The 111,967-nt window shown below is 67.5% G+C and carries 112 protein-coding genes and 1 tRNA gene (1 of these 113 only partly in view); 51 read left to right on the plus strand and 62 right to left on the minus strand.

All coding sequences use genetic code 11. The annotated features are described in order from the left end of the window. On the plus strand, positions 1-524 hold the 3' portion of the coding sequence (locus L2U69_RS01315) for an amino acid ABC transporter ATP-binding protein (protein WP_236104545.1). 238 nt of this gene lie to the left of the window's left edge; 524 of the gene's 762 nt are visible here — the last part of the coding sequence; its start codon lies beyond the left edge, outside the window; it ends in the stop codon at positions 522-524. A gap of 71 nt (positions 525-595) precedes the next feature. Here the strand turns inward: L2U69_RS01315 and L2U69_RS01320 are convergent, their stop codons facing one another. The 3 genes from L2U69_RS01320 to L2U69_RS01330 form a co-directional block, all read right to left on the minus strand. Further along, on the minus strand, positions 596-1,300 hold the full coding sequence (locus tag L2U69_RS01320) for a hypothetical protein (RefSeq protein WP_236104546.1): 705 nt from the start codon (positions 1,298-1,300) through the stop codon (positions 596-598). Positions 1,301-1,396: 96 nt separating this feature from the next. After that, positions 1,397-2,137, minus strand: coding sequence for an arginyltransferase (locus L2U69_RS01325; RefSeq protein ID WP_236104547.1), 741 nt, complete (start codon positions 2,135-2,137; stop codon positions 1,397-1,399). An 81-nt stretch (positions 2,138-2,218) separates the two neighbouring features. Further along, on the minus strand, positions 2,219-2,521 hold the full coding sequence (locus L2U69_RS01330) for a hypothetical protein (protein ID WP_236104548.1): 303 nt from the start codon (positions 2,519-2,521) through the stop codon (positions 2,219-2,221). 58 nt (positions 2,522-2,579) lie between these two features. On the opposite strand from L2U69_RS01330, the gene L2U69_RS01335 reads away from it, so the two are divergent. Beyond that, entirely contained in the window at positions 2,580-3,857 is a 1,278-nt protein-coding gene (locus L2U69_RS01335; RefSeq protein WP_236104549.1) for an NAD(P)/FAD-dependent oxidoreductase, read from the plus strand. A 3-nt stretch (positions 3,858-3,860) separates the two neighbouring features. Here the strand turns inward: L2U69_RS01335 and moaD are convergent, their stop codons facing one another. The 5 genes from moaD to uvrB all read right to left on the minus strand — a co-directional run bounded on the left by moaD (position 3,861) and on the right by uvrB (position 9,708). Continuing rightward, positions 3,861-4,109 carry a molybdopterin converting factor subunit 1 gene (moaD, locus tag L2U69_RS01340; RefSeq protein WP_236105733.1) on the minus strand — a complete coding sequence of 83 codons (249 nt, stop codon included), beginning with the start codon at positions 4,107-4,109 and terminating at the stop codon, positions 3,861-3,863. Further along, complete coding sequence (gene pgsA / locus L2U69_RS01345) at positions 4,109-4,687, minus strand: CDP-diacylglycerol--glycerol-3-phosphate 3-phosphatidyltransferase (protein ID WP_329605354.1); 579 nt, start codon at positions 4,685-4,687, stop codon at positions 4,109-4,111. The genes moaD and pgsA overlap by 1 nt, the downstream gene beginning before the upstream one ends. After that, positions 4,684-6,606, minus strand: a complete 1,923-nt coding sequence (uvrC, locus tag L2U69_RS01350; RefSeq protein ID WP_236104550.1) for an excinuclease ABC subunit UvrC — start codon at positions 6,604-6,606, stop codon at positions 4,684-4,686. Before uvrC ends, pgsA begins: the two co-directional genes overlap by 4 nt. A 442-nt stretch (positions 6,607-7,048) precedes the next feature. Beyond that, the gene (locus L2U69_RS01355; protein ID WP_236104551.1) at positions 7,049-7,471 is read right to left on the minus strand and encodes a dihydroneopterin aldolase; all 423 of its coding nucleotides are present in this window, start codon (positions 7,469-7,471) and stop codon (positions 7,049-7,051) included. 53 nt (positions 7,472-7,524) lie between these two features. After that, on the minus strand, positions 7,525-9,708 hold the full coding sequence (gene uvrB, locus L2U69_RS01360; protein WP_236104552.1) for an excinuclease ABC subunit UvrB: 2,184 nt from the start codon (positions 9,706-9,708) through the stop codon (positions 7,525-7,527). Positions 9,709-9,903: 195 nt separating this feature from the next. On the opposite strand from uvrB, the gene L2U69_RS01365 reads away from it, so the two are divergent. The 3 genes from L2U69_RS01365 to msrP all read left to right on the plus strand — a co-directional run bounded on the left by L2U69_RS01365 (position 9,904) and on the right by msrP (position 12,881). Then, positions 9,904-11,106, plus strand: a complete 1,203-nt coding sequence (locus L2U69_RS01365; RefSeq protein ID WP_236104553.1) for a pyridoxal phosphate-dependent aminotransferase — start codon at positions 9,904-9,906, stop codon at positions 11,104-11,106. Between the two features lie 163 nt (positions 11,107-11,269). Beyond that, the gene (locus L2U69_RS01370; RefSeq protein WP_236104554.1) at positions 11,270-11,755 is read left to right on the plus strand and encodes a Dps family protein; all 486 of its coding nucleotides are present in this window, start codon (positions 11,270-11,272) and stop codon (positions 11,753-11,755) included. 97 nt (positions 11,756-11,852) lie between these two features. Next, a complete protein-coding gene (gene msrP, locus L2U69_RS01375; RefSeq protein WP_236104555.1) occupies positions 11,853-12,881 on the plus strand; it encodes a protein-methionine-sulfoxide reductase catalytic subunit MsrP in 1,029 nt (342 codons plus the stop codon). A 4-nt stretch (positions 12,882-12,885) separates the two neighbouring features. Here the strand turns inward: msrP and L2U69_RS01380 are convergent, their stop codons facing one another. The 4 genes from L2U69_RS01380 to trxB form a co-directional block, all read right to left on the minus strand. Further along, the gene (locus L2U69_RS01380; protein ID WP_236104556.1) at positions 12,886-13,182 is read right to left on the minus strand and encodes a hypothetical protein; all 297 of its coding nucleotides are present in this window, start codon (positions 13,180-13,182) and stop codon (positions 12,886-12,888) included. Positions 13,183-13,186: 4 nt separating this feature from the next. Next, the gene (locus L2U69_RS01385) at positions 13,187-13,474 is read right to left on the minus strand and encodes a hypothetical protein (protein WP_236104557.1); all 288 of its coding nucleotides are present in this window, start codon (positions 13,472-13,474) and stop codon (positions 13,187-13,189) included. A 1,007-nt stretch (positions 13,475-14,481) separates the two neighbouring features. Then, positions 14,482-15,372 (minus strand): LysR family transcriptional regulator, encoded by an 891-nt coding sequence (locus L2U69_RS01390; RefSeq protein ID WP_236105737.1) that lies wholly within the window; start codon positions 15,370-15,372, stop codon positions 14,482-14,484. 90 nt (positions 15,373-15,462) lie between these two features. Continuing rightward, positions 15,463-16,431: a thioredoxin-disulfide reductase gene (gene trxB, locus L2U69_RS01395; protein WP_236104558.1), complete on the minus strand. Its 969-nt coding sequence runs from the start codon at positions 16,429-16,431 to the stop codon at positions 15,463-15,465. 305 nt (positions 16,432-16,736) lie between these two features. Here trxB and L2U69_RS01400 point away from each other — a divergent pair, with 305 nt between their 5' ends. Continuing rightward, positions 16,737-17,234: an Lrp/AsnC family transcriptional regulator gene (locus L2U69_RS01400; protein WP_236104559.1), complete on the plus strand. Its 498-nt coding sequence runs from the start codon at positions 16,737-16,739 to the stop codon at positions 17,232-17,234. Between the two features lie 52 nt (positions 17,235-17,286). On the opposite strand, the gene L2U69_RS01405 is transcribed toward L2U69_RS01400, so the two are convergent. Together L2U69_RS01405 and L2U69_RS01410 are read right to left on the minus strand one after the other, a co-directional pair. Then, positions 17,287-17,967 carry an MBL fold metallo-hydrolase gene (locus L2U69_RS01405; RefSeq protein ID WP_236104560.1) on the minus strand — a complete coding sequence of 227 codons (681 nt, stop codon included), beginning with the start codon at positions 17,965-17,967 and terminating at the stop codon, positions 17,287-17,289. A gap of 87 nt (positions 17,968-18,054) precedes the next feature. After that, entirely contained in the window at positions 18,055-20,124 is a 2,070-nt protein-coding gene (locus L2U69_RS01410; protein WP_236104561.1) for an aminopeptidase P family protein, read from the minus strand. Positions 20,125-20,447: 323 nt separating this feature from the next. Between L2U69_RS01410 and L2U69_RS01415 the strand changes: the two genes are divergently transcribed. Further along, positions 20,448-20,693 carry a DUF1127 domain-containing protein gene (locus L2U69_RS01415; protein ID WP_236104562.1) on the plus strand — a complete coding sequence of 82 codons (246 nt, stop codon included), beginning with the start codon at positions 20,448-20,450 and terminating at the stop codon, positions 20,691-20,693. A gap of 95 nt (positions 20,694-20,788) precedes the next feature. On the opposite strand, the gene L2U69_RS01420 is transcribed toward L2U69_RS01415, so the two are convergent. From L2U69_RS01420 to L2U69_RS01445, 6 genes are all read right to left on the minus strand, one after another. Continuing rightward, positions 20,789-21,670 carry a 50S ribosomal protein L11 methyltransferase gene (locus L2U69_RS01420; protein ID WP_236104563.1) on the minus strand — a complete coding sequence of 294 codons (882 nt, stop codon included), beginning with the start codon at positions 21,668-21,670 and terminating at the stop codon, positions 20,789-20,791. A gap of 89 nt (positions 21,671-21,759) precedes the next feature. Then, positions 21,760-24,114, minus strand: a complete 2,355-nt coding sequence (locus L2U69_RS01425) for an ATP-dependent helicase (RefSeq protein WP_236104564.1) — start codon at positions 24,112-24,114, stop codon at positions 21,760-21,762. A gap of 7 nt (positions 24,115-24,121) precedes the next feature. Beyond that, positions 24,122-24,625 carry a thioesterase family protein gene (locus tag L2U69_RS01430; RefSeq protein WP_236104565.1) on the minus strand — a complete coding sequence of 168 codons (504 nt, stop codon included), beginning with the start codon at positions 24,623-24,625 and terminating at the stop codon, positions 24,122-24,124. A 229-nt stretch (positions 24,626-24,854) separates the two neighbouring features. Further along, the gene (locus L2U69_RS01435) at positions 24,855-25,103 is read right to left on the minus strand and encodes a hypothetical protein (protein ID WP_236104566.1); all 249 of its coding nucleotides are present in this window, start codon (positions 25,101-25,103) and stop codon (positions 24,855-24,857) included. A 32-nt stretch (positions 25,104-25,135) separates the two neighbouring features. Then, positions 25,136-26,266 (minus strand): type III PLP-dependent enzyme, encoded by a 1,131-nt coding sequence (locus L2U69_RS01440; RefSeq protein ID WP_236104567.1) that lies wholly within the window; start codon positions 26,264-26,266, stop codon positions 25,136-25,138. Between the two features lie 667 nt (positions 26,267-26,933). After that, positions 26,934-27,299, minus strand: coding sequence for a winged helix-turn-helix transcriptional regulator (locus tag L2U69_RS01445; protein WP_236104568.1), 366 nt, complete (start codon positions 27,297-27,299; stop codon positions 26,934-26,936). Between the two features lie 97 nt (positions 27,300-27,396). Between L2U69_RS01445 and L2U69_RS01450 the strand changes: the two genes are divergently transcribed. Together L2U69_RS01450 and L2U69_RS01455 are read left to right on the plus strand one after the other, a co-directional pair. Next, the gene (locus tag L2U69_RS01450) at positions 27,397-27,723 is read left to right on the plus strand and encodes a nuclear transport factor 2 family protein (protein WP_236104569.1); all 327 of its coding nucleotides are present in this window, start codon (positions 27,397-27,399) and stop codon (positions 27,721-27,723) included. Next, entirely contained in the window at positions 27,720-28,502 is a 783-nt protein-coding gene (locus tag L2U69_RS01455; RefSeq protein ID WP_236104570.1) for an SDR family oxidoreductase, read from the plus strand. Before L2U69_RS01450 ends, L2U69_RS01455 begins: the two co-directional genes overlap by 4 nt. A 40-nt stretch (positions 28,503-28,542) precedes the next feature. Here the strand turns inward: L2U69_RS01455 and L2U69_RS01460 are convergent, their stop codons facing one another. Next, a complete protein-coding gene (locus tag L2U69_RS01460; protein WP_236104571.1) occupies positions 28,543-29,202 on the minus strand; it encodes a hypothetical protein in 660 nt (219 codons plus the stop codon). Positions 29,203-29,262: 60 nt separating this feature from the next. Here L2U69_RS01460 and L2U69_RS01465 point away from each other — a divergent pair, with 60 nt between their 5' ends. Then, positions 29,263-31,338 carry a protein-disulfide reductase DsbD family protein gene (locus L2U69_RS01465; RefSeq protein WP_236104572.1) on the plus strand — a complete coding sequence of 692 codons (2,076 nt, stop codon included), beginning with the start codon at positions 29,263-29,265 and terminating at the stop codon, positions 31,336-31,338. On the opposite strand, the gene L2U69_RS01470 is transcribed toward L2U69_RS01465, so the two are convergent. Next, complete coding sequence (locus L2U69_RS01470; RefSeq protein WP_236104573.1) at positions 31,329-31,532, minus strand: DUF4169 family protein; 204 nt, start codon at positions 31,530-31,532, stop codon at positions 31,329-31,331. The genes L2U69_RS01465 and L2U69_RS01470 overlap by 10 nt on opposite strands. Before the next feature lie 64 nt (positions 31,533-31,596). On the opposite strand from L2U69_RS01470, the gene L2U69_RS01475 reads away from it, so the two are divergent. Further along, entirely contained in the window at positions 31,597-35,064 is a 3,468-nt protein-coding gene (locus L2U69_RS01475; RefSeq protein ID WP_236104574.1) for an AsmA family protein, read from the plus strand. After that, on the plus strand, positions 35,065-35,952 hold the full coding sequence (locus tag L2U69_RS01480; protein WP_236104575.1) for a transglutaminase family protein: 888 nt from the start codon (positions 35,065-35,067) through the stop codon (positions 35,950-35,952). It abuts the gene before it with no gap. Between the two features lie 21 nt (positions 35,953-35,973). Here L2U69_RS01480 and L2U69_RS01485 read toward each other — a convergent pair whose 3' ends face one another. Continuing rightward, positions 35,974-36,231, minus strand: a complete 258-nt coding sequence (locus tag L2U69_RS01485) for a ribbon-helix-helix domain-containing protein (protein ID WP_236104576.1) — start codon at positions 36,229-36,231, stop codon at positions 35,974-35,976. A gap of 10 nt (positions 36,232-36,241) precedes the next feature. Continuing rightward, positions 36,242-37,648 carry a class II fumarate hydratase gene (gene fumC / locus L2U69_RS01490; protein WP_236104577.1) on the minus strand — a complete coding sequence of 469 codons (1,407 nt, stop codon included), beginning with the start codon at positions 37,646-37,648 and terminating at the stop codon, positions 36,242-36,244. Positions 37,649-37,733: 85 nt separating this feature from the next. Between fumC and L2U69_RS01495 the strand changes: the two genes are divergently transcribed. Continuing rightward, the gene (locus tag L2U69_RS01495; RefSeq protein ID WP_236104578.1) at positions 37,734-38,393 is read left to right on the plus strand and encodes a DUF4286 family protein; all 660 of its coding nucleotides are present in this window, start codon (positions 37,734-37,736) and stop codon (positions 38,391-38,393) included. 58 nt (positions 38,394-38,451) lie between these two features. Here the strand turns inward: L2U69_RS01495 and L2U69_RS01500 are convergent, their stop codons facing one another. Beyond that, positions 38,452-39,669 carry a PucR family transcriptional regulator gene (locus L2U69_RS01500; protein WP_236104579.1) on the minus strand — a complete coding sequence of 406 codons (1,218 nt, stop codon included), beginning with the start codon at positions 39,667-39,669 and terminating at the stop codon, positions 38,452-38,454. Positions 39,670-39,805: 136 nt separating this feature from the next. Between L2U69_RS01500 and L2U69_RS01505 the strand changes: the two genes are divergently transcribed. After that, positions 39,806-42,400 carry a flavin-containing monooxygenase gene (locus tag L2U69_RS01505; protein ID WP_268967199.1) on the plus strand — a complete coding sequence of 865 codons (2,595 nt, stop codon included), beginning with the start codon at positions 39,806-39,808 and terminating at the stop codon, positions 42,398-42,400. A gap of 62 nt (positions 42,401-42,462) precedes the next feature. Here the strand turns inward: L2U69_RS01505 and L2U69_RS01510 are convergent, their stop codons facing one another. Further along, entirely contained in the window at positions 42,463-44,085 is a 1,623-nt protein-coding gene (locus L2U69_RS01510) for a fumarate hydratase (RefSeq protein ID WP_236104581.1), read from the minus strand. Positions 44,086-44,132: 47 nt separating this feature from the next. Then, positions 44,133-44,642: an SspB family protein gene (locus L2U69_RS01515; protein WP_236104582.1), complete on the minus strand. Its 510-nt coding sequence runs from the start codon at positions 44,640-44,642 to the stop codon at positions 44,133-44,135. 116 nt (positions 44,643-44,758) lie between these two features. Between L2U69_RS01515 and L2U69_RS01520 the strand changes: the two genes are divergently transcribed. Then, on the plus strand, positions 44,759-45,430 hold the full coding sequence (locus L2U69_RS01520) for a cysteine hydrolase family protein (protein WP_236104583.1): 672 nt from the start codon (positions 44,759-44,761) through the stop codon (positions 45,428-45,430). Positions 45,431-45,438: 8 nt separating this feature from the next. Here the strand turns inward: L2U69_RS01520 and L2U69_RS01525 are convergent, their stop codons facing one another. Next, a complete protein-coding gene (locus tag L2U69_RS01525) occupies positions 45,439-46,533 on the minus strand; it encodes an acyltransferase family protein (RefSeq protein WP_236104584.1) in 1,095 nt (364 codons plus the stop codon). A gap of 191 nt (positions 46,534-46,724) precedes the next feature. Here L2U69_RS01525 and L2U69_RS01530 point away from each other — a divergent pair, with 191 nt between their 5' ends. After that, on the plus strand, positions 46,725-49,937 hold the full coding sequence (locus L2U69_RS01530) for an acetyl-CoA carboxylase family protein (protein ID WP_236104585.1): 3,213 nt from the start codon (positions 46,725-46,727) through the stop codon (positions 49,935-49,937). Between the two features lie 4 nt (positions 49,938-49,941). On the opposite strand, the gene L2U69_RS01535 is transcribed toward L2U69_RS01530, so the two are convergent. Next, positions 49,942-50,523 (minus strand): helix-turn-helix domain-containing protein, encoded by a 582-nt coding sequence (locus L2U69_RS01535; RefSeq protein ID WP_236104586.1) that lies wholly within the window; start codon positions 50,521-50,523, stop codon positions 49,942-49,944. Between the two features lie 61 nt (positions 50,524-50,584). Here L2U69_RS01535 and L2U69_RS01540 point away from each other — a divergent pair, with 61 nt between their 5' ends. After that, positions 50,585-51,529, plus strand: coding sequence for a DMT family transporter (locus tag L2U69_RS01540; RefSeq protein WP_236104587.1), 945 nt, complete (start codon positions 50,585-50,587; stop codon positions 51,527-51,529). Here the strand turns inward: L2U69_RS01540 and L2U69_RS01545 are convergent. Genes L2U69_RS01545 through L2U69_RS01555 form a run of 3 tightly spaced genes read right to left on the minus strand, consistent with a single transcriptional unit; the run spans position 51,453 to position 54,302 of the window. Next, positions 51,453-52,217: a uracil-DNA glycosylase family protein gene (locus L2U69_RS01545; RefSeq protein ID WP_236104588.1), complete on the minus strand. Its 765-nt coding sequence runs from the start codon at positions 52,215-52,217 to the stop codon at positions 51,453-51,455. The two genes, L2U69_RS01540 and L2U69_RS01545, sit on opposite strands and share 77 nt — an antisense overlap. Further along, positions 52,214-53,722, minus strand: a complete 1,509-nt coding sequence (locus L2U69_RS01550) for an acyl-CoA synthetase (RefSeq protein WP_236104589.1) — start codon at positions 53,720-53,722, stop codon at positions 52,214-52,216. Before L2U69_RS01550 ends, L2U69_RS01545 begins: the two co-directional genes overlap by 4 nt. Then, positions 53,712-54,302 (minus strand): phosphonate degradation HD-domain oxygenase, encoded by a 591-nt coding sequence (locus L2U69_RS01555; protein WP_236104590.1) that lies wholly within the window; start codon positions 54,300-54,302, stop codon positions 53,712-53,714. Before L2U69_RS01555 ends, L2U69_RS01550 begins: the two co-directional genes overlap by 11 nt. A gap of 102 nt (positions 54,303-54,404) precedes the next feature. On the opposite strand from L2U69_RS01555, the gene L2U69_RS01560 reads away from it, so the two are divergent. Beyond that, a complete protein-coding gene (locus L2U69_RS01560; protein ID WP_236104591.1) occupies positions 54,405-55,541 on the plus strand; it encodes a CaiB/BaiF CoA transferase family protein in 1,137 nt (378 codons plus the stop codon). Positions 55,542-55,656: 115 nt separating this feature from the next. Continuing rightward, positions 55,657-56,040 carry a hypothetical protein gene (locus L2U69_RS01565; protein ID WP_236104592.1) on the plus strand — a complete coding sequence of 128 codons (384 nt, stop codon included), beginning with the start codon at positions 55,657-55,659 and terminating at the stop codon, positions 56,038-56,040. Between the two features lie 61 nt (positions 56,041-56,101). Here L2U69_RS01565 and L2U69_RS01570 read toward each other — a convergent pair whose 3' ends face one another. Beyond that, positions 56,102-57,271 carry a hypothetical protein gene (locus L2U69_RS01570; RefSeq protein WP_236104593.1) on the minus strand — a complete coding sequence of 390 codons (1,170 nt, stop codon included), beginning with the start codon at positions 57,269-57,271 and terminating at the stop codon, positions 56,102-56,104. 218 nt (positions 57,272-57,489) lie between these two features. Here L2U69_RS01570 and L2U69_RS01575 point away from each other — a divergent pair, with 218 nt between their 5' ends. Further along, positions 57,490-58,299 (plus strand): M48 family metallopeptidase, encoded by an 810-nt coding sequence (locus L2U69_RS01575; RefSeq protein ID WP_236104594.1) that lies wholly within the window; start codon positions 57,490-57,492, stop codon positions 58,297-58,299. Position 58,300: 1 nt separating this feature from the next. Here L2U69_RS01575 and L2U69_RS01580 read toward each other — a convergent pair whose 3' ends face one another. Then, positions 58,301-58,780 carry a thermonuclease family protein gene (locus tag L2U69_RS01580; RefSeq protein ID WP_236104595.1) on the minus strand — a complete coding sequence of 160 codons (480 nt, stop codon included), beginning with the start codon at positions 58,778-58,780 and terminating at the stop codon, positions 58,301-58,303. A gap of 117 nt (positions 58,781-58,897) precedes the next feature. Here L2U69_RS01580 and purH point away from each other — a divergent pair, with 117 nt between their 5' ends. Continuing rightward, complete coding sequence (gene purH, locus L2U69_RS01585; protein ID WP_236104596.1) at positions 58,898-60,472, plus strand: bifunctional phosphoribosylaminoimidazolecarboxamide formyltransferase/IMP cyclohydrolase; 1,575 nt, start codon at positions 58,898-58,900, stop codon at positions 60,470-60,472. 45 nt (positions 60,473-60,517) lie between these two features. On the opposite strand, the gene L2U69_RS01590 is transcribed toward purH, so the two are convergent. The 8 genes from L2U69_RS01590 to purC all read right to left on the minus strand — a co-directional run bounded on the left by L2U69_RS01590 (position 60,518) and on the right by purC (position 66,609). After that, a complete protein-coding gene (locus L2U69_RS01590) occupies positions 60,518-60,925 on the minus strand; it encodes a PIN domain-containing protein (protein WP_236104597.1) in 408 nt (135 codons plus the stop codon). Then, positions 60,922-61,161: an AbrB/MazE/SpoVT family DNA-binding domain-containing protein gene (locus tag L2U69_RS01595; protein ID WP_236104598.1), complete on the minus strand. Its 240-nt coding sequence runs from the start codon at positions 61,159-61,161 to the stop codon at positions 60,922-60,924. The genes L2U69_RS01590 and L2U69_RS01595 overlap by 4 nt, the downstream gene beginning before the upstream one ends. A gap of 61 nt (positions 61,162-61,222) precedes the next feature. Further along, positions 61,223-61,459, minus strand: a complete 237-nt coding sequence (locus L2U69_RS01600) for a BolA/IbaG family iron-sulfur metabolism protein (protein WP_236104599.1) — start codon at positions 61,457-61,459, stop codon at positions 61,223-61,225. A 35-nt stretch (positions 61,460-61,494) separates the two neighbouring features. Beyond that, positions 61,495-62,337: a transglutaminase-like domain-containing protein gene (locus tag L2U69_RS01605; protein ID WP_236104600.1), complete on the minus strand. Its 843-nt coding sequence runs from the start codon at positions 62,335-62,337 to the stop codon at positions 61,495-61,497. Between the two features lie 207 nt (positions 62,338-62,544). Next, positions 62,545-64,740 (minus strand): phosphoribosylformylglycinamidine synthase subunit PurL, encoded by a 2,196-nt coding sequence (gene purL / locus L2U69_RS01610; protein WP_236104601.1) that lies wholly within the window; start codon positions 64,738-64,740, stop codon positions 62,545-62,547. Beyond that, entirely contained in the window at positions 64,740-65,432 is a 693-nt protein-coding gene (gene purQ / locus L2U69_RS01615; protein WP_236104602.1) for a phosphoribosylformylglycinamidine synthase subunit PurQ, read from the minus strand. The genes purL and purQ overlap by 1 nt, the downstream gene beginning before the upstream one ends. A gap of 1 nt (position 65,433) precedes the next feature. Then, positions 65,434-65,673, minus strand: coding sequence for a phosphoribosylformylglycinamidine synthase subunit PurS (purS, locus tag L2U69_RS01620; RefSeq protein ID WP_236104603.1), 240 nt, complete (start codon positions 65,671-65,673; stop codon positions 65,434-65,436). Positions 65,674-65,844: 171 nt separating this feature from the next. Then, positions 65,845-66,609, minus strand: coding sequence for a phosphoribosylaminoimidazolesuccinocarboxamide synthase (gene purC, locus L2U69_RS01625; protein WP_236104604.1), 765 nt, complete (start codon positions 66,607-66,609; stop codon positions 65,845-65,847). Positions 66,610-66,854: 245 nt separating this feature from the next. Here purC and L2U69_RS01630 point away from each other — a divergent pair, with 245 nt between their 5' ends. Continuing rightward, on the plus strand, positions 66,855-67,169 hold the full coding sequence (locus L2U69_RS01630; RefSeq protein ID WP_236104605.1) for a DUF1476 domain-containing protein: 315 nt from the start codon (positions 66,855-66,857) through the stop codon (positions 67,167-67,169). Positions 67,170-67,176: 7 nt separating this feature from the next. Continuing rightward, entirely contained in the window at positions 67,177-67,644 is a 468-nt protein-coding gene (locus L2U69_RS01635) for a GNAT family N-acetyltransferase (RefSeq protein ID WP_236104606.1), read from the plus strand. A 72-nt stretch (positions 67,645-67,716) separates the two neighbouring features. On the opposite strand, the gene L2U69_RS01640 is transcribed toward L2U69_RS01635, so the two are convergent. Beyond that, positions 67,717-67,902, minus strand: coding sequence for a hypothetical protein (locus L2U69_RS01640; protein ID WP_236104607.1), 186 nt, complete (start codon positions 67,900-67,902; stop codon positions 67,717-67,719). A gap of 189 nt (positions 67,903-68,091) precedes the next feature. On the opposite strand from L2U69_RS01640, the gene L2U69_RS01645 reads away from it, so the two are divergent. Then, positions 68,092-69,273 carry an MFS transporter gene (locus L2U69_RS01645; protein WP_236104608.1) on the plus strand — a complete coding sequence of 394 codons (1,182 nt, stop codon included), beginning with the start codon at positions 68,092-68,094 and terminating at the stop codon, positions 69,271-69,273. Positions 69,274-69,318: 45 nt separating this feature from the next. Here the strand turns inward: L2U69_RS01645 and L2U69_RS01650 are convergent, their stop codons facing one another. Next, positions 69,319-69,888 (minus strand): fasciclin domain-containing protein, encoded by a 570-nt coding sequence (locus L2U69_RS01650; protein ID WP_236104609.1) that lies wholly within the window; start codon positions 69,886-69,888, stop codon positions 69,319-69,321. Between the two features lie 206 nt (positions 69,889-70,094). On the opposite strand from L2U69_RS01650, the gene L2U69_RS01655 reads away from it, so the two are divergent. Then, positions 70,095-70,721, plus strand: coding sequence for a glutathione S-transferase family protein (locus tag L2U69_RS01655; RefSeq protein WP_236104610.1), 627 nt, complete (start codon positions 70,095-70,097; stop codon positions 70,719-70,721). Between the two features lie 25 nt (positions 70,722-70,746). Here the strand turns inward: L2U69_RS01655 and L2U69_RS01660 are convergent, their stop codons facing one another. Further along, positions 70,747-71,538: an enoyl-CoA hydratase/isomerase family protein gene (locus tag L2U69_RS01660; RefSeq protein WP_236104611.1), complete on the minus strand. Its 792-nt coding sequence runs from the start codon at positions 71,536-71,538 to the stop codon at positions 70,747-70,749. Positions 71,539-71,644: 106 nt separating this feature from the next. After that, positions 71,645-72,943 (minus strand): adenylosuccinate lyase, encoded by a 1,299-nt coding sequence (gene purB / locus L2U69_RS01665; RefSeq protein WP_236104612.1) that lies wholly within the window; start codon positions 72,941-72,943, stop codon positions 71,645-71,647. A 122-nt stretch (positions 72,944-73,065) separates the two neighbouring features. Here purB and L2U69_RS01670 point away from each other — a divergent pair, with 122 nt between their 5' ends. Next, positions 73,066-73,512 (plus strand): PaaI family thioesterase, encoded by a 447-nt coding sequence (locus L2U69_RS01670; protein ID WP_236104613.1) that lies wholly within the window; start codon positions 73,066-73,068, stop codon positions 73,510-73,512. Between the two features lie 23 nt (positions 73,513-73,535). Here L2U69_RS01670 and L2U69_RS01675 read toward each other — a convergent pair whose 3' ends face one another. The 12 genes from L2U69_RS01675 to L2U69_RS01730 form a co-directional block, all read right to left on the minus strand. Next, the gene (locus L2U69_RS01675; protein WP_236104614.1) at positions 73,536-73,706 is read right to left on the minus strand and encodes a hypothetical protein; all 171 of its coding nucleotides are present in this window, start codon (positions 73,704-73,706) and stop codon (positions 73,536-73,538) included. 67 nt (positions 73,707-73,773) lie between these two features. After that, complete coding sequence (locus L2U69_RS01680) at positions 73,774-74,868, minus strand: mechanosensitive ion channel family protein (protein WP_236104615.1); 1,095 nt, start codon at positions 74,866-74,868, stop codon at positions 73,774-73,776. A 262-nt stretch (positions 74,869-75,130) separates the two neighbouring features. Then, entirely contained in the window at positions 75,131-75,865 is a 735-nt protein-coding gene (gene radC / locus L2U69_RS01685; protein WP_236104616.1) for a RadC family protein, read from the minus strand. Beyond that, a complete protein-coding gene (gene map / locus L2U69_RS01690; protein ID WP_236105743.1) occupies positions 75,855-76,598 on the minus strand; it encodes a type I methionyl aminopeptidase in 744 nt (247 codons plus the stop codon). Before map ends, radC begins: the two co-directional genes overlap by 11 nt. A gap of 113 nt (positions 76,599-76,711) precedes the next feature. Further along, positions 76,712-77,479 (minus strand): DNA/RNA nuclease SfsA, encoded by a 768-nt coding sequence (gene sfsA, locus L2U69_RS01695; RefSeq protein ID WP_268967201.1) that lies wholly within the window; start codon positions 77,477-77,479, stop codon positions 76,712-76,714. Further along, entirely contained in the window at positions 77,433-78,266 is an 834-nt protein-coding gene (locus L2U69_RS01700; RefSeq protein WP_236104617.1) for an MBL fold metallo-hydrolase, read from the minus strand. Before L2U69_RS01700 ends, sfsA begins: the two co-directional genes overlap by 47 nt. Before the next feature lie 71 nt (positions 78,267-78,337). After that, positions 78,338-79,375: an isopenicillin N synthase family dioxygenase gene (locus L2U69_RS01705; protein WP_236104618.1), complete on the minus strand. Its 1,038-nt coding sequence runs from the start codon at positions 79,373-79,375 to the stop codon at positions 78,338-78,340. Positions 79,376-79,393: 18 nt separating this feature from the next. After that, positions 79,394-80,449, minus strand: coding sequence for an isopenicillin N synthase family dioxygenase (locus tag L2U69_RS01710; protein WP_236104619.1), 1,056 nt, complete (start codon positions 80,447-80,449; stop codon positions 79,394-79,396). A 24-nt stretch (positions 80,450-80,473) separates the two neighbouring features. Beyond that, on the minus strand, positions 80,474-81,544 hold the full coding sequence (locus L2U69_RS01715; RefSeq protein ID WP_236104620.1) for a putative urea ABC transporter substrate-binding protein: 1,071 nt from the start codon (positions 81,542-81,544) through the stop codon (positions 80,474-80,476). 55 nt (positions 81,545-81,599) lie between these two features. Next, positions 81,600-82,670 carry a putative urea ABC transporter substrate-binding protein gene (locus L2U69_RS01720; RefSeq protein WP_236104621.1) on the minus strand — a complete coding sequence of 357 codons (1,071 nt, stop codon included), beginning with the start codon at positions 82,668-82,670 and terminating at the stop codon, positions 81,600-81,602. Between the two features lie 19 nt (positions 82,671-82,689). Then, entirely contained in the window at positions 82,690-83,502 is an 813-nt protein-coding gene (locus L2U69_RS01725) for a hypothetical protein (RefSeq protein WP_236104622.1), read from the minus strand. A 93-nt stretch (positions 83,503-83,595) separates the two neighbouring features. Continuing rightward, on the minus strand, positions 83,596-84,597 hold the full coding sequence (locus L2U69_RS01730) for a LysR family transcriptional regulator (protein WP_236104623.1): 1,002 nt from the start codon (positions 84,595-84,597) through the stop codon (positions 83,596-83,598). Between the two features lie 125 nt (positions 84,598-84,722). On the opposite strand from L2U69_RS01730, the gene L2U69_RS01735 reads away from it, so the two are divergent. The 6 genes from L2U69_RS01735 to L2U69_RS01760 all read left to right on the plus strand — a co-directional run bounded on the left by L2U69_RS01735 (position 84,723) and on the right by L2U69_RS01760 (position 90,098). Next, entirely contained in the window at positions 84,723-85,529 is an 807-nt protein-coding gene (locus L2U69_RS01735) for a competence/damage-inducible protein A (RefSeq protein ID WP_236104624.1), read from the plus strand. A gap of 112 nt (positions 85,530-85,641) precedes the next feature. Then, positions 85,642-86,019 (plus strand): hypothetical protein, encoded by a 378-nt coding sequence (locus tag L2U69_RS01740; RefSeq protein WP_236104625.1) that lies wholly within the window; start codon positions 85,642-85,644, stop codon positions 86,017-86,019. Between the two features lie 52 nt (positions 86,020-86,071). Further along, positions 86,072-86,156 (plus strand) — tRNA-Leu (locus L2U69_RS01745). 101 nt (positions 86,157-86,257) lie between these two features. Further along, positions 86,258-86,704 (plus strand): hypothetical protein, encoded by a 447-nt coding sequence (locus L2U69_RS01750; protein ID WP_236104626.1) that lies wholly within the window; start codon positions 86,258-86,260, stop codon positions 86,702-86,704. Positions 86,705-87,070: 366 nt separating this feature from the next. Continuing rightward, positions 87,071-88,321 (plus strand): MFS transporter, encoded by a 1,251-nt coding sequence (locus tag L2U69_RS01755; RefSeq protein ID WP_236104627.1) that lies wholly within the window; start codon positions 87,071-87,073, stop codon positions 88,319-88,321. A gap of 79 nt (positions 88,322-88,400) precedes the next feature. Continuing rightward, positions 88,401-90,098 (plus strand): ABC transporter ATP-binding protein/permease, encoded by a 1,698-nt coding sequence (locus L2U69_RS01760; RefSeq protein ID WP_236104628.1) that lies wholly within the window; start codon positions 88,401-88,403, stop codon positions 90,096-90,098. A gap of 2 nt (positions 90,099-90,100) precedes the next feature. Here the strand turns inward: L2U69_RS01760 and L2U69_RS01765 are convergent, their stop codons facing one another. Further along, complete coding sequence (locus L2U69_RS01765) at positions 90,101-91,660, minus strand: hypothetical protein (RefSeq protein ID WP_236104629.1); 1,560 nt, start codon at positions 91,658-91,660, stop codon at positions 90,101-90,103. Positions 91,661-91,866: 206 nt separating this feature from the next. Here L2U69_RS01765 and L2U69_RS01770 point away from each other — a divergent pair, with 206 nt between their 5' ends. Continuing rightward, positions 91,867-92,625, plus strand: coding sequence for a Bax inhibitor-1/YccA family protein (locus L2U69_RS01770; protein ID WP_236104630.1), 759 nt, complete (start codon positions 91,867-91,869; stop codon positions 92,623-92,625). Beyond that, entirely contained in the window at positions 92,622-92,978 is a 357-nt protein-coding gene (locus tag L2U69_RS01775; RefSeq protein ID WP_236104631.1) for a cupin domain-containing protein, read from the plus strand. The genes L2U69_RS01770 and L2U69_RS01775 overlap by 4 nt, the downstream gene beginning before the upstream one ends. Before the next feature lie 14 nt (positions 92,979-92,992). Here L2U69_RS01775 and L2U69_RS01780 read toward each other — a convergent pair whose 3' ends face one another. Both L2U69_RS01780 and L2U69_RS01785 read right to left on the minus strand, forming a co-directional pair. After that, on the minus strand, positions 92,993-93,436 hold the full coding sequence (locus L2U69_RS01780; RefSeq protein ID WP_236104632.1) for an SRPBCC family protein: 444 nt from the start codon (positions 93,434-93,436) through the stop codon (positions 92,993-92,995). Positions 93,437-93,509: 73 nt separating this feature from the next. Beyond that, positions 93,510-94,142: a LabA-like NYN domain-containing protein gene (locus tag L2U69_RS01785; RefSeq protein WP_236104633.1), complete on the minus strand. Its 633-nt coding sequence runs from the start codon at positions 94,140-94,142 to the stop codon at positions 93,510-93,512. A gap of 122 nt (positions 94,143-94,264) precedes the next feature. On the opposite strand from L2U69_RS01785, the gene folK reads away from it, so the two are divergent. The 11 genes from folK (at position 94,265) to L2U69_RS01840 (ending at position 103,757) form a co-directional block, all read left to right on the plus strand. Further along, positions 94,265-94,774 carry a 2-amino-4-hydroxy-6-hydroxymethyldihydropteridine diphosphokinase gene (gene folK, locus L2U69_RS01790; RefSeq protein ID WP_236104634.1) on the plus strand — a complete coding sequence of 170 codons (510 nt, stop codon included), beginning with the start codon at positions 94,265-94,267 and terminating at the stop codon, positions 94,772-94,774. A gap of 110 nt (positions 94,775-94,884) precedes the next feature. Continuing rightward, on the plus strand, positions 94,885-95,265 hold the full coding sequence (gene rpoZ / locus L2U69_RS01795) for a DNA-directed RNA polymerase subunit omega (RefSeq protein ID WP_236104635.1): 381 nt from the start codon (positions 94,885-94,887) through the stop codon (positions 95,263-95,265). A gap of 132 nt (positions 95,266-95,397) precedes the next feature. After that, positions 95,398-97,548 (plus strand): RelA/SpoT family protein, encoded by a 2,151-nt coding sequence (locus tag L2U69_RS01800; protein ID WP_236104636.1) that lies wholly within the window; start codon positions 95,398-95,400, stop codon positions 97,546-97,548. A gap of 40 nt (positions 97,549-97,588) precedes the next feature. Next, entirely contained in the window at positions 97,589-98,176 is a 588-nt protein-coding gene (gene pyrE / locus L2U69_RS01805; RefSeq protein WP_236104637.1) for an orotate phosphoribosyltransferase, read from the plus strand. Positions 98,177-98,190: 14 nt separating this feature from the next. Beyond that, positions 98,191-98,943, plus strand: coding sequence for a pyridoxine 5'-phosphate synthase (locus L2U69_RS01810; RefSeq protein ID WP_236104638.1), 753 nt, complete (start codon positions 98,191-98,193; stop codon positions 98,941-98,943). A gap of 2 nt (positions 98,944-98,945) precedes the next feature. Further along, complete coding sequence (gene acpS / locus L2U69_RS01815; RefSeq protein ID WP_236105750.1) at positions 98,946-99,356, plus strand: holo-ACP synthase; 411 nt, start codon at positions 98,946-98,948, stop codon at positions 99,354-99,356. A gap of 119 nt (positions 99,357-99,475) precedes the next feature. After that, positions 99,476-100,225, plus strand: coding sequence for a signal peptidase I (lepB, locus tag L2U69_RS01820; protein WP_236104639.1), 750 nt, complete (start codon positions 99,476-99,478; stop codon positions 100,223-100,225). Continuing rightward, a complete protein-coding gene (gene rnc, locus L2U69_RS01825) occupies positions 100,222-100,893 on the plus strand; it encodes a ribonuclease III (protein WP_236104640.1) in 672 nt (223 codons plus the stop codon). The genes lepB and rnc overlap by 4 nt, the downstream gene beginning before the upstream one ends. Then, on the plus strand, positions 100,890-101,819 hold the full coding sequence (gene era, locus L2U69_RS01830; RefSeq protein WP_236104641.1) for a GTPase Era: 930 nt from the start codon (positions 100,890-100,892) through the stop codon (positions 101,817-101,819). The genes rnc and era overlap by 4 nt, the downstream gene beginning before the upstream one ends. Before the next feature lie 77 nt (positions 101,820-101,896). Next, positions 101,897-103,231 (plus strand): GGDEF domain-containing protein, encoded by a 1,335-nt coding sequence (locus L2U69_RS01835; protein ID WP_236104642.1) that lies wholly within the window; start codon positions 101,897-101,899, stop codon positions 103,229-103,231. A 100-nt stretch (positions 103,232-103,331) separates the two neighbouring features. Beyond that, positions 103,332-103,757 carry a hypothetical protein gene (locus tag L2U69_RS01840; RefSeq protein WP_236104643.1) on the plus strand — a complete coding sequence of 142 codons (426 nt, stop codon included), beginning with the start codon at positions 103,332-103,334 and terminating at the stop codon, positions 103,755-103,757. A gap of 39 nt (positions 103,758-103,796) precedes the next feature. Here L2U69_RS01840 and coaA read toward each other — a convergent pair whose 3' ends face one another. Continuing rightward, positions 103,797-104,753: a type I pantothenate kinase gene (coaA, locus tag L2U69_RS01845; RefSeq protein WP_236104644.1), complete on the minus strand. Its 957-nt coding sequence runs from the start codon at positions 104,751-104,753 to the stop codon at positions 103,797-103,799. Between the two features lie 281 nt (positions 104,754-105,034). Here coaA and recO point away from each other — a divergent pair, with 281 nt between their 5' ends. The 6 genes from recO to phnE all read left to right on the plus strand — a co-directional run bounded on the left by recO (position 105,035) and on the right by phnE (position 111,948). Next, positions 105,035-105,769, plus strand: a complete 735-nt coding sequence (gene recO, locus L2U69_RS01850) for a DNA repair protein RecO (protein ID WP_236104645.1) — start codon at positions 105,035-105,037, stop codon at positions 105,767-105,769. Between the two features lie 9 nt (positions 105,770-105,778). Beyond that, positions 105,779-108,004, plus strand: a complete 2,226-nt coding sequence (gene parC, locus L2U69_RS01855; RefSeq protein ID WP_236104646.1) for a DNA topoisomerase IV subunit A — start codon at positions 105,779-105,781, stop codon at positions 108,002-108,004. 154 nt (positions 108,005-108,158) lie between these two features. After that, positions 108,159-109,082, plus strand: a complete 924-nt coding sequence (locus tag L2U69_RS01860) for a DMT family transporter (RefSeq protein WP_236104647.1) — start codon at positions 108,159-108,161, stop codon at positions 109,080-109,082. 80 nt (positions 109,083-109,162) lie between these two features. Then, positions 109,163-110,014 (plus strand): phosphonate ABC transporter ATP-binding protein, encoded by an 852-nt coding sequence (gene phnC / locus L2U69_RS01865; protein WP_236104648.1) that lies wholly within the window; start codon positions 109,163-109,165, stop codon positions 110,012-110,014. Positions 110,015-110,055: 41 nt separating this feature from the next. After that, positions 110,056-111,057 (plus strand): phosphonate ABC transporter substrate-binding protein, encoded by a 1,002-nt coding sequence (gene phnD, locus L2U69_RS01870; protein WP_236104649.1) that lies wholly within the window; start codon positions 110,056-110,058, stop codon positions 111,055-111,057. 57 nt (positions 111,058-111,114) lie between these two features. Beyond that, the gene (phnE, locus tag L2U69_RS01875; protein ID WP_236104650.1) at positions 111,115-111,948 is read left to right on the plus strand and encodes a phosphonate ABC transporter, permease protein PhnE; all 834 of its coding nucleotides are present in this window, start codon (positions 111,115-111,117) and stop codon (positions 111,946-111,948) included. Positions 111,949-111,967 lie beyond the last annotated feature (19 nt).

Here is a 111,967-nt window from a genome sequence, read left to right on the forward strand (position 1 = left end):
ACCTGAAGCGGATCGACGAGATCCGCCGCGAGGTCGGCATGGTGTTCCAGCACTTCAATCTGTTCCCGCATCTGACCGTGCTCCAGAACTGCACGCTGGCGCCCATCTATGTGCGCGGCATGCCGAAGAAGGACGCGGAAGAGATCGCCATGAAATATCTGACCCGGGTGCGCATCCCGGAGCAGGCGGACAAGTTCCCCGGCCAGCTTTCGGGCGGTCAGCAGCAGCGCGTGGCGATCGCCCGCTCGCTGTGCATGAGCCCCAAGATCATGCTGTTCGACGAGCCGACCTCCGCCCTCGATCCCGAGATGGTGAAGGAAGTGCTCGACACCATGGTGTCGCTGGCGGAAGAGGGCATGACCATGCTCTGCGTCACCCACGAGATGGGTTTCGCCCGCCAGGTCGCCAACCGGGTGATCTTCATGGACCGGGGCGAGATCGTGGAGCAGAACGAGCCGAACGAATTCTTCTCCAATCCGCGCAGCGACCGCACCAGGCTGTTCCTGTCGCAGATCCTGCACTGATCCGGGAAACGCGGCGCCGCCGGCGGGGCAGCCCCCGCCGGCGGCGTTTTCGTTCCTGCTGTTCGGTGGCCCTATTGCTCGATGGCGATATCGGCCTCGGCCATGGCGCCCCAGAAACGGTAGCGCAGGCGATAATCGCCGATGGCGAGGCGATTGCCGGGAATGTCGATCTGATCGCGGGTGACCAGGGTCTCCCCCGGTTTCAGGATCGCTTCCGCGACGACCTGGGCGCAGAGATCGGCTTCCTTGGCCAGGATCACGATGCCTTCGCCGCTCAGTATCTCCCACCGCGTCACCTCGCAGGGCGTGGCGGCGCTGAGATGGACTTCGTTACCGCCCTCGTTGCTCAGGCGCGCCTCCACCGGCAGGCTGACGGCGGTGGCGGTGCGGGGCAGGCTTTCGGGCGTGCGCAGGTCGAGGCGGAGACCGGTATCGACCGGCGCCAGGCCGGGCGTGTGCACGGGCGCCGGGCTCGGCGGCGGCGGCGGCGCGACCAGGACCGGCGCCACCGGAGTGATCTCGGGCAGGGGCACCGCCGTCACGATGCCGTCCTCGGTGCCGCCGATCACGGCGGGTGGCGGCACGCTTGCCGCTTCCGCCGACTCGGTGACGGCGGGCACGGTCGGCGGCAAGGGACGGCGCGACGGCATGACGGGCGGGGTCTTGGGCGGGGCGGGGCTGATGGACGCACTCGCCGGCGGCGGGGCTTCCGGTACGGGCACGCAGGCGGTGACCAGCAACGCCGAAATCGCGAGAATGGAAGCAGCCCTGACCATGGCGACAAGGGACCCTTTCCGGGGCCTTCGGTCAAGCGTCTTGTGCGCCGGCGGGCAAGCGCGGCGCCCGCGCCGCGTCCGCCGTGCCGCCGGTCGTCAGGGCTTTTCGCCGGCCTCGATGCGCAGGGGCTGCCAGCCGTCCGGGCCAAGTCCCTCCAGCGGCTGATAGCGGGCCTTGTAGACCATCTTGCGGCAGCCCTCGATCCAATAGCCGAGGTAGACATAGGGCAGGCCGAGGATACGTGCCCGTTCGATCTGGCTGAGCACGACATTGGTGCCGAGCGAGCGGGTCTCGTCGTCCGGATCGAAGAAGGAATAGACGAGGGAAAGGCCGTCGGCCAGGCGGTCGACCAGGCAGGCCGCCAGCAGTTGATCGTCGCCGTCGCGGTACTCCGCGACATGGGTGTCGATCGGGCTGTCCTCGATCATGGCGGCGAAGTCCAGCGCGTCCATCTCCACCATGCCGCCGCCGGGGTGGCGCGCCTCGAGATAGTGGCGCAGCAGGGCGAATTGTTCCTCGGTCGCGAAGGGTGGCACCTCGCGCAGGCGCAGGTCGGCGTTGCGCGTCCGGATGCGCCGCGAATTGCGCGAGAAGGTGAAGCGGTCCACCGGCACCCGGACCGAGACGCAGGCCTGACAGCCGTCGCAGGCGGGCTTATAGGCGATGCCCTGGCTGCGCCGGAAGCCGGCGTGGGTGAGGGCGTCGTTCAGGCCGACCGGATCGTCGCCGTTGAGGCGCGTGAAGACTTTCCGTTCCATCCGCCCGGGAAGATAGGGACAGGGGGCGGGGACGGTGACGAAGAAATAGGGAAAACGAACCGTGGGATGCTCGGTCAACGGCGCCTGTCTTTCTTCCAGATCCAGTCTCTCAATTCGACGCCCAAGGACCCGTCCTGTCAACGCATCGCTCCACCAGGATCACGCCGAATCCACCGGATCGGGGATCATGATCATGAATTCCTCCCCGCCTTCGGGGGTCCAGCCTTCCTCCATCTGATCGAGGAGGAAACCGATGCAGGTATTCGCCTGATGGCGGTAGTCCGTCATGGTCGCCTCGCGGACCTGTTCGGGGAAGAGGCAGCGCACCAGGACCGAGACGTCGGTCTCGCCCCGCGACAGGCCGATGACGTATTCGACGCCTTCCCGCGCCGGCTCGTCGTCGATCATGATGGTCGCGTGGAACGCATCCTGGACCCTGAAACCCCATTCCGTTACGGACATACCTGCTCTCCATGCGTGCGGGCTTGACGGGAAAGGATGCCCCGGCGAGCTTGGCGCCATGACAGGATACGAACCCTCCTACTATGTGGCCAGCCGAAACCCAGGCCCGCGCCGCCACGGCCTGGCCGGGCGGGTGTCGACCGACGTCTGCGTCGTCGGCGGCGGCTATGCCGGTCTTTCCGCCGCCCTCGAACTCGCGGAACGCGGCTTCCACGTCACCCTTCTCGAGGCGGCGCTGGTCGGCTTCGGCGCATCGGGGCGCAACGGCGGCCAGATGCTGAACGGCCTGAACCCGGGCGTCGCGGCGGTGGAGAAGCTGGCGGGCGAGACCGCGTCCCGCGCCATCTGGGACATGACGGTCGAGGCGACGGACATCGTGCGCCGGCGCATCCAGCGCCATGCCATCGCCTGCGACTGGCGGCCCGGCTACGTCCATGCCGCGACCAAGCCGTCCCATTTCAAGGCGATGGTCGAGGATGCGGAGATGATGGCCGCGCGCTACGGCTATCACGACCAGACCGTGCTCGACCGCGCGGCGCTGGCCGCCCACGTCGTCTCCGAGCGTTACCATGGCGGTGTCTTCGATCACGGCGGCGGTCATCTGCATCCGCTGAACTACGCCCTGGGGCTTGCGGAAGCGGCGGAGACCGCGGGCGTCGTCATCCACGAGGACAGCCGCGTGACCGAGATCCAGGAAGGTCCGCGGCCCCTGGTGCGCACGGCCCATGGCGAGGTCGACTGCGCCCATGTCGTGCTGGCGGCCAATGCCTATGTCGGCGATCTGCGGCCCCGGCTGGCGCGCACCATCATGCCGGTCGCGACCTTCATCATCGCGACCGAACCGCTTGGGGCCGAGGTGGTGAACCGGCTGATGCCGTCGAACCCCTGCGTCTCCGACAGCAATTTCGTCCTCGACTATTTCCGCCGCTCGGCCGACCACCGCATCCTGTTCGGCGGCGGCGCATCCTATTCGGGGCGTACCGGCCCGCACGAGCCGATGGTGATGCGCGGCAAGATGGCCAAGACCTTCCCCGAACTGCGCGACGTGAAGGTGGAGCATTTCTGGGGCGGCCTCGTCGACATCACGGCCAACCGCCTGCCGGACTTCGGCCGCCTGGGCGACAATCTCTGGTACCTGCAGGGCTTCTCCGGCCATGGCATCGCGCTGACCAATCTGGCGGGCAAGCTGGTCGCGGAGGCGGTGGCGGGCGATGCCGGGCGTTTCGACGTCTTCGCGCGCCTGAAGCACCGGCCGTTTCCCGGCGGTCCCCTGCTGCGCACGCCGCTGCTGATGGCGGCCATGATGTGGTTCCGCCTGCGCGACCTTCTGTCGTGAGGGTCAGCCGCCGGTGACGGGCGGGAAGATCGCGATCTCGTCGCCGGCGGCGACCGGCGTCGCGTCGGTCGCGAAATCCTGATTGACCGCGACCCGAAGCGCCGCCCGGTCGGCCAGGGCGTCGGCATGGCGCGGGCTCTTCGCGCGCAGGAAGGCGATCAACTCCCCGACCGTCGCGATCGGCGGCGTGCCCAGGTCCTCCTCGGCGGTGCCGGTCTTTTCCCGCACCCAGGCGAAATAGAGCACGCGCATCACGCCGTGCCCCCCGTCATGTGCTTCAGGCCGGCGCGCAGATAGTCGTAGCCGGTGACGAGGGTGAGCCCCGCCGCCAGCCACAGGCACCAGAGGCCGATGGTCTCGCTCGGGATCGCGGCGGGGGAGGCGCGGCCGACCAGCAGGAAGCCGAGGGCCAGCATCTGCACCGTGGTCTTCCACTTGGCGAGTTTCGAGACCGGCAGCCCGACCCTTATCTCCGCCAGGAATTCGCGCAGGCCCGACACCAGGATCTCGCGGCACATGATGATGACGGCGGCGATCACGGCAAGACCGGTGATGTGCTTCATCGCGACCATCATGACGATCGCGGCGGCGACCAGCAGCTTGTCGGCGACGGGATCGAGGAAGCGGCCGAGGGGCGAGGTCTGATTCCATGCCCGCGCCAGCAGGCCGTCGAAATAATCGGTGATCGAGGCGGCGGTGAAGAGCCCGAAGGCGAGCCAGTTCGAAACCGGGAAATCCAGGAAGAATGCCCCTACCATCAGGGGAATGACCACGATGCGGAACAGGGTAAGCAGGTTGGGCAGGGTGCTGATCATCGTGAGCCACGTCATCCTTTTTCGTGGAAGTGATCATAGACGAGCTTCGCGACGCTTTTCGAGATGCCCGGGGCTTTTTCGAGATCGGCGAGGCCGGCCCGCGCCACCGCCTTGGCCGAACCGAAATGATGCAGCAGCGCCTTCTTGCGGCTGGGGCCGACACCCGAAATCTCGTCGAGGGCGGAACGCACGGCTTCCTTGCCGCGCTTGGCGCGGTGGGTGCCGATGGCGAAGCGATGCGCCTCGTCGCGCAGGCGCTGGAGGAAATAGAGCACGGGCGAGCGCGGCTCCAGGGTGAATTCCGAGCGGCCGGGCATGAAGAAACGCTCGCGCCCGGCGTTGCGGTCCGGGCCCTTGGCGATGCCGACCAGGGCGACGTCCTCGATGCCGAGGTCGCGCAGGATGCCGAGGGCGGCGCTCAACTGCCCGGCGCCGCCGTCGATCAGCACGAGATCGGGCCAGGCGGCGCCATTCTCGTCCCGGTCCGGGTTCTCGGTCATCAGGCGCTTGAAGCGCCGGGTCAGCACTTCGCGCATCATGCCGAAGTCGTCGCCCGGGGTCAGGTCCTCGCCCTTGATGTTGAACTTCCTGTAGGCGTTCTTCTGGAACCCCTCGGGCCCGGCGACGATCATGCCGCCGACCGCATTGGTGCCCATGACGTGGCTGTTGTCGTAGACCTCGATCCGCGCGGGCGGGCCGTCCAGGTCGAAGGTCTCGGCCACGGCGGCGAGCAGGCGGGCCTGGCTCGAGGTTTCGGCCAGGCGCCGGCCCAGGGCCTCGCGGGCATTGGTGCGGGCATGGCCGACCAGATCGGCCTTGGCGCCGCGCCGCGGCTCGGCGATGTCGACCTTGCGCCCGGCGACGGTCGTCAGGGCTTCCGCCAGCAGGTCGGCGTCGTCGACCGGCCCGTCGACCAGCACCAGACGCGGCGGCGGCCGCTCGTCGTAGAACTGGGCGATGAAGGCCGCGCGGATGGCGGGGGCCTCGTCGGTCTTGTCGATCCTCGGAAAATAGGCGCGGTTGCCCCAGTTCTGGCCGGCCCGGAAGAAGAAGACCTGCACGCAGGCCTGGCCGCCCTCCATGTGCAGGGCGACGACGTCGGCTTCCGAGACGGCATCGGTGTTGATGTCCTGGTGGGCCTGGATCGCCGTCAGGGCCTTGATGCGGTCGCGGAAGATCGCGGCGCGCTCGTAATCCAGATCCTCGGCGGCGGCCGACATCCTGGCCGAAAGCTCGCGCTGGATCGCCTGGCTGCGGCCGGACAGGAAATCCTCCGCCTGTTCGACCAGGCGCCCGTAGTCAGCCTTGTCGATGAGGCCGACGCAGGGGCCCGAACAGCGCTTGATCTGATAGAGCAGGCAGGGCCGGCTGCGCGAATTGAAGATGGCGTCGGAACAGGAGCGGAGCTGGAAGGCACGCTGAAGGTCGTTCAGGGTGCGGGTGACGGCGCCGGCGGAGGCGAAGGGTCCGAAGTAACTGCCCTTGGTGCCGCGGGCGCCCCGGTGCTTGCCGAGGCGCGCCCATTCGCCGTCCTTGGCGATGACGATATAGGGGAAGGACTTGTCGTCCCGGAGGAGGACGTTGTAACGCGGCTTGAGCCGCTTGATCATGTTCGCTTCGAGGAGCAGGGCCTCGGCCTCGGTGTGGGTGACCACGACCTCGAGTTGGGCCGTCTCCGCCACCATGCGGGCGATGCGATTCGACGGGTGGACACCGTTGGCATATTGCGAAACGCGACGCTTGAGGTTCCGCGCCTTGCCGACATAGAGGAGGTCGCCACGGGTATCGATCATGCGATAGACGCCCGGACCGTTGCCCAATGTCGACAAATGCCGACGGATCACGTCGCGGCCGCGCGCATCGGGCGCTACGCTCGTTTCCTGCACCGCATTCTCCGCCGCGTCGGCGGTATCATCGGAATTGACCGCATTCATATGTTCGACCCGCAATGGCGCGATTCGGCGCGGTACACGGCAGACGCAAATGCCGTGCTGCACCTGCGAAGAAGCCCCTTGTTACAGTGCGACAAACCCTGCGCGAGGCCCTGGAAGCCGCAGGAATCCAAGGGTGCCGCTTGACGCGTCGGGGGGTGCTGAAACTTTGTCGACATCAAGCTGACACTTTCCACGATTCCTGTGGAAAACCCTGTTGGCAACTCTGGACTCAAGGCCGTACCCCCGCAGGTTTCTTGGGTCCTTGCGTCCTTGCTCAATTATTGAGCAGGGAAGTGGGGTGTCAATGAAATCAGATACTTAGCCATGGGGCGCCCAAAAACTCAGACTCTGTTTACTATTTTTCCGCTTGACGCCCGGGGGCGCCCATTGCTAGGCGCGCCTGTGTACAAATTCGCGGTCCGCGACACCCCGGCCGCCTGCCTCAGGGCAGCACCTCGGGCGATCGCGTGGCCAGGCGAACGATCTCGATTCCGGCCCCGTCGGCGCCCCGAATCGCCCCGGGTTTCTCCACGCGGATGCGAACGGCGTGAACCCTGGGATCGCATAGGAGACGTGCCGCGATCTCTTCGGCGAGCCTTTCGACGAGGTTGAAGTGACCGCTGGCGATCACGTCGCGCGCCTCGTTCGACGCCCATTCGTAACACACCACTTTCCCATGGTCGTCGCCGGCGGAACGTGTGTCGTCCACCGCCAGATCCATGTCCAGACGGATGATCTGACGGCGCCCTTTCTCGTGCGACCAGACGCCGATCTCGGCCTCGACCGTCAGGCCGCGCACGAAGAGATGGGCGAGTCCCTGATGGGCGTCGGCAAATCCGACAGGGGTGATGAAACTCTTGGTCATGGGACGGGAAAACCTTGGCGAAAACGGGGCATGTCGAAGGGCCGCGGCGCGTCTCAGCGCCGGGCGGGTTTCTTCTTCGGGGTGCGGACGCCGGGGCGCCCGCCGCTGGACCGGCCGCGCGACGGCGGACGTGCCGGAGAGGGGGCCGGGCGCAGGCTGGGGTTCTGGGCGATTTCGAGCTCGGACGCCTCCAGCCGGCGGATCTCGTCGCGGAGCCTTGCCGCTTCCTCGAATTCGAGGTCGGCGGCGGCGGCGCGCATGCGTTTGTCGAGATCGGCCAGATGTGTCTTCAGATTGTTGCCGACCAGATGATCCGTGTGCTCGATGTCGATCTTCAGATGGTCCGCCTCGTAGACGGATTCGAGGATGTCGCCGATCGCCTTGCGGACACTTTCTGGCGTGATGCCGTGGGCCTCGTTATAGGCGCGCTGCTTGGCGCGGCGGCGGTCCGTCTCCTCGAGGGCGCGCTTCATGCTGTCGGTGATCTTGTCGGCATAGAGGATGGCGCGGCCGTCGACGTTGCGCGCCGCCCGCCCGATGGTCTGCACCAGCGAGGTCTCGGAGCGGAGAAACCCCTCCTTGTCCGCGTCCAGAATGGCGACCAGGGCGCATTCCGGAATGTCGAGGCCCTCGCGCAGCAGGTTGATGCCGACCAGGATGTCGAAGGTGCCGAGACGCAGGTCGCGCAGGATCTCGATCCGCTCCAGCGTGTCGATGTCGGAATGCATGTAGCGAACCCGGAGACCGGCTTCGTGCAGATATTCCGTCAGATCCTCGGCCATGCGCTTGGTCAGCGTCGTGACCAGCACGCGGTTGCCCTTGGCGGCGACCGCGCGGCATTCGGCGATCAGGTCGTCCACCTGTTTCTCGACCGGGCGGATGTAGCATTCGGGGTCGATCAGGCCGGTCGGGCGGATCACCTGTTCGGTGAAGACGCCGCCGGTCTGTTCCAGCTCCCATTTGCCCGGCGTCGCGGAGACGAAGATGCTCTGCGGCCGCATGGCATTCCATTCGGAGAACTTCAGGGGCCGGTTGTCGATGCAGGACGGCAGGCGGAAGCCGTATTCCGCAAGCGTCGACTTCCGCTTGTTGTCACCCCGTTCCATGCCGCCGAGTTGGCCTACCGTCACATGGCTCTCGTCGACCACGACCAGGGCATTGTCCGGCAGATATTCGAACAGGGTCGGCGGCGGTTCCCCCGGGCGGCGGCCGGTCAGGTAGCGCGAGTAATTCTCGATCCCGGCGCAGACCCCCGTCGCCTCCAGCATCTCGATGTCGAAGTTGCAGCGCTGTTCCAGGCGCTGGGCTTCGAGGAGGCGGCCTTCGGCGTTCAACTGCTCCAGCCGCGCGGCGAGTTCGACGCGGATCTGCTTCACCGCCTGATGCAGGGTGGGGCGGGGCGTCACATAGTGGCTGTTGGCATAGACCTTCACGAAGTCCAGCGGATCGGTCTTCTCGCCGGTCAGCGGGTCGAATTCGGCGATGCCGTCGATCTCGTCCCCGAACAGGGTGACGCGCCAGGCCCGGTCCTCGTAGTGGGCGGGGAAGATCTCGATACTGTCGCCGCGCACCCGGAAGGTGCCGCGCTGGAAGGCGGCATCGTTCCGCCGGTACTGGAGGGCGACGAGCTGGCGCAGGATCTCGTTGCGGTCGACCACGTCGCCGACCTTCAGGGCGAAGGTCATGGCGGTATAGGTCTCGACCGAGCCGATGCCATAGATGCACGACACCGAGGCGACGATGATCACGTCGTCCCGTTCCAGAAGGGCGCGGGTGGCCGAGTGGCGCATGCGGTCGATCTGCGCGTTGATCGACGCTTCCTTCTCGATATAGGTGTCGGTCCGGGGCACATAGGCTTCCGGCGTGTAGTAGTCGTAATAAGAGACGAAGTATTCCACCGCATTGTCGGGGAAGAAGGCCTTCATCTCGCCATAGAGCTGGGCCGCCAGGGTCTTGTTCTGGGCGAGGATCAGGGTCGGGCGCTGGGTCCGCTCGATGACATGGGCGATGGTGAAGGTCTTGCCCGAACCGGTGACGCCCAGCAGGACCTGATCCTGCTCCCCGCCGTCGATTCCGCCCACCAGTTCCTCGATCGCGGTCGGCTGGTCGCCCGCCGGCGCGAAGTCGGAGACGAGCCGGAAACGCCGGCCGCCTTCCGATTTCTCGGGGCGGTCGGGCCGGTGCGGCACCCAGGCCGCGATCTCGGCAACCGTCGGGCCATTCATCGCATTCGCCATATGTTCCTTATAGGGATGCCGGGCCCGCCCCGCCAGAGCCGAGGCGCGTTTCGACCCCGCGTGGCGCGCATAGCCCGGCGGCGCGGTGGAATGCCGCGCCGAAGCTGCGTCCCATACGTGCTACGCACTTGATGAAGGCTCTGGGCGGGGCTAGGGTTCCCGCGCTTTCTCGATCCCACAACAGCCGGTGCTGCCATGGCCTTCATCGCTTCGTCCCTCGCGCGCATCAAGCCGTCGCCGACCATCGCGGTGACCCAGAAGGCGGCCGAGCTGAAGGCGGCCGGCCGCGACGTCATCGGCCTCGGCGCCGGCGAGCCGGACTTTCCGACCCCGGACAACATCAAGGCCGCCGGCATCAAGGCGATCGAGAACAACGACACCAAATATACCGCGCCCGACGGCACGCCCGCGCTGAAGAAGGCGGTCTGCGCCAAGTTCAAGCGCGAGAACGGTCTCGATTACACGCCGGACCAGGTCCATGTCGCCTCGGGCGGCAAGCAGGTGATCTACAATGCCATGATGGCGACCCTGAACCCGGGCGACGAGGTGATCATCCCCGCGCCCTATTGGGTCTCCTATCCCGACATCGTGCTGCTGGCGGGCGGCACCCCGGTGATCATCGAGACGACGCTGGAAAGCGGCTTCAAGGTGAAGCCCGAACAGCTCGAGGCGGCGATCACCGAAAAGACGAAGTGGGTGTTCCTGAACTCGCCCTCCAACCCGACGGGGGCGGCCTATACCCGCGACGACCTGAAGCCGCTGACCGACGTCCTGGTCAAGCATCCCCATGTCTGGGTGCTGACCGACGACATGTACGAGCACATCGTCTACGACGGTTTCGACTTCGTCACCCCGGCCCAGGTGGAGCCCACGCTCTATCCCCGCACGCTGACGGTGAACGGCGTCTCCAAGGCCTATTCCATGACCGGCTGGCGCATCGGCTATGCGGCGGGCGACACGGCCCTGATCAAGGCCATGGCCAAGATCCAGAGCCAGTCGACCTCGAACCCGTGCTCCATCAGCCAGGCGGCGGCGGTCGAGGCCCTGAACGGCCCGCAGGACTTCATCGCGCCCCGCGCCGAACGCTTCAAGGAGCGGCGCGATCTGGTGGTTTCCATGCTGAACCAGGCGACGGGCCTGACCTGCCCGCGGCCGGAAGGGGCGTTCTACGTCTATCCGTCCTGCGCCGGCGTCATCGGCAAGAAGGCGCCGGACGGCAAGGTGATCGAGAGCGACGGCGATTTCGCCACCTATCTCCTCGAAGCCGAGGGGGTCGCGGTGGTGCCCGGCGTCGCCTTCGGCCTGTCGCCCTATTTCCGCATCTCCTACGCGACCTCGGAAGAGGCGCTGCGGGAGGCCTGCACCCGCATCCAGCGCGCCTGCGCGGCCCTCGCCTGAGGGCGGGCACATGCGGGGCGGCGTCCTGGCTCGGGGCCTGCAATGGCGGGGCCCGAGACGCTTCGTCGCGGGCCTCTCAGAGCTTTAGAAACATTCTAAAAATTGCCTTGAAACGGGCCAAATGCCTTCCTACATTCAACCCTGAGGACAGGAGGTAATGATCATGACCAAGAGTAACGAACCGGCCATCGACATCGGGCTCGACGATGCCGCCCGCGAGAAGGCCGCCGGCATCCTGAGCGTCGCCCTGGCGGACACGTTCACGGCTTATCTGAAGATCCACAACTACCATTGGAACGTCACGGGTCCGCAGTTCCGTCAGCTCCACACCGCTTTCGAGGAGCAGTACACGGAGATGCACGACTCGATCGACGAGATCGCCGAGCGCATCCGTGCCCTGGGCCACAAGGCGCCGGGTTCGCTGACCGCCTTCTCGAAGCTCACCACGATCTCCGAGGCGGCCGAGAACGCGACCTCCGACGAGATGGTGCGCGACGTCCTCTCCACCCATGAGACCCTGACCCGCGTGCTGCGCAAGTCGGAAGGCGAGCTGGGCGAGCTGGGCGACACGGCGTCCGCCGACATGCTGGTGGGCCGTATCGCGGCCTCCGAAAAGGCCGCGTGGATGCTCCGCGCGATGCTGGCCTGACGCCCGCACTTTCTATGATCGGACGGCCGGCGGGTGTAACCTGCCGGCCGGTCCCGGCGAACTTACCGGATAGACCGCCAATGCCGGAGTGTTCGCCATGCTCATCAAGATCCGCAAGGCCTGGGACAGCCTGAGGGAAGGGGACGCCACAGCGGAGTCCGTCTTCCTCGACCGCAGGCGCCTGATGAAGATCGCCGCGGCGGGTACCGTGCTCGCGATCGCCGGCTGCGATGGCGAGGACGCGATGTCGAGCGACGCATCGTCCTCCGCCACCCCTGGCGCCACCCCCGGCGCCGCCAGCGGCACCACCGCCGCCGCCGATCCTTCCGCCCATCTCTATCCCGCGGCCCGGAACGAGGCCTTCACCCTCGACCGCGCGGTGACCGACGAGCAATGGGCGTCGACCTACAACAACTTCTACGAATTCGGCACCCACAAGCAGATCTGGGCCAATGCCGAGAAACTCCCCGTGCGTCCGTGGGAAGTGGTGATCGACGGCATGGTGGCGAAACCCATGCGGCTCGCCATCGACGACCTGCTGTCCCGGGTTCAGCTCGAGGAACGGCTCTACCGCCATCGCTGCGTCGAGGCGTGGTCGATGGCCGTGCCCTGGACCGGCTTTCCGCTCGGCAGCCTTCTCGCCATGGTCGAGCCGACGAGCGACGCCCGCTACGTCCGCTTCGAGACCTTCAACAATCCGGATGTGGCCAGCGGCCAGCGCAGCCCCTTCTATCCCTGGCCCTATGTCGAGGGCCTGACCATGGCCGAGGCGGCGAATGATCTCGCCTTCATGGTCACCGGGGTCTACGGTAAGCCGGCGGCGCCGCAGTTCGGCGCGCCGCTGCGCCTCGCGCTGCCGTGGAAATACGGCTTCAAGTCGATCAAGTCGATCGTGCGCATCACCCTGACCGACCAGCGGCCCGTGAACTTCTGGCAGGATCTGAGCCCGGACGAATACGGCTTCTGGGCCAATGTGAACCCCCAGGTTCCGCACCCGCGCTGGTCCCAGGCCTACGAGCGCGTGCTCGGCACCGACGATCGGCGCCCGACCCTGCTGTTCAACGGCTATGGCGAGCAGGTCGCCGGGCTCTACAAGGGACTCGAGGGCGAAGCCCTCTACATGTAGCCGTTCAGAAGCGGTGGCCGGCGGCCAGCATATCGGCGCCGCGCCGGGTCAGCGCCACATGGTCGTAGGCGAGGCCGGTGTCGACCAGGCCGCGCTGGCGCGCGCGCCGCAGCAGGGCATCCAGCTCGAAGCCGTCCATGCCCATGTCGACGCGGCAGGTATTGCGCGGCACCAGGCCGAAATCCGCCCCCTGGCCCCGCCGCTGCAGCACCAGAAGGAGTTCGGTCAGCCTGCGATCCAGGGCGGCAGGGCGGGCGACGGGCAGGTCCGTCGCGGGGGAGAACAGGTTCTGGTAACTCATGGCATTACTTCCCGGTTTCGGCGGTCGAGCCGTCGGACGACGATTTCAGCCGGTCGAGGACGATTTCGGTCAGCGATAGGCTGTTCTTCAGCACCCGGGCGATTTCATGGGCGAGGGCGAATTCCTCCTGCTTCAGGCGGCTGTCCAGAAAGTCCTGGTTCGCCGTCATCAGCGCGTCGAGCACGCTGTCCTGCATGTCGCGGCGCATCGATTCGATCTGACGCACGGTCATGTTGATGATGCGGAGATCATGCATCTGCGGGGGACGGAGCGTTTCGCGTAGTGTTTCCATGTGAGCCCAAGCCTCGGTCACCGTCGCCGCGCGACCGCGGCTTTTCGTTTGAAGAATTTCAGCCCAGAAAACCCCCACAATCGACAGCAATAAAACCCGAAATGGTTATATATGAATGGTCGTTAACCGTGTTGCGGGGCGAAACCCCTGATGCACGGTAGATTTGGGGCGATTTCGATGCGCGAAAACAATCCGAAATGGGAGGAAAAGCCACATCCATTGCAGGCGATTCTCGTCTCGCGCCCGATTGGGGAATTTATGATAAAGGCACACATTAAGGTGGTGGAGCAGGAGAATGGGGACTGAGACAATTCAGCGTGAAATAATCTCCGGCGTCGTCCGCGAACGCCGCAGTAACGAAAACGAAACGCGAAGCGAGAAGAACTTCCAGAATATGGCGATGTTCAAGATGGCGCCGAAGTTCGATTGGAAGGCGGGAAACACAAGATGAACTTCTACGTCTATGAGAACTGGACGCTCGATCGCGCCCGAATCCATCGCGCTGAATGCGGTTACTGCAACAACGGTCGTGGTATTCAGGCTTCGGATTCAGGGCGCAACGGGCGGTGGCATGGGCCATACGATGACCGAGCCCTGGCGTTCCGCGTAATGGAGCGTCTTCGAAGAGCCGATGCGAAACCGTGCGGGATTTGTTCCCCTTAGCCAGGACTCGCAAAATACTTCATCGCCAAAAAAAAGGCCGGGCCACTAGGGCCCGGCAAGTCTTACAGGGAGGCTTCACGTCAAAAAGACCGTGAAGTGGTCAGGGCTTGGGGGGCAAGCAACCTGACCGAACGCGGAGCCGGGGGAGGAGGGAGGCCCCGCATTCAAGGCCGCCGATAACGGCGGCGTCGAAATCTATGTAATCCCGCACCTGCGAAATCACCATTGCTATTGCGAGCGGCGGCTGTTGCAAAAAATGCATGGAACTTGCCGGACCGTCTTTGTCAAGAAGAATCAATGGCTTGTCCGGAGGGCAGCGGGGCCGCCGGCGGCGGCCCCGGCCGTCAGAAGCCCCACTCCGCCACCTTGCGCAGCATGAAGTCGCGGAACACGCCGATTCGCTTGGTGTCGCGCAATTCCTCGGGGTAGACGAAATAGGTATCGAAGGTCGGGCCGCCGGTTTCCGGCAGGACCTGGGTCAGCTTGGTGTTGCCGCGCGCCACATAGTCGGGCAGGGCGGCGATGCCGATGCCGGATTCGACCGCCAGCATCAGGGCGTAGATATTGTTCACCGTGAACACGGGCTTTCGCGGCTTCTGCGGGTCCGACGATTTGGCCAGCAGCCAGTTCACTTCGGACAGCGGCTGCGGCACGGCGGCGCCGTAGGCGAGCAGGGAGTGGTTGTCCAGGTCCTCCAGGTTCTTCGGCGCGCCGAAACGCTTCAGATAGCTCGGCGCGGCGTAGAGGTGGTTGGTCACCTGCACCAGCCGGCGCTGCACCAGATCCGCCTGCACGGGGGCGCGGAAGCGGATGGCGATGTCGGCCTGGCGCATGCCGAGGTCGAGCTCGTCGTCGTCCAGGATCAGATGGACGCGAATGTCGGGATAGAGGTCGGTGAATTCCTTGATCCGCGGCGTCAGCCACAGCATGCCGAAGCTGACCGTGGTGGTCACCCGCAGTTCGCCGCGCGGCTTGTCCTTGGAATCCGCCAGCATGGCCTCCGCCATCGCAAGCTTGGCGAAGACTTCATGGGCCGTCCGGAACAGCAGCTCGCCCTGCTCGGTCAGGATCAGGCCGCGCGCGTGGCGGTGGAACAGCGACACCTTCAGGCTTTCCTCGAGGGCGCTGATCTGGCGGCTGACGGCCGATTGCGAGAGGTTCAGCACTTCACCGGCATGGGTGAAGCTGCCGGCCTCGGCGACGGCGTGAAAGATCCGCAATTTGTCCCAATCCATCATCGCACGTCCCCCGGGCGCCGGCGTCAAAGCCCGCTCGCCGCCCCAGATGCCCCATTCACCGCGAGCCGCCCTTGAAGGCGCGGCCCGTCATTCCGCGGCCGCGGCCGCCTCGCCTTCCTGCTGGCCGAGGAAGCGTTCCGCCTCCAGCGCCGCCATGCAACCCATTCCGGCCGAGGTCACCGCCTGGCGGAAGACGTGATCCTTCACGTCGCCGGCGGCGAAGACGCCCGGAATGCCCGTCGCCGTCGAATCCGGCGCGGTCAGCAGATAGCCGTGCTCGTCCATCGGCAGCTTGCCCTTGAACAGCTCGGTCGCCGGCGCATGGCCGATGGCGACGAAGAAACCGTCGGTCGCCAGTTCCGAAACCTCGCCCGTCACCAGGTTCTTCAGCCGCACGCCGGTCACCCCCGGGGGATCGTCGTCGCCCAGGATCTCCTCGACCGCGCTGTTCCAGATCACGTCCACCTTGGGATGGGCGAGCAGGCGGCGCTGATTGGTCATGTCGGCGCGCAGCGTGTCGCGCCGGTGGATCAGGGTCACCTTGGTCGCGTGATTGGTTAGATAGAGCGCTTCCTCGACCGCCGTATTGCCGCCGCCGACCACCACCACGGTCTTGCCGCGATAGAAGAAGCCGTCGCAGGTGGCGCAGGCCGAGACGCCGAAGCCCTGGAACTTCTCCTCCGACGGCAGGCCCAGCCATTTGGCGTTGGCGCCGGTGGCGATGACCACGGCGTCGGCCGTGTAGACCGTGCCCGAATCGCCTTTCAGGGTGAAGGGACGCTCGGTGAAATCGACCTCGGTGATGATGTCGTCCAGAATCTCGGTGCCGACGTTGCGGGCCTGGGCCTCCATCTGCTCCATCAGCCAGGGGCCCTGGATGGCATCGGCGAAGCCCGGGTAATTCTCGACCTCGGTGGTGATGGTGAGCTGCCCGCCGGGGACCAGCCCGCGCACCATGACGGGATCGAGGCAGGCGCGCGCGGCATAGATCGCCGCGGTGCAGCCGGCGGGGCCGGAGCCGATGATCAGCACCCTGGCATGGCGGCGCTCGGACATGGTCGTGATACTCCAATCGGTTCATGAGCCCCGCGGGGGCGGCGGTCGGCCGGACGCGGCGCAAGACCATACATGGCCCCGAGAATCGCCCATGGAAGATTCCCTGTCCGGAACATGTTATGCGTTGCGGGCATGGCTCGCCAAGAGGCGGGACGCGGGTTTCGGCGCGATGCTTGACGCCGGCCGCTCGTTGCGTCTATTCCCCCGGTTTCGCCGCCGAATCCATCGCATTGCACCATGCCTGGTGAAATTTTCTTTCGCAACGCCGTGCCGGGCCCGATAATGCGCCGCCACAGGGGGAGCGCATGACCAAGGTAAAGCTCGACGACATAGACCTTCAGATCCTGGATCATCTCCAGTCCGACGGTCGCATGACGAATGTGGATCTGGCGCGCCAGGTCGGCATTTCGGCGCCGCCCTGTCTGCGCCGCGTCCGGGCGCTCGAGGAATCGGGTTTCATCAAGGGCTATCACGCCGAGGTCGATGCCGAGGCGCTCGGCTTCGAAGTGACGGTCTTCGCCATGGTCGGTCTCGCCAGTCAGGCGGAATCGGATCTCGTCGCCTTCGAGGAACGGGTGCGCGGCATGCCGCTGGTCCGCGAATGCTGGATGCTGAACGGCGAGATCGACTTCATCCTGAAGATCGTCGCCCGCGATCTGGCGGAATTCCAGTCGTTCCTGACCCGCGAACTGACGCCGGCGCCCAATGTCGCTTCGGTGAAGACCAGTTTCACCATCCGCAACGGCAAGCACGCCCCGGGCGTTCCCTTCGGTCTCCCGCCTCGTCCCGCGCGCCAGCGCTGACGACGCCCCAATGTCACCCCAAGGCCGTCATCCCGGCGGAGGCCGGGATCCTTCAACGGCAGGGCGTGCTTTTCGGCGGGCGATCCCGGCCTTCGCCGGGATGATGCGCGGGATGTGACAGAAGGCGGTGGTCGCCGGGGGCGCCGCGGCCGGGGATGACGATGGCGGGAGCGCCGAATCGGGCCCTGGTGGCGGTCAGCGCCGCCGCGACGTCATCATCGCCGCCGATCAGACTGCCGCCGTGCAGCAGATCGGCATCGCCGACATAGACGACCGTGTTGCCGCGGGTGAGGGCGGCGCCCGGGTGGAAGGCTTCGATCTGGCGCGCGCCGACCTCGAAGGCCAGGGTCTCGCCGTTCCAGCCGGAGCGGGGCAGGGGCAGGCCGCGCGCCATGGCGGCGGCCAGCGTGGTCTCGTGGCCCAGGCTGCGCAGGCCCCGCTCGTGCACCACGGCAAGGCCGCCCAGGCGTTCGGGCCGCGCCTCGGTGACATAGACCTGGAGCGGCGCGCCCCGGGTCAGGCGTTCGACCGCATCGATCAGGCGCCGGGTCTCCGCCGTCGTGGCGGCGATGTCGACCAGCAGGGCGCCGTCATGGCCGACGACCAGCAGGCCGTTGGACGCAGGTGCCCCGTCGGTGGCCGTGACATGGACGAATATCCCGGGTGCCACCGGCAGCAGCGCCGGCGGCGCAGGATCCTGGTCGCCCTTGATGGCGGCGTTGGCGGAAGCCATGGAACCCCTCTTCGAATGCGGAAGGGACCATGCGGCCCGGATCGGGCCCCGGTCGGGCCGGAACAAGGCGAAAATGGGGCGGGCGGATCAGCCGATCGGCGCCGTCGCCGCCCGCAGCCAGTCACGCGTCCCGGCATCGACCAGGGGCGAAAGCTCGGATGCGACGCGGGCGTGATAGGCATTCACCTGCGCGATCTCCGCCGCCGTCAGCAGCGAAACGTCGATCAGGCGCCGGTCGTAGGGCACCAGGGTCAGGGTCTCGAAGCCCAGCATCTCCCGCTCCGCGCCGACCGGCGCCGCCAGGGTGGTGACGGCGATCAGATTCTCGATGCGGATGCCATAGGCGCCGCTCTTGTAGTAGCCGGGCTCGTTGGAAACGATCATGCCGGGGCGGAGCGCCACAGTGTTCGGCATCTTGGAAATGCGCTGCGGCCCCTCGTGCACGCAGAGGAAGGCGCCGACGCCGTGTCCCGTGCCGTGGTCGTAGTCGAGCCCGGCCGACCACAGCGGGGCGCGCGCCAGGATGTCGAGCTGGCTGCCCGACGTGCCGGCCGGAAAGCGCGCATGACCCAGCGCCAGATGGCCCTTCAGCACCAGGGTGTAACGGTCGCGGTGCTCCGGGCTGGGCAAGCCGATGGCGAAGGTACGCGTGACGTCCGTGGTGCCGTCCGGATATTGCCCGCCCGAATCGAGCAGCAGCAGCGTGCCTTCCGTCAGCGGGCGGTTGGTCTCTTCCGACGCCCGGTAATGGACGATGGCGCCATTTGGCCCGGCGCCCGCGATCGTGTCGAAGCTCGGCCCCCGGAACCAGGCGTGGCCGGCGCGCGCGGCCTGCAGCCGCTCCACGACGGTCAGTTCGTCCCAGGATTCGCCCGATGCCAGCGCCGCCTCCATCTCGCACAGGAAACGGCAGATGGCGGCGCCGTCGCGGACGTGGGCGGCACGGCTGCCCGCGATCTCGACCGCGTTCTTCAGGGCGCGGGGCAGGGCGCAGGGATCGAGACCGGGCAGCGCGGTGCCGCCGGCGGCGCCGATCCGCTCCGACAGGAAGACGGCGGCGGTCGCCTGATCCAGGCGGACACGGGCGCGGGCCGCCCCCAGCCGGTCGAGGGCGGGGGCGAGGTCGTCCGGCGTCTCGACCGTCACCCGATTGCCCAGATGCTCGCGGACCGCCGGCGTCACTTTCGCCGGATCGACGAAGAGCCGGACACGGCCGCCGTCCGCCGCCTCCAGGATGGCGAAACAAAGGCTCAGGGGATTGTTGGGCACGTCGCGGCCGCGCACGTTCAGCAGCCAGGCGAGACCGTCCGGCGCGCTGATCACGGCGGCGTCCAGCCCGTCGTCGGCAAGGCCGACGGCGAGGCGGGCGATCTTGTCCTCATGGGGTTCGCCGGCCCGCGACAGCGGCTGGGCCATCATGGGCGACAGCGGCGCGGGTGGGCGGTCGCGCCAGATGGCATCCACCGGATTTTCGGCGACGGCCACGAGTTCGGCCCCGGCCCGCGCGACCGCGCGCTCGATGGCGGCGATGCCGGCGCGCGTGTGCAGCCAGGGATCGAAGCCCAGGCGGTCGCCCGGCTTCAGCACGGCTTCCAGCCAGGCGGCCGGCGGCTCCTCGATCAGGTGACGGGCTTCATAGAGAGTCATGTCCACCTGATCGCGGACCTGGAGCGTATAGCGACCGTCGACGAAGATGGCGGCGCGGTCCGACAGCACGACGGCAAGGCCGGCCGAGCCGCCGAAGCCGGTCAGCCAGGCCAGGCGCTGGGCGGACGGCGGGATATATTCGCCCTGATGTTCGTCCGCCATGGGCACCAGGAAGCCGGTCAGGCCCCGGCGGGCAAGCTCGGCGCGCAGGTCGGCGATGCGCGCGGCGCTGGCCTTGCGGCCGGCCGCGATCGGGGCGAGCAGGCGGGGCCGCGCGGCCTGGACCAGTCGGGCGATCGCGTCGCCGGCCGAAGCCTCCGCCCCGGGCGCCACCACCGCCAACAGGTCGTCCGCCCCCTCCGCCGTGCCCGCGGCCGCCGCGATCAGCCGATTTTCCAGCTTTTCCAGCGCCGTGGCCGGCAGGCTGGCGCTCAGGGCGGCCAGCGCCGCCGCGTCCAGGACGGGCCGGGCTTCGGGGGCAAGGGCCGTGGCGGTGTCGGCTGTGCTCATTTTTTAGCCTTTGTGTGACGGTTCATCGGGGCCTTGGTGCTTAGCCATGCATGTAGCGGGACGATAAATTGTTTCCAATGCACTTTGTGCATATCTCGCCTGCCGCGCCCCCACTGCCCGGAGGGTGCCGCGCGACGTATATATCCCTCGACGGTAACGCCAACACACGGAGAAGCAACATGGCTTACATCCCGTATATGGCGTCCCGTTCGCATGTTGGGCATGGGGCCCGCACGGTCGATCTTTTCGCCATGGCGACGGCACCGGTTTCGGTGCGCGCGCTGCCGGTGGCGGATACGAGCACTTACGTTTGGGAGGTCTTGATGGATATCGCCAAGGCGCCGGGCAAGATGGTGTCGTCCGTGCTGGCCATGATCAGGCGGGAACGCCTGCGTGCCGAATTGTCCGCTCTGGACGACCGCCTGCTTGCCGATATCGGCATCGCGCGGAACCAGATCGACGGTGTCGTCACCGGCGCCATCCGGCGGGAAGCCGGCACGTGGGTGACGGTGGCTGCGGAAGCGACGACGGCGGCGAACGAAAACGCCGCTCGGCGCACCGCCGCCTGACGGCCGGGCAACCGGCCCCCTGACGTTCCTGGCGCGGGATTTCCACGCGCCGGACATTGTGACGAGACGCCGCGATGGGCGGCCCCGGTCTTTCCCTAGCGGGAGAGCACCAGGGTCGCCCATCCGTTTTTCCGGATCCGGTCGGCGAGATGGAGGCCCCGGGCGCGATAGGCGGCCAGCACCATCCGCTCCTGCCCGACCAGCAAGCCCGACAGCACCACGACACCCTGCGGGGCCAGCGCCGCCTCGATAGACCGCGCCATTTTCGTCAGCGGCACCGCCAGGATGTTGGCCGCGATCAGGTCGAAGGGGCCGGCCGCGCGGATGCCGCGCTCCGCCACGCCGTCGGCGACGGCATAGCGCGCGGCATTCCACAGACCATTGGCGACGGCATTGTCCCGCGCCGTCGCCACCGCCACCGGATCGACGTCACTCGCCCAGAGCACCGGGGGATGCATCAGCTTCGCCGCGACCATGGCCAGGATGCCGGAACCGCAGCCGACGTCGATCACGCGGCGAAAGCGACGGGCGCCCGCCAGACGCTCGATCGCCTCGACGCAGCCCGCCGTGGTCGCGTGGCGCCCGGTGCCGAAGGCGAGGCCGGCCTCGATCTCCAGCGGGATCATGGCGACGGGCGGGGGCTCTTCTGCCTCGGGGCCGTGGATCCAGAAACGCCCGATCGCCAGCGGCGCCAGGATCTTCTGCGTCTCCGACACCCAATCGACGTCCGGCAGCACGCGCCATTCGATGGCCGGCAGCTCGATGCCCGCGATTTCCGCCGCCTGAACGAACGCATCCGCCAGCGCCTCGCGGTCGCCGTCGGGGCCGAGCAGGGCTTCCAGGGTCCAGGTCGCGCCGTCGTCCGGGGTCATGGTGGTCAGCGCCACCACGATGTCCGACAGCATCAGCTCGAAAGTGGGCACCGCTTCGGGCGGCAGGATCAGATGGGCCTCGATCAGGCCGGCGCCGGGATTCATGTCGATGTCTCGGAAGGTGGAATGTCTTTGATCGTCATCCCGGCTTTCGCCGGGATGACGAGTCTGGAAGGGACGTGGGAACTGCACGGTCACGCCTTGGTGACGAAACTGGCGATCACCTTCTTGGCGCCCGCCGTGTCGAACTGGATGTCCAGCTTGTTGCCGTCGATATGGGTGACGCGGCCGTGGCCGAATTTCTGGTGGTGGACGCGCTGGCCGGGCGCGAAATCGTCGCCGGTATTGTCGGTCACGATCATGCGTTCGACCGCGAGGTCGAGCTTGCGGGTCGGCTTTGCCTGGGCGGCGCGCTGGAACCCCGGGCTGACGCCGCGATCGCCGAACAGGTCGTTGTCGCGCAATTGGGAGCCGAAGCCGCCGCCGGCGGCGTTGTAACCGCTGCCCGAGCCGCCCCAGAGGCCGGGGCGTGCCTCGCTCTCGACATGATCCGCCGGCAGTTCGTCGATGAAGCGTGACGGCAGGGCGCTCTGCCATTGGTTATAGACGCGGCGGTTGGCGGCATGGCTGATGACCGCCGTCTCCCGCGCCCGCGTGATCCCGACGTAGCCGAGGCGGCGTTCCTCCTCGAGGCCGGCGAGGCCGCTTTCGTCCAAGCTGCGCTGGCTGGGGAACAGGCCTTCCTCCCAGCCGGGCAGGAAGACGACGGGGAATTCCAGGCCCTTGGCGCCGTGGAGCGTCATCAGGGTGACCATGTCCTGATCCTCCGCCCCGCGCTCGATCTCCATCACCAGGGCGACATGGTCGAGGAAGGCGGGCAGGCTCTCGAAACCCGCCAGGGCGTCGATCAATTCCTTCAGATTGTCCAGCCGGCCCGGCGCCTCCGCCGATTTGTCGGCCTGCCACATGGACGTGTAACCGCTCTCGTCCAGGACGATCTCGGCCAGTTCGGTATGGGGCAGTTCGCGGCCCAGGGAACGCCAGCGCGCGAAACCTTCCATCAGGTCGCGCAGGCTGTTGCGCGCGCGCGGCTTCAATTCGTCGGTCTCGACGATCAGGCCGGCGGCATGATGCAGCGAGATATTGCGCGCCCGCGCCAGCACGTGAAGCTGCTGCACCGTGGCATCGCCGAGGCCCCGCTTCGGCACGTTCACGATGCGCTCGAAGGCCAGATCGTCGTCCGGCTGCACCAGGACGCGGAAATAGGCCATGGCGTCGCGGATCTCGAGCCGTTCGTAGAAGCGCGGCCCGCCGATGACGCGGTAGGGCAGGCCGATGGCGACGAAACGTTCCTCGAAGGCGCGGGTCTGATGGCCGGCCCGCACCAGGATCGCCATCTCGGACAGGCGCCGGCCGTGACCGCGCATGCCCTCGATCAGGTCGGCGGTCGACCGCGCCTCTTCCTCGCCGTCCCAATAGCCGATGACGCGGACCCTCTCGCCCAAGTCGTCCTCGGTCCACAGCGTCTTGCCGAGGCGGCCCTCGTTGGCGGCGATCAGGCCCGAGGCGGCGGCCAGGATATGGCCGGTGGAGCGGTAGTTGCGCTCCAGCCTGATGACGGCGGCGCCGGGGAAATCCTGTTCGAACTTCAGGATGTTGCCGACCTCGGCGCCGCGCCAGCCGTAGATCGACTGGTCATCGTCGCCGACACAGCACAGGTTACGCCATTTCTGGGCCAGCAGGCGCAGCCACAGATATTGCGCGACATTGGTATCCTGATATTCGTCGACGAGGATATATTTGAAGCGCCGCTGCCAGGTCTCCAGCACGTCCGGATGCTTCTGGAAGATGGTGATGACATGGAGGAGGAGATCGCCGAAATCGGCGGCGTTCAGGGTCTTCAGGCGCTCCTGATAAAGGGTGTAGAGCGCCTTGCCCCGGCCATCGGCGTAACTCGCGTCATCATCGGCCCCCAACCTTTCGGGCGTCAGGGCGCGGTTCTTCCAGCGATCGATCAGGCTGGCCAGCAGGCGCGCCGGAAAGCGCTTCTCGTCGAGCCCTTCCGCCTGGATCAACTGCTTCAAGAGGCGGATCTGATCGTCGGTGTCGAGGATGGTGAAATTGGGCTGCAGGCCGACCAACTCGGCATGGCGGCGCAGGATGCGCGCCGCGACCGAATGGAAGGTGCCGAGCCAGCTCATGCCCTCGGCCACGCCGCCGATCAGGGCGGCGACGCGCTGCTGCATCTCGCGCGCCGCCTTGTTGGTGAAGGTGACCGCCAGGATCTGCCCCGGCCAGGCCCGGCCCATGTAGAGAAGATGGGCGATCCGCGTGGTCAGCACCCGGGTCTTGCCGGTGCCGGCGCCGGCCAGCACCAGCACCGGGCCTTCCGTCGCCTCGACGGCGGCGCGCTGTTCGGGATTGAGGCCGTCCAGATAGGGCGGCGGCGCATTGGGCACCGGGGGGGCGCTGGCGGTGGTCGTCTCGTTGCCGGCCTGGGGGGCTGGCGGATCGTCCCAGCCGGCCGGATCGAAGGGGTCGCTGCTCATGGCCGGCTCAGGCGGCGCGCGGGCCGAGGCTCATCACCCGGCCGAGGCCGTCGGGCCGGGGCAGAGGGGCGTGAGCCGTCGCGAGATCGGCGAACAGACGGTCGAGATGGGGCGGCATGGGCGCGGCCCGGCGCTGGCCGAGATCGACATGCAGCGCCATCTGTTCCGAGGTCGCGGAGAGGAAACCGTCACGGCCATGGCGCATTTCGCAGAAATAATGCAGGCGCTTGGCGTCGCGGGCGATGAGCTGGAAATTGAAGGCGAGGGGATCGCCCAACGTCACCTCGCGCAGATAGCGGACATGGGTTTCCAGCACGAAGAAGGAATGATTGGTCCGCTCGACATAGGCCTTGCCGCAGTCGAAGCGATCGAAGGCACGGTCCAGCGCCTGATCGAAGGCGAGGTTGTAATAGCCGACGTTCATATGGCCATTGTAGTCCACCCATTCGGGCAGCACGGTGGCTTCACCGCAATCGAGCGGGGCGTCGAGGATGGGGCGCGGGGTCGTCATGGCGCGGGATCGTAACGGGAACATCCGGGCCTGGGAAGCGAGTCGGGCATCGCCCATCTCGCCGTCCTCTCAAATTCTTCCCCGAATTCGTCGTCCCGGCGAAGGCCGGGATCTGATGACCAGAAAGCGCCCTTGCCCGGGGAAGATCCCGGCCGCCGCCGGGAGGACGGCGTGAGAAACAAAAGGCGCGACCCTGGGGGCCGCGCCTTTCATGTGAAGATCGCTGCGATCAGGCCGCGACGGCCTCGGCCGCCGGGGCGCCATAGGCGCGGCGGGCGCGGTTCAGGCGGAACAGGCGTTCCGGCGTGTCGCTCGACACGCGGCCGTCGTCCAGGCGGTAGACCACCACATGGGAGACGCGGCCGGCGTTGCGGCCCATCATGGTGGCGAAATCGACGACGGTGCCCATCTGCTCGCCCCAGAGTCCGGGGACGGTGATGCGCTCGCCGACGCGGAAACCCCAATGTTCGTTGATCATCGGCTTTTCCTTTCCTGTCTCTCGAGGGGCCGTCAGATGCAGATCGTGTTCAGCGGCGCGAAGCCGTTGAAGTTCACGGAGGAGTAGGAGGTGGTATAGGCACCGGTCGCCAGGATCTCGATCTTGTCGCCGATCTGGAGATCCATCGGCAGTTCGTAATTCGCCTTCTCGTAGAGGATGTCGGCGGAATCGCAGGTCGGGCCGGCCAGCACCACGGGGCCGGTGTCGCCACCGTCGCGCGGGGTGCACAGGCGGTACTTGATCGCCTCGTCCATGGTCTCCGCGAGGCCGGAGAACTTGCCGACGTCGAGGTAGATCCAGCGCTTGTCTTCCGACGCGTCCTTCTTCGAGATCAGCACGACTTCGGTCTGCAGGATGCCGGCATCGCCGGCCATGCTGCGGCCCGGCTCGATGATGATGTCGGGGATCGCATTGCCGAAGTGGTTGTAGATCGCGTCCATGACCGCGGCGGCATAGGCCTCCAGCGGCGGCACGTCCGCGCGGTACTTGGCCGGGAAGCCGCCGCCCAGGTTGATCATGCGCAGGTCGACGTCACGCTCGCGCAGCACCGAGAAGAGCTGCGACACGCCGCCGATGGCCTTGTCCCACTGGCCGAGATCGGTCTGCTGCGAGCCGACGTGGAAGGAGATGCCATAGGCGTCGAGGCCATGGTCGCGAGCCTTCACCATCAGGTCGGCGGCCATTTCAGGCGTGCAGCCGAACTTCCGCGACAGCGGCCATTCGGCGCCGTCGCATTCGACCAGCACGCGGCAGAACACGCGCGAACCGGGGGCGGAGCGGGCGATCTTCTCGAGCTCGGCTTCCGAGTCGAAGGCGAACAGGCGGACCCCCAGGGCATAGGCCGTGGCGATGTCGGTTTCCTTCTTGATCGTATTGCCGAAGGAGACGTTCTCCGGCTGCGCGCCCTGGGACAGGACGAGCTCGATCTCACCGCGCGACGCGGTGTCGAAGGACGAGCCGAGGGTGTTCAGCCGCGACACCACTTCCGGCATCGGGTTGGCCTTCACGGCGTAGAAGATCTTCGCCTGGGGCAGCAGGCGGGAAAGGGTCAGGTAATTGTCCTCGATGACGTCCAGATCGACCACCAGGCAGGGAGTGGCGGGTCGGCGCTCGTCGAGGAAACGGCGAATCTTCTCGGTCATGTGCGTAGTCCCAAGCGTGCCGCGCACGAACGCGGACGAAAGCTGCAATGCGAATTTTACGGGTGCGAAGGGATGCGGTCGGCCCATCGGGGCCGGGTGCCGGAAGTCAGTCCGGCGCCCGCATACTCGAGCTTGGGGCGCATTGGCCGACGGCCGTGCCGAACCCAGCCCGGCAGATCAGACTCTGATCGGCCGCCAGGGTGCGGGATACGGCGGAAAGCAGGCCGTTGATGCGGGGAGCAGCGCCCGCCATGGGGCCTCTATGGTCCAACATCGTGGTTCCCTCTCGGGTTTCGGCGGGGAGTCTCACCCCGGAAATTCCAAAAAGGACGCCTAACGTCGTTGCTGTACCACCATGGGCCAAAGGCACGTGCGGGTGCGTCTGGAGCGGAGATATAGGGCAAAATCGCGGGGGTGCAAGTGTTAATTTTCGCATCCGGCCAGGGGCTTCCCGTGATGTGACCGAGATCACGCAATCGAGGCGGAAAGGGGCTCCAGCGCCGCAGGAACAATGGCTTTTCCAGGCCTGGGCCGACGCGGGCCGGGCCCGGGTCATCGCGGCCGAAATCGCCGGGCGGCCGTCGACGGGGAGAGGCGGAGCATCAAGGGCCCCGGCGTCAGCGGTTTCGAGCGGCGACTCGATGGTCCGTCCGCGTCGCGCCGAGGATCACCGCGAGGGGGTGGCAGCGCCCAAGGCACCGACGTCGGTGCCTTCCCGCTGCGCCGCCCAGGTCAGAAGTGCATCCAGCGCCGGGCACAAAGCCTGGCCCCAGTCCGTGAGGCAGTATTCGACCTTCGGCGGCACCTGATGGTGAACGATGCGGCACACGATCCCGTCCTTCTCCATCTGGCGAAGCTGCTGGATCAGCATCTTCTGGGAAATGCCCGGGATCGCGCGCTCCAGATCGGAGAAGCGCAGAACCTGTCCGCCAAAGAGGTGGAACAGAATGACGAGCTTCCAGCGCCCCTCGAGAAGCTTGAGAGCATTCTCGACGCCTTCCGCCGCCGTTTCCCGTGTATAGATGTGTCCCATACTTTTCCGTAAGTACCTTACTTTTTCGTGCGTTCTTGCTATTTCCGGAAGTTAGATCGATTTCCTTGGGCGGACAAGCTCAAGTCGGAGACCGATCATGCTGCTCTCACTCCCCAAACCCATAGCGGCCTATTTCGCGGCGGACACCGCGGACGGCGCGGCCGTCGCGCAATGCTTCACGTTCGATGCCGTGGTGATCGATGAGAAACGGACACACCGGGGACGCGAGGCCATTGCGCGCTGGAAGACCGAGGCGTCCGCCAAATTCGATTATGTCAGCGAACCCGTGGCGCTCGATGACCAGGGCGACAGGACCATCGTCACCGCCCGCTTGACCGGGAATTTTCCGGGAAGTCCCTTGAACCTTCGCTTTGCCTTCACGCTCGCCGGCGATGCCATCGCCCGGTTGGAGATCGCGCCATGAGCTTCGATCTCGGTCTCGGCGGCCAGCGCGCATTGGTCACCGGCGGCACGAAGGGCCTGGGGGCTGCCGTCGTTCGGGTTTTGGCGGACGCCGGCGCGAAGGTCACCGCCGTCGCCAGGACGATCCCCGAAAATGGATCGGGAGACGTCCGATATGTCGCTGCGGACCTCATGACCGCGAAAGGGTGCGCGGATGTCGCCGAAGAGGTGCTCCGTGTCTTTGGCGGCCCGGACATCGTCGTCAATGTGCTGGGGGGATCGAGCGCACCGGCGGGCGGCTTCGCGCGTTTGACCGATGAGGAATGGCTGAAGGAGATCGATCACAATCTCTTGCCCGCAATCCGCCTCGACCGCGCGCTGCTGCCGTCGATGATCGATCGAGGTTCGGGCGTCATCATCCATGTGACGTCGATCCAGCACGAATTGCCCCTGCCGGAATCGACGACGGCCTATGCCGCCGCGAAGGCTGCGCTGTCGACCTACAGCAAGAGCCTGTCGAAGGAAGTAACCCCCAAAGGTGTAAGGGTGGTGCGCGTATCGCCGGGGTGGATCGAGACCGACGCCGCCGTCGCCCTTGGGGAACGGCTCGCCAAGGCGGCGGGCACGGACTATGAGGGCGGCAAGAAGATCATCATGAATGCACTCGGCGGCATTCCACTCGGCCGACCGGCGAAACCCGGCGAGGTCGCCGATCTGATCGCCTTCCTCGCATCGCCGCGCGCCGCAGCGATCACGGGTACCGAATATGTCATCGACGGGGGGACCGTTCCCACCGTGTGAGGCATGCGGCGCGCCCGACCCCTCAATCGAGCCCGAACCTTCAATCGAGACGGAGCGGGCCCCAGGCGAGACAGGCATAGGACGTCTTCGTGCCTTCGGCATCGACGCGGGTCAGGCGGGTGCCGCCGTTGCGGGACCAGCGCAGCGTCAGGGATTCCGCGCTTTCCGGATCCTGCCAGTCGGCGCGGATCCGGGGGCTGCCCAGGGATTTCTCGCAGCATTCGTCCTCGCCACAGCCGGCGGCGCAGCAGCCCCAGGGTTTGTCGGGGTCGGCGAGACAGGCGTGGAGGGCCGGGGGCAGGGCGGCGCTTGTCTTCGGCGCGGGCAGGGCCCGGGCGCCGTGGTCGGGGGTTGCCGCGACCAGGGTCATTTCGGCGAAGGCGGCGGCGATGGCGGTGTTGGCGGCATCCAGGGGCAGGGTCTCGGACAGGCGGCGCATGTCCTTGTCGCCCATCGGCCAGGACATGACGTAGGCGCGGGGCGGGGCGCCCTGGAAGGCGTGGTCCAGATATTTGGGGCCGGTGCGGACGTCGGTGTCGCCGCAGGCGATGACACCGCGCGTGGCGCAGTCGGGGCAGGCGGCGGTGATGGCGGCGACCAGGGCGGCAGGCAGGTGCAGGCGCTCCCGCGCGTCGGCGCCGGTCGCCGAAAGCATGAGAAGCAGCGGAAAAACCGTGACAGCGGCAAGCCGGCGCATCATCACTTGGCCTCAATCCGGCGTATAAGTCTCGACATGCTAATCCGGGACGCCGCCAGAACCATGCCGAAAATCCTCCTCCGTCTCTGTCTCCTGCTGGCGCTCGGCCTGTCCGCGCTCGCCCCGGCGGCGGCGGCGCCGGTCCGGACCGAGAACGCGGAGGCCGAACTGGTGGCCGAGGGGGTGGCGGTGCCGGGCGCCACGGTGACCGTGGCGCTGCGCCTCGTCGCGCGGCCGGGCTGGCATACCTATTGGCTGAACCCGGGCGATACGGGTCTGCCCACGACCATCGCCTGGACCCTGCCCGAAGGCGTCGGCGCGGGGCCGATCCAATGGCCGCTGCCCGAGGCCCTGCCGGTCGGGCCCTTCGTCAACTACGGCTACGAGGGCGAGGTCTGGCTGCTCAGCGATATCGCCGTGCCGAAGGATTTCACGGGCGACCGCCTCGACCTCGCCGCCCGCGCCGACTGGCTGATCTGCGCCGAGATCTGCGTGCCCGAGGGGGCCGATCTTTCCCTGTCGATCCCCGTCGCGGCCACGCCGAGCCGCGATCCCGCCCATCTCCTCGGCTTCGAGAAATCCCGCGCCCTGCTGCCCCTGCCGCTGCCGGCGCCCGCGGTCGCGGCGCGCCAGGGCGAGACCCTGGAAATCCTGCTGCCCCAGGACATCCAGGCCAAGGCCGCGCATTTCTTTCCCGACCAGCCGGGCACCATCATCGCCGCCGCCCCCCAGGCGCTGGAGGGCAGCCGCCTGACCGCGACCCTGGAACAGGGCTTCGCGGGTGAGCGCCTGACCGGCGTCCTGGTGATCGAAAGCGACGGCTGGACCCGGGGTTTCACCGTCGATACGGCGATCGCCGGCGTCGTGCCGGCCGCCGTCACGGTATCGCCCGCCGCCGTGGAGACGGCGCCGCCGGGCGCGGGCGGGACCGCCGCGACCTCGGGCATCGGGCTTCTGCTGGCCCTCGGCCTCGCCTTTCTCGGCGGGATGATCCTGAACCTGATGCCCTGCGTGCTGCCGGTACTGTCGATCAAGCTGCTGTCCTTGTCCGGGCGGGCCCCGGGGGCGGCGATGCGCCATCACGGCCTTGCCTATACGGCGGGCGTGCTTTCGTGCTTCGCGCTGCTGGCGGGGGCGCTGCTCACCCTGCGGGCCGGGGGCGATGCCATCGGCTGGGGCTTCCAGCTTCAATCGCCGCTGGTGGTGGCGCTGCTCGCCTATCTGTTCTTCGTCCTCGGGCTGTGGATGCTCGACATCGTCTCCTTCGGCGCCGGCTTCATGGGGCTGGGCGACCGGCTGACGCGCCATGCCGGGCCCGCCGGCTCCTTCGGGATCGGGCTGCTCGCCGCCGTGGTGGCGACCCCCTGCACCGGGCCCTTCATGGCGACGGCGCTCGGTTTCGCCCTGACAAGGCCGCCCGCCGAGGCGCTGGGGATCTTCCTGGCCCTCGGTCTCGGCCTTGCCGCGCCCTTCCTGGCGGTCAGTTTCGTGCCCGGGCTGGCGCGCCTGCTGCCGAAGCCCGGCGGCTGGATGCTGCGGCTGAAGAAGATCCTGGCCTTTCCGCTCTTCGCCTCGGCGGTCTGGCTGCTCTGGGTGCTGTCGGTGCAGACCGGGGCGAACGCGGTGGCGGCGGCCGGTGCCGGCCTCGTGCTCCTCGCCTTCGCCGCCTTCGTGCTCCGCGAATTCGCCGGGCCGGGGGCGAAGCTGGTCGGCCTGGCGGCGGCGATCGTCGCCGTCGTGCTGGCGGCGCTGCCGATGCGCGACGCCCAGGCGCCGGGCGTCACCGCCCATGGCCCGGCCGGTGCCGAAGCCTATTCGGCCGAAAGCCTGGCGTCATACCGCGCGGCGGGGCGGGCGGTCTTCGTCAATATGACCGCCGCCTGGTGCATCACCTGTCTCGTCAACGAACAGGTGGCGCTGGACCGCCCGGCGGTGCGCGAGGCGCTGGCGGCGACCGACACGGTCTATATGGTCGGCGACTGGACCAACCGCGATCCGGCGATCACCCGCATGCTGGCCGAACACGGCCGCTCCGGCGTGCCGCTCTATGTCGTCTATCCGGCGGGGGGCGGGGCGCCGCGCGTGCTGCCCCAATTGCTGACGGAGGGGATCGTGGTGGAGGCGCTGTCTCAGCCCTGATCGTCGTCGCCTTCGCCGCGCCGGTCGAGCCGGTGACCCTCGTGGCGTTTCTCGGTCAGGGCATCCCGTGCCGCCTCGAGCTTCCGCTCGGCGGCGGGGCGGCCGAAGCGGGCGCGGTTCTCGGCGGCGGTGGTGGCGGCCTCGGCGCGGGCCTTCGCCTTACGCACCCGGCGCAAATTGACGATCTCGGCCATGCGACGGTTCCCGTTGCCCGCATCGGGCGTCTAGAATGTCGATAGAATTGGACGGAGGAGAATTTTGCGCAAGCTTCTGATCGGCGTCGGCGCTGCGGTGGGCCTGGTGGTGGCCCTGGGCTTTGCCGCGCCCCTGCTCGTCGACCTCAACGACCAGAAGCCGCGCATCGCCGGACTGATCGAGGAGGCGACGGGACATCGCGTCATCCTCGGCGGGGACATCCGCTTCTCGCTGCTGCCGACACCGGCGATCTCCGCCGCGGACATCCGCGTGACCGGACCCGCCGGCCTGGACGATCCCGATGCGCCGACGGTCGCCAGCGCCGATGCCATCGACCTCCGCCTCAGCCTGCTGCCGCTGCTCGGCGGCGATATCGAAGTGGCGGAAGTACGCCTCGCCCATCCCACCGTCGTCCTCGACGAGGCGAGCCTCGCCGCCGCGGCCAGGGCGGAGGAGGCCGTGTCGGCCGACGGTGAAGACACGAGCGGCGTATCGGCCGGCGGCGGCAATGTCGCGGTCCAGCGCGTGCTGATCGAGAACGGTACCTTCGAATGGCGTCCGGCCGAGGGCCCGCCCCAGCGGGTCGAGGCGATCGAGGCCAATCTCTCCGCTCCCAGCCTGCAGGGCCCCTTCACCCTGAGCGGCGGCGCCAGCTATGGCGGCATGCCGGTCGGGCTCGACGTCGCGCTGGGCCGGATCGGCGGGACCGAGCCGGTCGGCTATGATCTCAAGCTCGGCCTCGCGGGCGCGTCCTTCACCCTCGGCGGCACGCTAGACCTTGCCGGCGCCAAGGGGCCGGCGCTGGCCGGCAAGGCCAAGCTCCTGATCGAGGACGCGGCGGCGCTCGCCGGGTTGACGGGCATGGACGTGCCCCTGCGCGGCCCGATCTCGGCCGAGGGTGAACTCAGCGCCGATGCCGGCCGGGTCGCGGTCGACGATCTCGCCTTCGCCGTCGGCGAGTCGACGGGCAGCGGCCGGCTGCGTGTCGCCCTGGGCGAGGTGCCGGCGGTCTCCCTGAAGCTGCGCATGCCGCGCCTCGACGGCGACGCCCTGGCCGCCGCCGCGCGGGGCGGCCAGTCGCCGGCGCCGGCGCCGACCGCCGCGCCGTCCCCGCCGCCGGCGGAGGGCGGGCCGGGCCTCGTGCTGCCCACGGGCATCACCGCCGATGTCGATCTCGCGGTCGATGCCCTGCAATGGTCGGGCGCGGTCGTTCAGAAGATCGCCCTCGTGGCCGCCCTCGAGGATGGTCGCCTGACCCTGTCGCGGGCTTCCGCCGTGCTGCCCGGCGGTACCGACTTCGGTCTTTCCGGCAAGGCCTCGCTGTTCGAGGGGCGGCCGCGCTTCGAAGGCACCATCGACGTCGCATCGGACAATCCCCGCGCCCTGACGGACTGGTTCGAGGTGACGCCCCAGGGGCTGCCGGCCGACCGCCTGACCCGTTTCGGCCTGACCGCCAAATTGACCACCGACGGCGTCGGCGCCGACCTTTCGGGCCTGACCATCCGCCTCGACGGCGCGACGGCGAAGGGCAGCGCCGGCTGGCAGCCCGGCCCGCGCCCGACCGCAAGCCTGACCCTCGACGTCGACCGTTTCGAGGCCGATCCCTATCTGGGGGCGGCACCCGACCTGCCGTCGATGACCGCGCCGCCCGCCAGCCCGCTGGCCGAGATCGGCGCGGCGGCGCCGGCCTCGCCCATTCCCGACCTCGGCTTCGACATCGGCCTGCGGCTATCGATCGGCAGTCTCGCGCTCCGGGGCGACACCTTGAAGACCGTCGTCTTCGACGGCGTGCTGGCGCCGGCGGCGCTCCGCCTGTCGACCCTGTCGATCGGCGATTACGCCGGGCTGAAGGTCGGCGCCAGCGGCAAGCTCGGCCTTGCCAAGGGTGCGCCCGAGGCGGATTTCGCCTTTCGCCTGGAAGCGCCCTCGCCGAAGCCGGCGCTGACCCTGGCCGGCATCGAGACGACGGACCGGATGGCGACCCTCGGCCGTTTCGCCCTCGAAGGCCGGCTGACCGGCAAGCCGGAGGCAGCCCATGTCGATGCCTGGGTCGCGGTCGGCGACACCAGGCTCGCGCTCGCCGGGGCGCTCGGCGCTCTCCGCGCGCCGCAGTTCGATCTGAAGGGTACCCTCAGCGCGCCGGAGCTCGTGGTCCTGGCCACCCAGGCCGGTCTCACGCCGACGGCGGCGGGGCCCGTGCTCGGCCCGGTCGACCTCGATGTCGTCTTGCGCGGCACGCCGGACCAGCCGGACGCCCGGCTGGACGGCGCGCTCGGCGTCGCCACCCTCGGCGCCGGGCTGCGTGCCACGGCCGAAGGGCGGGCCGTCGAAATGAAGCTCGCCGCCGACAATGGCGCCGGCATGCTGACGCGCCTCGGTCTCGCGGGGCCGGTGTCCGGGCGCCTCGCGCTCGAACTCGCGGCCATGGTCTCGGGCGATACGGTCCGGGTCTCGACTCTCGACGTGACGGCGGGAGCCAATCGCCTCGGCTTCTCCGGGGCCTTCGGCACGGGCGAGACCGTCACCTTCGACGGCCGGCTGTCCGCCAGCCGCCTCGATCTCGCCCTTTTCGCCACGGCTTCGGCGGGCGGGCCGTCCGGCGGGGCGGGGCGTCCGGCCACGACGGGCGGCGGGCGCTGGTCGACCGCCCCCTTCGATCTCGAGCGGCTGCGCCGGATCGAGGGCAAATTGGCGCTTTCGGTCGATCAGCTCATGTGGAACGGTCGTAACCTCAACGGTGTCGTCGGGCGGATCGAGGCGGCGGCCGGCGTGGTCCGCCTGGTGGATTTCAAGGCGGGCGCGGAACAGGGCATCGTCACCGGCGCGCTGAGCCTCGACGCCTCGGGCCAGGGTCTGGCGCTCGGCGCCGACTGGAAGGCACGGGGGCTCGACCTCGACATGATGACCGGGCGGAAGGGCAACGAGCCCGGGCTGTCGGGCAAGGCGGACCTGGTCTTCGCGGTGACCGGCAGTGGCCGCAGCCCGTTCGAGGTGGTCTCAAGCCTGGGCGGCTCGGGGTCCCTGGTCGCCGCCGACGGCAGGATCCACGGCATCGACCTGAAGACCCTGTCGGACGGCCTGAAGACCGTGAACCAGCCGGGAGACATCATCGGCCGGATCGCCGCGGCCGTGAAATCGGGGGCGACCAACTACCGCCGCATCGCCGGCGATTTCGACGTCGCGCGCGGCGTCGTCACCCTGACGAAGCTCGGCTCCGACATGGACGGCGGCGCGCTCTCGGGCGGCGGCACGGTCGATCTGCCGGCCTGGTCCACGCGCGTCAGGCTGGCGGTCAAGCTGAACGAACCGGCGGACCTGCCGGCGCTCGGCATCGACATCACCGGGCCGGTCGACGATCCGCAGGCCGAGGTGAAGAGCCGCGACATCGAGAATTACTATCTTCAGAAGTTCATCGGTGTGAAGATCCCGGGCCTGCCCTTGCCGGGCGGCGGTTCGGGCTCGGGTTCGGGCGGCGCCAATCCCGGCAAGGCCATCGTCGATCAGATCTTCAAGGGCCTCGGCGGAAACTAGATGACCAAACGTCTCGTCGTTCGGCACGTCACCCGTTACAAATACGCGAATCCGGTAACGCTGGGCACCCATCGTCTCATGGTCCGCCCGCGCGACAGCCACGACCTGCGGCTGCTCGACGCCACCCTGACCCTGTCGCCACCGGGCGAGATGCGCTGGGTCCACGACGTCTTCGGCAATTCGGTCGCCTTCGTCGAATTCCCGGCGCCGGCCGAGATGCTGGAGATCGAGAGCGTCCTCGTCCTCGACCGCTACCCCTATGTCCCGCCGCGCCTCGACGTCGATCCGGATGCCACGACCTATCCCTTCATCTATTCGCCCGACGACCGCCGCGACCTCGGTCCCCTGCGCGAGAACCATTACGCCGATCCGAAGGGGCTGCTCGATCAATGGGTCGATGGTTTCGTGATGCACAAGGGCACGGATACCCTGGCCCTGCTCGCCGACATCAACGAAGGCATCCACAAGGGCTTCACCTATGCCGCGCGCGACGAGGAGGGGACCCAGACCCCGGTCGAGACCCTGCAGTCGGGCAGCGGCACCTGCCGCGATTTCGCCCTCCTCATGATCGAGGCGGTGCGCCATCTCGGCTTCGGCGCGCGCTTCGTCTCGGGCTATCTCTACGATCCCGCCCTCGACGTCGACGCCGAGGGCGAGGCGGTGCAGGGCGCCGGTGCCACCCATGCCTGGGCCGAGGTTTATGTGCCGGGGGCCGGCTGGGTCGAATATGATCCGACCAATGGCCTGATCGGCAGCGCCGCCCTGATCCGTGTCGCCGCCACCCGCGACCCGGCGCAGGCCGTGCCGGTGGGCGGCAGCTTCACCGGCGCCGCCGACGACTATCTCGGCATGGAAGTAGAAGTTTCGGTGACGGCGGAAGGCGCCTGAGGCGAAGGGGCGACGCCCCGCTCACGCCCCTTCGGCCGTCGGGGAGGTGTCCTCGGTGGAGGGCAGGGGCAGTTGGCCCGCCCGTGCCGCGCCCAGAAGGAATTGGCGGATCGCGCTCGACAGATTGGTGCCTTCGCTTCGGCCGGCGTCGATTTCAGTCACCACGGCGTTCACCGTCCGCCCGTTGCTGCGGGCATAGTCGGCGAGGGCGCCCCAGAAACTGTCCTCGAGGCTGACCGAGGTGCGGTGGCCGGCAATCTCGATCGAACGCTTCTGCATCTCTGTTCCTCTAGTCCTTGTCGGGCCCGAGCATGGTGCCGGGGTCCAGCAGCGCGTCGAGACGCGCCTCGTCGATCAGACCCAGTTCGAGGGCGGCCTCGCGCAGAGTCTGGTTGTGGGTGTGGGCGTGCTTGGCGATCTTCGCCGCGTTGTCGTAGCCGATCTCGGGGGCGAGCGCGGTCACCAGCATCAGGGAGCGGCGGACACTCTCGTCCAGCTTCGCCGCATTGGCGGTCGCGCCGATGACGCAGCGATCGGCGAAGGATCGCGCGGCATCGCCGAGCAGGGCGATCGACTGCAGGAGGGCCGCGCCGATCACCGGCTTGAACACGTTCAGCTCGAAATGGCCCTGGGTGGCGGCGAAGGCGATGGTGGCGTGATTGCCGACCACCCTTGTCGCGACCATGGTCAGGGCTTCGGCCTGGGTCGGGTTCACCTTGCCCGGCATGATGGAGGAGCCGGGCTCGTTCTCCGGCAGGGACAATTCCCCGAGGCCGGAACGCGGGCCTGAACCCATGAGGCGGATGTCGCTGGCGATCTTGAAACAGGCGATGGCCGCGACCTCGACGGCGGCCGACAGGGCCGCCGTGGCCTCATGGCCCGCCAGCGCCGCGAATTTGTTCGGGGCGGAGCGGAAGGGAATGCCGGTCAGCAGCGCCAGTTCCGCCGCCACCTTCTCCGCGAAGCCGGCGGCGGCATTCAGCCCGGTGCCGACGGCGGTGCCGCCCTGGGCAAGGTCGAGGACACCGTCCAGCGCGTGCTCGATACCGTGGATGGCGAAGGAAAGCTGCGCGGCATAGCCGCCGAATTCCTGGCCCAGGGTCAAGGGCACGGCATCCTGCAGATGGGTGCGCCCCATCTTCACCAGATGCGCCCATTCGAGGGCTTTTTGGGCCAGCGCTTCCTGCAGATGGCGCAGGCCCGGCAGCAGGCGATGGCTCACCTGCTCGGCGGCGGCGACATGGATCGCGGTCGGGAAGCAATCGTTCGACGACTGGCCGTGGTTCACATGGTCGTTGGGATGCACCGGCGATTTGGCGCCGCGCGCGCCGCCCAGCGCGTCGTTGGCCAGATTGGCGATCACCTCGTTGACGTTCATGTTGCTCTGGGTGCCGGAGCCGGTCTGCCACACCACCAGGGGGAATTCGGCGTCGTGCTTGCCGGCCGCGACCTCGGCGGCGGCATCGGCGATGGCGGCGGCGAGCGGGGCGGGGATCTTGCCCGTGGCACCGTTCACCCGGGCGGCCGCCTGTTTCACCAGGGCGAGGCCGCGGATGATCGGCGTCGGCATGCGCTCGGCCGCGCGGTCGCCGATCGGGAAATTCATAAGGCTGCGTTGCGTGTTCGCACCCCACAGGCGATCGGCCGGCACCTCGATCGGGCCGAAGCTGTCGCGTTCCGTGCGGGTATTGCCCATTAGATCCTCCATATGGACGGTTGAATGGTAGCGTCCTTGAGCGACGCTTCCGTGTCAGTCACGGACAAAGAAGAAGGTAGGGGGGATGGCCCGGCACATTCAGATCGTCTTGTCCAATCCCGCAAGCGGTGATCGGGATCGCGAATACAACGAATGGTACGATGGACAGCATATCCCGGACCTCATGGGTCTGAAGGGCTTCGTCGGCGCAACCCGATACCGTGTGGTGCTGCCTTTCGCCGGCAAGGCACCCTGGTCCTATATGGTGCTCTACGAACTCGAAACCGAGGATCTTTCGGCCATGCTGGCCGAATTGGTCGATGCCCATGGCGACGGGCGGATCGCCGTCTCCGACGTCCTCGATCCCGCGAGCCTGACCGCCCTGGTATTCAGCCCGGTCGCGGCCTTCCAGGGTACGCCGGGTCATCGCCGGCAATTGTTCGTCGCTCTCTCGAAACCGAGCGAGGGGCGGGAGGATGAATTCAACACCTGGTACGACGGTCGGCACGTGCCGGACGTGATCGCCATCGACGGGATCTTCGGAGCGGAACGCTTCAAGCTGGCGATTCCCTTCCTGGATCCCATCGGTCTTGGCGAACGCTATCTGGCGGTCTACGACGTCGACTGCCCCGACCTTCGCGATCTCGCCGCCCGGGTGGCGGCGGATGCGCGCTCGGGCAGGGCCGTGATGTCGGACGCGATCGACATGAAGAGCCTGACGGCCTTCTTCCTGGAGCCGGTCTGACCCGCCTTCAAGACGTCGTCATCCAGGCGAAGGCTGGGATGACGACGCATTGGGGGGCTCAATCCGGCACGCCGAAGATGCCGACGAGGTGGAGCGCCAGTTCGAGGTTCAGGCGGCGTTCGCCGACGGGGCGGCCGAGGTCCTGCTCGATCTGCTCGAGGCGGTAGCGCACCGTGTTGTGATGCAGGCCGAGGGCGGCGGCGGCGGAGCGGTAGTTGCAATTGGCGGCATAGAAGGCGTCGAGGGTCTGGCGCTGGCGCCGGGCCGTGGCGCCCGTGCCGGCCAGGGAGCCCAACTCCTCCTTGATGAAGGTGTCGATCCGCGCCGGATCGGCGGAGCATAGCGCCGCGACACTGACCTCCTCGAAGAAGAGGGCGGCGCCTTCCGCCGATTTCGCCCGTTCGGCAACGCGAAGGGCGTCGAGCGCGTCGCGATGGCTGCGCGCGAACCCCTCGATCCCGGCCCCCGGCCGGCCGATGCCGGCGAAGATGCCGGCATGGCGGGGCAGGCGCCCGCGCTGTACGGCGGGGCGAACCGTCAGCCAGCACCAGCTCGTCCGCGTGTCGACCCGCACCATCAGGCTGTGCTCGGCGCGCAGCACTTCCGCCCAGTCCTGGGCGACCGCCTCCATCGGAACGGCGCCGCGCGGTCGGCGCGGGTCTTCGGTCAGGACGATCGCGACATGGCGCCCGCGCAGGGGATAGCCGATGCGGGCCGAGGCGGCATCGGCGTCGACGGCGGGATCGTCCAGCACGCGGCGGATGCCTTCGACCAGGGTGAAGGAGCGTTCGCGCGCGATCCTTTCCAGCTCGCGCCGATGTTCCTCCGACAGGCGCGAGGTGACGAGGTCGAGCCAGGCCAGCATGTAGGCGGTGCCGGCCTTGACCACCGCGACCGCCTCGTGCCCGCGCGGGCCATGGTCGCCGACCGCATCGGCCCAGATGTCGATCAGCCGCTGCATGCCGATCGGATAGGCGCGGAAGACGAAGGTGCCGGACACGCCCAGCTTCACCAGGTCGCGCGTCAGGGCCATGACCTCTTCCGAGGGCACGATGGCGTCGCTCGGCTCGCCCCGCCTGAGATTGTCGAAGATGCTGGCGATATTCGCCCGGCACGTCACCCGCACCGTCTGCGCGACCGCGTCGCCGCCGACCTCGGGCATGCGGGCGGTGATATGCGCCGCGACGGCATCGCCGATGTCGCGGGCGGCCGGCGCCAGCACGGTGGCGACCTTGCACACCCAGTGCCGAATGTCGGCCTCGTCTTTCGTCGCCATAACGCCATGACTATGGCGCCTTTACGCCAATTGGTCAAAGGCGGCCTTTGCTTCTATCCATTCGCCCGAAGACGGCACGGGGGATTTTTGTCAGATTTTTCCAACTAAGAGCAAAAAACAGTGGGAGGAGGTCGAAATGGCCGTGAATTACGATGTCGTCGTCGTTGGTGCAGGCTTTTCCGGTTTGTACGCAATGCACAAATTCCGTGACCAGATGGGACTGAAGGTCAAGGGCTTCGAGGCCGCCGGCGGCCCGGGCGGCACCTGGTGGTGGAACCGCTATCCCGGGGCACGCTGCGACATCGAATCCCTCCATTATTCCTATTCCTTCTCGGAAGAGATCCAGAAGCGCTGGCAATGGTCGGAACGTTTCGCGGCCCAGCCCGAAATCCTCTCCTATCTCGAATTCGTCGCCGACACCCTGGACCTGCGGAAGGACTTCACCTTCGACATCCGTGTGACCAGTGCCGTCTGGGACGACGAGGCGCATCGCTGGACGATCACCACCAATGACGGCGCGGCCTGCACCACCCGCTTCCTGATCGCCGCCAGCGGCAATCTCTCCATCCCCAAGCCGCCGGACTTCGAGGGCATCGAGGATTTCGCGGGCGAGGTCTATACCACCAGCCAATGGCCCCACCACGAGGTCGACCTGAAGGGCAAGCGCGTCGCCGTCATCGGTACCGGCTCGACCGGCATTCAGGTGATCCAGGAGGTGGCCAAGCAGGCGGCCCATATGACCGTGTTCCAGCGCACGGCCAATTTCGCCCTGCCCCTTGGCAATGAGGAGATCGAGCCGGAGCGCCGGGCCTGGATCTCGGAAAACCACGCGCAGCTTCGCGCCGGCTGCCGCGAGAGCTTCATGGGCATTCCCTTCGAGCCGCCGGAGGTTTCGGGCGCCATGGTCCCGGCCGAACAGCGCCATGCCAAATACGAGAAATTGTGGTCGGGCGGCGGCTGGCCGCTGCTGGTCTGTTCCTATGCCGACGTATTGTCGGACCAGGCGATCAACGACGATCTGGCGGATTTCGTGCGCGGCAAGATCCGCGACCGGGTGAAGGATCCCAAGGTCGCCGACCTGCTCTGCCCCAAGGATCACCCGATCGCCACGAAGCGTCTCGCCTTCGAGAGCGATTATTTCGACGTCTTCAATCAGGACAATGTCGATCTCGTCGATCTGCGCTCGACGCCGATCGTGCGCCTGTCGAGGACCGGGATCGTGACGACCGAGAAGGAATATCCGATCGACGTGCTGATCGTCGCCATCGGCTTCGACGCGGCGACCGGCCCGCTGGTCCACATGGGCCTGACCGGGCGCGGCGGCGTCACCCTGGCCGAGCGCTGGAAGGACGGGCCGCGCAACTATCTGGGGATCGCCATGCACGATTTCCCCAATCTCTTCACCATCACCGGCCCGACCAGTGCTGTCGCCCTCTACAACAACCCCCTCGCGATCGAGGATCACGTGGACCTGGCGGCGGATGCCGTCCGCTACACCCTGGCGAATGACGCCGAGACCATCGAGGCGACGGCCGAGGCGGAGGACCGCTGGGCGACCATCGTCCACGGTCTGCTGCACATGACGCTCTTCCCCAAGGCGAACTCCTGGTACATGGGCGCCAATGTCGAGGGCAAGCGCGTCGCGACCTATATCTTCATCGGTTCGGCCCAGCTCTATCGCACCATGACCGGCGAAGTGCAGTCGACCGGTTACGGCGGTTTCGCCGTCGGCAAGGCGCGCAACGGCCTGCCGCCCATGATGAAGCTGGATCCGGCGGTGACCGCCCTGCTCGGCGTCCTGATGGGGCAGGGGGCGAAGCCGCTGCACGACTGCACGGTCGAGGAAACGCGGGCCGTGGTCGACAGTTTCTCCATGCTTCAGGGCGCGGCGCGCGACGTCGACGTGGTCGAGACGACCTATCCCTCGGCGGGCGCCGACCGGGCGGTGCGGATCTATCGCCCCGACCGTCCGGGGCCGCTGCCGGTCGTCGTCTTCTACCATGGCGGCGGTTTCATCGCCGGCAGCCTGGATATGGCGGACAAGCCGTGCCGGGCGCTGGCCGAGGATCTCGGCGCCATCGTGGTCGCTCCTTCCTATCGCCTGGCGCCGGAGAATCCGTTCCCGGCGGCGACCGACGACACATTCGCGGCGCTGTGCTGGACGGCGGCCCATATCGCCACCTATGGCGGGGATCCCAGCCGGATCGCGGTTTCGGGCGAGAGCGCGGGCGGGCTTCTGGCCGCCGTCGCCGCGCTTCGGGCAAGGGACGAGGGCGGGCCCAGGTTGACGGCCCAGGTGCTGATCACACCCGCCATCGACGGGCAGTCGAAGACCGCGTCCAAGGTCGAGTTCTCGGAAGGCCCGATCCTCTCCGCCCGGGCGGCGGAAGGCATGTTCGCCGCCTATATGGGCGAGGGAGGTGATTTCTCCTCGCCCCTGGCGTCGCCGGTCAATGCCAAGTCGCTGGCGGGCCTGCCGCCGGCCCTGGTGCTGTCGGCGGAATGCGACCCGCTGCGCGACGAGGGGGAGATCTATGCCAGGCAGCTCGCCGCCGCCGGTATCGAGGTCAAGGCGATCCGTCTCGACGGGCTGGTCCATGCGACCCTCAGCATGGCCGGCGTGATCCCGCGGGCGCGCGAGATCACCGAGCACATGCAGGCGTTCCTGGATGCGGCATTCCTGCAGGCCCGCGTGAAGGCAACGCCGCAGGCCACGGTCGCGGCGCAGTAAACAAGCAAAAAGAAGGGGCGCGGCGTCCGGTCGGACCGCCGCGCCCCTTTCGCGTTTTCAGGTCACATCAGGTTGGCGAAGAAGTCGTTGCCCTTGTCGTCGACCACGATGAAGGCGGGGAAATTCTCCACCTCGATCTTCCAGACCGCTTCCATGCCGAGTTCGGGATATTCCAGCACCTCGACCTTGCGGATGCAGTTCTGCGCCAGGATCGCCGCCGGCCCGCCGATCGAGCCCAGATAGAAGCCGCTGTGCGCCTTGCAGGCATCGGTCACCTGCTTCGAGCGGTTGCCCTTGGCCAGCATGACCATGGAACCGCCGGCCGCCTGGAACTGCTCGACGTAACTATCCATGCGCCCCGCCGTGGTCGGCCCGAAGGAGCCGGAGGCAAAGCCCGTCGGCGTCTTGGCCGGGCCGGCGTAATAGACCGGGTGGTCCTTGATGTATTGGGGCAGGCCGTCGCCGGCGTCGAGCCGTTCCTTCAGCTTGGCGTGGGCGATGTCGCGCGCCACGATCATCGGCCCGCTGAGCGACAGGCGGGTGCGGATCGGATATTGGCTGAGGGTCTTCAGGATCTCGGCCATGGGCTTGTTCAGGTCGATCTGGACGACCTCGCCCTCGAGATCGTCATGGGTGACCTCGGGCAGATATTTCGCGGGATCGTGCTCCAGATCCTCCAGGAAGACGCCGTCCCTGGTGATCTTGCCCAGGATCTGGCGATCGGCGGAGCAGGAGACGCCGATGCCGACCGGGCAGGAGGCGCCGTGGCGCGGCAGGCGGATGACGCGGACGTCGTGGCAGAAATACTTGCCGCCGAACTGGGCGCCGATGCCGGACATCTGGGTCAGCTTGTGGATCTCGGCCTCGAGCTCGCGGTCGCGGAAGGCGCGGCCGAGCTCGTTGCCGCTGGTCGGCAGATCGTCGAGATATTTGCACGACGCCAGTTTCACCGTCTTCAGGTTCAATTCGGCCGAGGTGCCGCCGATGACGATCGCCAGGTGATAGGGCGGGCAGGCGGCGGTGCCGAGCGTCTTGATCTTCGCCTCGACGAATTTCAGCAGGGAAGCCGGGTTCAGCAGCGCCTTGGTCTCCTGATAGAGATAGGTCTTGTTGGCCGAACCGCCGCCCTTGGCGACGAAGAGGAATTTATACTCGTCGCCCGGCGTCGCGTAGAGGTCGATCTGGGCCGGCAGATTGTTGCCGGTGTTCTTCTCGCGATACATGTCGAGGGGCGCCATCTGGGAATAGCGCAGGTTGGTCTCGGTATAGGTGCGGGCGACCCCGCGCGAGATCGCTTCCTCGTCCTTGCCGTCGGTCCAGACATATTGGCCGCGCTTGCCCATGACGATGGCCGTGCCCGTGTCCTGGCACGACGGCAGCACCATGCCGGCGGCGACATTGGCGTTCTTCAAGAGTTCCAGCGCCACGAACTTGTCGTTGGGCGAGGCTTCCGCGTCGTCGAGGATCAGGCGCAATTGCGCCAGATGGCCGGGGCGCAGCAGATGGGAGACGTCGCGATAGGCGGCGAAGGTCAGGGCCTCGATCGCCTCGGGCGCCACTTCCAGCACGCGCTTGCCGCCGACCACGATCTCCTTCACCCCGTCCGAGGTGATCTTGCGCCAGGGCGTCTCCACCTTGTTGGCGGGATCGTGCTCGAACATTTCCTGATAGGCGAACGCCGTCATGGCCGGAACCTCTGCGCTACGGGTGATAGGGGCGGGCGATTGGCGCCTTATTTCTTCCTGAAGGCGTCCAGCGTCAAGACTTCGCCGCGCTTCTCATCCGAAGGTGGGGTGTCGGTGTCGGGCTTTTCCTCGGTGTCCTCGCGCGGGGTGAAGGCCGCGGGCTCGGCGCCCTGGGCCGCCGGGCGGGGCGCCGCTTCCTCGCCGGTGGGCTGGAACTGGAGCCCGAACTGGACGGATGGATCGAAGAAGCCGGTCATCGCCGCATAAGGAATTTCAAGGCGTTCCGGCATTTTGTTGAAGTTGAGCTGGACCTCGAAGCAATCCTCGTGGGCAGCCAGGCCCCAGTATTGATGCTGGAGCACGATGGTCATCTCGTCCGGATAGCGTTCGCGCAGATAGTCGGGAATGTCGACGCCCGGCGCATTGGACTTGAACGAGAGATAGAGGTGATGGTTGCCGGGCAGGCCCTGCGCCGCCGCGCGCGTCAGGGCCTGACGCACCACGCCGCGCAGCGCATCCTGCACCATGCCGCCGTAATTCATGTAATCCTTGGCCATACGCTTGACTCGATCCTGAGGTCGCCCTTTCCGTCCAGCCTATCGACTGATGGTCCCCCGTTCAATCGAAGAGCCCCCAGACCGGGGGCATGGCGCCATGTGTAGAGGAGTACCCGATGTCCGCTCTCCGTCAGGTCCAGGCCCGGCCCTATGGCTTTCCCTATGACGGTCCCGTGGTGCCGGCGCGCACCGCGCTGATGGTGATCGACCTTCAGGTCGATTTCCTCTCGCCCGACGGCTATTTCGCGCTGAAGGGCTACGACCCTTCGCGGCTTCGTGAAATCCTGCCGAACGTGAACCGCCTGATCGGGGTGGCGCGGGCGGCGGGCTGCACCATCGTCCACACCCGCCAGGGCTATCGCGCCGATTTCGCCGACATGACGCCCTTCGAGCATTGGCGCCGCGAACGCGCCGGCATGGCGGGCACCAAGGCCTTGCTCCGCGATCAGCCGGGCTTCGAGATCGTGCCGGAAGTCGATGTCCGTCCCGGCGACGTCATCGTCGACAAGACGGCGAACGGTGCCTTTTCCCATACCGATCTCGACACGATCCTGCGCGCCAAGGGGATCGGCTGCCTGATGTTCACCGGCTGCACCACCGACGTCTGCGTGCACACGACCCAGCGCGAAGCCCGCGACCGAAATTTCGAATGCCTGCTGATCGAGGATGCCTGCGCCTCCGGCGACGAATACGCCCATGCCGCCGCCATCCACATGACCCAGGTGGAGGACGGCATCTGGGGCTGCGTCGCCGATACGGCCACGGTGCTGGCCGCGTTCGGCGCGTAGGGGGAACGTCACTCCGCCGGCTGGCGGCGCATCTGGGGCAGGGCGGCGGCGGTCCGGCGCCACAGCGCCATGATCGCGCGCCGTCCCGGCCGCTCGACGAAGGTGAAGGCGAGATGCGAGGCCGCGAGGAAAGTGGCGAGCGTCAGCGGAAACACCACCACATCCGGCAGGTCCAGAAGGCGCAGCGCCCGGATCATATGAATGCCCAGGATCTGGTGCAGCAGATAGAGCGAATAGGACACGAGCCCGACCCAGGCCAGCCACCGGCTGTTCAGCCGCAACCTGCCGCCCAGCGCCAGCACGACGAGCACCATGGCGCCGAGCACGAAGGCGTGGGGCGCCCAGTCGGGCAGGCCGGCCTCGTGGAACTGCCCGGCGGTCATGCCATAGGCGAGCACCGCCATGGCGACCAGAAAGCCGGCCGAGACCCGGCCCCGTCCCGCGCCGACGCCCCGCCGGATCTGCCACAGCGCCACCCCCAGCAGGAAGAAGGCGTTGTAATCGCGAAGGAAGAGCTTGCCGAGGCGCGGCTCCATCATATCCGCGGCGAGGGCGAGGAGGGCGAAGCCGATCAGGCCGATCCAGAACCGTTCCCGCAGCACGAACCAGCAGAGCGCGGCGAAGGCATAGAAGCGCACCTCGACCGAGAGCGTCCAATAGGCGCTGTCCACCAGTTCGGCCCCCAGCATGGAGCCGATGAAGGTGAGATTCAGCAGATAGTCCCGAAAGCCGACACCCAGCGCGAAGGGATCATGGAGGCGCGAGACGGCGAAGGTCAGGCTGGCGGCGAGCAGCAGGGCGGGGAACAGCCGGGCGAAGCGCCGCGCCGCGAATTCGAGGGCGGAGGCGGAACGCATCAGGGTCATGGCGATGACGAAGCCGGAGATCACGAAGAAGATCTGCACGCCATAGCGGCCGAGCAGGAAGACCGGCGAGTGGACATGCCGCCAGGCGGTCACGTCGTGCTCGAATTCCGGCACGGTCCAGCGCACCAGCCAGTGATAGAGCACGACCAGCAGGATGGCGATGCCGCGCAGGCAGTCGATGGTCCGGTCCCTTTCGCCGAGAAGCGCGTCGGTCGGTCGGGACGGGGGGACGGCCATGGAAACTCCGTGGTTGCAACAGCGCCCATTCTATCGCCGAAACCGGGCGTCGCGAGCCCGATTGCCCCGGAACCGGCGGCTTTCGCCCCCTCTTTGCGCCCAGGCTTGCGCCTGGATTGCGAACGTCGCAGCGTGGCCGGGCCGTCCCCCGACGGGCGGCACGGCAGAAAGACGAGGGGAGGAAGACGGCCTTGTTCGAGCGTGTCCTGATCGCCAACCGCGGCGAGATCGCCATCCGCATCGCCGAGGCCTGCGTGGCCCTCGGCATCGAGAGCGTCGCCGTGCACGGCGCCGACGACGGCCGATCCCTCCATGTCGCGGCGGCGGATCGGGCCGTGGCCCTGCCGGGACGGGGCGTCGGCGCCTATCTCGACGGCGCTGCGGTGATCGCGGCGGCACGGGCGGCGGGCTGCGACGCGATCCATCCGGGCTATGGCTTCCTGGCCGAAAATCCGGTCTTCGCCGCCGACTGTCTGGCGGCCGGCATCATGTTCATCGGCCCGGCGCCCGAAACGCTCGCCCTGTTCGGCGACAAGGTGGCGGCCCGGCGCCTCGCCCAGGATGCCGGCGTGCCGGTGGTCGAGGGGACGGCGCGCACGGTCGAGGCGGGCTGTGCCGAAGCCTTCATGAAGAAGCTCGGCCCCGGCGCCCGGGTCATGGTGAAGGCGGCGGCCGGCGGCGGCGGGCGTGGCATGCGCGTGGTCGAACGGCCCGAGGACATGGCCGAAGCCTTCGCGCGCTGCGCCTCGGAAGCCAAGGCCGCCTTCGGCGACGGTTCCCTCTTCGTCGAACGGTTCATCCCCGCCGCCCGCCATGTCGAGGTTCAGGTCCTGGGTGACGTGGAAGGCACCGTCACCCATCTGTTCGAGCGCGATTGCAGCCTGCAGCGCCGCCACCAGAAACTGGTCGAGATCGCGCCGGCCCCGGGCCTGTCCGACGCGACGCGCCTGAAATTGTTCGAAGCGGCGCTGAATCTCGCCCGGGCCGCACGATATCGCACCATCGGCACGGTCGAATTCCTGGTCGCGCCGGACGAAAGCGCCTTCTGGTTCATGGAGGCCAACCCCCGTCTCCAGGTCGAGCATCCGGTGACGGAGGCGGTGACCGGCGTCGATCTGGTCGCCGCCCAGATCCGCCTCGCCGCCGGGCAGCCGCTGGCCGCCCTCGGCCTTGCCGGCGTCAGGCCCCAGGGCTTCGCGATCGAGGCCCGGATCAATCTGGAAATCATGGATGCTGCCGGCAATGCCCGCCCGGCGGCCGGCACCGTCACCACCTGGGAAATGCCCGGCGGTGCCGGCGTCCGCGTCGATGGCGCGGGCTATACCGGCCTCGTGGTCGATCCCGGCTTCGATTCCATGATCGCCAAGGTGATCGCGCGGGGCGATGACTATCCCCGTGCCGTCACCGCCCTTCGCCGGGCGCTCCGGCGCTGCCGGATCGACGGGGTCGCCAGCAATCTCGGCTTTCTCGAAGCTCTCCTCGGTCTCGACGATGTCGCCGCCGGGCGGATCGACAATCGCCTGGTCGAACGGCACGGCGCGGAACTGGCGGCGGCGCGCCGCGCGCCCGGTTTCTTCATGGCGGACGAGGGCGGGCCGAAGATCGAGACCGTGCAGGCCCCGGCCGGCAGCGAGGCGGTGCCGGCCCCCCTGTCGGGCCGGATCGTCGCCTTCGAGGTGGCGCCGGGCGATGCGGTCGCGGCCGGGGCCACGATCGCCGTGCTCGAAGCGATGAAGATGGAACATGTGGTGAAATCGCCCATGGCCGGCATCATCCGCCTGCTGGGCGCCCAGGAAGGGGCCGTGATCGCCGAAGGCGCCGCCCTGCTGTTCGTCGAGCCGGGCGAGGTCGTGGCCGAGAGGGTGGAGGAAGCGGGCGACATCGACCCCGATCACATCCGCCCCGATCTCGCCGATGTCATCGCGCGCCATGCCCCGGGTCTCGATGAAAACCGCCCCGCCGCCGTCGCCCGCCGCGAAAAGACCGGCCAGCGCACGGCGCGTGCCAATGTCGACGATCTGATGGATCCCGGCTCCTTCACCGAATATGGCGCCCTGCTGCTGCCGGCGCAGCGCCAGCGCCGGGGGCTGGACGATCTGATCGCCAATGGCCCGGCCGACGGGCTGATCACCGGCATCGGCACGGTGAATGCGCCCGCCTTCGGGCCGGAAGCGGCCAAGACCATGGTGCTCGCCTATGATTACACGGTCATGGCCGGCACCCAGGGCATGATGAACCACAAGAAGACCGACCGCGTGCTGCATCTGGCCGACGAATGGCGCCTGCCCCTGGTGCTCTTCGCCGAGGGCGGCGGCGGGCGCCCGGGCGATACGGATTGGGTCGGTGTCGCCGGGCTGGACGTGCCGACCTTCGCCACTTTCGCCGGATTGTCCGGCAAGGTGCCGCTGGTCGGCGTCGTCTCCGGTTACAGTTTCGCGGGCAATGCCGCCTTGCTCGGCTGCTGCGACCTGATCGTCGCGACGCGCAACTGTTCCTTCGGCATGGCCGGCCCCGCCATGATCGAGGGCGGCGGCCTCGGCAGCTTCCGGCCGGAGGAGGTGGGCCCGGCGGCCATGCAGTGGGCCAACGGCAATATCGACCTATTGGTCGAGGACGAGGCGGCGGCGGTGGCCGCGACCCGGAAGCTGCTCGGCTATTTCCAGGGCGATACGGCGGATTGGGCGGCGGCCGACCAGCGCCTGCTGCGCCATGTGGTGCCGGAGAACCGGCTGCGCGTCTATGCCATGCGTGATGCCATCCGCCTGCTGTGCGACGCCGACAGTGTCATGGAACTGCGTGCCGGTTTCGGCCGCGCCCTGATCACCGCCCTGGTCCGGATCGAGGGCCGGCCCTTCGGCCTCATTGCCAATGATCCCGCCCATCTCGGCGGTGCCGTCGATGCCGATGCCTCGGTCAAGGGCGCCCGTTTCCTGAGATTGTGCGAGGCGCGCGGCCTGCCGGTGGTCAGTCTCGTGGATACGCCGGGCTTCATGGTCGGCCCCGATTGCGAGGCGGAGGGCATGGTGCGCAAGGCCGCCGACATCTTCATCGCCGGCGCCAATCTGACCGTGCCCTTCGGCGCCGTGGTGCTGCGCAAGGGCTATGGTCTCGGCGCCCAGGCCATGACCGCCGGCTCCTTCCATCGCCCGCTCTTCACCATCGCCTGGCCCAGTGGCGAATTCGGCGGCATGGGTCTTGAAGGCGCGGTCCGCCTCGGCTATCGCCGCGAACTGGAGGCGGAGACCGACCCGGCGGCGCAGAAGGCGCTCTACGACAGGCTGGTCGCCCAGCAATATGCCAACGGCAAGGGCATCAACATGGCCTCCTTCGGGGAGATCGACGCGGTGATCGACCCGGCCGAGACGCGGGCCTGGATCGTCCGAGGGCTGACCGTGCCGGCGTGATGCCTCAGATCACGACATTGCGGAGGAAGCGGACCGGTACCTCGCCGAGGGCGGTGAAGACGATCGGCCGGTCGGTCCGATAGGCGGCCGAATGGCCGGCTTCGATCGTGAGCACCCGGTCGGGGAAGGTCAGCCGCAGCCGGCCCGCGATCACGAAGACCATTTCCGACCAATCCTGCGGGTCGGCCGGCGATTCATAAGTCTCGCCCGGGGCCAGGGTCCATTCCCATAGTTCCGCCAGGCGAGCGGCCGGGACGGCATGGCGCAGGACCGCCGTGCTGCCGGGCCTTTCGCCGGTCCAGGCGAGGACGGGGCTTTCCAGCGGCCGCTCCCGGTCGACGATCAGATCCGGCAGCAGGACACCCAGGGCATGGGCGATCTTGTCGAGGGTGGAGAGGCTGACGTTGCTGTCGCCGGCCTCGATCCCGACCAGCATGCGCCGGCTGACGCCGGCGCGCTCGGCCAGGGCGTTCTGGGACAGGCCGGCCTCCCGGCGCAGGCGCCGCAGGTTGGCCGCCAGATGGTGCAGGATGCCGGCGCCCTTGGGTGCGGCGGGGGGCACGGCGGGCTCTTGACCTTCGTTCATGGGCACTATATTGCACGTTTGTCCTGCGCAGTTTAATGCGCATCCGAGGTGTTCTCAAGCCATGACGACCGGTGTCACCACGATGGAGAAGCGCGGCGCGCGGGCCTCGCGCCTGCCCGAGGCGGTTCTCCTCTTCGTCACCCTGATCTGGGGCGTCTCCTTCCTGACGATCCAGACCGGCATGACGGTCTCCGGGCCCCTGATGTTCCAGGCGTTGCGCTATGGTATCGCCACCCTCTGCCTGGCCCTGATCACGGGGCGCGGCATGTTCAGGGTGACGGCGCTGGAGGCCTGGGTCGGGCTCTTCACCGGGCTCGCGGTCGCGCTCGCCAACGGACTTCAGGCGATCGGCCTGCAATATATCCCGAGCAGCACCTCGGCCTTTCTGACCGCGCTCTATGTGCCCATGGTGCCGATCGCGCAATTGCTGTTCATGCGTGAAATGCCGAAGCCCATGGCCTGGCTCGGCATTCTCTTCGCCTTCACGGGCATGGCGCTGCTGGCCGGCCCGTCAGAGATCCTGCGCCTCGCCATCGGGCCGGGGGAGATCATGACGCTCGCCAGTGCCGCCGTCATCGCGGCCGAGATCGTCGCCATCGGCGCCTTCACCAGGCGCATGGATTCGCGCCGGGTCGCCTTCGTGCAGATCCTGGTGATCACGGTCTCCACCTTCGCCGCGACCGTGCCGGCGGGGGAAAGCCTGCCGGATCCGAGCTGGCTCCTGCTCGCGACGGCGGGCGGGCTCGGCCTCGGCAGCGTGATCATCCACCTTGCCATGTATTGGGCGCAGAAACGCCTGTCGCCGACCCGTGCCACCCTGATCTATGCGACGGAACCGGTCTGGGCCGGCATCGTGGGCCGGGTCGCGGGTGAACGCCTCGGCCTCCTCGGCGTTCTCGGCGCCTGCCTGATCGTCGCCGGCGTGGTGATCAGCGGCCTGCGTCGAGGGGGCGGCGATCCAAAAGGCGCAGCGGCCGAAACCACGCCAATACCGCCGGATCATTGATGAAGCCGATGTTGTAGGGGTGCTCCGCCGCCAGCACCGGCAGGCCGGCGGCGCCCGGCAGATCGGCGAGATTTTTGGCGAAATTGCCGAACAGCAGCAGGCGGCAATCGGGCCGGGCGGCGCGCAGGCCGGCGAGGAACCCGTCCATGAAGCCGTGCCAAGGCTTCGCATCCCGTGCCTTGCTGGCGGTCAGCACCGGGATCGCGTTGAACGACAGGATGCCTTCCTGGCGGATGCGGCGGAACAACTCGTCCATGGTGGCGACGAGGTTCAGCGCCGTGGGATCCAGGGCGGCGATGTCCTCGGCCCGGGCTTCGGGCGGGATCATTCCGTCGGCGACCAGCAGCATCTTCATGATGTTGCGAAGACTGGTCGCGCGATTGACCGGCTTGGCGAGGCCGGCGGGCGACCACAGCGGCCCCACCGCGCCATCGTTGAAGGCTTCGCCGATCGCCGACTGCGCACGTGGATAGGGCGATTCCCCGAACAGCACCGCCTTCACCCGATCGAGCGGGACATGGCGCAGCGGCGCCAGCATCAGGTCCGGCCCCGGCAGCCAGTCCTTTTCCGCCAGCCCGTCGAGATAGGCGGGGTCCATGCGCGCGGCGGCCGCCGCGACGATGGCGCGCCATTCCGGCGACAGGCCGGCGCAGGCCGCATCGAAGGGGTAACGGTCGAGCACGCTCATAATTTCGCCAATGCCCGGCGCATCACCTTGCCGTTCGCCGTGCGCGGCAGGACATCGACCAGAATGACCTCCTTCGGCCGCTTGTAGGCGGCGAGGCGGGGTTCGGCATGGGCCAGCAGGGCGCCCTTGTCGAAGGCGACACCCTCGCGCGGGACGACATAGGCGCAGATGATCGATACCGTCTCCGACACCTGCCGCTCGGCCACCGCGACGTCGGCGACCATGGGGTGGCTGGCCAGTGCTGCCTCCACCTCGAGGGGGGAGACGCGGTAACCGCCCGCGTTCATCAGGTCGTTGTTGCGGCCGTGGAACCAGAGGTAACCTTCGCCGTCCAGATGGGCCAGATCGCCGCCCGCGAACCATTCGCCGCGCAGCACCTCCGCCTCTTCCTCGGGCCGATTCCAATAGCCGAGCATGAGTCCGGGGTCGGCGCGATGAACGGCCAGAAGCCCGATCTCGCCATCCGGCAGGGGCTCCCAGGTTTCGGGATCGAGGATGGCGACGCGGCGCCCCGGCTGCGGCCGGCCGGGGGAGCGGGCGCGGGCCGGGCCGGGCGGGCATTGGCTGATATAGGTCGAGATTTCCGACATGCCGAGGGCTTCATAGAGTTCGGTGCCGGTCGCATCGCGCCATTGTTCGAGGATCGGCGCCGGCAGGCTCTCGCCCGCGGTCAGGCCATGGCGCAGGCTTGAAAGATCATGGCCCGCGATGTCGCCATATTTCAGGATCTGGCGATAGAGGCCGGGCACGGTGGCGAAGATCGTCGCCTTGAACCGCTCGATCAGGCGGGGCCAGACAGCGGGATCACGCGGGCCATTGTAAAGGCAGGCGGTGGCGCCATTGGCCCAGGGATCGGTCAGGCCGACACCCAGCGTATAGGTCCAGTTGAAGGCCCCGGCGTGAAGCACCCGGTCGTCGCCGGAAATGCCGTACCAGCCCTGATACATGGGCCGCCGGCCCCAGGCGCTGCGCTGGGCGTGCAGCACGCCCTTCGGCTTGCCCGTGGTGCCGGAGGTATAGACCAGAAAGGCGGGATCGTCGGCCGCCGTATCGGCGAAATCGCCGAGGGGGCCGTTGGCGGCCCAATCCCTGATGGCGGCGGCCGGAATGATGAAGACACCCTCGGGCACCGCCAGATCGTCCATGCCCGCGCCGACCGCGACCGCGCGGGCACCGCAGTCCGACAGCAGGAACCCCGCCTCGGTGGCCGTGAGCTGGGAGGAGGAGGGCAGGGCGACCACCCCCGCCGCGATGGCGCCGAAATAGGTCAGCGCATAGGCGACGTCATTGTCCATCCGGATCATCAGCCGGTCGCCGGACCGAAGCCCGGCGTCGAGCAGCCCGCGTGCAACCCGCAGCGCCGCATCCTTCAAGGCCCCGAAGCGCCACACTTCGTCCGCGTGATCGCCCGCGAGAATGAGACCGATCTTGTCGCCCGGATGACCGTCCAGGCAATAGCGGGCCATGTTGAAACGGGCGGGAACCATGCGGGGATCAGACACCATGGTCGCGGACCAGACCCTCCAGCATGTCGCGATAGGCGGCGAATTCGGGCACGGCGAGGCCGACGACCTTCGCTTCCTCGTCCCAGACGCGCAGCCGGACGGCATCACGGAAATGGGGCAGGGCTTCGAAAGCGGCGACTTCCTCCGCCGACATGGGGCCGCCCTGAAGTGCCAGGCTGCGCACCGAGGCGGGCGAGAGGCGCGCGAAATAGCCGTCCTTGGTGGCGCAGAGATAGCGTTTGGCGGCGACGTGAAGGCGGATCGGCTCCGTCACCTCGGGCCCGAACCATTGGGCGAGGTGATCGGCGCCGCCGTCCTCGTGCCTTGCGTCGTAACCCATGACGGCGGCGCCCTCGCCGACCGGATCGAGCAGATGGCCGATGTCGTGGAGCAGGGCGGCGGCGATCAGGCCCGGGGCGGCGCCGGCCCGGGTGCCGCAGGCGGCCGCCTGCAGGCCATGGGCGAGCTGACTGACCGATTCGCCCCCCTCATAGGGGGAATGCCCCTTGTCCCGGAAAAGGGCTTCGATACGGGCGACGACGGAATCGGTCGTCTTCTCTACAGTCGGGCGCGACGTCATGTCGGGGCATCCTTGTTTCGGCGGCATAATGATCGTGACCTGGCTTCAAGAGCCAGTTAAAAACCTGTTCTAACCGAAGAAGATTACGAGGGGAGTATCGTCATGGCCGGGCCGCTGAAGGGGATGAAGGTCGTCGAAATCGCGGGCCTGGGGCCGGGGCCGTTCTGCGCCATGCTACTGGCGGACATGGGCGCCGACGTCGTCCGGGTCGAGCGTTCGGCGAAATTCGGCGTGGTCAATCCGAAGTTCGATTTCCTCAACCGCGGCAAGCGCTCCGTCGTCGTCGACCTGAAGAAGCCCGAAGGCATCGAGACCGTCCTGAAGATGGTCGAGAAGGCGGACATCATCCTGGAGGGCTTTCGCCCCGGCGTGATGGAACGTCTCGGCCTCGGTCCCGACGTCTGCCTGGCGCGCAATCCTGCCATCGCCTATGGCCGCATGACCGGCTTCGGCCAGAGCGGCCCCATGGCCAAGGCGGCGGGCCACGACATCAACTATATCGCCATGTCCGGCGCGCTCGGCATGATCGGTCACGCGGGCGGCAAGCCGGTGCCGCCGGTCAATCTGGTCGGCGATTTCGGCGGCGGCGCCATGTTCCTCGCCTTCGGCCTCCTTGCCGCCGTGCTCTCGGCCCGGACCACCGGCCAGGGCCAGGTGGTGGACGCCACCATGATCGACGGCGCGGCCCTGCTCTCGACCATGATGTACGGCATGATGGCCCAGGGCCTGTGGCGCGACGAGCGCGGCGTGAACCTTCTGGATACGGGCGCCCATTTCTACGACACCTATGAGACGGCGGACGGCAAATATGTCTCCATCGGCTCGATCGAGCCGCAGTTCTATGCCGAGCTGATGCGCCTCGCCGATCTCGATCCGGAGGTCTTCGGCAGCCAGATGGACGTCGCCCGCTGGCCCGAGATGAAGGAGAAGCTGGCCATCGTGATCAAGGGCAAGACGCGGGACGAATGGTGCGCCCTGATGGAGGGGACGGACGTCTGCTTCGCTCCCGTGCTGTCCATGACCGAGGCGGCGGCACACCCGCATAATGTTGCCCGCGGTACTTTCTTCGCGCAGGATGGCCACATCCAGCCGGCGCCGGCGCCGCGCTTCAGCCGCACCGCGCCGGATGTGCCCGCCGCCCCGCCCGAGCCCGGCCGGGATACCGAGACGGCGCTGGCCGACTGGGGCTTCTCGCCCGCCGAAATCGCCCGCCTGCGGGAACTCGGCGCGGCGGCCTGACGATCCGCCACCCGGCGGATCGGGAAAAAAGCCCGGCGATCCGCCACCCGGCGGATCAGGGAAAAAAGCCCGACGATCCGCCGCCCGGCGGGTCGCGAAAGAAGGGGAAACGAGGGTGGCGCTGTTCTTCGACGCGAATTGGTTCGACCAGCGCCTCCGTCTCCTCGGCCTCGGCCGCGCCTCCATCGCCGCCACCCTCGGCATCGCGGACGACGAGGTCGAGGCGCTGTTCAAGGATCAGCGCGAGCTGAAGCCGACCGAGGTGGTGACCCTCGCCGCCCTGCTGGCGGTCCCGGTCGCGGAACTGGCGCAACGCGCCGGGGCCGGCACCGTGGCGCCCGAAACCGCGCCCGAAGGCCCGTTCGAGGCCCGCCTCGAAGCGGTCGAACAGGCGATGCAGCGCCTCGAGGAACGGATGAGCCGGGTCGAGAGCCTGCTCGCACGCGCGACCGAGGCGACCCGCTCGCTCCGCGCCGATCTGCCGTCGCGGGGAAGCTGAGACCCGTCAGCGCACGCCAGACAGCGCGGCGCCCCGGCCTGCGCCGGGACGATGGAAAGGGTTACGGCTTGATCGTCAGACGCTCGGGCGTGATCTCGATCGCCACTTCGCGCGGCTTGTCCGCCTCTTCGCCGCGCAGCAGGACGATCATGCCGTCGTCGGTGAAGATCGCCGGGTCGTCCATCGGCACGCCGTCGAGCGCCACCGTGTTCAGGGCTTCGAATTCGTCGGTGCCGATGGTCTTGAGGGCCGTGGCATAGCCCTTGCGCTCATCGCCCTCCAGAAGGGTGAAGATCAGCACGATGTCGGTCAGGCCGTCGCCGGTGACGTCCTTCGGCAGGGCCAGGGCATAGCCGACGCCGGCCTTCCGCTTCTTCGCCTGGGCCGCGATCGCCTGCTGGATCGCGGCCTGCGCCGCCGTCGGCTCGGCCGGGGCGGGGGCGCTCGGCGGCGGGGGCGGCGGGCCGAGGCCGGCGCCGCCGTCCGAGAAGGTGGAGCCGGGGACCGGGGCGCCCGCGCTCGGCGGCGGCGGCGCATCGGGCGCGGGCGGCTCATAGACCGCGACCTCGATGTCGTTTTCCTCGGCGCAGGCGTCCAGGGCCTTCACCGCCGCCGCCGCGCCGCCGAGCGGGAGATCGCGGGAGCGCAGGTCCAATGCGTCCGACCGGATGTAGAAATGGCTGCCGCGCGCGAAGATCGACAGCAGCTTGTCGCCCTGAGGCGAGGGCAGCGGCGTCGAGGAGATCGAATGCGGATCATAGGCCCGCCCGTCGAGGGCGATGGCCGGCCGCTCGTCGACGGAAAAGCCGAAATCCATGGAGGTGCCGTCGGCGACGTCGAGATCGTCGCGACCATAGATCAGGCCCCGGCCCTGGGGACCGACGATGAAACCGATGCGGTCACCCGACGGATAGTCGCGGGTGACGACGCAGAGCGCGGTGGGTTGGCCCGGAAGATGGAAGGTCTCCAGCTTCCAGTCGCCGATCTCGGCATTCTCTCCCGCCTCGGGCGTCGCGAGCGGTGTCGGCAGGGGCAGGGGCGGGGCCGCCGTCTCGGCACCGGGGGCGGTTTCAGCGGGAACGGTCTCTTCGGGGGGCATGGCCTCGGCCGGCCCATCTTCCGGCTTGGTGATTTCCAGCTTGGGTCTGTCGCTTTGCGCCGGTGCGGGACCGCTCTGCCCGACGAGGGCGAGAGCCGTGCCGCATAAGAGGGCGGCGGTGGTGCGTTTCATGGTCGAGGCTCGCCGGTCTGGAATCTGCCGTCGGAGCATAACGAAGAATATGGCGCAATCATGAGACTTTTGCGGGAGCCCGTCGGCGCGGGAGCAGGCGGTCACGCTGTCGCCCGAATTTCGGTCTATCATGCGCGCTTTGGTATGGGCGCCGCGTCCCGGCGGCCCGGACGGCCGGGCCCGGAAGGACGCCGGGCCCAAACAGGGGGATCGGAAGAATGGCATTCGGCTTCTGTGCATGCTGCGCGCCGACGCGGCGCGGCTTTCTGGGGTTCACCGCGGCGGGTCTCGCCGCCGGCGGGCTCGGCGGCTGTGTGGCGGTGGGGCGCAGCATGGCGCCGGGGGACGACGAGTTGAACAAGATGGGGCTTCAGGCCTGGTCGCAGATCAAGAAGAAGGAAAAGATCTCCGGCAGTGCCAAGGGGCGGGCCCGGGTGAACGGCGTCGCCCGCAAGGTGGTCGACGCCTCGGGTCTCGGGCGCAGCTACAATTGGGAATTCGCCCTCTTCGACGACAAGCAGATCAATGCCTTCGCCCTGCCGGGCGGCAAGATCGGCGTCTATCAGGGGCTCCTGAACCTCGCGACCAGCGATGCCGAACTCGCCGCCGTGCTGGGGCACGAAGTCACCCACGTCCAGCGCCGCCACGCCGCCCAGCGCATCGGCGCCCAGCGCGCCGGGCAGTTGGGCGTGCAGCTTGCCCAGATCGGGCTCGCCGCCGGCGGCGTGCAGCAGTCGGACCAGATCGCCGGGCTGATCGGCGCCGGCGTCTCCTATGGCGTCATCCTGCCGTTCTCGCGCGATCAGGAATATGAGGCGGACGAGGGCGGCCTCGTCACCATGTCGCGCGCCGCCTACAACCCCAATGCCGCGGTGACCCTGTGGCAGAAGATGGCGGCCGCCAACGCGAAGAGCGCGAAGCCGATGGAATTCGCCTCCACCCATCCGTCGGACGCCAATCGCATCCGCCGGCTGCAGAGCCAGATTCCGAGCGTGCTGCCGCTCTACGAATCGGCCAGGCGCGCCTGATCTAATCGCACCAGCCGGCGCGCGCCTTGCCGTCATAGGGCCGGGCGAGGCCGGCGGCGATCAGCCGCTCGCCCAGGGCGCGGCCCTCGCCGTCGGTGACCCGGGCGAGGACGCGGCCGCCGTATTTGTCGAAGGCGACGTCGCGCAGCGTGACCTCGCCCGCGGCGACGAGGTTGCTCAGCATGTCCCGGGCCCTTGCCGCCAGGGCTTTTTCGGCCGGGCATTCGCCGCGCAGTTCGGGCGTGTCGATACCGGCCAGGCGCACCCGCGTGACCACCTCCTGACCCAGCCAGATATGGACCCGGACATCCATCGTGTCGCCGTCCACGACCTCGATCACCTCGGCGAAGAAGGGGCCGGGCATTTCCTTCGGCAGGCGCGACAGGCCCCGGTCCGGCGCCGTCAGCAGGGTGCCGGCCGCGACGGCCCCGCCGAGAAGCACGGCGAGCAGGATGAAGGGAAGGGCGAATCTGCGGGTCATGGCGTGAACGTTAGAGGAACATCGACCGCGCCGGCAAGCGCCATGGTGGCAAGGCCGGCGGGCCGGTGCTATGAGAGCGCCCAATCCCTCCGTCACCATTCAGTCATCAGGAAGATCATGATCGCCCGCGCGCTTCTTTCGGTCTCGGACAAGACCGGCCTCGTCGATTTCGCCAAAGCCCTCGCCGGTCACGGCGTCGAGCTTCTGTCCACCGGGGGCACCGCCAAGGCGCTGCGCGATGCCGGCCTGACCGTGGTCGAAGTGGCCGATTTCACCGGCAGCCCCGAGATCCTGGACGGCCGCGTGAAGACCCTGCATCCCAAGGTCCACGGCGGCCTGCTGGGCCGGCGCGACGTCGCCGATCATGTCGCGCAGATGCAGGCCCACGGCATCGCCAACATCGACCTGGTGGTGGTCAATCTCTATCCCTTCGAGGCGACGGTGGCGCGCGGCGCCGATTGGGACGAGACGATCGAGAACATCGACATCGGCGGCCCGGCCATGATCCGTTCGGCGGCGAAGAACCATGATCACGTCACCGTCGTGGTCGAACCCGCCGATTATGCCGACGTGCTCGCCGCCATGGCCGCGAACGGCGGCGCCACCACGGTCGAGCTGCGGCGCAAGCTGGCGGCCAAGGCCTATGCCCGCACCGCGTCCTATGACGCCGCCATCTCCGGCTGGTTCGCGAAACAGCTCGAGACGACCTTCCCCGAGCGCATCTCCTTCGCGGGCGAGCGCGCCTCGGTGCTGCGCTACGGCGAGAACCCGCATCAGTCCGCCGCCCTCTATCTTACCGGCGAGCAGCGCCCGGGCGTCGCCACGGCGAAGCAGTTGCAGGGCAAGGAACTCTCCTACAACAACCTCAACGACACGGACGCCGCCTTCGAACTGGTCGCCGAATTCGACCCGCGCGAGGGCCCGGCGGTGGTCATCGTGAAGCACGCCAATCCCTGCGGTGTCGCGGTCGGCGAGACGCTGCTGGAAGCCTGGGAAAAGGCGCTTGCCTGCGATCCGGTCTCGGCCTTCGGCGGCATCGTCGCCACCAATTGCACCCTCGACAAGGAAACGGCGGAAGCGATCGCCAAGATCTTCACCGAGGTCATCGTCGCCCCCGAGGCCGACGACGAGGCGAAGGCCGTGCTGGCGGCCAAGAAGAACCTGCGCCTGCTGGTCACCGGCGGCCTGCCCGATCCCGCCGCGCCGGGCCTGACCGCCAAGACGCTCGCCGGCGCCCTGCTGGTCCAGACCCGCGACACGCTCGGCGCCGACGGCGATCGCTTCGAGGTCAAGACCACGCGCGCGCCCTCGTCGCGGGAGGTCGCGGATCTCGAATTCGCGGTGAAGGTCGCGAAACACGTGAAGTCCAACACCATCGTCTTTGCCAAGAACGGCGCCACGGTCGGCATCGGCGCCGGCCAGATGAGCCGGGTCGACAGCGCCCGCATCGCCTTCAGGAAGGCATCCGACGCGGCGGCGGCGGCGGGCCTGGACGAACCCCTGACCAAGGGGTCGGTCGCGGCCTCCGACGCCTTCTTCCCCTTTGCCGACGGTCTCGACGTGCTGGTCGAAGCCGGCGCCACGGCGGTCGCCCAGCCCGGCGGCTCGATCCGCGATGCCGAAGTGATCGCCGCCGCCGACGCCGCCGGCCTCGCCATGGTCTTCACCGGCGAACGTCACTTCCGTCACTGATAAGGAAAAGCATCGCCCCGGCGCGTGCCGGGGCGGTGTGGAATGTCAGCTTGCCGCTGTAACCAGCAGGCGCATGCCGGTCGCGGCGGCGGCCTTCTTGTCGAAGGTGACGGTTTCGCCGCAGCCCGCCTGACGCCCGGCTTCCGCGATCAGAGCATCCGCGAAATCGGCGTCGGTCGCCCGATAGACGGCGAGGGCGCGGTGGCCGGCTTCGGCCCCCTCGACCGTGATTTCGGGTGACCGCAGCAGCGTGTCGATCGTGCCGGCGATGAAGGCGCGCGGCATCTTGTAGGCGCGTGCCAGCACCCAGACCGTCTCGACGAGGGCGACCTGAGAGAGAAAGCCGGGCGCACCGGCCGAGAGGTTGTCGATGATTTCGGTCGCGGCGGCGGATTGGGCAGGATCGTCCTGGACGAGGTAACGCACCAGGACATTGGTGTCGATCCCGATCACCGTCGTGTCGCGCCGGCCTGGATCGCGGCTTCCATATCTTCGAGTGTGACGGGCGTCGCCGGCTTGGGAACGATCCCTTTCAGGGATTTGATGGACGCGGATGCCGGTATGACGGCATAGCCCCCACCGGGCAGGCGCACGAAGTCCACCCGATCGCCGGCCGAAAGGCCGAGGTCTTGCCGTACCTTCTGGGGGATCGTGATCTGTCCCTTGGAGGTCAGGGTCGCACTGGACATGGTCTTCCTTACCTTGAGTAAGGAATGATGCGCCGGTGCGATCGAACCGTCAATAACCCCCTCAGTCCGCCGGGGCCTGGGTCTGGAGGGCGAGAGCGTGCAATTCGCCCTCCATGGCGCCGCGCAGGGCCTTGTAGACCATCTGGTGCTGCTGGACCCGGCTCTTGCCTTTGAAGGCGGCGGAGGTGACGTTGGCGGCGTAGTGATCGCCGTCGCCGCGCAGGTCCTCGATCACGACCCTGGCGTCGGGAAAGGCCGACTGGATCAGGGTCTTCAGTTTGCCTTCGTCCATCGCCATGGTCGTACTCCGGAATCGCCGCGCAGGTGAGAACGCTAGCCGATCGCCCGGATCGGCTCAACGGCCGGGCGATCCTTCACCTCGTCGGTGATCACCTTGAAGCTGGCCAGCCAGTGATAGCCGAAGGTGGAGGCCAGCGGCACGTCCGCCGCGTCGCGCCCGCGCGCCATCAGCACGCGGCCGATGCGGGGCTTCACGTGGCGGGCGTCGACGGCGTGCCAGCGCCCGCCCAGGAAAACCTCGAACCAGGCGCTGAAATCCATCGGCGTCTCTTCCGGCGGCACGCCGATGTCGCCCAGATAGCCGGTGCAATAGCGCGCCGGGATGTTCATGCAGCGGCAGAAGGTGATGGCCAGATGCTGGAAGTCGCGGCAGACGCCGGTCCGCTCGTTGTAGGCATCGAGCGCGGATTTGGTGGCGCGGGTCTTCAGATAGTCGAACTTCAGATGGTTCTGCACCCATTCCAGGATGGCGAGCACGCGGGGCCAGCCCTCCTTGGTCTTGCCGAACAGCGACCAGGCCAGGTTCGACATGCGGTCCGTCTCGCAATAGCGGCTGCCCTGGAGATAGACCAAGGTCTCGTCCGGCAGTTCCTGGACCGGGATCTGGGGCATGTCGACGGGCTGGGCCTCGGGCTTGCCGCCGTCCTGGATCAGGGTCTTGCCGGTCAGGCGCAGAATGCCGCGCGGCGCCATCAGCCGGGCGCAGCGATTACCGAAACTGTCGTAATAGTGATGCAGGGGCAGCAGCGGTTCGGTCCTGATCTCATCGGGTTCGAGAAGATCGGCCATGCGCGAGGCATGGACGTTCAGCATCAGCACCATGGGGGTCGGATTCGGCAGGTTGTAGCTGATGTCGTAGCCGAGACGGATCTTCACGCTCGTCTCCTTTCTCTAGGCGTCTTGCGGCGTTGCCCCTCACCCCAACCCTCTCCCCAAAGGGGCGAGGGGGCTTATCGAGCCCCGGACGGACTCCCTCGTCCCGCTTGCGGGGAGAGGGTTGGGGTGAGGGAGGAACACCACCCTCGGAAAACAACACGGGGGGACCGTTTCCGATCCCCCCGCGCCAATGGATGCAGCACTGCGTCAGGAGGCCATGTAGCGGGGCAGCCAGCCCTCGTGAGCCTCGCGCAATGCGCTCATGGATACCTTGTGGCGGCCGTCGACGGAAATCGCCGCGCCGCCCGTGGTGCCGATGACGGTGACGGGAACATCCGCCGCTTTGGCCTGGTCGAGGATCGCCTCCACCCGGTCGGGCGGCACGGCCATCAGATAGCGGCCCTGATCCTCGCCGAACCAGAAGGCGTGCGGCGGCACCTCGGTCTCCGGCGTCGAGAGCGTCGCGCCGATGCCGCCCGCCAGCGCCATTTCGGCGACGGCGACGAGAAGGCCGCCGTCGGCCACGTCGTGGCAGGTGACGACTTCGCCATGGCGGATCAGGCCGCGCACGAAATCACCGTTCCGCTTCTCGGCGGCGAGGTCGACCGGCGGCGGGGCGCCGTCCTCGCTGCCCGCGATCTCGCGGAGATAGATGGAGGCACCGAGCCAGCCCGCGGTCTCGCCGACCAGGAGGATCGTCTCCGCCGCCGCCTTGAAGCGGATCGAGGCGGAACGGGTATAGTCCTCGAGCAGGCCGACGCCGCCGATGGCGGGGGTCGGCTGCACGCCCGTGCCCATGGTCTCGTTGTAGAGCGAGACATTGCCCGAGACGACCGGATAGTCGAGCGCAAGGCAGGCTTCCGCCATGCCCTCGATGGCGCCGACGAACTGGCCCATGATGTTCGGGCGCTGCGGGTTGCCGAAATTCATGCAGTCGGTGATCGCCAGCGGCAGGCCGCCGACGGCGGTGATGTTGCGATACGTCTCGACGACCGCCTGCTTGCCGCCTTCGACCGGATCCGCCAGGCAATAGCGCGGCGTGCAGTCGGTGGTCATGGCGAGGCCCTTGGTCGCGGTGTCGCGCACGCGCACCACGGCGGCATCGCCGCCCGGGCGAACGATGGTGTCGCCGCCGACCAGATGGTCGTATTGCTCGACGATCCAGCGCTTGGAGCAGAGATCGGGCGTGCCCAGCAGGGTTTCCAGCGTGGCGCCCAGATCGTCGCTGCCCTTCACCGTGGCGGCGTCGATCACCGCGCGCTTCGGCGTGCGTTCCCACGGGCGGTCGTAGAGCGGGCTCTGGTCGGTGAGGGGACCGACCGGGATGTCGCCCACCACTTCGCCCTTGTGCTTGAGGACGAGATGGCCGGTATCCGTGACCTTGCCGATCACGGCGAAGGCGAGGCCCCATTTCTCGAAGATGGCGCGGGCCTGGTCCTCGCGGCCGGGCTTCAGGACCATCAGCATGCGTTCCTGGCTTTCCGACAGCATCATCTCGTATGCCGTCATGCCGGTTTCGCGCTGGGGCACGTCGTCCATGATCAATTCGATGCCGACGCCGCCCTTGGAGGCCATCTCGACCGAGGATGAGGTGAGGCCGGCGGCGCCCATGTCCTGGATCGCGACGATGGCATCGCCCGCCATGAGTTCCAGGCAGGCTTCGAGCAGCAGCTTTTCGACGAAGGGATCGCCGACCTGCACGGTCGGGCGCTTCTCCTCCGACTTCTCGTCGAATTCGGCCGAGGCCATGGTGGCGCCGTGGATGCCGTCGCGCCCGGTCTTGGAGCCGACATAGACCACCGGATTGCCGACGCCGGCCGCCGCCGAATAGAAGATCTTGTCCTGTTGGGCGATGCCCACGGTCATGGCGTTGACCAGGATGTTGCCGTCGAAGGCCGCATGGAAGGTGCATTCGCCGCCGACGTTCGGAATGCCCATGCAATTGCCATAGCCGCCGATGCCGGCAACCACGCCCGAGACCAGATGGCGCATCTTCGGGTGTTCGGGCGAGCCGAAGCGCAGCGGATCGAGGATGGCGATCGGCCGCGCCCCCATGGTGAAGACGTCGCGCAGAATGCCGCCGACCCCGGTCGCCGCGCCCTGATAGGGCTCGATGTAACTGGGATGGTTGTGGCTTTCCATCTTGAAGACGGCGGCCAGCCCGTCGCCGATGTCGACGACGCCCGCATTCTCGCCCGGGCCGCAGATCACCTGCGGGCCCGTGGTCGGCAGCTTCTTCAGGTGGAGGCGCGAGGACTTGTACGAGCAATGCTCGGACCACATGACCGAGAAGATGCCGAGTTCGGTGATGCTCGGCTCGCGGCCCATGATCTCCAGGACGCGCGCGTATTCGTCGGGCGCGAGACCGTGTTCGGCGACGATTTCAGGCGTGATCTTGGTCATTACGCAAGGGCCTTGGCGAGACTGTCGAAGAGGATGGCGCCGTCGGTGCCGCCGACCACGTCTTCCGTCATGTTCTCGGGGTGGGGCATCATGCCGAGGACGTTGCGCCCCGCGTTGAAGACGCCCGCGATATTGCGCGCCGAACCGTTGGGGGAGGCGGCTTCGGTGACGGCGCCATCCGCGTCGCAATAGCGGAAGGCGACCTGGCCTTCACCCTCGATGCGGTTCAGGGTCTCGTCGTCGGTGAAGTAATTGCCTTCGGCATGGGCCACCGGCACGCGGACCACCTGGCCCGGCTTGAAGCCCCCGGTGAAGGCGGTATCGGTCGCCTCGACCTTCAGGTGGACGTCGCGGCAGACGAAGCGCAGCGACGCGTTCCGCATCAGGACGCCCGGCACCAGCCGGGCCTCGGCCAGGATCTGGAAGCCGTTGCAGACGCCGAGGACATAGCCGCCACGGGCCGCATGAGCCTTCACCGCGTCCATGATCGGCGACAGCGCGGCCATCGCGCCGCAGCGCAGATAATCGCCATGGGAAAAGCCGCCGGGCAGGACGACGAGGTCGGTGCCGGCCGGCAGCTCGGTCTCGCCGTGCCAGACATAGACCGGCCTGGTGTAGGACGCCCGCTGGAGGGCGAGGGCGATGTCCCGCTCGCGGTTCGAGCCGGGGAAGACGACGACGGCCGCCTTCATGTCACACCAGCTCGATGGCGTAGTTCTCGATCACGGTGTTGGCGAGCAGCTTTTCGCACATCGCCTTCACCTGCTCGCGCGCCTTGTCGGCGTCGGTCTCGGCCAGTTCCAGCTCGAGGTACTTGCCCTGGCGGACATCCTCCACGCCGGAAAAGCCGAGGGAACCCAGGGCACCGGCGATCGCCTTTCCCTGAGGATCGAGGACACCGTACTTCAGGGTGACGTGGACGCGCGCTTTCACGGGATCACCTATCGCTTTGATGGAGGCGTCATCCCGGCGAAGGCCGGGATCTCTGGACGCTAGGGCACTGAGGCCAGTCCCGACGAGATCCCGGCCTTCGCCGGGATGACGCTTAAATTAGAAGACGCCGCCCCGGCCTTCTGCCTGGATGACGCAATAGTCAGGCGATGCTTATTGCATCGTCTCCGGGCCCTTCATGTCGCGGGGACCGCCTTCGGGCAGGATGCCGAGGCGACGCGCCACTTCCTGATAGGCCTCGGCCGTACCGCCGAGATCGCGGCGGAAACGGTCCTTGTCGAGCTTCTCGTTGGTGCGCACGTCCCACAGGCGGCAACTATCCGGGCTGATCTCGTCGGCCAGCACGATGCGCATCTCGTCGTTCTGCCACAGGCGGCCGAATTCCATCTTGAAGTCGACCAGACGGATGCCGACGCCGAGGAACAGGCCGACCAGGAAGTCGTTGACGCGCAGCGCCAGCGCCATGATGTCGTCGATGTCCTGGGGCGTGGCCCAGCCGAAGGCGGTGATGTGCTCTTCGGTCACCATCGGGTCGTTCAGTTCGTCGGCCTTGTAGAAGAATTCGACGATCGACCGGGGCAGCTGGGTGCCTTCCGGAATGCCGAGGCGGGTCGAGAGCGAGCCGGCGGCGACATTGCGCACCACGACCTCGAGCGGGACGATCTCGACTTCCTTGATCAACTGCTCGCGCATGTTCAGCCGGCGGATGAAGTGCGTGGGCACCCCGATCTCGTTCAACTGGGTCATGATGTATTCGGAGATGCGGTTGTTGATCACGCCCTTGCCGGTGACCGTACCCTTCTTCTGGTTGTTGAAGGCGGTCGCATCATCCTTGAAATATTGAACCAGGGTGCCGGGCTCGGGACCCTCGTAGAGGATCTTGGCCTTGCCCTCGTAGATCTGCTTGCGGCGGCTCATGTGTGTAGTGGTCCTTTGGCGGTCCTGCGACCAGCCACTGGCGGCCCGCTGGCCTGCCAGTCGAAAAAACGAAGCCGGCGCGGTCAAGCCCAGGGGGGCTCCGCGCGAAGCGGGACCATACAGGGAGTCGAGAATATAGACAATGCGGCGATCATCGCGTTTTCCGCAGGACAAGGACCCTTGCCAAGCAGAGGTCCGATCCCCTTATATCCGCGCAACGGATGTGTTCAGCCGAGGGGTGCGCCATGGCCAATTTCTCCGATCGCGAAAAGGGCTTCGAAGCCAAATTCGCCCATGACGAAGAGAAGCGTTTCCGCGCCGTCGCGCGCCGGAACAAGCTTCTCGGGCTCTGGGCCGCCGAAAAGCTCGGCCTTTCCGGCGAGGCGGCGGATGCCTACGCCCAGGAAGTCATCGTCGCCGACTTCGTCGAGGCGGGCGACGAGGACGTCGTGCGCAAGGTTCTGGCGGATTTCCAGGCCAAGGGGCTGGACCTCACGGATCTGCACATCCGGATGGAAATCGATTCGCTGAACAACAAGGTTCTCGCCGAGATCGAGTGATCCTTCCATGGGACGGATCAACATCACGGAAGAGGCGCCGGATCAGCCGGACGTGATCCCGCTGATTCGGGCGCTGGATGCTTTCCACAGCGCCCTCTATCCGGCCGAGAGCAATCACTTCCTCGACATCGAGACGATGAAGGGCCCTGCGGTAACCTTCATCGTCGCCCGGATGGAGATGGTGGCGGTCGGCTGTGGCGCCTTGGTGCGCATGGCGGACGGCAGCGCCGAGATCAAGCGCATGTACATCGTGCCCGCCGCGCGGGGCAAAGGCCTCGGCCGGGACATGCTGCAGGTCCTGCTGAACGTCGCCGACGACCAGGCCCTGACGCCGGTCCGGCTGGAGACCGGGATCCATAACCGGGAGGCGCTCAGCCTCTACCGCTCGCTCGGCTTTCACGAGCGCGGCCCCTTCGGCGACTATGCCGAGGACCCGAACAGTATCTTCATGGAAAGACGAATTCCCCTGCGCTGAGGGGAAGGCGCCGGCCGAAGCCCGGCCGGCGCTTGCCCGCAAGTCGGGCCTTACCTCGGGGCGGGGCCGGGCTCAGAGCCGGGCCGCGGCCTCGTCGGCGAAGATGACGACACCCGTGGCGCCGCCGGCGCCGCCGCCATAGGCGGCCTGCACGAGGCGGGTTTCGCGCTTCTGCGCGTCGGCCGCGCGGGCCTCGGCGCCAGGGGACGGGCGTTCCGTGGGTTCGGTGACGGGGCGGGTGGCTGTGCCGGTGCTCATGGTCGTCTCGATGGGTTGTTGACGAAAGCGTCATCAACACAATGCGCCGAACCCCGGTTCGGATCCGTGACCACCATCACAGGATCGCGAATGTTGCAGTTTTACAACAGGCGCCATGCAGCCGCCGCAGGGGGACACGCCGGGACCGCGTCTTCTCCGACCGGGGGACTCGGTTATTCTGGCATCACCATGACAGATGTATCCTCGCGTGACAGATCCGCCGGCCTCGGCCTTTTCGTGGCCATGGCGGTCGGCTGCGGCATCGCCGTCGCCAATCTCTACTACAACCAGCCGCTGCTCGGCCTGATGGCCGTGGATCTCGGGGTGACGCCGGCGACCATCGGCATGATCCCGATGGCGACCCAGGTCGGCTATGCCCTGGGCCTCCTGTTCCTGGTGCCGCTCGGCGATCTCATCGACCGGCGCCGGCTGATCATGATGCAGACCGCCGCACTGGTGGTCGCCATGGCGGTCATGGGGCTGGCGCCCGGCTTTGCCGTCGTGCTCGCGACCTCGGTCGCCATCGGCATCGCCTCGACCGTCGCCCAGCAGATCATTCCCTTCGCCGCCGCCATGGCGGACGAGCGCAGCCGGGGTCAGGTGCTCGGCATCGTCATGAGCGGGCTGCTCGGCGGCATTCTTCTGGCGCGCACGGTTTCGGGCGTGGTCGGGGAACATTTCGGCTGGCGCGCGGCCTATGGCCTCGGGGTGGCGCTGACCATCGGTCTCGGGCTCCTGATGGCAGCCGTGCTGCCGCGTGGGCCCGCCAAGCCACAGGGCGGCAGCTATCTCGCGCTCATGGCATCGCTGGCCGGCGTCGCGCGGCGCCATCCGCTGCTGGTGAAATCATCCCTGGTGCAGGCGACCCAGTTCTGGGGCTTCTCGGTCTTCTGGTCGACCTTGGCGCTTCATCTGCAAAGCCCGGCCTATGGCCTCGGCGCCGATGTCGCCGGGTCCTTCGGCGTGCTCGCCCTGATCGGCGTCCTGGCGGCGCCGGTGTCGGGCCGTCTCGCTGACAAGCGGGGGCCGGACGTGGTGATCGCCGCCGGCCTCGCGGCGGTCGGCATCGGGTTCCTGTGCTTCGCCTTCTGGCACGGTATCGCCGGCCTCGTGGTCGGCGTCATCCTGTTTGATTTCGGCGTCCAGCTTTCCATGGTCGCCCATCAGGCGCGGATCTTCGCGCTGGAGCCGGCGGCGCGGAACCGCATCAACACGGTCTTCATGACGACACTGTTCACGGTGGGTGCCGTCGCCTCCGCCAGCGCCAGCTATGCCTTCGAGCACGGCGGCTGGTTCGCCGTCACCCTGCTGGGGCTCGGCGCGACCGTGATCGGCCTTCTCGTCCACTGGGGCTGGCGACCTAAGCAATAGGGGCGGCCCGAAGACCGCCCCCCGCCCGAAGACTGATCCCCGGGATCACATCGCCGGCAGCAGCACGGTGTCGATCACATGGATCACGCCGTTGCTCTGATTGACGTCGGCGATGGTGACCGTGGCGGTGTTGCCGTTCTCGTCCGTCAGCATGACCTTGTCGCCGGCGGCGGTCGCGGTCAGCGTGTCGCCCGAAACCGTGGTCAGGGTGGCCTTGCCGCCGTCCGCCTTGATCTTGGCGGCGATTTCCTCGGCCGAATGCTTGCCGGCGACCACGTGATAGGTCAGCACATGGGTGAGCTGGGCCTTGGCCTCGGGCTTCAGCAGGCTGTCGACGGTGCCTTCCGGCAGGGCGGCGAAGGCGGCGTTCACGGGCGCGAAGACGGTGAAGGGGCCGTCGCCCGACAGGGTCTCGACCAGGCCGGCGGCCTTGACGGCGGCGACCAGGGTGGTGTGATCCGCCGAGTTCACGGCGTTTTCGATGATGTTCTTCGTCGGATACATGGGCGCGCCGCCGACTTCGACCGGGTGGCTGGCGAAGGCGGGCAGGGTGGCGACGCCCGCAAGGGCGATGCCGGCAGCGGCGAACAAGGCGGTAGCGCGAAGGCGGGACATGGGTCTCTCCCCTTGGGTCTTGCGTTGATGCGATCGACGTCGATGCAGGTTCTACGGCTCGGCCGCCGTGCCGGATGGCGGCCGATGAACACCCGGGGAACCATGATCCCGCCCTGCGGGACGGGGCCGTTGTTGAGTTTCGCCGCCCGCTCGCGCTAGAACATTCCGCGACCCGGGACGACACCGGGACACGAGGGGAGAGAGACGTGAAACTCTATCACTGCGCCGGTGCGCGTTCCTTCCGGCCGCTCTGGGCGCTCGAGGAAATGGGGCTCGACTATGATTTCGAGCTGATGCCCTTTCCACCGCGCTTCGCCCGCGAGGGCTATCTGGAGATCAATCCGCTGGGCACGGTGCCGGCCTTCACCGACGGCGACCTCCTGATGACGGAATCGAGCGCGATCTGTCATTACCTCGGCACGAAATACGGCCCGACCGACCTCGTCGTCGGCATCGACGAGCCGGAATACGGCCGCTACCTCAATTTCCTTCATATGTCGGATGCGACCCTGACCTTCCCGCAGACGATCGTGCTGCGTTACACGATGCTGGAAGCGGCGGAGCGGCGCCTGCCCCAGGCGGCGGCCGATTACGCGCAATGGTTCGCCTCGCGCCTGCGCGGGGCCATGAAGCTGGTGGGACCCGAATACGCCTGTGCCGGGCGCTTCACCATGGCCGACATCGCCGTCGGCTATGCCATCAAGCTGGCCGGCCTGATCGGCCTCCAGGACGCGGTGCCGGAAAATGCCGCCGCCTATTTCGCCCGCATCTCCGATCGCGACGGCTATCGCCGGGCGATGGCGCGGGAAGAGGGGCGCTCGATCGGCACCTGAGCCGGCCCCCCGGGAACCCTCAACCTCAGGCGGGAGAACGGCTGAAGTCGGCCGGCCGCTTCTCGAGGAAGGCGGCCATGCCCTCGGTCCGTTCCGGCAGGTCGAGGGTGCGGTGAAAACCCGCCCTCTCCAGGGCGAGGCCTTCCGACAGCGGCACTTCGGCGGCCGCTCTTGCGGTCGCCTTCATTAGCACGGTCACCCGGGGCGGCAGGGCGGCGACGGCCGCCGCGGCCTTCCGCGCCTCGGCCAGGAGTTCGGCGGCGGGCACCACGCGGGAAACGAGGCCGAGGTGGAGCGCGGTGGCGGCATCGATGCGGCGCCCGGTCAGCAGCATGTCGAGTGCGGCCGCCATGCCGACGAGGCGGGGCAGGCGCTGGGTGCCGCCGGCCCCGGGCATGGTGCCCAGCAGGATTTCCGGGTGGCCGAAGGCGGCGTCCTCCGCCGCGATCACGATATCGCACATCTCGATCAGTTCGCAGCCGCCGCCGAGGGCCAGGCCCTGAACCGCCGCGACGACCGGCTTCGGAAAGCCGCCGAGGGCCGTGCAACAGCCGGCGAAATCGCGTTCACGGGCTTCGGCGCCGCTCATGGCCGCCATTTCCCGGACGTCGGCACCGGCGGCGAAATGGGCGCCTTCCGCGCGCAGAATGACGACGCGGATGTCGTCGTCCGCCGCGCAGGCGGCGAGATGGGCGGTCATCAGATCCGTGACCGCGATATTGAGGGCATTGAAGGCCTTCGGCCGGTCGAGCACGAGTTCGGCCACGAAGGGCACCGCCCGGTCGAGGCGGACGGGGGCGGGAGAGGGAGAGGTCATCGGCGGTCCTCCTTCAGATCATCTGTCGGGGACAAACCTAGAAGGAGGCCGCCGGGCGCCGAATTGATTTGTTCTCAACGCGGCATGAGAGAAATGCGCCGCACGCTCAAGCCTCGCCGAAGACGCGCTTGAAGATCGTGTCGACGTGCTTGGTGTGATAGCCGAGGTCGAACAGGGCTTCGAGATCGGCGTCGGAGAGGGCGGCCGTCACCTTGGGGTCGGCCTTCAGGAAATCGAGGAAGGCGCCTTCGCCGCGCCAGACCTTCATCGCGTTCTCCTGGACGATGCGATAGCTGTCCTCGCGCGAGACGCCCTTCTGGGTCAGGGCGAGGAGGACGCGCTGGGAATGCACCACGCCGCCGAGACGGTCCAGGTTCTTCTGCATGTTCTCGGGGTAGACCACCAGCCCGTCCATCATGGAGGTCAGGCGGGCCAGGGCGAAATCCAGATGCACGGTGGCGTCGGGGCCGATGCCGCGCTCGACCGAGGAATGGGAGATGTCGCGCTCGTGCCACAGCGCCACATTCTCGAAGGCGGGCACGGCGGCGGAGCGGACCAGACGGGCAAGACCGGTCAGGTTCTCGGACAGCACGGGGTTCCGCTTGTGCGGCATGGCGGAAGAGCCCTTCTGGCCCTTGGTGAAGGCTTCCTCGGCTTCCAGCACCTCGGTCCGCTGCAGGTGGCGGACCTCGACCGAGAGCCGCTCGATCGAGGACGCGACGACGGCGAGCGCCGCGAAGAAGGCGGCATGGCGGTCGCGCGGGATGACCTGGGTCGAGACCGGCTCGATCTCGAGGCCCATTTTTCCGGCGACATAGACTTCGACCGAGGGATCGACATTGGCGAACGTGCCGACGGCGCCCGAAATGGCGCAGGTTGCGATTTCCTTCCGCGCCCCGACCAGACGCTCGCGACCACGGGCGAATTCGGCATAGGCCTGGGCCATCTTCAGGCCGAAGGTGGTCGGCTCGGCATGGATGCCGTGGCTGCGGCCGATGCAGACGGTGTTCTTATGCTCGAAGGCGCGGCGCTTGAGGACCGCGAGCAGGGCATCGACATCCTCGATCAGAATGTCGGCGGCGCGGGCGAGCTGGACCGCGAGGCAGGTGTCGAGCACGTCGGACGAGGTCATGCCCTGATGCATGAAGCGCGCTTCCGGCCCCACGTGTTCGGCGACCGAGGTCAGGAAGGCGATGACGTCGTGCTTCACCTCGCGCTCGATCTCGTCGATGCGCTCGACGTCGAAGGCGCCCTTGTCCCAGATCGCCTTGGCCGCATCCGCCGGCACGATGCCGAGGCCGACCATGGCGTCGGCGGCATGGGCTTCGATCTCGAACCAGATGCGGAAGCGCGCCTCCGGGGTCCAGAGGTCGGCCATCTTCGGGCGGGTATAGCGGGGGATCATGGGCGGGCCTGACGTCACTTGAATGAATGCGCCCGTGAATAGAAGAGCCATGGCCCGCTTACAAGCCCTTATCCCGCGATCCCATGTTGCGGTGCGGCGAGACGCGCTGCTAGAGTTCTTCCATGGTGACGTTGCGTAATCCCGACCCGCTTCTCGATCGGATCGAAACCGCTTTCGACCGGCAGCCCTTCTCGGCCCTGCTCGGCATGCGCCTGGTGCTGGTGGAGCCGGGGCATGTGGTGGTCGAAATGGCGCCCCAGCCGCAATTGACGCAGCAGCACGGCGCGCTTCACGCCGGCGCCACCTCCAGCCTCGTCGATACGGCGGCGGGCTTTTCCGCGCTGACCCTCATGCCCGAGGGGGCGGACGTGATGTCGGTCGAATTCAAGGTCAATCTGATGGCGCCGGGGAAGGGCACGCTGTTCCGTGCCGATGCCCGCGTGCTGCGCGCGGGCCGCACCATCACGACGGTCGAAGCCAGGGCCCAGGCCCTTCAGGCCGACGGCCAATGGCTGGATTATGCCAGTTTCCTCGGCACCATGATCTGTCTCAGGCCGAAGGCCGCCTGAGACCTTTCGCGGCGCCTCACCGCTCAGCGAAAGCCGCGGCTCTCCGAACGCGCGCGGGCGTGACGGTGCAGATGGACACCGAGCGAACGCGCCGCCATGACGCCCAGCACGATCATCAGCGCGACCGCGGCCGCCTGGCCCATCGGCACCCACCATTCGAGACCTTCGTACCAACCCGTGGGCAGATTCAGCATCTTCGCCTCCTGGTTTCGCTATGACCCGCAGGTAACGCCGAAACGGCGTCGCCCGCATTGACATGGGTCACACATCGGTACGGATGGCAGGGTCTTCAAGGCGCACGCGCGGCAGGCATTCCGGGTATTCCGCATTGAGGTAGGCCAGGAGTTTTTCCCGCACCTCGCAGCGCAGGTCCCAGGCCTCGGGCGAGGTGGCGGCGCTGACCAGGGCGCGGAGCTGGATCGTGCGGTCGGTCGCGTCGACCACCTGGAGGACGACGATATTGCCGTCCCAGAGCGGGGACTCCTTGGCGATTTCCTCGAGTTTCACGCGGATCTTGTCGACCGGGGCACGGTAATCGGCATGGAAATGGACGCTGCCGATCAGATTGGTGCTCTCCCGCGTCCAGTTCTGGAACGGCCTGTCGATGAAATAGGTCAGCGGCACGATCAGGCGCCGCCAGTCCCAGATCTTCACGACGACATAGGTCGAGGTGATGTCCTCGATCCAGCCCCATTCGTTCTCGATGATCACGGCATCGTCGACCCGGATCGGCTGGGTCAGGGCGATCTGGATGCCGGCGAACAGATTGGCCAGCACGGGCCGCGCCGCGAAACCCGCCACGATGCCGGCGACACCGGCGGAAGCGAAGAGGCTGACGCCGTATTGGCGCACGGTCTCGAAGGTCATCAGGGCGGCGGCGACGGTCAGCAGGCCGACGATCAGATCGGCGGCGCGCAGCAGCAGGCGGATCTGGGTGTAGTGCTTGCGCGCCAGGAAATTGTCGGTCGAGGTCTGGCTGCGGAAGCGGCGCAGGTGCAGGTCGCCGGCGATATGGAGCGCGACGATCAGGCTCCAGCCGACCAGCAGGATGAAGGCGACGGCCAGCGCCCGCGCCAGCCCGGCGGCGAGGCCGGGCGGCAGCGCCAGATCCTGGATCACGAGGGAGAGGGCGGCGATCAGGAAGGCCACGCGCGACGGCGCCCGGATGCGTTTCTCCAGCGATTGCAGGAACGGCCGGCTCGGCTTGATCAGGCGCTGAGCCAGGCGCATCAGCACCCAATGCACGAAGACGCCGACGGTGACGGCCGCCGCCAGCATGAAGACGGAGACGGCCCAGGGCGGCAGCAGCGGCGTCAGGCTGCCGAGCTTCTGGGCGACGTTGCCGGTATCGTTCATGACCGCGCGTCAGCGAACTGACGGCGGAATGTCGCGAAGCCCGTTCGTGGTGGAACCGCTGAGGATACGCATGATGCCTCCATTCGTTCAGGTGCGGGGAAACCCCGCGGCGCCCCGCCGCTTCATGCCGTGCCCGCTTCATGCGGGAGGGGAGGCGCGCTGGAATGGGGCCAGACGAAGGCCTGACCGTCGAAAGCCCCAGTCTGACCGACCAGGGCCGTTGATGCAATGCAGCGAAGCCGGGCCTTGTTCCCGGCGGCGGTCAGAGCAGCCCCAGGCTCTTGAACGAGGCGTGGCCGTGGCGGCCGATGACCAGATGGTCGTGGAGCGCGATGCCGACGCCCTTCAGGGCCTTGGCGAGGTCGCGGGTCATGTCGATGTCGGCGCGGCTGGGGGTCGGATCGCCGGAGGGGTGGTTGTGGACCAGGATCAGGGCGGAGGCCGAGAGGTCGAGGGCGCGTTTCACCACTTCGCGGATGTAGAGCGGCGACTGGTCGACCGTGCCCTTGCCGTGGCCCTCGTCGGCGATCAGCACGTTCTTGCGGTCGAGGAAGAGGACGCGGGTCTCCTCCCGGCTCTCGCGGGCGAGGCGGGCGCGGCAATAGTCGAGCAGGGCGGCCCAGGACGAGATCACGGGCTTCTTCACGACGTCGGCGGCCAGCAGGCGCAGCGCCGCCTCGCGCACGGTCTTGACGGCGATGGCGGCGATTTCACCCATGCCGTCCTGGCGTTCGATCTGGTCGAGGGGGGCGGCGAGGAGATCGGCGAGGGAACCGAAGCGCGCGATCAGGTCCTTGGCCAGCGGCTTCACGTCCCGGCGTGGGATGGCGAGGGCCAGCAGCAGTTCCAGGATCTCGTAGTCCGGCATGCCCTGGCCGCCGGTCTCGCGAAAGCGGGCGCGCAGCCGGCCGCGATGGCCGTGGTAATGCGGGGCCGCTTCGGGGGACTCGTCCCCCGGCTTCCGATCGTCGGGTGCGGGGGTGGTCTCAGGCGCCATAGGGGGGCTTGGTATAGCCCGCGGGAGAAAGGGTGAAGATCTCGATGCCGTCCTCGGTCACGCCCACCGAATGCTCGAACTGGGCGGAGAGGGAACGGTCCCGCGTGACGGCGGTCCAGCCGTCCGACAGCATGCGCACGTCGGGCCGGCCGATGTTGATCATGGGCTCGACCGTGAAGAACATGCCCGCCTCGATCACGGGACCGGTGCCGGGACGGCCGTAATGCAGCACGTTGGGCGCGTCGTGGAACACGCGGCCGAGGCCGTGACCGCAGAAATCCCGCACCACCGAAAGGCCGAAGCCTTCGGCATAGCGCTGGATGGCATGGCCGATGTCGCCGAAATGGGCGCCGGGGCGGATCACCGAAAGCCCCTGCATCAGGGATTCATAGGTGACGTCGATCAGGCGCCGCGCCTTCACCGGGATATTGCCGACCGGATAGGTGCGGTTGGTATCGCCGTGCCAGCCGTCCAGGATCACGGTGACGTCGATGTTCAGGATGTCGCCTTCGCGCAGGGGCTTGTCGCCGGGAATGCCGTGGCAGATGACGTGATTGATCGAGGTGCAGACGGACGCCGGAAAGCCCCGGTAATTGTAAGGCGCGGGCCAGGCGCCATGATCCAGGATGAATTCGCGCGCCAGATCGTCCAGCCGGCCGGTGGAGACGCCGGGCCGCACCTCGGGCGTCAGCATGTCCAGGCATTCGGCGGCCAGGCGGCCGGCCTTGCGCATCCCCTCGAAATCGGCGGCGGTATGGATCTTGATCTTCTCGCTGCGGCGAAGGGCGAATTCCTGCGCCTCGTCGAGAGCGTCATCGGGGGGAAGGGCTTGTGTGGTCCTGTTCATTACTTGTCCGGAACGATTGGAATTTCCCGGTCGAGGCTAATGCCCGCCGGCGTCATCGCGCAAGCATAGCACAGCGCCGCCACCCCCCGCGCCATGGCATTTCGGCATGCCCGGTCATAGGCGGGGTCGATGTCGGCGGCGGTGGCGAAGCGTTCCGCGTCGGTCCGTTGCACGAGATAGAGGAGGACGGCGCGCCGGCCCGCGGCGACGGCCTCCGCCAGTTCCTCGAGATGCTTGGCGCCCCGGGCGGTCACGCTGTCGGGAAATTCGGCAAGACCCGGCCGGCGCGACAGGGTGACGCTCTTCACCTCGACCAGGCAGTCCGGCCCGCCGTCCACGTGGTCGCTCAGCAGAAGGTCGATGCGGCTGTTCCGGCCGTAGGCGACTTCGCGCCGCAGCCCGCCATAGCCGCCGAGCGCGGGAATGCGCCCCGCCGCGACCGCCTCCGCCACCACCGGATTGGCGGCGGCGGTGTCGATGCCGACCAGGGCGTCGCCGATCTCGACCAGCTTCCACGACCAGCGCAGCTTCCGCTTCGGATCGCGCGCCGGCGCCAGCCAGACCCGGGCGCCTTCGGGGGCAAGGCCCAGCATGGAGCCGGGATTGGCGCAATGGGCGGTGACCGCCGTGCCGTCGTCCAGCACCACATCCGCCAGGAAACGCTTGTAGCGGCGGACCAGGCGGCCGCCGACCAGGGGATCGGGGAAGTTCACGTCCAGATCAGGGGCGGCGGCCGGCGCAGCAGGCGTCGAGTTCCGCGGGATCATGGGCGCAGAACATCGTGATCTCCTTGCCCCGCGCCTGTTTCAACTGGCGCAGGCGCTCCTGGTTGCGGCGGCGTTCGGTGCCGATCGTGTCGGTCCCGGCCTGGAAGGCGCGCAGGCCCTTCGGCGTCCAGGGCTCGGCGGCCATGGAGCCATGGTGGAAATAGGCATCGCCGGCATGGAGGATCCAGCCCTCCGGCGTGCGCACGGCGACGCCGCAATGGCCCGCCGTATGGCCGAACAGGGGCACCAGCAGCACGTCGCTCTCCCGGTCCGAAAGGGCGCGCACGGCGCCGAAGCCGAACCATTCCTCGCCCTCGGCCTCATAGAGCTTCCATGAGGGGCCATGAGCCCATTGGGCGGGGATATAGCGCTGCTTGGCGGCCATGGTCCGGCGCGCCATGGCGGCCTCGTGTTCCTTGGCGTGGAGATGGACCGTCGCCTTCGGAAAATCGCCGAGCCCGCCGGCGTGGTCGAGATCCATATGGGTGAGCACGACATGGCGCACGTCGTCGGCCGAAAAGCCGAGAGCCTGGACCTGGGCCAGCGCCGTCTCGGCGGGATCGAGGCACGGCTGGGTCATCAGCACGAAGCCGGTGCCCAGGCGCTGGCGCGGCGCCGCCAGATCGGCGGTGCCGAGGCCGGTGTCGACCAGCACCAGGCCGTCGTCCGTCTCGATCAGCAGGACATGGCAGACCATATGGGCCCGGCCCAGCAATCCGCCCCGCCCCGAAATCAGCCGCCCGCCGAAGGGGCACATGGTCGCCGCGTTCAGATGATGCACCTTCATCGCCGAATCCCCTCGTTGCAGCAGGGGAAGCCTAGCACGGGAAGGGAGAGGCGCGGTCCGAAAGGGAGGGATCACCCCGCCTTCTGCCGCGCCTCCTGACCGAAGGACGAGAGGGCGTGGGCGCTTTCGGGGAGTTTCAGGGTGCCGGCTTCCAGCATCTTGCGACGGTAGGTGAAGCTCTGGGCGGTCTGGGCGAAGAGGTGCTCGCCGGCGATCATGGCCGGCATGTCGGTGCCGTCGCCCCGGCGGAAGCGGGGCAGGGGGGCGACTTCGGTGTGATAGTCGAGGTTGAAGAACAGGGGAAAGGAGAAGCGTTCCTCCTGTACCTTGCGCACCCGATGGCTGGTGGCGACATAGGCGCCGTTGGTCAGCACTTCCATCACGTCGCCGATGTTGACGACGAAGGCGCCGGGCAGGGGCGGCACGTCGATCCACTGGCCGAGGCCGTTCATGACCTCCAGTCCCGGCGCCGTGACATGCAACAGGGTGAAGCATTCATAGTCGGTATGGGCGCCGATGCCGGTGGCGTCCTTCGCCGCCGGATCGAAGGGATAATGCACCAGGCGCAACTGGCTGGGCGGCTTGGTGACCATGGCATCGAACAGGCCGGCCTCTTCTCCCATCGAGAGCGCGAAGGCGCGCAGCAGATCGCGGCCGAGGGCCATCACCGCTTCGTAATAGGCATAGACCTTCTCGCGGAAACCCGGCATGTCGGGCCATTGATTGGGGCCCAGCATGGGATTGCCGGCCAGATAGTCGGGATCGTCCGCCGGCAGGTCGACGGAGAGGTCGAAGGCTTCCTTCAGATCCTTGGTGGCGCCGTAGAAGACTTCCTCCCCCTCGGGGACATAGCCGCGATGGTCGGTCGACTGGCCGATATAGACCTTCATCTTCTCGTCCAGCGGCAGGGCGAAGAAGCTCTTGGCCGCATCGATCAGGCCGTCGAAGAGTTCGGGCGCCATGCCGTGGCCGGTCAGATAGAGGAAGCCGACGTCGCGGGCGGCATCGTGCAGCTCGCGCGCCAGCCGGGCCCGGGCGGCCTCGTCGGTGCCGCGGATCGCGCTCAGGTCGATGACCGGCAGGCTGGTGAAGTCACGCTTGGCGTTCATGATGCGACCTCCCTGGGCTCAGGCTCCCGTGGCGCCTTCCGCGCCGTGGCGGGCGTGCTGGCCGAAGTTGTGGATGGCGCTGGCATCGTCCGGCAGGGTGATTTCCCCGGCGGCGAGGCGCTTCTGCAGATAGACGAAGCCCTGGGCGGTCACGGCGAACAGGTGCTCGCCCGCGACCACGGGCTTTCGCCCCGGCCCCTCGGCGTCGGCGAACATGGGCAGGGGAGCGACCCTGGTGTGATAGTCGACGCTGAAGAACAGGGGGAACGAATAGCGTTCCTCCTTCACCTTGCGCACCCGGTGGCTGGTGGCGACGAACTGGCCGTTGGTCCAGGTCTCCATCATGTCGCCCAGGTTGACGACGAAGGCGTTGTCGAGGGGCGGCACGTCGATCCACTCGCCGGCGCCGTTCATCACCTCGAGGCCCGGCGCCGTCACCCGCAGCAGGGTGAAGACCTCCATGTCCGTATGGGGGCTGATGCCCAGCGCATCGCCCGGCGCGTCCGGGTTGAAGGGGTAATGGACCAGGCGCAACTGGCTGGGCGGCTTGGTGACATAGCTGTCGAACAGGCCGGGATCCTGGCCCAGGGCCTCGGCGAAGCCGCGCAGCAGGGTGCGGCCGACATTCATCACGCCGTCGTAATAGGCGCCGACCCGCTCCTTGAAGCCCGGCCGGTCCGGCCATTGATTGGGCCCCAGCATGGGATTGCCCGCGACATAGTCGGGATCGTCCGCCGGCAGGTCGATGGAGAGGTCATAGGCTTCCTTCTGATCGGGGACGCCGCCGTAGATCACTTCCTCCCCCGTCGGCACGTAACCGCGATGATTGCGGGAATTGCCGATATAGACCTGCATCTTCTCGTCGAGCGGGCGGGCGAAGAAATCCCGGGCGGCGGCCAGCAGGCCGTCGAAGAGCGCGGTGTCCATGCCGTGGCCGGTGACATAGAGGAAGCCGACCCGCCGCGCCGCATCCCCCAGTTCCGCCACCACGCGGCCGCGCGCCGCTTCGTCCGTGCCGAACAGGGGCGCGATGTCGACGATGGGAAGGCTGGTGAAATTGCCGGGCGTGCTCATGGTCACTTCCTCTTACGCGGCGGGTTACAGTTTGCCGTCGGCGGCCAGGGCGGTGATGCTGTCGTCGTAGCGCAGCTTCACGTTCTCGGGATCGCCCAGGATCTTGCCGCCCGGCAGTTCGATGCCGACGGCATCCGGGCTCTGCGCGCCTTCGCCCAGCAGGCCGTGATCGAAGCTGAAGCGGGTGACGAGGCTGACGGCCGTCTCGAGTTCCGGGCTGCGGTAGAAATCGACCGCTTCCTTCGGCGTCATGAACAGATAGGTGGTGTCGAGCTGGGTCTGGAAGCCGGGCACGTCGGTGCCGGATTCCTTGGCCATGTAGGCCAGCGCCTCGGCCGCCTTGTCGTCCTTGGCGGCCATGATCGACAGCGCCTCGTACCACGCGCCGACCAGGGCCTTGCCGAAGGCGGGGTTGTCCTTCAGCACCTCGGTATGGACCAGGGCGACGTCCTGGATCTCGTAGGGGATCCGGGTCGAGTCGAAGACGGTGGAGACGTCCTTGGTCGCCTGGATGTCGGACAGCGGCGGCTTCCAGGCGGTGATCGCCTGAACGTCGCTGGACAGGAAGGCGGACTGGAATTCGGCGTCGGAGATATTGACCGTCTTCAGGTCCGCTTCGGTCAGGCCGACGCTGTCGAGGGCGCGGGCCAGCATGTAGTGGGAGACGGAGAATTGCACCAGATGGACGGTCATGCCCTTCAGGTCGGCGAGCGTCTTGCCCGCGCCCTTCACGACGATGCCATCGTTGCCGTTCGAATAATCGCCCATGACGAGGACGGTGCTGTCCACGCCGCCGGCGGCCGGGATGGTCAGGGCATCCATGCTGGCGATCAGCACGCCGTCGAACTGGCCGGCGGTATATTGGTTGACCCCTTCGATGTAGTCGGGGATCTCCACCAAGTCGATCTTGATGCCGTATTTGTCGGCCCATTTGTCGATCAGGCCGAATTCATCGGCGTAATACCAGGGCATGAAGCCGGCATAGATGCCGATCGCCATCTTGAACTCGGTGCGTTCCTCGGCGGCGGCCGGCTGCATCAGGCAAAGCGAGCAGGCAGCGGCGGCGAGAAGGCCGGCGAAATGTCCGCGGAACATGGGTGTCTCCTGGTGGTGGGCCCCCGGCACCTGCCGGGGGCTCGATCGTGTCGGGTCAGAGCTTCCCGTCGGCCGCCATGGCGGTATAGGTGTCGTCGTAGCGCAGCTTCACGTTGCCGGCATCGCCCAGGATCTTGCCGCCCGGGAGCTCGATGCCGATGAAGTCGGCGCTGGCCGCGCCTTCGCCGAGCAGGCCGTGGTCGAAGCTGAATTCCGAGACCAGGGCCAGGGCCTCGGGCAGTTTTTCGCTGCGGTAGAATTCGGTCGCCTCGGCCGGGGTGCTGAACAGATAGGTGGTGTCGAGCTGGGTCTGGAAGCCGGGGACGTCGGTGCCGGCGGCCTTGGCCATGAACTCCATGGCGGCCTTGCTGGTGTCGTCACCCTTGGCGATCAGGGCCAGGGTCTCGTACCAGGCGCCGACCAGGGCCTTGCCCAGCGCCGGATTGTCCTTCAGCAGGTCGGTGTGGACGATGGCGATATCCAGGATCTCGTAGGGAATGCTCGAGGAATCGAAGACCGACGAGACGTTCTCGACGCCCTGCACGTCCGACAGCGCCGGCTTCCACGAGATCAGCGCCTGCACGTCGTCGGTCGAGAAGGCGGCGACGAAATCGGCGTCGGAGATGTTCACGGTCTTGAGGTCGGCCTCCTTCAGGCCGACGGTCTCGAGCGCGCGGGCCAGCAGGTAGTGCGAGACCGAGAACTGCACCAGATGCACGGTCATGCCCTTGAGGTCGGCGACGGTCTTGCCGGCACCCTTCACGACGATGCCGTCATTGCCATTGGAATAGTCGCCGATGACGAGGACGGTGGTGTCGACGCCGCCGGCGGCCGGGATGGTCAGCGCGTCCATGGAGGCGACCAGCACGCCGTCGAACTGGCCGGCGACATATTGGTTCACACTCTCGATATAGTCGGGCACCGGCACGAAATCGATCTTGATGCCGTATTTGTCGGCCCATTTGTCGATGATGCCGGCGTCGTCGGCATAGAACCACGGCATGAAGCCCGCGTAGATCGTCGAGGCGATCTTGAATTCCGTCTTCGTCTCCGCCGCGGCGAGGCCGGGCATGAGGGCGGCGCTGCAGACCGCGACGGCGGCGATGCGTTTCAGGCTCTTCAACATGCAACTCTCCTCGTTACTGTCAGCGGGCAAGGGTGGTGGGGCGAAGCGCGGTGAAGTCGACGAGATCGGTGAGCACGCCCTGAAGCGTCTCGATGCGCCAGACATGGTCGGCGCGGCCGCCGTCGGCGGCGACGCCCGTGGTCACCAGACCGGCGCCGCCATGGGCGGTGACGGGGGCGAGGCGGGCGCCCTCGCGGAACGGCAGGCTCGAATGGCCGATGGTCCAGCCGCTCTCGTCGATGGTGCCGTAGGAGATTTCGCAGTCGATCAGGGCAAGGGCGGCGGCCATGTCGCCGGCGTCGGCCACCAGATCGCCCAGGGTCTCGCCGGCGCCGAGGGGAACGCCCCGGTCGCGCGCGAACATGAAGCGATCGCCGACCCGGACGATGAAGCCGATCCGGCCGTCGGCGCCGATCAGGCGCGCGGCGGCGGCCGGCAGGGTCGCCTCCTTGTCCCGGTGCCAATGTTCGACATAGGCGACGTCGCGGCCTTCCTCGACCAGGACGTCGCCGTCGAAGCGCAGGAAGCCGGCGTCGGAATAGGGGGTGACGGGCTGCAGGTCGAATTCGCGCCGCCATTCGAAGCATCGGCCGTCGAACACCAGTTCGCCGGCAAAACCCTCCTGCCCGGCGAGCCACAGCACCTGATCGCGGTCGAGATCGTCGAGACAGGAAACGGCGGCGAAATCGGGCCGTCCGGCGGGGCGGCGCAGGTCGATGTAGAAGCTCGGACCCTGCAGCCAGCGCACGTCCGTCGTCCCGTCCCGCGCACCGTCGGGCCAGACGATCAGCGAGCGTTGCCAAAGTCCTCTGACGGTCGCGACAGACAGCACGGCGGCCTCCATGATCTGGAACTGTCACAAATCATGTATGCAGTTTGTGCGCTGCAATAGGGGTGAAATGTCGATGGTGGTCATAGATGAAATCTATGACTCGCTGCGCTCCAACTCCGCGAGAATGGCCGTCAGCAGCAATTCCGTGGCGGTGCCGCGCTCCCCTTCGCCCCTGGTGATCACATAGACGTGGTAACTGGGTAGAATGTCCACAGGGAGCAGCGGCCACAGCATGGCGCCCGCCGCCTCGGCCACCACGGTGGGCAGGAAGCCGATGCCGAGGCCGAGTTCGATCAGGCGCCGCACCTCGTGCAGGTTCTCGGCCAGGCCGCCGACCCGTTCGCCCAGTCCGAAACGGCGCCGGAACTGGCGCAACTGCTCGGTCTCGTCCTCGCCGGTCAGGATGAAGCGTTCCTGCACGAAATCGCCCGGATGGCCCAGCATCTCGCCGAAATGCGGGTGGCGCGGCCCGCAATAGAGCTGCTGGGTCTCGCGCATCAGGGGGTAATAGGTCAGGCCGGCGGCGACCGCCGTATCGCCCGCGATGCCCATTTCCGCCTCGCCCGAGGCGACGGCCTGGATGACGGCGCTGTGGGGCGCGATGTCGAATTTGATCTCGATCCCGGGATAGCCGGTGTTGAAGCCGACCAGGGCGCGTTCGAAGGCGGGGCAGACCAGGCTGGAGATCATGTGCAGGCGGATCGATCCCTCGACCGTGCCCGCCGCCTTGGCGACCTCATGGGGAACGTCGCGGGCGGCCAGCGCCATCTGTTCGCAGATCTTGAGCAGCGCCTGGCCGGCGGCGGTCGGCACCACGCCGCTGGCACGGCGATGGCAGAGCGTGGTGCCGAGCTGATCCTCCAGGCGTTTCAGGGCGGCGCTGATGCTCGGCTGCTGGCGGTTCAGGCGCCGCGCGGCGGCGCCGATGCCGCCCGAGCGCACGATTTCGACGAAGAGCTTGAACAGGTTCCAGTCGATGCGCTGGGCGAAGACGCGGTCGTTGGTGGTATCGGCGGCGCGGGCCGGCACGGCCTGGGCGGCGGGTGCCGCGACCGGCTGGATGGCTCTGGGGGACGGGCGGTGGTTGCTGGGCATGGCGGCTCCGGCGGCGCGGCGACCGCCCATTCTGCGCCGCTTCCGCCCGTCCGGACAAGCGACGGCCCGGATGCGGGCGACGCAATCATGTTTCGCGGCGGCGGCGATGGACTATAGTGCGGGCCATGACCAGCAATGCCCCCGACACGGAAGACATGACGGACGCCCCGGCCGGCTCGCCCCGGATCTACACCGCCGCCCTGGCGATCATCGGCAACGAGATCCTGTCGGGCCGCACCCAGGACGCCAATCTCGCCCATCTGGCGAAGACCCTGAACGCCTGGGGCGTCGAAATGCGCGAAGCCCGCGTCGTGCCCGACATCGAGGCGGAGATCGTAGCGGCGGTGAACGCCATGCGCGCGCGCTACGACTATGTCTTCACCACGGGCGGCATCGGCCCCACCCATGACGACATCACGGCCGATTCGATCGCCGCCGCCTTCGGCGTGCCGGTGGTCGAGCATCCGGACGCCATCGCCCTTCTCGAAGCCCATTACCCGCCGGGCGGCCTGACGCCGGCGCGCCGCCGCATGGCGCGGGTGCCGGAAGGGGCGGGGCTGATCGACAATCCGATCTCCAAGGCACCGGGTTTCCGCATCGCCAACGTCTTCGTCCTGGCCGGCATTCCCGCCGTCATGCGCGCCCAGCTCGAAGGCGCGCGCGCCTTCATCAGCGGCGGGCGTAGCGTCATTTCGGCCACCGTTTCGGTCCTGGTCGGGGAAAGCCGCATCGCCGAACTCCTGTCGGCGACCCAGGACCGGTTTCCGGATGTCGACATGGGCTCCTATCCGTTCTTCCGCCGCGCCGGGCTCGGCACCGCCCTGGTGCTTCGCGCGCGCGAGGCCGATCGCCTGGAAATCGCGATGGCGGCCCTGACCGATGCGCTGGTCGCCGCCGGCGTCGAGGTGCACCCGGGCGAAATTCCGGATTGACGGACCGGCGATCGGAAGTCGGCGGCGATCCTGTGACGGCGGTCGCAACCAAGCCGCAATTTCGGGGTTACTATGGTCGGGAATGACCGATCCTGAATTCGGAGTATCGAACGTGAAGAAAATCGCCGCCGTCGTCACGGCACTGACCCTCGCGGGCTGTGCCACGGGGTATCGCCCCGTGATCGACCCCGCGACCTCGAGGGCCCCGCAGGGCTATTACGAAAGCGACCTCGCCTATTGCCAGAATCTGGCCGACCAGGTGCCGACCGCCAATGAAGCCGCGTCCAACGGCCTGGCCGGTGCGGCGCTGGGCGCCATCGCGGGCGGTATCGCCGGTTCCTTCTCGGGCGATTTCGGCAAGGGCTTGGCTGCCGGTGCCGGTATCGGCGCCGCCGCCGGCGTCGCGCGCGGCGGTCTGACCGCCGAGGAGGAGAAGCGCCGCGTGATCGACAATTGCATGCGCAACCGGGGCTATAGTGTCCTGAACTGATGCGTCTTCCGCGTCCGCGGGCCCTCGTGATAGAAGGCGGTTCGCCTCCGGGGCCCGCTTGGCGGAATTGGTAGACGCAAGCGACTTAAAATCGCTCGGCTTTTGCCTTGCCGGTTCGAGTCCGGCAGCGGGCACCATGGAGGCGGGGATGAAACGAGAGCGACGCGGGGCAAGTCCCGCAACCACGGAAATCCTGCGATCGAAGCGCACGGCCCGGACCCGAAGAGGTCTCTGGGCCGTGCCGCTCGTCCTTATGGCGGCGGGGCTCGGCGCCTGCGCCAATCCCCGGGCCGATGCCGCGATCTCGGCGCAGAACAGCCTCGTCGGCCTGACCAAGGCGCGGCTGCTGTCCTGTGCGGGCGCCCCTGCCGCCGCCATGGCGTCGAGCCCGAACGAGGAAGTCCTGACCTACGAGAGCCGGCACGTCACGGGCTACAGCAGCGGTCCCAGCTTCGGTTTCGGGGTCTTCGGGGCCAGCGGCAGCGTCGGCTACGGCCTCGGCTTTCCGGTCTTCGGCGGCACCCGTGTCGAGGATGTCGACAATTGCCGTGCCACCTTCACGCTGCGCGACGGCGTCGTGACCCGGGTGGTCTACGGCGGTTCCGACGACCGCACCACGCGGCGCCTGGAGCAATGTTATCAGATCGTCGAGAACTGCCTGCCGTCCCTGGCAACGACCCCGTAAAGGCCGACGACTCCGTCTAAGACAGACACCGGACGCGAAACGGAAGAAAGCCCGGCTGGAGGGGTCAGCCGGGCTTTCGTGGTACCCGATTGGGCTTTCGAAGGGCCGCCGCGGGGCAGAGGGGCAGATGGCGGTCCTTCGTGGGCACCAGGGCCCCCCGGGGGATGAAGTCGGGGGGCTTTTCCGTGCCGCCTTCGTGCTCGGCGGCGTGTCTTCAGATTAGCCGCAAATGGCGCCGCATCCGGGCGACATTGTGACCTTTTCAGGGCGCCGCGCTTTTCCCCGCACGGCGCCCTATTTCCGGACGGCCCCCTCTTTCCTGATGGCCAGGCGCCGCGCATGATGGCGCCCCAAAAAGAAGCGGACATGACTCGAATCTCCTCCCCCTCCGCCGATGAGATGCCGCGCGGGCTCGCCCGGATCGGCGGCGCCTTCCGCCACCGGGCCTATCGGCTGTTCTTTTCAGGGCAGGCGATCTCGCTGACCGGCACCTGGGTGCAGATGGTGGCCCTGAGCTGGCTGGTCTACCGCCTGACCGGCTCGGCGCTGATGCTCGGCACCGTGGTCTTCGTCAACCAATTGCCGATCTTCCTGCTGTCGCCGCTGGCCGGCGCCCTGGCCGACCGCGTGGCCAAGCGCCGGCTGGTGATCATGACCCAGGCGGCGCAGATGGTCCTCGCCGCGCTCCTCGCCGTGCTGACCCTGAGCGATGCGGTCACGGTGCCGGCGATCCTCGTCCTGTCGGCACTGGTCGGCATCGCCCAGGCGATCGACATCCCGACCCGCCAGGCCTTCGTCGTCGAGATGGTGGGCAAGCCCGACCTGCCCAACGCCATCGCGCTCAATTCCTCCCTGTTCAACGCGGCGCGGCTGATCGGGCCGTCGATCGGCGGCCTCGTCGTCGCGGCCGTGGGGGAGGGCTGGTGCTTCGCCATCAATGCCGTCAGTTTCGGCGCCGTCATCGCCAGTCTCGCCCTGATGCCGGTGACCGGGGCGCCGTCTCCGGCTTCGGGCGGGCGGGGGCTCGCCGCAATCGTCGGCGGCTTCGCCTATGTCCGGGCCGAGAAGCGCGCCTTCCGCCTGCTGGCGCTGGCCGGTTGGGCCAGTCTCGTCGGCATGCCCTATACGACGCTGCTGCCGATCTACGCCGATCTCCATCACGGCGGCGGGCCGGACACCCTGGGCCTGCTGATGGGGGCGGCCGGGGCCGGCGCCTTCCTCGGCGCCGCCGGGCTCGCGATCCTGGGCCGGGCGCCCGGGATCCGGGCCGCCGCCGTCGCCGCCATCGCCTTCGGGGCGGCGCTGTCGCTCTTCGCCCTGGCGGGCTCGCTGCCGCTTGCGCTCGGCGCGCTGGCCGTCGCCGGCTTTTCCATGATGACCCTGGTCGGCTCGGTCAACATCGGGCTTCAACTGATGGTGCCGGACGAATTGCGCGGCCGGGTCATGGCCCTGTTTTCCATGATGTTCCTCGGCATGGCGCCCTTCGGCGGGCTGCTGGTCGGGGCGGCGGCGGAGGGGATCGGCGTCGTCGCGGCGACGGTGATCGGCGGCGGCCTCTCGGCCCTCGCCGGCGTTGTGATCCTGCTCACTATGAAAGCGCGCGGGGCCGTGCTCTGATCCCGCCTCAATTCGGGCGCGATTCCGGCTTCTGCTGCCGGCCAGCCATGGATGCGACACTGGAATGGTACGGGGAAGCATGAGCAAGGGTTGGACGTTCCTGAAACACCTCTGGGCCCTGGTCCTGCCTTATTTCAAATCGTCCGGCGGCAAATGGGCGCTCGCCTTCTTCGCCTTCCTCGTCGGCCTCAGCTTCGTCATCGTCGAGCTCAGCGTCAGGATCAACTACTGGAACAATCGCTTCTTTACGGCGCTCCAGGAGAAGAATGCCGACGCCTTTTGGAAGGAGATGGGCGTCTTCGGGTATCTGGCCGCAATCTTCATCACCATCGCCGTGCTGCGCTATGTGCTGCAGCAGGTCTTCGAGATCCGCTGGCGCACCTGGTTGACCAATCATTTCATCGACCGTTGGACCACGTCCGACGCCTACTACAAGATGCAGATGACGCATCGCGCGACGGACAACCCCGATCAGCGGATTTCCGAGGATCTGCGCCGTTTCGTCGAACTGACCCTGGCGCTCTCCCTCAGCTTCATCAGCAATGGCGCCACGCTCGTGTCCTTCGCGTTCGTCCTGTGGAGCCTGTCGGCGCCGATCGAGACCTTCAACGTCAACGGCACGGAAATCACGATTCCGGGCCTGCTGTTCTGGATCGCACTGCTTTACTCGATCGGGATTACCTGGGTTCTGCATCTCATTGGCCGGCCGCTGGTTCGTTTGAATTTCGAACGCGAACGGGTGGAGGCGGATTTCCGCTTCGATCTTGTGCGCGTCCGCGAAAATGCCGAGGCGATCGCCCTTTATGATGGCTCAATGGTCGAGCGTGGCCGCCTGAAGGACCGCTTCGAACGCGTGCGCCAAAACTTCATGGAGATTGTGAAGCGGCAGAAATATCTTGTTGCCGTGCAGGCTTTTTTCGATCAAGCGACAGTGCCGCTGCCCTATCTGCTCATGGCGCCGATCTATTTCATCGGCAAGATCCCCTTCGGCCACATGACCCAGACCGCCAGTGCCTTCAGCCAGGTGCAGAACGCCTTTTCCTGGTTTGCCAATCTCTATCCGACCCTGGCGGAATGGGTCGCGGTGGTGCAGCGCCTGACCGGTTTCATCGAGGTTCTGGAAGCGGCGGAACGCGAGACTTGCGCGGCCCGGCGAGTCACTGAACTCGGTAACCGCGATTGGGTGCTCGAGGGCGTCAGCATCCGCCTGCCGGACGGGCGCCATCTGACGGATGCTGATCTTTCTTTCAAGGCCGGCGAGAGCGTGTTGATCACTGGGCCATCTGGTTCCGGCAAATCGACCCTGTTCCGTATCCTGGCCGATATCTGGCCCTATGCTGAAGGGTTGATCACCGTGCCGCAGGATGGCGACAAGACCCTGTTCCTGCCGCAGCAGCCCTATGTGCCGGTCGGCACCCTGCGGGCGGCGGTCAGCTATCCCATGGCCGAAGGGACCATTCCCGATGCGATGCTGGCCGAAGCACTCTACGACGTCGGCCTCGGCGATCTCGCCGGACGGCTGGACGAGGAGGGGCATTGGCAGATGCGGCTTTCGGGCGGTGAATTGCAGCGCCTCGCCATTGCGCGGGCCCTGGTGCTGGCGCCGAAATGGCTGTTCCTGGACGAGGCGACCTCGGCCATGGACGAGGCGATGGAGGCGCGTCTTTATGATCTGATTCGCAGGCGCCTGCCGGATGCGACCCTGGTCTCCATCGGCCACCGCAGCAGCCTGAAGGCATTCCACGACCGCGAGATTGCTTTCGGAGCGGCGACTTAGGGTCAGAACCCCCGGGTCGCAGCCAGTTCCGCGAAGGCGACCATGTCGGGGTTGCGCCAGTAGCGCACCTTGGCGATCTCGTCGCGGATCGCGGCGGCGAAATCGGTGCACAGGCGGTGGGCCCGGCCGGTGATCTGGTCGGGCGCCTGCAGGCGCGCGGCGAAGATCGTCTGGGTGTGCTTGCTGGTCGGCTGAAGGACGGGGCCGATGGTGCTGCCGATCACTTCCGCCATCTGCTCGATCCGCTCCAGATGGAAGAAACGCTCCAGCGGCGATTCCTCCTCGTCCTCGAGGCGGGTCGCCTTATGGACGGCGAATTCGACGTCGGCGACCAATTGGTCGCGCCAGCGGTTCAGGGCATGGATGGGCAGGCCGGTCGGGCGCAGCACATGGCGCAGGCGGACGAGCATGCCGACCACCTGGCGCACGTCCGGCATGTCGCTGGTGAAACTGTTGCGGTTCACGACGGCGGCGGCATAGCGCCGGCCGCTGCGCCCCAGGGGACCGCGGTCCAGGCGCGCCATCAGGTCGTTGGCGGTCGCCAGCAGCATGGGCTGCACGATCGGGGCGTCGAACAGGCCGGCGCGGCGGCAGGCGCCGACGATCTCGTCGACGCGGGAGATCGCCTGGCCCAGGTGCTCGCGGCCCAACTCGTCGATGACCAGCGGCTGATCCTCCTTGCGGCTTTCGGCGGCGAGGCGTCCGAGCTCCACGGCGAATTCGTGCAGCAGGGTGGACAGCCGGGCGACGAAGGCTTCGGCCGTGCGCGGCGTATTGCCGGGGTTGCGCTCGGCGATATAGGCGGCGACGGCGCCATAGGCCTCGCGCCGGTTGAGGAGGCTGATGGGCAGGGTCTCGGCGGTCGCCGACGGCAGGTTGGCCGCGACCAGATCCCGCCCGAGGGCGAGGGTCGCCGTCACCAGACGCCGGCCGGCATCCTCGGGATCGGCATGGGGCGGGGTCGTCCGCAGGGTCGCGTCGATGGCGGGCGTGATGATCGGCCAGGCCCGCAGCACTTCGATCAATTCCTGGATCTGGCCGGGGCCGATCGGCGACATGATGCGCGCCTTTTCGGGCAATTGGCGGTCGCGCATCGCCGTCGCCACGGTGCAGAAGGCTTCCGTGTGCTGGCGGTCGCCCAGGATCTGGGCGAGACGGGTGACGGTCAGGACCCGAAGCTGCTCACGCAGCGCACGGGCCTCCGGCAGTTCGATCGCTTCGTCCACCAGCCGGTCGACGCAGAGACGGTCGAGGAGATGCGCCGCCTCCGCCGCCTTTTCGGGATAGATCGAGCGTGCCAGTGCGTTCCAGATGCCGCCGATGTCGCCCCGTCGAAAGACATAGGGCGCGCGCACCGGCGGCTCCGCGACTTCGGGGTCGAGGTCCAGCAGCGACTGCAGCAGGCTCGAGAACATGCGCCGCGCGCGCTGCGGGCGCAGCGTGTTCAGACGCTCGACCAGGACGTTGCGGAACGAACTGACGCGGTCGTCCGCCGCGCCGTCGGCGGAGGGCAGGTCGGCCAGCAGTCTGGCAAGCTTCTCGGCCGGCAGCGAGGTCGCCAATTCCGTAGCCTTGGCAATGGGGTCTCGTGTACCGTCTTTGGGCTTGTCTGAATCATGCGTCGTCATGGAATCAGATTAGCGGGCACATCGTTAACGACTGGTTCAACGTTAACGACTGGTTCGACGTTAACGACTACTCCAACGGCCGGCTCTCCGGGCCCGGCCGGCCCATGTGGTCTACCGCTGGAACAACTTTCGAGGGCATCATGCGCTCTGGCAATCCTATGCTGCGCGACACCACCTTCACGCGCGAGATCGCGGCCGCGGGCGACGCGATGACCGTTTCCGGTGTCGTCAACAAGACCGGCATCCTGCTGCTCGCGGTGATCGGGGCCGGCGCCTACATGTGGTATGCCTTCGCCAATGCCGTCGCGGCGGGCGACGAGGCGCGCATCGGCGTGCTCGGCACCGCCATCACGGTGGCCCTGGTGGTGGCGATCGTCGCCAGCCTCGCCACGATCTTCAAGCGGACCTGGGCCGGCGTCACGGCACCCGTCTACGCGGTCGCCGAAGGTGTGCTGCTGGGCGGCATCTCGCTCTTCTTCGAGATGGCCTATCCGGGGATCGTGGTCCAGGCGGTGATGCTGACCTTCGGCGTCTTCGGCGTCCTGCTGTTCCTCTATCGCAGCGGCATCATCCGCGCGACGGAGAATTTCAAGCTGATGGTGGTGTCCGCCACCGGCGCCATCGCGCTGGTCTATCTCGTCGACATCGTCATGTCCTTCTTCGGCGTGCGCATCCCGATGATCCACGAGGGCGGCACGATCGGCATCGTGTTCAGCCTGATCGTGGTTGCGATCGCGGCGCTGAACCTCGTGCTCGATTTCGATTTCATCGAGAAGGGCGCCGAGGTCGGCGCGCCGCGCTACATGGAATGGTACGCCGCCTTCGGCCTTCTGGTGACGCTGGTCTGGCTCTATCTCGAGATCCTGCGCCTGCTCGCCAAGATCCGGTCGTCCAATTGATCCCGGCCGTCGTCCGGCTCGGCGCCTGCGCGGGCGAGGGGGTGGCGGGCGCCCCCGCCCGGGTTCTCGACGGCCGGCCGACCACGCGGCTGTGGAATGAATATGCCGATGCCGGCGAACGGCTCTATGCCGGCGTCTGGTCCTCGACCGAGGGAAGCTGGCCCGTCGACTACACCGAGGAAGAGGTCTGCGTCATCCTCGAAGGCCGGGTGCGCCTGACCTCGGACGACGGCGCGGTCAGCGATTTCGGCCCGGGCGACGCCTTCGTCATCCCCAGCGGCTTTCGCGGCATCTGGGCCTCGCTGGACCCGGTGCGCAAGCTCTACGTCGTCTACGAGCCGGCGGCGGCCTGAAGATCGGGTGAAGATCAGGCAGGCCGGTCCAGGGCCTTGTGCAGATTGACGAAAGCCTTGGCGAACATCGGATAGATCGCCTGCTGGATCAGCCAGCCGGTGAACGGCACGCGGCCGTCGAAGGTGATCGTATATTCGAGACGCGTGCCGTCCGGCACATCGCTGAAGCGCATGATGCCGACATGATTGTGGATCGGGCCGCCCCCGGTCACACGGTATTCATAGCGCTCGTGGGGCTGGAATACGGTCACCGTCTCCTCGACCGGCGGGAAGGGGCCCATCTTCACGTGACGGACCGAGCCCAGCCCCTCCGGCCAGTCGGGATCGTCGGATTTCCGGACGCAATAGGTGCGCCCCGGAAACATCCCGCCCATGCCTTCATGGCTGGCGCAGAGCGCGAAGACATCCGCGCGCGGCGCCCTGAAGACCGTGTCGAAATGCATCGCGTTGCGTGCCATGGCGCCCTCCTGACCTTGGCCTCACTCTGGCCGCCGGTTCCCGGGGCCGCCACGGCCAAATGGACGAGACGTCTCAGCGCCTGCCGAGCACGCCGGGGGGCAGGGCGTTGCCGGTCTCGTCGTCGTCGTCCGCTTCCGCCGCCATGGCACGCTCGCGGGCGTTCTGCTCGCGCACCGCGGGGTCGCGCATGATCAGCGGCGCGAGATCGGTGAGATCGATGAAATTGTCGGCCTGGCGGCGCAATTCGTCGGCGATCATGGGCGGGTTTGAGCGCACGGTCGAAACCACGGTGACGCGCACGCCGCGCATCTGCATCGCCTCGACGAGGCGGCGGAAGCCGCCGTCGCCCGAGAACAGCAGGGCATGATCGAGGCGGGGCGCGAGATCCAACATGTCGCAGGCGAGCTCGATGTCCATGCCGCCCTTGATGCGGCGCCGGCCCTGGCTGTCGGTGAATTCCTTGGCCGGCTTGGTGACGACGGCATAGCCGTTGTAGTCCAGCCAGTCGACCAGCGGGCGGATCGGCGAATATTCCTCGCCCTCCAGGAGAGCGGTGTAGTAATAGGCGCGGACCAGGCGCCCGCGCTTGCTGAACTCCGCCAGAAGGCGGCGATAGTCGATGTCGAAACCGAGGTTCCGGGCAGCCGAGAACAGATTCGCGCCGTCGATGAACAGAGCGAGGCGCTCGTTCGCGTAAAATGCCATAGTCAAATTCCTGCTGGGCAACACGCCAGTTAGGGCAATATGCCGATTCGGGGGATACCGGCTTCACATTTCGCCAATGCAGCAAGATTAGGGCAAATGCGACACGCGGGAAAGTGCCTGCAATGATTTTGATCGGCGCCGGCGCCAACCTGCCGGGCCTCGACGGCCGCAGCCCGGCGGAGACCCTGTCCGCCGCGCGGGCCGCCCTCGACGCGCGGCCCGATATCGCCGTCGCCGCCGCCTCCGGCCTCTGGGAGACGGCGCCGGTGCCGGTCTCGGACCAGCCCTGGTATGTGAACGCGGTCTTCCGCCTCGACACCGGGCTTTCGCCCGACGCCCTCCTGGCCGCGCTTCACGAGATCGAGGCCGCCTTCGGCCGCACCCGTCACCGCCGCTGGGAGGCGCGGGTGCTGGACCTCGACCTGCTCGCCCATGGCGCCACGGTCATCGGGGGAGACCAGTCGCGCGGTCTCGTGCTGCCGCACCCGCGCATCGCCGAGCGCGCCTTCGTCCTCGAACCCCTGGCCGAAGTGGCCCCCGACTGGCGCCATCCGCTGACCGGCGTCTCGGTCGCCGACATGCTCGCCGCCCTGCCGCCCGGCCAGACCTGCCGGCCGCTGCGCCCGTCCTGACCGCCGCTCACGACCTCGGTTCCCGGCGCTGCTTTCGGCCAGGCTTGCTTTCGGGTCTGCCAGTCACTATGTTCGTCGTTCACCCTTATTGCGAACGGGAGTTGCCGCGAATGGCTCGCGTTACCGTTGAAGATTGTGTGCTGAAGGTTCCGAACCGCTTCGAGCTGGTGTTGCTGGCCGGGCATCGGGCGCGTGGCATTTCCGCCGGCGCACCCCTGACCGTCGATCGCGACAACGACAAGAATCCGGTCGTCGCCCTGCGCGAGATCGCCGACGAGACCGTGCCCGTCACGGGGCTGCGCGACAGCCTGATCGGCACGCTCCAGCATCACGTCGAGCGCGACGAGCCCGTCGAGGACGACATGCCTCGTCTGATGGCCGGGCATGAGGCGGAACTCGAAGGTGTGAACGCCGAAGCGTATGCTGACTCGATGTCCGATCTTGCGGCGGAACTCGATGCAGCACTCGGTGGCGACGACGAAGAAGAGTAACGCGACAGACGGGCGCCCGGTTCGGCCGGGCGCTGTCGGGGCGCACCGGCGCGCCCGTTTCCCCTCGGCCGGCACTTCCCTAAGGTCCTGGGCCGCGGTCATCGGGCCCGCCATGATGCGGGGTTACCGTCCGTGATCCGCCAATACGAACTCGTCGAGCGCGTCCGCGCCTACGATCCCCAGGCGGACGAAAACCTGCTGAACCGCGCCTATGTCTTCTCGATGAAGGCGCACGGCAGCCAGAAGCGCGCCTCGGGCGATCCCTATTTCTCGCACCCGCTCGAGGTCGCGGGCATCCTCACCGAACTGAAGCTGGACAGCGACACGATCGTCACCGCCCTGCTGCATGACACGATCGAGGACACGGTCGCCACCTACGACGACATCGAGAAGATGTTCGGGCCGAAGATAGCCCAGCTCGTCGACGGTGTGACGAAACTCTCCAAGCTGGAACGCCCCGCGTCAGAATCCGCGCGCCAGGCCGAGAATTTCCGCAAGCTGCTGGTCGCGATGTCGAACGACATCCGCGTCCTCCTGGTCAAGCTGGCGGACCGCCTGCACAACATGCGCACCCTGCACTTCATCAAGGATCCCGAGAAGCGCAAGCGCATCGCGGTCGAGACGATGGAGATCTATGCGCCGCTGGCCGAGCGCATCGGCATGCAGGAAATGCGCGAGGAACTGGAGGATCTGTCGTTCGCGCAGATCAATCCCGACGCCCGCGCCGGCATCATCGCGCGTCTCACCTTCCTGCGCGAGCGCGGCGGCACCCTGATCCCGAAGATTTCGGAGCAATTGCACCGCACCCTGGTCGCCGGCGGCGTCGACTGCACGGTCCACGGACGGGAGAAGCGGCCCTATTCCATCTGGCGCAAGATGGAAGAGAAGAACATCAATTTCGAGCAGCTCTCGGACATCATGGCGTTCCGCATCGTCGTTACCGACGTCGGCGCCTGCTATCGCGCCCTCGGCGTCATCCACGGCGCCTATCCGATGGTCCACGGCCGCTTCAAGGACTATATCTCGACGCCGAAGCAGAACGGCTATCGTTCCCTGCACACCACCATCATCGGGCCGGAACGTCAGAAGATCGAAGTCCAGATCCGCACCCGCGAGATGCATGAGGTGGCGGAACTCGGCGTCGCCGCCCATTGGCGCTACAAGGAGGGCGGCCCCCTGCAGCCGGTGCCGACCGACGGCATGCAGTACCGCTGGCTGCGCGAGTTGCTGGAGATCCTGGAACATGCCTCGACGCCCGAGGAATTCCTCGAGCACACCAAGCTCGAGATGTTCCAGGACCAGGTGTTCTGCTTCACGCCCAGGGGCGACCTGATCGCCCTGCCCAAGGGGGCGACGCCGCTCGACTTCGCCTATGCCGTCCATACCTCCGTCGGCCATACCTGCGTCGGGGCCAAGATCAACGGGCGCCTGCAGCCGCTGCGCACCGAATTGCAGAACGGCGATCAGGTGGAGATCGTCCGTTCCAAGGCCCAGACCCCCAGCGCCGACTGGGAGCATCTGGTGGTCACCGGCCACGCCCGCTCGGCCATCCGCCGCTTCCTGCGCGGCCAGCAGCGCGACCAATATATGACGCTCGGCAAGGAGATCGTCGCCAAGGCGTTCCAGCACGGCGGCCACGACGTGACCGAGAAGGCGGTCGAGGGCGTGCTGCGCAATTTCCGCCAGAAGACGATCGAGGACCTCTATGTCGCGGTCGGGCAGGGGCTGATCACCGGCCGCGCCGTGGTCGAGGCGGTGTTCCCGGGCGAGAAGCTGAAGGACCAGGGCAAGGTCGTGCCCATCGGCCGGGCCAAGGGCGCGCGCGCCGCCAACAAGGGCGTGGCGATCAAGGGGCTCATCCCCGGCCTCGCCATCCATTACGCCGGCTGCTGCCATCCGCTGCCGGGCGACCGCATCGTCGGCATCGTCTCGACCGGGCGCGGCGTCACCGTGCATTCGATCGACTGCAAGATGCTGGAGCAATACAACGACCAGCCGGAACGCTGGCTCGACCTCGCCTGGTCGACGGCGAAGGACGAAGGCCCGCATATCGGCCGCATCACCGCCATCGTCTCCAACGAGCCGGGCGCGCTTTCGACCGTGGCGAGCGTGATCGCCAAGGGGCTCGGCAATGTGGTCAACCTGAAATTCACCGACCGTTCGGCCGATTTCGTCGAAATGATGATCGACATCGAGGTCCGGGATGTGAAACATCTCGCCACCATCCTCGCGGCGCTTCGCGCAAACCCGGCCATCAGTTCGGTGGAACGGGCGCGCGGTTAGGCCCTCCGCCGCCGGCGGGACGAATACAGGAACCATCACCATGGACCAGGCCCAGGTACTGGACGAATTCCGCGCCGCCGGCGCTCTCCTCGAAGGCCATTTCATCCTGACCTCCGGCCTGCGCAGCCCGATGTACCTGCAGTGTGCCCGCGTCCTGATGGACCCGCGCCGGGCCGAGCGCCTCTGTGCGGCACTCGCGGCAAAGGTGCGCGATGCCCTGGGCGCCGATCCGATCGACCTCGTCGTCTCGCCCGCCATGGGCGGTGTCGTGGTCGGTTACGAGATGGGACGCCAGATGGGCGTTCCCGCGATCTTCGTCGAGCGGGTGGACGGCACCTTCGCGCTGCGCCGCGGTTTCGACATTCCGCAAGGCGCGCGCTGCCTGATGGTGGAGGACGTGGTGACCACGGGCCTGTCGTCGCGCGAATGCATCGGCGTGATCGAGGCGTTGGGCGGCCGCGTCGTCGCCGGTGCCTCGCTGATCGACCGTTCCGACGGCAAGGCCGACATCGGCGTGCCGCTGATCCCCCTGGCGCGGCTGGCGGTGCCGTCCTATCCGGCCGACGCCCTGCCGCCCGACCTGGCCGCGATCCCGGCGATCAAGCCGGGCAGCCGCGGCCTCAAGTAGGAAGGGCGAGGGCCATGGCCGCGTCCCTGCCGCATCTGCGCCTCGGCGTGAACATCGACCATGTCGCGACCATCCGCAACGCGCGGGGCGGCGGCCATCCGGACCCGGTGCGGGCGGCCCGTCTCGCGGCGGCGGCCGGCGCCGACGGCATCACCGCCCATCTGCGCGAGGACCGGCGCCACATTTCGGACCACGACATCTCGCGCCTCGCGCGGGAGATCGATCTGCCTCTAAATCTCGAGATGGCGGCGACCGACGAGATGCTGACCATCGCGCTGGCCCACAGGCCCCACGCCTGCTGTCTCGTCCCCGAGAAGCGCGAGGAGAAGACCACGGAAGGCGGTCTCGACGTCGCGGTCGGGCATCGCACCCTCGCGCCCTTCATCCGCAGCCTGGTCGACGCCGGGATCCGCGTCTCGCTCTTCGTCGATCCGGAGGACGTGCAGCTCGCGGTCGCCAAGGCGCTCGGCGCCCAGGTGGTCGAACTGCACACCGGTGCCTATTGCGAGGCCGAGGGTGACCTGCGCGAGATGGAACTGGACCGTCTGCGCCGGGCGGCCGAGGCGGCGGACCGGCTGGGCCTCGAATGCCATGCCGGTCACGGCCTGACCTTCGAGACGGTGAAGCCGGTCGCGGCGATCGCCACCGTGGTCGAACTGAACATCGGCCATTTCCTGGTGGGGGAGGCGATCTTCACCGGCCTCGAAGCCTCGATCCGCCAGATGCGGCGCCTGATGGACGAGGCGCGGGCGCAAGCGGCGGCATGACCATGATCATCGGCATCGGCTCGGACCTGATCGACATCCGCCGCATCGAGCGCATTCTGGATCGTTTCGGCGACCGTTTCATCGCCCGCGTCTTCACCGAGGTCGAACAGGCCAAGGCCGAGCGGCGCCAGCGCACCCGGGTCGAGACCTTCGCCAAGCGCTTCGCCGCCAAGGAAGCCTGCTCCAAGGCGCTCGGCACCGGTTTTTCGCGCGGCGTGTTCTGGCGTGACCTCGGCGTCGTCAACCTGCCGGGGGGCAAGCCGACCCTCGCCCTGACCGGCGGCGCAGCGGACCGGCTGGCGCAGATCACCCCGCCCGGCATGCGCGCCGTGGTCGATCTGACCATCACCGACGAGCCGCCGATCGCGAGCGCGGTGGTCATCATCTCGGCCGTGCCGGACGGCGACGGCTAGGCTATCCTTCGGAGCCGGCGCCGGGTTTGGTCGCGGAGCCGGTTGACATCGCACCCTTGGCTGGGCTTGATGCCCGCCGTTGTGGGAGTCCGCGCGTGACGGCATTCAAGGAAAACGTGATGAAGCAGACGGGCCGTTCGTCTTTCTTCGAGACGGTACGGACCGTCATCTATGCCGTGCTGATCGCGATCGTGATCCGTTCGGTGCTGTTCGAGCCGTTCAACATTCCGTCCGGTTCGATGCGGCCCACGCTGGAGGTCGGGGACTATCTCTTCGTTTCCAAATTCTCCTACGGCTATTCGCGCTACTCGCTGCCCTTCGGCCTCGACCTGTTCGACGGCCGCATCATGGAGAGCATGCCGGAGCGCGGCGATGTCGTCGTCTTCAGGAAGCCGAGCGAGCCGGACGTCGACTACATCAAGCGCATCGTCGGCCTGCCGGGCGACCGTATCCAGGTCACCGACGGCGTGCTGATCATCAACGGCGAACCGGTGCCGCGCGAGCGGATCGAGGACTATATCGAGCCGCAGCCGAACGGCGGCATGCGCCGGATCGAGCAATGGCGCGAAACCCTGCCGAACGGCGTCTCCTACGTGACCTTCAACACCAGGGACAACGGCCAGGCGGACAATACCGGCGCCTATGAGGTGCCGGCCGGCAAATATTTCGCCATGGGCGACAACCGCGACGATTCGATCGACAGCCGCTTCCCGCCCGAATTCGGCGGCGTCGGCTTCGTCCCGGCCGAAAACCTGATCGGCCGCGCCGATCTGATCTTCTTTTCCTCGGACGGCAGCGCCGGCCTGTTCGAACCCTGGAACTGGTTCGGGGCGATCCGCTACGAGCGCCTGATGCAAGTGATCCATTGAGCGCCACCGACGATTTCGAGCAGGCCATCGGCCATCGTTTCGCCGACCGCCACCTGCTGACGCGGGCGCTGACGCACAAGAGCTTCGGCGCCGAGACCTCCAACGAACGGCTCGAATTCCTCGGCGATCGCGTGCTCGGCATGGTGATCGCCGAAACCCTCTATGCCGCCCATCCCGCGTGGGAGGAGGGCGCGCTGGCGGTGCGCCTGAACGGTCTCGTCCGGCGCGAGACCCTGGCCCAGATCGCGGGTGAAATCGGCCTCGGCCGGGCGCTCCGCCTCGCCAAGGGCGAGGACGAGCAGGGCGGCCGCGCCAAGCCCGCGATCCTCGCCGACGCCATGGAGGCGGTGATCGCCGCCGTCTATCTGGATGGCGGTCTGGCGGCCGCGCGCGGCGTCGTCGCCCGCCTGTGGGACGATTATTTCGCCAATCGCGTCACCCCGCCCAAGGATGCCAAGACCATGCTGCAGGAATGGGCGGTGGCGCGGGGTCTCGGCCAGCCGCGCTACGAGGTGCGCGACCGCAGCGGACCGGACCATGCCCCGGTCTTCGTCGTCGCCGCGATCCTTCCCGCCGGCAACAGCGCGGAAGGCCGGGGACCGTCGAAGCGGGTCGCCGAACAAGAGGCGGCCAAGGCCCTCCTCGAAACCTTCAGGGAAGCGCCATGACCGAGGATATGCAGACCCCGCCGGCGCCCGCGACCGACACGAAGGCGGGCTTCGTCGCCATCGTCGGGCCGACCAACGCGGGCAAGTCGACCCTGACCAACCGGCTGGTCGGGACCAAGGTCTCGATCGTCACGCCCAAGGTGCAGACCACGCGCACCCGCGTGACCGGCATCGTCAACCGGGGACCCTGCCAGATCGTCTTCGTCGACACGCCGGGCGTCTTCGCGCCCAAGCGCCGCCTCGACCGCGCCATGGTGGCGGCGGCCTGGGCCGGGGCGGCGGACGCCGATCTCGTCGTCATGGTGGTCGACGCCGAACGCGGCATCGACGACGCGGTCGAAGCGGTGGTGAAGGGGCTGAAGCAGGGTGGGCGCCGCGCGCTGCTCGCCCTCAACAAGATCGACCTCGTGAAGCGCGAGAAGCTGCTCGGCCTCGCCGCCGCGATGAACGAGCGTTTCGACTTCGACGCCACCTTCATGATCTCGGCCCAGGGCGGCAGCGGTTGCGACGACCTGATGGCGGCGATCGAATCGCGCCTGCCGCCGGGGCCATGGCTGTTCCCGGAGGACCAGCTTTCCGACCTGCCGGAACGTCTTCTGGCGTCCGAGATCACGCGCGAGAAGATCTATCTGCGCCTCCATCAGGAACTGCCCTATTCGATCCACGTCGAGACCGAGTCGTGGAAGGACCAGAAGGACGGCTCGGTCCGCATCGAGCAGGTGATCTATGTCGAACGCGACGGCCAGAAGGCGATCGTGCTCGGCAAGGGCGGGGCGACGGTGAAGATCATCGGCAGCATGGCGCGCGAGGAGATGGAGCAGATCTTCGATCGCAGGGTCCATCTCTTCATCTTCGTCAAGGTCCGGGCCGACTGGACCAACGACCGCGAACATTACCGCAGCATGGGACTCGACTGGCAGGACTAGGCCGCCGGGCCCATGGGTTTTATGGTTTCCTAAGGAGTTCCGGGCAGCCTGTCGGGATTCCCCGGGGAAGGATGCCGATGGCGCCCGACAGGTCGAAATCGAGAATTGCGATACGCTGGACGCGGCGGACGGCCGCGCCCCTGGCGATCGCCGTCTTCTGGGGCGCGGTCCTGATCATCATCGGCCTCGCGCTCGACGTCGAGGTGCTTTGGCGTCCGCTGGCCAGCGGGCCCGCGACCTCCCTCTGGAGCGCGGCGGGCATCGCCGTTCTCGCTTTCGCGCTCGTACCCGGCCGCGTCGGGGCCGTCTTCTCCCTGGCGGCGGTGGCGATCAGTCTGCTTCGGTTCGCCGAACTGGCGTCCGGCTACAGTTTCCTGCCGACGCCCTCGCCCTGGGCCGAAGTGCTGATCAGCGAGGAGGCGCAGGGGACGCCGGTGATCATGGGCTGGAATACCGCCCTGATGATCGGTCTCTGCGGGCTGGGCCCCCTGCTGATGCGGCTGCAACTGGTCTCGGCGGCCTTCGCCTGTCTGATGGTGGCATTCGGCACCGCGGGGGTCGCCCTGCTTGGCTATGCCTACGGCCAGTCGGATTTCCACGGCGAAATGGCTGTTCCGACCATGGTGCTGGGCGGCACGATCTGTCTCGCCACCTTCTTTCGTTATGCCGATCGGGGCTGGCTCAGGCTGATGCTGGGCACGTCCAACTCGGCCCGCGCGGCCCGACAGCAGATATCCATGATCACCGTCGGGATCATCGTCATCGGTCTGGTGTTCACCCGCATCGGCACTCAGGGCAGCGCCGAGGCGATGATCTCCATGCAGGCGATCATCCTCTCGACGCTGGTCATCTGCGGCACGGCGGTCGGTTTCCGCCGCGTCGAACTGGCGGAGCGGCACCTGCTGTGGAAGCTTCACCTCCAGGCCATCCAGGATCCGCTGACCGGCGTCTACAACCGGCGAGGCCTGATGGAACGCCTGATGCGGGCGTGCATCGCGGCACGGGAGGGCGGGCGCTGCTTCAGCGTCCTTGCCATGGACATCGACCACTTCAAGTCGATCAACGACCGGTTCGGCCACGCCGCCGGCGACGTGGTCTTGTGCGAGGTTGCGAAATGCATCGCCGATCTGGTGCGCGAGGGCGATCTGTTCGGCCGCACGGGGGGCGAGGAATTCACCGTCGTCGCCATGGACCTGATCGGGCGCGATGCCGGCGCCTGCGCGGAGCGCCTGCGGCGCGGGGTCGAGGAGCTCGACCTCGAGGCGATCGTGCCGGGCTTGCGGCGGGTCACCATCTCCATCGGCATCGCCTGCACGGAATCCTGCGACGGCGGCCTGACCGATCTGATGGCCCGCGCCGATCAGGCCCTCTATCGCGCGAAGGCCAAACAGCGCAACGTCGTCTCCTTCTGAGCCGTGCGGTCCTGGTCTGCCGGCCTTGATTAATCGTTAACTATGTTGTTCTGTCGGGCCATCCCCCTCGATTCGCTCGAAGGTTGGAGGCGGTCGGCATTTGGGCAGCGAGAATATCCTCATCACCATCGCGACCTACGCGGGTTGCGTCGTCCTGGTCCTGTTGGTCGGCTTCGGCATCCTGAAACGCCCCGATTTCGCCATCGTGCCGCGCCGCCGGCGTTTCCGGCAGGTCGGCGTCGCGGGACTCGTCGTCTCGGAAGTGGCCGAGCTGCTGCGCCATCCGCCGCGCAGCTACGATCTCTACCAGTTCGATCCCGACCGTGGGCTGGTGGTCTGGATGGAGGGACCGGGCCTCCTCACCATCGGTGGGTTCTTTCCGCTCTATCTCGATCCGAGCCATCAGGGCGTGACGGTGACCTGCGCGGTCGAGCCGCGCGTGCCCCTGCTGGATCCGATGGCGGGCCGGCGCCTGCGCCGGGTCTGCCGGCAGGTGATGTCGATGACGGGCGGCGCGATGATCTGAGGCGGCCGGTCAATGCCGGCCAGTTCGGAGCAGAAGGGTTCAGAGCCGGCGCAGCGCAACCGATTCGACCCGGTGATCCTTGCCCTTGCTGAGGATCAGGTCGGCGCGGAAGCGGGCAGGGCGGATGTTCTCGACCAGGTTCCGCTCGTTGATGCGGGTCCAGATCGAAAGCGCCGTGTCGCGCGCCTCCTCGTCGGACAGGGTGGCATAGCGGCTGAAATAGGCGTCCGGATCGCGGAACGCGGTCTGCCGGAAGTTCAGGAAGCGCGAGACATACCAGTCGCGGATGATCTCGGTCTCGGCATCGACGTAGATCGAGAAATCGAAGAAGTCCGACGCGAAGATGACGTCGTCGAGCCCCGGCGCCGTGTTCACCTGGAGCACGTTCAAGCCCTCGACGATCAGGATGTCGGGCTGGTTGATGGTCTGGAAGGCGCCGGGCACGATGTCGTAGACGATATGGCTGTAGACCGGGGCCTTCACGTCGTGTCGGCCGGCCTTCACGTCCGCCAGGAAGTTCAGCAGGGTGCGGACGTCGTAGCTCTCGGGGAAGCCCTTGCGCTCCATCAGGCCGCGCTTCTGCAGGACCTGATTGGGATGCAGGAAGCCGTCGGTCGAGATCAGCTCGACATTGGGGTGGCCCGGCCAGCGCGCCAGGAGGGAGCGCAGAATGCGGGCCGACGTGCTCTTGCCGACCGAGACCGAGCCGGCGAGACCGATGATATAGGGCACTTTCGCCGGCACGGCACCGAGGAAGCGGAAGGTGGAGCGGTAGAGCTCCATCCGGTTCGAGACATGCAGGTTCAAGAGGCGCGACAGCGGCAGATAGATATCCGCCACTTCCTCCAGCGAGATCATTTCGTCCGCGCCGCGCAACTGCAGGAGGTCGTCGTGGGACAGGGTCATCGGCGTATCGGCGCGATGCGCCCGCCATTCTTCCCGGCCGAAGAGCGTGAAACGCTGCTCGACCGAGGGTTTCAACTTGGTCTCGGGCATTTACGCCAACCCCTGCACTTCCTGGGTGTCCCGGTCCGGGTGAGATTCGTGTCCGGCTGAGAATCGTTCGCGGTGGGCCTGAATCGTTTTCGGTGGGCTTGAATCGTTTTCGGTGGGTCTTGTCGTGTTAGGTGGGTCCTCGCGGCCGGAGGGCGCCGCGCACCCGGCAAGGGCCCGCCGCCTCCGGAGAATTCCGCAGGTGATACCACGGTGGTATCCATGGCAAAAGACTGGTTGCAACATAAATGTCGCGTGTTTCCGGGCGCGGGCGGGCGGGGACGATGGATTGGCGTGACCGTGGATATGTATTGTCGGTGCGCGTGCTCGGGGAAAGGGATGCCGTGGCCTCCCTCTTCACGCGCGAGCACGGCCGCCATCCCGGCCTCGTCCGGGGCGGGGCGGGGCGGCGGATGTCGCCGCTGCTCCAGGCCGGCAACGAGCTCCATGTCCAATGGCGTGCCCGGCTGTCGGATCATCTGGGCACCTTCAGCGCGGAGGCGGGCACGGCCCATGGCGCCGCGCTGCTGGATTCGCCCCTGCGCCTGGCGGCGCTCTCCGCTGCCTGTGCCCTGGTCGAGACCTGTCTGCCGGAACGCGAGCCACACACCCGGCTGTTCGACGGTTTCGAGGTCTTTCTCGGCCTTCTCGGCCAGGACGGGCCCTGGGCGGCCGTGCTGGTGCGCTTCGAACTCGAACTGCTGGCCGAACTCGGCTTCGGGCTGGATCTTTCCGCCTGCGCGGTGACCGGGGCGACGGCGGGGCTCAGCCACGTGTCGCCCCGGACCGGGCGCGCGGTCTCGGCCGAGGCGGCGGCGCCCTATGCCGACCGTCTGCTGCGCCTGCCCGGCTTCCTGACCGGGGCGGCGGGGTCGGCGGATGGGGCGGCGCTCGCCGATGGTTTCGCCCTGACCGGCCATTTCATCGAGCGCCACATCCTCGCGCCCAAGGGGCTGGCGCTGCCGCCGGCGCGCGGACGGCTTCTCTCCCTCTTGGGGCGGACGCCGGGGATCTGCTAGGTTCCGGACATGACGGAAACCACCCTCGAAAGCGGCGAGATTCGCGACGTCTCCCTCGCCAATGCGCTGGGCGAGCGATATCTCGCCTATGCCCTCTCGACCATCATGTCGCGCTCGCTGCCCGACGTGCGCGACGGTCTGAAGCCGGTCCACCGGCGCCTGCTCTACGCCATGCGGCAGTTGAAGCTGGACCCGAAGTCCGGCTTCAAGAAATCCGCCCGCGTGGTCGGCGACGTGATGGGCAAATTCCATCCCCATGGCGACCAGTCGATCTACGATGCCCTGGTGCGGCTGGCCCAGGATTTCGCGGTCCGCTATCCGCTGATCGACGGCCAGGGCAATTTCGGCAATGTCGACGGCGATAATCCGGCGGCCATGCGCTACACCGAGGCGCGCCTGACCCGGGTCGCCGAACTCATGCTGGCGGAGATCGACGAGGATACGGTCGATTTCCGCGCGACCTACGACGGCGAGGACAAGGAGCCGGTGGTGCTGCCCGGCGCCTTCCCGAATCTGCTGGCGAATGGTGCCCAGGGCATCGCCGTCGGCATGGCGACCTCGATCCCGCCCCACAACGTCGCCGAACTCTGCGGTGCGATCGAACTCCTCCTCAAGAAGCCGGAAGCGACGATCGACGAGGTGGTGGCCCTGGTGCCGGGGCCCGACTTCCCGACCGGCGGCCTGCTGGTCGAAGGTGCTGCCTCGATCCGCGAAGCCTATGCCACCGGCAAGGGCTCGTTCCGGCTGCGCGCGCGCTGGCACAAGGAGGACACGGGGCGGGGCGGCTGGAACGTCATCGTCACCGAGATTCCCTATCAGGTGCCGAAGTCGCGCCTGATCGAGAAGATCGCCGAACTGATCGAACAGAAGAAGCTGCCGCTGCTGGAGGACGTGCGCGACGAATCGGCCGACGATGTCCGCGTCGTCCTGGTGCCGCGCAGCCGCACGGTCGAGCCCGAGATGCTGATGGAGGGGCTGTTCAAGCTCTCCGACCTCGAGACAAGGGTGCCGCTGAACCTCAACGTGCTCGACAAGGGGCAGATGCCCCAGGTGATGAGCCTGAAGGATGCGCTGCTCTCCTTCATCGCGCACCGGATCGAGGTCACGGTGCGGCGCGCCAATCACCGCCTGGCCCAGATCGCCCATCGCCTGGAGATCCTGGGCGGCTATCTCGTCGCCTATCTCAACATCGACGAGGTGATCCGCATCATCCGCGAGGAGGATCACCCGAAGCAGGTGATGATGGCCCGCTTCGAACTGACCGACGTCCAGGCCGAGGCGATCCTCAACATGCGCCTGCGCTCGCTCCGCAAGCTCGAGGAATTTGAGATCCGCAAGGAACACGACGCCCTGATCAAGGAACGCGCGGAACTGGAGAAGCTGGTGGCGGAACCCGCGCGCCAGCGCCGCGCCGTCGCCAGGGGCATCGCCGAGATCGCCAAGGAATTCGGCCCCGATACGCCGCTCGGCAGGCGCCGCAGCGGTTTCGCCGAGGCGCCGCAGGTGATCGACCTGCCCTCGACCGCCTTCATCGAGCGCGAGGCGATCACGGTGATCTGTTCGGCCAAGGGCTGGATCCGCGCCCTCAAGGGCCATGTCGACAGCGATGCCGACATCCGCTTCAAGGAAGGCGACCAGGGCCGCTTCGTGATCAAGGCCGAGACCACGGACCGCCTGCTGGTCTTCGCCACCAACGGCCGCTTCTTCACGCTCGGCTGCGACCGCCTGCCGGGCGGGCGCGGCCATGGCGAGCCGATTCGCCTGATGGTCGATCTCGGCAACGATCAGGACATCGTCGCCATGCTGGTCCACAAGCCCGGTTCGAAGCTGCTGCTGGCGGCGACCGACGGCAAGGGCTTCGTGGCCCTGGAGGACGAGGTGGTGGGCCAGACCAAGGCGGGCAAGCAGGTGCTGAACCCGGGCGAGGGGGCGGAGGCGATGATCTGCCGCCGCGTTTCCGGCGATTCGGTCGCCGTCGTCGGCGAGAACCGCAAGCTCCTGGTGTTCCCCTTGTCGGAAGTGCCGGAGATGACGCGCGGGCGCGGCGTCACCCTGCAGAAATACAAGGACGGGGGCCTTGCCGACGTCGCGCTCTTCACCCTGGCGGACGGGCTGTCGTGGCCCTATGGCTCGGGTGTGAAGACCGAGACCAATCTGACCGACTGGCAGGGCAGCCGGGGCGCCGCCGGGCGCCTCGCGCCGCGCGGCTTCCCCAAGGCCAATCGCTTCACCTGAGGAAAGGGCCCGCGCACGGCGGCGCGACGCGGGCGGTGCCCGCGCACGGCGGCGCAACGCGGGCGGAGCCCGCGCATGGCGGCAATGCGCGGGCGCCGATTGTGAAGGCGGCGGTCCTTGGCCACTCTGCCCGGATTGGCCACACGAGAAGACCATGAGCCTGGCACCGCCCGCCGCCCCGATCGGATCGGCTTCCCCCCTCGATCGGCGACAGGACGCCGGCGCCGGCATCCTGTGGATGGTGCTGGCGGTCGGCATCTTCTCGGTCATGGACACGCTGGCGAAATGGCAGGCCGAGACCTATCACGTCGCGCAGCTCATCTTCTTCCGGTCGTTCTTCGGGCTGATGGTGCTGCTGCCGTTCCTGATGCGGGGCAGGGGCGTCCTGGTCAAGCTGCGCAGTCGGCAGATCGGGCTGCATATCGTGCGCAGCTTCTTCGGTCTCGCCGCGCTCTTCGCCTTCTTCCAGTCGGTCCGCTATCTCGAACTGGCGGACGCGGTGGTGCTGTCCTTCGCCAGCCCGCTGTTCCTGACCGGGCTTTCGGTCCTGCTGCTCGGCGAGCACGTGGGGTGGCGGCGCTGGGCCGCCATCCTGGTCGGCTTCGTCGGTGTTCTCGTCATGATGCAGCCGGGCGGCGATCTCTTTACCCTATATGCGCTGCTGCCGCTGGCGGGCGCCCTGGCCTATGCCGTCGTCGGCATCTTCATCCGGGTTCTGGCCAGGACCGAGGAGACGGTGACCATCGTCTTCTATTTCGGGCTGTTCGCCACCCTGGCGACGGCCGTGATGCTGCCCTTCGTCTGGATCGCGCCGCGCGACGCCATGGACTGGGTCGCCCAGATCGCCATCGGCGTCTGCGGCGGATTCGCCCAGATGGCGATGACCAATGCCTTCTCGCGCGCGCCCCTCGCCGTGGTCGCGCCCTTCGACTATACGGCGATCATCTGGTCGGTCATGTTCGGCTATGTCGTCTGGGGTGACATGCCCGCCTTGACCACCTGGGCGGGTACCGGGATCGTGGTCGCCAGCGGTCTCTACATTCTTCACCGCGAGACACGCCGCCGCCCGCCGGGCTGACACCAAAGCTTAAAAAAACTGCAAACTCCCAGTCACCGCGCCTTGATATCGAACCTCAAGCAGCGGGTGCGGAGTACGAAATGGCGGCGGCGATCGAGGTCAAGGGCCTGACGAAGACGTTCGGCGGCGGGCGCAAGGCGCTCGACGGCGTGGATCTGACGATCCAGCGCGGCGAGATGGTCGCCCTGATCGGTGCTTCGGGATCCGGCAAATCGACCTTGATGCGCCATATCGGCGGCCTCGTCGCCGGCGACCGCAAGAGTGCCTCGTCGGGCAGCATCACGGTCCATGGCCGCAAGGTCCAGGCCTCGGGCAAGATGGGTTCCGACATCCGCGACATCCGCGGCGGCATCGGCTTCGTGTTCCAGCAGTTCGGCCTCGTCAACCGCATGAGCGTGCTGACCAACACGCTGGCCGGCGCCCTCGGCCGGCTGCCGGCCTGGCGCACCCTGTTCAAGCTCTTCCCGCAGGAGGATCGCGATCTCGCGCTCGTGTCCCTGCAGCGCGTCGGCGTCGCCGACTGGGCGTTCGAACGCGCCGGCGACCTCTCGGGCGGACAGCAGCAGCGCGTCGCCATCGCCCGCGCCCTCGTCCAGAAGGCACCGGTGCTGATGGCGGACGAGCCCATCGCCTCGCTCGATCCGGCGTCGTCGCAGAATGTCATGGAAATCCTGCAGCGGGTGAACGCGGAGGACGGCATCACCGTCGTCGTCACCCTGCACCAGGTCGACTACGCGGTGAAATACTGCCCGCGTACCGTCGCGCTTCGCAGCGGCAAGGTCGTCTATGACGGCCCTTCCGCGGCGCTGACGCCGCAACTCCTGGCCGAGCTCTATGCCGGCGACAAGGAGGCGGCGGCCGCCCTCTGGGGCACTTCGCTGGAACAGAACGCGGACAGTCTCGAGCACAAGCTCGCGACCGGCCTGTCGTAATGTAACTGGTTACAACCTCGTCAACCTCAAGGAAGCGGGTCATGTTCAAGAAGACCATCGCCGCCATCGCCATGATGGGTGCGGCGCTCGGCATCGTGCAGAAGGCCGAAGCCGCCGACGTCCTGAACTTCGGCATCATCTCGACCGAATCCTCGTCGAACCTGAAGACCGTCTGGGATCCGTTCCTGGCCGACATGGCCACCCAGACCGGCTTCGAGGTGAAGGCGTTCTTCGCCCCCGACTATGCCGGCATCATCGAAGGCATGCGCTTCAAGCAGGTCGACGTCGCCTGGTACGGCAACAAGTCGGCCATGGAAGCGGTCGACCGCGCGGGCGGCGAAATCTTCGCCCAGACCGTCGCCGCCGACGGCTCGGCCGGCTACTACAGCCATCTGATCGTCCCGACCGACAGCCCGCTGAACAGCCTCGAGGATCTGCTGAAGCACGGCGGCAGCGACCTGGTGTTCGGTTCGGGCGATCCGAACTCGACCTCGGGCACCCTGGTTCCGGGCTACTATGTCTTCGCGCTGAACAACATCGACCCGAAGACCTACTTCAAGACCGTCCTGAACGCGAACCACGAAGCCAATGCGCTGGCCGTCGCGAACAAGCAGGTCGACATCGCCACCAACAACTCGGAAAACCTGGGTCGTCTGAAGGTGACGAAGCCGGACGCCCTCGAGAAGATCAAGGTCATCTGGACCTCGCCGATCATCCCGTCGGACCCGATCGTGTGGCGCAAGGACCTGGACGATGCCTCGAAGGAGAAGCTGAAGGCCTTCTTCCTCGGCTACGGCACCAAGCGTGACGGCTTCTCGGACGAGCAGGTCGCCAAGGAGACCGAGGTTCTGGCCGCTCTGCAGTGGGCGCCGTTCAAGGCTTCCAACGACGACCAGCTGATCCCGATCCGTCAGCTCGACCTCTTCAAGAAGAAGACCCAGATCCTGGCTGACGAAGGTCTGAGCGCGGACGAGAAGACCAAGGCCGTGGCCGAGATCGACGCCAAGCTGAAGGCTCTCGAAGGCAAGTCGAAGACCAACTGATCGTAACGAGGGCGGCGCCGGAGCCATTCGGCGCCGCCTTTCCGTTCGGAGGTACACATGTCCGCACCGTCCACCATCGTGATGTCGCCCGAACTCATGGAGCGCGCCCAGGCCGAGGCGCGGAAGCGGCTCTTCTCCTATATCGGCTGGGCGGCGCTGGTCGGCCTGCTGATCCTGTCCTACGGCGGTGCCGGTATCGATTTCGGCAAGCTCTGGGCCAACCGCGACAATATCGCGACCCTGGGCTGGGACTTCATACCCGAGAATGCCGGGCGCTTCATGCAGCGCACGCCCTGGGCCTTCTACATCGGCGAGATGTGGGAGACGATCCAGATCGCCATCTGGGGCACCGTCCTCGCGGTCATTTTCGCCGTGCCCTTCGGCCTGATGTGTTCGAGCAATGTGGCACCCTGGTGGATCGTGCAGCCGACGCGCCGGGTGATGGACTCGCTGCGCGCCATCAACGAGATCGTTTTCGCGCTGCTCTTCGTCGTCGCCGTCGGCCTCGGGCCCTTCGCCGGCACGCTGGCGCTCTTCGTCCATACCACCGGCATTCTGGCCAAACTGTTCTCCGAGGCGGTCGAGGCGATCGACCATCGCCCGGTCGAGGGCATCCGTGCCACCGGCGCTTCGTCGCTCGAGGAAATCGTCTATGGCGTCATCCCCCAGGTGATGCCGCTCTGGGTATCCTTCGCGCTCTACCGCTTCGAATCCAACGTGCGCTCGGCGGCCGTGCTCGGCATCGTCGGCGCGGGTGGCATCGGCATGGTGCTGCACGAGGAACTGCGCGCCTTCAACTATCCGACCGCCGCCGCGATCATGGTGATCATCATCGTCGCCGTCTCGCTGCTCGACATGCTGTCGGCCCGGCTGCGCAAGTTCGCGTCGTGATGCCTTAATATCGGAATGT

It is taken from the genome of Zavarzinia marina (genome assembly GCF_021568905.1).
In the GTDB taxonomy this organism is placed as follows: Bacteria; Pseudomonadota; Alphaproteobacteria; order Zavarziniales; family Zavarziniaceae; genus Zavarzinia; species Zavarzinia marina.

Coding starts and splice junctions, on each gene's coding strand:
- parC (WP_236104646.1), top strand. CDS start 105,779: ATGACGGAAACCACCCTCGAAAGCGGCGAGATTCGCGACGTCTCCCTC.
- L2U69_RS01660 (WP_236104611.1), bottom strand. CDS start 71,538: ATGACCTCTCCCTCTCCCGCCCCCGTCCGCCTCGACCGGGCGGTGCCC.
- L2U69_RS01410 (WP_236104561.1), bottom strand. CDS start 20,124: ATGAGCACAGCCGACACCGCCACGGCCCTTGCCCCCGAAGCCCGGCCC.
- L2U69_RS01415 (WP_236104562.1), top strand. CDS start 20,448: ATGGATATCGCCAAGGCGCCGGGCAAGATGGTGTCGTCCGTGCTGGCC.
- L2U69_RS01575 (WP_236104594.1), top strand. CDS start 57,490: ATGGCATTCGGCTTCTGTGCATGCTGCGCGCCGACGCGGCGCGGCTTT.
- L2U69_RS01810 (WP_236104638.1), top strand. CDS start 98,191: ATGGCCGCGTCCCTGCCGCATCTGCGCCTCGGCGTGAACATCGACCAT.
- purB (WP_236104612.1), bottom strand. CDS start 72,943: ATGATCCCCCGCTATACCCGCCCGAAGATGGCCGACCTCTGGACCCCG.
- era (WP_236104641.1), top strand. CDS start 100,890: ATGACCGAGGATATGCAGACCCCGCCGGCGCCCGCGACCGACACGAAG.
- L2U69_RS01860 (WP_236104647.1), top strand. CDS start 108,159: ATGAGCCTGGCACCGCCCGCCGCCCCGATCGGATCGGCTTCCCCCCTC.
- L2U69_RS01630 (WP_236104605.1), top strand. CDS start 66,855: ATGGCCAATTTCTCCGATCGCGAAAAGGGCTTCGAAGCCAAATTCGCC.
- L2U69_RS01835 (WP_236104642.1), top strand. CDS start 101,897: ATGGCGCCCGACAGGTCGAAATCGAGAATTGCGATACGCTGGACGCGG.
- L2U69_RS01455 (WP_236104570.1), top strand. CDS start 27,720: ATGAGCTTCGATCTCGGTCTCGGCGGCCAGCGCGCATTGGTCACCGGC.
- L2U69_RS01470 (WP_236104573.1), bottom strand. CDS start 31,532: ATGGCCGAGATCGTCAATTTGCGCCGGGTGCGTAAGGCGAAGGCCCGC.
- pgsA (WP_329605354.1), bottom strand. CDS start 4,687: ATGACGTGGCTCACGATGATCAGCACCCTGCCCAACCTGCTTACCCTG.
- trxB (WP_236104558.1), bottom strand. CDS start 16,431: ATGTCCGAGCGCCGCCATGCCAGGGTGCTGATCATCGGCTCCGGCCCC.
- L2U69_RS01720 (WP_236104621.1), bottom strand. CDS start 82,670: ATGTTGAAGAGCCTGAAACGCATCGCCGCCGTCGCGGTCTGCAGCGCC.
- rpoZ (WP_236104635.1), top strand. CDS start 94,885: ATGGCTCGCGTTACCGTTGAAGATTGTGTGCTGAAGGTTCCGAACCGC.
- L2U69_RS01445 (WP_236104568.1), bottom strand. CDS start 27,299: ATGGGACACATCTATACACGGGAAACGGCGGCGGAAGGCGTCGAGAAT.
- phnC (WP_236104648.1), top strand. CDS start 109,163: ATGGCGGCGGCGATCGAGGTCAAGGGCCTGACGAAGACGTTCGGCGGC.
- L2U69_RS01535 (WP_236104586.1), bottom strand. CDS start 50,523: ATGAACGAAGGTCAAGAGCCCGCCGTGCCCCCCGCCGCACCCAAGGGC.
- purL (WP_236104601.1), bottom strand. CDS start 64,740: ATGACCAAGATCACGCCTGAAATCGTCGCCGAACACGGTCTCGCGCCC.
- uvrB (WP_236104552.1), bottom strand. CDS start 9,708: ATGGCGAATGCGATGAATGGCCCGACGGTTGCCGAGATCGCGGCCTGG.
- L2U69_RS01550 (WP_236104589.1), bottom strand. CDS start 53,722: ATGGTGTCTGATCCCCGCATGGTTCCCGCCCGTTTCAACATGGCCCGC.
- L2U69_RS01770 (WP_236104630.1), top strand. CDS start 91,867: ATGCGCTCTGGCAATCCTATGCTGCGCGACACCACCTTCACGCGCGAG.
- folK (WP_236104634.1), top strand. CDS start 94,265: ATGATTTTGATCGGCGCCGGCGCCAACCTGCCGGGCCTCGACGGCCGC.
- L2U69_RS01710 (WP_236104619.1), bottom strand. CDS start 80,449: ATGAGCACGCCCGGCAATTTCACCAGCCTTCCCATCGTCGACATCGCG.
- L2U69_RS01335 (WP_236104549.1), top strand. CDS start 2,580: ATGACAGGATACGAACCCTCCTACTATGTGGCCAGCCGAAACCCAGGC.
- L2U69_RS01425 (WP_236104564.1), bottom strand. CDS start 24,114: ATGAGCAGCGACCCCTTCGATCCGGCCGGCTGGGACGATCCGCCAGCC.
- L2U69_RS01370 (WP_236104554.1), top strand. CDS start 11,270: ATGACCAAGAGTAACGAACCGGCCATCGACATCGGGCTCGACGATGCC.
- L2U69_RS01365 (WP_236104553.1), top strand. CDS start 9,904: ATGGCCTTCATCGCTTCGTCCCTCGCGCGCATCAAGCCGTCGCCGACC.
- phnE (WP_236104650.1), top strand. CDS start 111,115: ATGTCCGCACCGTCCACCATCGTGATGTCGCCCGAACTCATGGAGCGC.
- L2U69_RS01570 (WP_236104593.1), bottom strand. CDS start 57,271: ATGAAACGCACCACCGCCGCCCTCTTATGCGGCACGGCTCTCGCCCTC.
- acpS (WP_236105750.1), top strand. CDS start 98,946: ATGATCATCGGCATCGGCTCGGACCTGATCGACATCCGCCGCATCGAG.
- L2U69_RS01600 (WP_236104599.1), bottom strand. CDS start 61,459: ATGGCGATGGACGAAGGCAAACTGAAGACCCTGATCCAGTCGGCCTTT.
- L2U69_RS01510 (WP_236104581.1), bottom strand. CDS start 44,085: ATGACGGCGTTCGCCTATCAGGAAATGTTCGAGCACGATCCCGCCAAC.
- L2U69_RS01680 (WP_236104615.1), bottom strand. CDS start 74,868: ATGAACGATACCGGCAACGTCGCCCAGAAGCTCGGCAGCCTGACGCCG.
- L2U69_RS01440 (WP_236104567.1), bottom strand. CDS start 26,266: ATGACCGAGAAGATTCGCCGTTTCCTCGACGAGCGCCGACCCGCCACT.
- uvrC (WP_236104550.1), bottom strand. CDS start 6,606: ATGAATGCGGTCAATTCCGATGATACCGCCGACGCGGCGGAGAATGCG.
- L2U69_RS01540 (WP_236104587.1), top strand. CDS start 50,585: ATGACGACCGGTGTCACCACGATGGAGAAGCGCGGCGCGCGGGCCTCG.
- L2U69_RS01635 (WP_236104606.1), top strand. CDS start 67,177: ATGGGACGGATCAACATCACGGAAGAGGCGCCGGATCAGCCGGACGTG.
- L2U69_RS01515 (WP_236104582.1), bottom strand. CDS start 44,642: ATGGCCAAGGATTACATGAATTACGGCGGCATGGTGCAGGATGCGCTG.
- lepB (WP_236104639.1), top strand. CDS start 99,476: ATGAAGCAGACGGGCCGTTCGTCTTTCTTCGAGACGGTACGGACCGTC.
- L2U69_RS01420 (WP_236104563.1), bottom strand. CDS start 21,670: ATGAATCCCGGCGCCGGCCTGATCGAGGCCCATCTGATCCTGCCGCCC.
- radC (WP_236104616.1), bottom strand. CDS start 75,865: ATGGCGCCTGAGACCACCCCCGCACCCGACGATCGGAAGCCGGGGGAC.
- L2U69_RS01390 (WP_236105737.1), bottom strand. CDS start 15,372: ATGGATTGGGACAAATTGCGGATCTTTCACGCCGTCGCCGAGGCCGGC.
- L2U69_RS01700 (WP_236104617.1), bottom strand. CDS start 78,266: ATGAAGGTGCATCATCTGAACGCGGCGACCATGTGCCCCTTCGGCGGG.
- L2U69_RS01580 (WP_236104595.1), bottom strand. CDS start 58,780: ATGACCCGCAGATTCGCCCTTCCCTTCATCCTGCTCGCCGTGCTTCTC.
- purQ (WP_236104602.1), bottom strand. CDS start 65,432: ATGAAGGCGGCCGTCGTCGTCTTCCCCGGCTCGAACCGCGAGCGGGAC.
- L2U69_RS01545 (WP_236104588.1), bottom strand. CDS start 52,217: ATGAGCGTGCTCGACCGTTACCCCTTCGATGCGGCCTGCGCCGGCCTG.
- L2U69_RS01435 (WP_236104566.1), bottom strand. CDS start 25,103: ATGATCAACGAACATTGGGGTTTCCGCGTCGGCGAGCGCATCACCGTC.
- L2U69_RS01380 (WP_236104556.1), bottom strand. CDS start 13,182: ATGAGTTACCAGAACCTGTTCTCCCCCGCGACGGACCTGCCCGTCGCC.
- L2U69_RS01385 (WP_236104557.1), bottom strand. CDS start 13,474: ATGGAAACACTACGCGAAACGCTCCGTCCCCCGCAGATGCATGATCTC.
- L2U69_RS01730 (WP_236104623.1), bottom strand. CDS start 84,597: ATGCCCAGCAACCACCGCCCGTCCCCCAGAGCCATCCAGCCGGTCGCG.
- msrP (WP_236104555.1), top strand. CDS start 11,853: ATGCTCATCAAGATCCGCAAGGCCTGGGACAGCCTGAGGGAAGGGGAC.
- L2U69_RS01505 (WP_268967199.1), top strand. CDS start 39,806: ATGGCCGTGAATTACGATGTCGTCGTCGTTGGTGCAGGCTTTTCCGGT.
- L2U69_RS01450 (WP_236104569.1), top strand. CDS start 27,397: ATGCTGCTCTCACTCCCCAAACCCATAGCGGCCTATTTCGCGGCGGAC.
- coaA (WP_236104644.1), bottom strand. CDS start 104,753: ATGCCCGAGACCAAGTTGAAACCCTCGGTCGAGCAGCGTTTCACGCTC.
- L2U69_RS01560 (WP_236104591.1), top strand. CDS start 54,405: ATGGCCGGGCCGCTGAAGGGGATGAAGGTCGTCGAAATCGCGGGCCTG.
- L2U69_RS01405 (WP_236104560.1), bottom strand. CDS start 17,967: ATGGCTTCCGCCAACGCCGCCATCAAGGGCGACCAGGATCCTGCGCCG.
- fumC (WP_236104577.1), bottom strand. CDS start 37,648: ATGGGCAATACCCGCACGGAACGCGACAGCTTCGGCCCGATCGAGGTG.
- L2U69_RS01755 (WP_236104627.1), top strand. CDS start 87,071: ATGACTCGAATCTCCTCCCCCTCCGCCGATGAGATGCCGCGCGGGCTC.
- L2U69_RS01555 (WP_236104590.1), bottom strand. CDS start 54,302: ATGACGTCGCGCCCGACTGTAGAGAAGACGACCGATTCCGTCGTCGCC.
- L2U69_RS01670 (WP_236104613.1), top strand. CDS start 73,066: ATGGTGACGTTGCGTAATCCCGACCCGCTTCTCGATCGGATCGAAACC.
- L2U69_RS01330 (WP_236104548.1), bottom strand. CDS start 2,521: ATGTCCGTAACGGAATGGGGTTTCAGGGTCCAGGATGCGTTCCACGCG.
- phnD (WP_236104649.1), top strand. CDS start 110,056: ATGTTCAAGAAGACCATCGCCGCCATCGCCATGATGGGTGCGGCGCTC.
- L2U69_RS01400 (WP_236104559.1), top strand. CDS start 16,737: ATGACCAAGGTAAAGCTCGACGACATAGACCTTCAGATCCTGGATCAT.
- pyrE (WP_236104637.1), top strand. CDS start 97,589: ATGGACCAGGCCCAGGTACTGGACGAATTCCGCGCCGCCGGCGCTCTC.
- L2U69_RS01715 (WP_236104620.1), bottom strand. CDS start 81,544: ATGTTCCGCGGACATTTCGCCGGCCTTCTCGCCGCCGCTGCCTGCTCG.
- L2U69_RS01760 (WP_236104628.1), top strand. CDS start 88,401: ATGAGCAAGGGTTGGACGTTCCTGAAACACCTCTGGGCCCTGGTCCTG.
- L2U69_RS01525 (WP_236104584.1), bottom strand. CDS start 46,533: ATGGCCGTCCCCCCGTCCCGACCGACCGACGCGCTTCTCGGCGAAAGG.
- map (WP_236105743.1), bottom strand. CDS start 76,598: ATGCGCAAGGCCGGCCGCCTGGCCGCCGAATGCCTGGACATGCTGACG.
- purH (WP_236104596.1), top strand. CDS start 58,898: ATGATCGCCCGCGCGCTTCTTTCGGTCTCGGACAAGACCGGCCTCGTC.
- L2U69_RS01595 (WP_236104598.1), bottom strand. CDS start 61,161: ATGTCCAGTGCGACCCTGACCTCCAAGGGACAGATCACGATCCCCCAG.
- L2U69_RS01495 (WP_236104578.1), top strand. CDS start 37,734: ATGGCCCGGCACATTCAGATCGTCTTGTCCAATCCCGCAAGCGGTGAT.
- L2U69_RS01520 (WP_236104583.1), top strand. CDS start 44,759: ATGTCCGCTCTCCGTCAGGTCCAGGCCCGGCCCTATGGCTTTCCCTAT.
- moaD (WP_236105733.1), bottom strand. CDS start 4,109: ATGCGCGTGCTCTATTTCGCCTGGGTGCGGGAAAAGACCGGCACCGCC.
- L2U69_RS01780 (WP_236104632.1), bottom strand. CDS start 93,436: ATGGCACGCAACGCGATGCATTTCGACACGGTCTTCAGGGCGCCGCGC.
- L2U69_RS01785 (WP_236104633.1), bottom strand. CDS start 94,142: ATGGCATTTTACGCGAACGAGCGCCTCGCTCTGTTCATCGACGGCGCG.
- L2U69_RS01480 (WP_236104575.1), top strand. CDS start 35,065: ATGACCAAACGTCTCGTCGTTCGGCACGTCACCCGTTACAAATACGCG.
- L2U69_RS01460 (WP_236104571.1), bottom strand. CDS start 29,202: ATGATGCGCCGGCTTGCCGCTGTCACGGTTTTTCCGCTGCTTCTCATG.
- sfsA (WP_268967201.1), bottom strand. CDS start 77,479: ATGATCCCGCGGAACTCGACGCCTGCTGCGCCGGCCGCCGCCCCTGAT.
- L2U69_RS01320 (WP_236104546.1), bottom strand. CDS start 1,300: ATGGTCAGGGCTGCTTCCATTCTCGCGATTTCGGCGTTGCTGGTCACC.
- L2U69_RS01640 (WP_236104607.1), bottom strand. CDS start 67,902: ATGAGCACCGGCACAGCCACCCGCCCCGTCACCGAACCCACGGAACGC.
- L2U69_RS01430 (WP_236104565.1), bottom strand. CDS start 24,625: ATGACGACCCCGCGCCCCATCCTCGACGCCCCGCTCGATTGCGGTGAA.
- L2U69_RS01650 (WP_236104609.1), bottom strand. CDS start 69,888: ATGTCCCGCCTTCGCGCTACCGCCTTGTTCGCCGCTGCCGGCATCGCC.
- L2U69_RS01735 (WP_236104624.1), top strand. CDS start 84,723: ATGACCAGCAATGCCCCCGACACGGAAGACATGACGGACGCCCCGGCC.
- L2U69_RS01500 (WP_236104579.1), bottom strand. CDS start 39,669: ATGGCGACGAAAGACGAGGCCGACATTCGGCACTGGGTGTGCAAGGTC.
- purC (WP_236104604.1), bottom strand. CDS start 66,609: ATGAGCCGCCGCAAGCAGATCTACGAGGGCAAGGCCAAGATCCTCTAC.
- L2U69_RS01705 (WP_236104618.1), bottom strand. CDS start 79,375: ATGAACGCCAAGCGTGACTTCACCAGCCTGCCGGTCATCGACCTGAGC.
- L2U69_RS01485 (WP_236104576.1), bottom strand. CDS start 36,231: ATGCAGAAGCGTTCGATCGAGATTGCCGGCCACCGCACCTCGGTCAGC.
- L2U69_RS01645 (WP_236104608.1), top strand. CDS start 68,092: ATGACAGATGTATCCTCGCGTGACAGATCCGCCGGCCTCGGCCTTTTC.
- recO (WP_236104645.1), top strand. CDS start 105,035: ATGGATTGGCGTGACCGTGGATATGTATTGTCGGTGCGCGTGCTCGGG.
- L2U69_RS01465 (WP_236104572.1), top strand. CDS start 29,263: ATGCCGAAAATCCTCCTCCGTCTCTGTCTCCTGCTGGCGCTCGGCCTG.
- L2U69_RS01675 (WP_236104614.1), bottom strand. CDS start 73,706: ATGCTGAATCTGCCCACGGGTTGGTACGAAGGTCTCGAATGGTGGGTG.
- L2U69_RS01355 (WP_236104551.1), bottom strand. CDS start 7,471: ATGACCAAGAGTTTCATCACCCCTGTCGGATTTGCCGACGCCCATCAG.